General features: G+C 60.8%; 102 protein-coding genes, 1 tRNA gene and 4 pseudogenes (2 of these 107 cut by a window edge). 33 read left to right on the top strand and 74 right to left on the bottom strand.

The window, feature by feature from the left end; translation table 11 throughout:
* The 4 genes from SPITH_RS02435 to SPITH_RS02420 all read right to left on the bottom strand — a co-directional run.
* Positions 1-113, bottom strand: partial view of a histone deacetylase family protein gene (locus tag SPITH_RS02435; protein WP_014624159.1) — the 5' portion only. The gene continues 898 nt to the left of window position 1, outside the view; 113 of the gene's 1,011 nt are visible here — the first part of the coding sequence; it begins with the start codon at positions 111-113; the stop codon falls past the left edge of the window.
* A complete protein-coding gene (locus SPITH_RS02430) occupies positions 100-549 on the bottom strand; it encodes a secondary thiamine-phosphate synthase enzyme YjbQ (RefSeq protein WP_014624158.1) in 450 nt (149 codons plus the stop codon). The genes SPITH_RS02435 and SPITH_RS02430 overlap by 14 nt, the downstream gene beginning before the upstream one ends.
* Before the next feature lie 21 nt (positions 550-570).
* On the bottom strand, positions 571-1,473 hold the full coding sequence (locus SPITH_RS02425; protein ID WP_014624157.1) for an ROK family protein: 903 nt from the start codon (positions 1,471-1,473) through the stop codon (positions 571-573).
* Positions 1,474-1,553: 80 nt separating this feature from the next.
* Positions 1,554-3,320, bottom strand: a complete 1,767-nt coding sequence (locus SPITH_RS02420; RefSeq protein ID WP_014624156.1) for a M24 family metallopeptidase — start codon at positions 3,318-3,320, stop codon at positions 1,554-1,556.
* 170 nt (positions 3,321-3,490) lie between these two features.
* Between SPITH_RS02420 and SPITH_RS02415 the strand changes: the two genes are divergently transcribed.
* Complete coding sequence (locus SPITH_RS02415) at positions 3,491-5,959, top strand: glycoside hydrolase family 94 protein (RefSeq protein ID WP_014624155.1); 2,469 nt, start codon at positions 3,491-3,493, stop codon at positions 5,957-5,959.
* Positions 5,960-6,082: 123 nt separating this feature from the next.
* Here the strand turns inward: SPITH_RS02415 and SPITH_RS02410 are convergent.
* The 6 genes and pseudogenes from SPITH_RS02410 to SPITH_RS02385 all read right to left on the bottom strand — a co-directional run.
* Positions 6,083-6,349: pseudogene (locus SPITH_RS02410) on the bottom strand (transposase); the annotation flags it as partial.
* 57 nt (positions 6,350-6,406) lie between these two features.
* Positions 6,407-7,562, bottom strand: a protein-coding gene (locus tag SPITH_RS02405; protein WP_014624154.1) for an IS3 family transposase whose coding sequence is annotated in 2 segments (ribosomal slippage) — positions 6,407-7,307 and positions 7,306-7,562 — 1,158 coding nt in all. Because the reading frame shifts where the segments join, the coding sequence is not laid out codon by codon here.
* 65 nt (positions 7,563-7,627) lie between these two features.
* A pseudogene (locus SPITH_RS12365) lies at positions 7,628-7,858 on the bottom strand (transposase); the annotation flags it as partial.
* An 84-nt stretch (positions 7,859-7,942) separates the two neighbouring features.
* Positions 7,943-8,236, bottom strand: coding sequence for a hypothetical protein (locus SPITH_RS12360; protein WP_245523429.1), 294 nt, complete (start codon positions 8,234-8,236; stop codon positions 7,943-7,945).
* A 64-nt stretch (positions 8,237-8,300) separates the two neighbouring features.
* Positions 8,301-9,014, bottom strand: a complete 714-nt coding sequence (locus SPITH_RS12265) for a methyl-accepting chemotaxis protein (RefSeq protein ID WP_041623980.1) — start codon at positions 9,012-9,014, stop codon at positions 8,301-8,303.
* A 276-nt stretch (positions 9,015-9,290) separates the two neighbouring features.
* Complete coding sequence (locus SPITH_RS02385; protein ID WP_014624153.1) at positions 9,291-10,613, bottom strand: transposase; 1,323 nt, start codon at positions 10,611-10,613, stop codon at positions 9,291-9,293.
* 201 nt (positions 10,614-10,814) lie between these two features.
* Between SPITH_RS02385 and SPITH_RS02380 the strand changes: the two are divergent.
* From SPITH_RS02380 to SPITH_RS02365, 4 genes and pseudogenes are all read left to right on the top strand, one after another.
* A pseudogene (locus tag SPITH_RS02380) lies at positions 10,815-11,984 on the top strand (IS256 family transposase); the annotation flags it as partial.
* Between the two features lie 126 nt (positions 11,985-12,110).
* Positions 12,111-12,938, top strand: a complete 828-nt coding sequence (locus SPITH_RS02375) for a DeoR/GlpR family DNA-binding transcription regulator (protein ID WP_014624151.1) — start codon at positions 12,111-12,113, stop codon at positions 12,936-12,938.
* 219 nt (positions 12,939-13,157) lie between these two features.
* Positions 13,158-14,180, top strand: coding sequence for a phosphoribosylaminoimidazolesuccinocarboxamide synthase (locus SPITH_RS02370; protein ID WP_014624150.1), 1,023 nt, complete (start codon positions 13,158-13,160; stop codon positions 14,178-14,180).
* Positions 14,177-15,169 (top strand): L-threonylcarbamoyladenylate synthase, encoded by a 993-nt coding sequence (locus tag SPITH_RS02365; protein ID WP_014624149.1) that lies wholly within the window; start codon positions 14,177-14,179, stop codon positions 15,167-15,169. The genes SPITH_RS02370 and SPITH_RS02365 overlap by 4 nt, the downstream gene beginning before the upstream one ends.
* Before the next feature lie 62 nt (positions 15,170-15,231).
* Here the strand turns inward: SPITH_RS02365 and ribH are convergent, their stop codons facing one another.
* The 11 genes from ribH to SPITH_RS02310 all read right to left on the bottom strand — a co-directional run bounded on the left by ribH (position 15,232) and on the right by SPITH_RS02310 (position 24,796).
* Entirely contained in the window at positions 15,232-15,702 is a 471-nt protein-coding gene (gene ribH / locus SPITH_RS02360; protein WP_014624148.1) for a 6,7-dimethyl-8-ribityllumazine synthase, read from the bottom strand.
* A complete protein-coding gene (locus tag SPITH_RS02355) occupies positions 15,699-16,997 on the bottom strand; it encodes a bifunctional 3,4-dihydroxy-2-butanone-4-phosphate synthase/GTP cyclohydrolase II (protein ID WP_014624147.1) in 1,299 nt (432 codons plus the stop codon). The genes ribH and SPITH_RS02355 overlap by 4 nt, the downstream gene beginning before the upstream one ends.
* 70 nt (positions 16,998-17,067) lie before the next feature.
* A complete protein-coding gene (locus tag SPITH_RS02350) occupies positions 17,068-17,709 on the bottom strand; it encodes a riboflavin synthase (protein ID WP_014624146.1) in 642 nt (213 codons plus the stop codon).
* 24 nt (positions 17,710-17,733) lie between these two features.
* On the bottom strand, positions 17,734-18,822 hold the full coding sequence (ribD, locus tag SPITH_RS02345; protein WP_014624145.1) for a bifunctional diaminohydroxyphosphoribosylaminopyrimidine deaminase/5-amino-6-(5-phosphoribosylamino)uracil reductase RibD: 1,089 nt from the start codon (positions 18,820-18,822) through the stop codon (positions 17,734-17,736).
* A 9-nt stretch (positions 18,823-18,831) separates the two neighbouring features.
* On the bottom strand, positions 18,832-19,413 hold the full coding sequence (locus SPITH_RS02340) for an Rnf-Nqr domain containing protein (protein WP_014624144.1): 582 nt from the start codon (positions 19,411-19,413) through the stop codon (positions 18,832-18,834).
* Positions 19,403-20,011, bottom strand: coding sequence for an Rnf-Nqr domain containing protein (locus tag SPITH_RS02335; protein ID WP_014624143.1), 609 nt, complete (start codon positions 20,009-20,011; stop codon positions 19,403-19,405). The genes SPITH_RS02340 and SPITH_RS02335 overlap by 11 nt, the downstream gene beginning before the upstream one ends.
* Positions 20,012-20,518, bottom strand: coding sequence for a hypothetical protein (locus tag SPITH_RS02330; RefSeq protein WP_014624142.1), 507 nt, complete (start codon positions 20,516-20,518; stop codon positions 20,012-20,014).
* Positions 20,515-21,546: an RnfABCDGE type electron transport complex subunit D gene (locus SPITH_RS02325; RefSeq protein WP_014624141.1), complete on the bottom strand. Its 1,032-nt coding sequence runs from the start codon at positions 21,544-21,546 to the stop codon at positions 20,515-20,517. The genes SPITH_RS02330 and SPITH_RS02325 overlap by 4 nt, the downstream gene beginning before the upstream one ends.
* The gene (locus SPITH_RS02320) at positions 21,533-22,855 is read right to left on the bottom strand and encodes an NADH dehydrogenase (protein WP_014624140.1); all 1,323 of its coding nucleotides are present in this window, start codon (positions 22,853-22,855) and stop codon (positions 21,533-21,535) included. Before SPITH_RS02320 ends, SPITH_RS02325 begins: the two co-directional genes overlap by 14 nt.
* Positions 22,852-24,312: a hypothetical protein gene (locus SPITH_RS02315; protein WP_014624139.1), complete on the bottom strand. Its 1,461-nt coding sequence runs from the start codon at positions 24,310-24,312 to the stop codon at positions 22,852-22,854. Before SPITH_RS02315 ends, SPITH_RS02320 begins: the two co-directional genes overlap by 4 nt.
* 10 nt (positions 24,313-24,322) lie before the next feature.
* On the bottom strand, positions 24,323-24,796 hold the full coding sequence (locus SPITH_RS02310; protein WP_014624138.1) for a divergent PAP2 family protein: 474 nt from the start codon (positions 24,794-24,796) through the stop codon (positions 24,323-24,325).
* Between the two features lie 277 nt (positions 24,797-25,073).
* On the opposite strand from SPITH_RS02310, the pseudogene SPITH_RS02305 reads away from it, so the two are divergent.
* Both SPITH_RS02305 and SPITH_RS02300 read left to right on the top strand, forming a co-directional pair.
* A pseudogene (locus SPITH_RS02305) lies at positions 25,074-26,396 on the top strand (transposase).
* Between the two features lie 128 nt (positions 26,397-26,524).
* The gene (locus SPITH_RS02300; protein WP_014624137.1) at positions 26,525-27,754 is read left to right on the top strand and encodes an IS256 family transposase; all 1,230 of its coding nucleotides are present in this window, start codon (positions 26,525-26,527) and stop codon (positions 27,752-27,754) included.
* Between the two features lie 254 nt (positions 27,755-28,008).
* On the opposite strand, the gene SPITH_RS02295 is transcribed toward SPITH_RS02300, so the two are convergent.
* The 3 genes from SPITH_RS02295 to SPITH_RS02285 all read right to left on the bottom strand — a co-directional run bounded on the left by SPITH_RS02295 (position 28,009) and on the right by SPITH_RS02285 (position 29,937).
* The gene (locus SPITH_RS02295) at positions 28,009-28,215 is read right to left on the bottom strand and encodes a TetR/AcrR family transcriptional regulator (protein WP_014624136.1); all 207 of its coding nucleotides are present in this window, start codon (positions 28,213-28,215) and stop codon (positions 28,009-28,011) included.
* Between the two features lie 116 nt (positions 28,216-28,331).
* A complete protein-coding gene (locus tag SPITH_RS02290; protein ID WP_014624135.1) occupies positions 28,332-28,697 on the bottom strand; it encodes a cyclophilin-like fold protein in 366 nt (121 codons plus the stop codon).
* Positions 28,654-29,937: a M28 family metallopeptidase gene (locus tag SPITH_RS02285; RefSeq protein ID WP_014624134.1), complete on the bottom strand. Its 1,284-nt coding sequence runs from the start codon at positions 29,935-29,937 to the stop codon at positions 28,654-28,656. The genes SPITH_RS02290 and SPITH_RS02285 overlap by 44 nt, the downstream gene beginning before the upstream one ends.
* A gap of 78 nt (positions 29,938-30,015) precedes the next feature.
* Here SPITH_RS02285 and SPITH_RS02280 point away from each other — a divergent pair, with 78 nt between their 5' ends.
* A complete protein-coding gene (locus SPITH_RS02280; protein ID WP_014624133.1) occupies positions 30,016-30,636 on the top strand; it encodes a TetR/AcrR family transcriptional regulator in 621 nt (206 codons plus the stop codon).
* Here SPITH_RS02280 and SPITH_RS02275 read toward each other — a convergent pair.
* The gene (locus SPITH_RS02275; protein ID WP_014624132.1) at positions 30,615-31,457 is read right to left on the bottom strand and encodes an SDR family NAD(P)-dependent oxidoreductase; all 843 of its coding nucleotides are present in this window, start codon (positions 31,455-31,457) and stop codon (positions 30,615-30,617) included. The two genes, SPITH_RS02280 and SPITH_RS02275, sit on opposite strands and share 22 nt — an antisense overlap.
* A 144-nt stretch (positions 31,458-31,601) precedes the next feature.
* On the opposite strand from SPITH_RS02275, the gene SPITH_RS02270 reads away from it, so the two are divergent.
* Positions 31,602-32,474, top strand: a complete 873-nt coding sequence (locus tag SPITH_RS02270) for an SDR family NAD(P)-dependent oxidoreductase (RefSeq protein ID WP_014624131.1) — start codon at positions 31,602-31,604, stop codon at positions 32,472-32,474.
* Between the two features lie 36 nt (positions 32,475-32,510).
* On the opposite strand, the gene SPITH_RS02265 is transcribed toward SPITH_RS02270, so the two are convergent.
* The 8 genes from SPITH_RS02265 to SPITH_RS11750 form a co-directional block, all read right to left on the bottom strand.
* On the bottom strand, positions 32,511-32,948 hold the full coding sequence (locus tag SPITH_RS02265; RefSeq protein WP_014624130.1) for an FMN-binding protein: 438 nt from the start codon (positions 32,946-32,948) through the stop codon (positions 32,511-32,513).
* Positions 32,935-33,624 (bottom strand): ABC transporter ATP-binding protein, encoded by a 690-nt coding sequence (locus SPITH_RS02260; RefSeq protein ID WP_014624129.1) that lies wholly within the window; start codon positions 33,622-33,624, stop codon positions 32,935-32,937. Before SPITH_RS02260 ends, SPITH_RS02265 begins: the two co-directional genes overlap by 14 nt.
* A 17-nt stretch (positions 33,625-33,641) precedes the next feature.
* Positions 33,642-34,778, bottom strand: a complete 1,137-nt coding sequence (locus tag SPITH_RS02255) for an ABC transporter permease (RefSeq protein ID WP_041623978.1) — start codon at positions 34,776-34,778, stop codon at positions 33,642-33,644.
* Positions 34,706-35,992, bottom strand: a complete 1,287-nt coding sequence (locus SPITH_RS02250; RefSeq protein ID WP_014624127.1) for an ABC transporter permease — start codon at positions 35,990-35,992, stop codon at positions 34,706-34,708. The genes SPITH_RS02255 and SPITH_RS02250 overlap by 73 nt, the downstream gene beginning before the upstream one ends.
* A gap of 36 nt (positions 35,993-36,028) precedes the next feature.
* The gene (locus SPITH_RS02245) at positions 36,029-37,237 is read right to left on the bottom strand and encodes a Fe-S-containing protein (protein ID WP_014624126.1); all 1,209 of its coding nucleotides are present in this window, start codon (positions 37,235-37,237) and stop codon (positions 36,029-36,031) included.
* Between the two features lie 93 nt (positions 37,238-37,330).
* Positions 37,331-37,849 carry an iron transporter gene (locus SPITH_RS02240; RefSeq protein ID WP_014624125.1) on the bottom strand — a complete coding sequence of 173 codons (519 nt, stop codon included), beginning with the start codon at positions 37,847-37,849 and terminating at the stop codon, positions 37,331-37,333.
* Complete coding sequence (locus tag SPITH_RS11755) at positions 37,850-38,680, bottom strand: FTR1 family iron permease (protein ID WP_052296244.1); 831 nt, start codon at positions 38,678-38,680, stop codon at positions 37,850-37,852.
* The gene (locus tag SPITH_RS11750; RefSeq protein WP_052296243.1) at positions 38,665-39,792 is read right to left on the bottom strand and encodes a hypothetical protein; all 1,128 of its coding nucleotides are present in this window, start codon (positions 39,790-39,792) and stop codon (positions 38,665-38,667) included. The genes SPITH_RS11755 and SPITH_RS11750 overlap by 16 nt, the downstream gene beginning before the upstream one ends.
* Positions 39,793-39,964: 172 nt before the next feature.
* On the opposite strand from SPITH_RS11750, the gene SPITH_RS02230 reads away from it, so the two are divergent.
* Positions 39,965-40,984, top strand: a complete 1,020-nt coding sequence (locus tag SPITH_RS02230) for a Gfo/Idh/MocA family protein (protein ID WP_014624124.1) — start codon at positions 39,965-39,967, stop codon at positions 40,982-40,984.
* Between the two features lie 81 nt (positions 40,985-41,065).
* Here SPITH_RS02230 and SPITH_RS02225 read toward each other — a convergent pair whose 3' ends face one another.
* Both SPITH_RS02225 and SPITH_RS02220 read right to left on the bottom strand, forming a co-directional pair.
* Positions 41,066-43,714: a valine--tRNA ligase gene (locus SPITH_RS02225; RefSeq protein WP_014624123.1), complete on the bottom strand. Its 2,649-nt coding sequence runs from the start codon at positions 43,712-43,714 to the stop codon at positions 41,066-41,068.
* A 148-nt stretch (positions 43,715-43,862) separates the two neighbouring features.
* Positions 43,863-45,035: an ISNCY family transposase gene (locus SPITH_RS02220; protein ID WP_014624122.1), complete on the bottom strand. Its 1,173-nt coding sequence runs from the start codon at positions 45,033-45,035 to the stop codon at positions 43,863-43,865.
* A gap of 173 nt (positions 45,036-45,208) precedes the next feature.
* On the opposite strand from SPITH_RS02220, the gene SPITH_RS02215 reads away from it, so the two are divergent.
* The 5 genes from SPITH_RS02215 (at position 45,209) to SPITH_RS02195 (ending at position 50,296) form a co-directional block, all read left to right on the top strand.
* The gene (locus SPITH_RS02215; protein WP_014624121.1) at positions 45,209-46,591 is read left to right on the top strand and encodes a hypothetical protein; all 1,383 of its coding nucleotides are present in this window, start codon (positions 45,209-45,211) and stop codon (positions 46,589-46,591) included.
* Between the two features lie 202 nt (positions 46,592-46,793).
* Positions 46,794-48,116, top strand: coding sequence for a transposase (locus SPITH_RS02210; RefSeq protein ID WP_014624120.1), 1,323 nt, complete (start codon positions 46,794-46,796; stop codon positions 48,114-48,116).
* 508 nt (positions 48,117-48,624) lie between these two features.
* Positions 48,625-48,698, top strand: a tRNA-Ile gene (locus tag SPITH_RS02205).
* A gap of 142 nt (positions 48,699-48,840) precedes the next feature.
* A complete protein-coding gene (locus SPITH_RS02200; RefSeq protein WP_014624118.1) occupies positions 48,841-49,815 on the top strand; it encodes an acetylxylan esterase in 975 nt (324 codons plus the stop codon).
* 22 nt (positions 49,816-49,837) lie between these two features.
* On the top strand, positions 49,838-50,296 hold the full coding sequence (locus SPITH_RS02195) for an arsenate reductase ArsC (protein ID WP_014624117.1): 459 nt from the start codon (positions 49,838-49,840) through the stop codon (positions 50,294-50,296).
* A 43-nt stretch (positions 50,297-50,339) separates the two neighbouring features.
* Here the strand turns inward: SPITH_RS02195 and rd are convergent, their stop codons facing one another.
* The 3 genes from rd to SPITH_RS02180 all read right to left on the bottom strand — a co-directional run bounded on the left by rd (position 50,340) and on the right by SPITH_RS02180 (position 52,050).
* The gene (rd, locus tag SPITH_RS02190; RefSeq protein ID WP_014624116.1) at positions 50,340-50,504 is read right to left on the bottom strand and encodes a rubredoxin; all 165 of its coding nucleotides are present in this window, start codon (positions 50,502-50,504) and stop codon (positions 50,340-50,342) included.
* A 91-nt stretch (positions 50,505-50,595) separates the two neighbouring features.
* Positions 50,596-51,171, bottom strand: a complete 576-nt coding sequence (rbr, locus tag SPITH_RS02185) for a rubrerythrin (protein WP_014624115.1) — start codon at positions 51,169-51,171, stop codon at positions 50,596-50,598.
* A gap of 48 nt (positions 51,172-51,219) precedes the next feature.
* Positions 51,220-52,050, bottom strand: a complete 831-nt coding sequence (locus tag SPITH_RS02180) for a DUF2400 domain-containing protein (protein ID WP_014624114.1) — start codon at positions 52,048-52,050, stop codon at positions 51,220-51,222.
* 11 nt (positions 52,051-52,061) lie between these two features.
* On the opposite strand from SPITH_RS02180, the gene SPITH_RS02175 reads away from it, so the two are divergent.
* On the top strand, positions 52,062-54,215 hold the full coding sequence (locus SPITH_RS02175) for a GGDEF/EAL domain-containing response regulator (RefSeq protein ID WP_245523425.1): 2,154 nt from the start codon (positions 52,062-52,064) through the stop codon (positions 54,213-54,215).
* Here SPITH_RS02175 and SPITH_RS12070 read toward each other — a convergent pair.
* The 9 genes from SPITH_RS12070 to fucU form a co-directional block, all read right to left on the bottom strand.
* The gene (locus SPITH_RS12070; protein ID WP_155816495.1) at positions 54,167-54,913 is read right to left on the bottom strand and encodes a hypothetical protein; all 747 of its coding nucleotides are present in this window, start codon (positions 54,911-54,913) and stop codon (positions 54,167-54,169) included. The genes SPITH_RS02175 and SPITH_RS12070 overlap by 49 nt on opposite strands.
* A gap of 9 nt (positions 54,914-54,922) precedes the next feature.
* Positions 54,923-56,482: a sensor domain-containing protein gene (locus SPITH_RS02165; protein ID WP_014624111.1), complete on the bottom strand. Its 1,560-nt coding sequence runs from the start codon at positions 56,480-56,482 to the stop codon at positions 54,923-54,925.
* A gap of 187 nt (positions 56,483-56,669) precedes the next feature.
* A complete protein-coding gene (locus SPITH_RS02160) occupies positions 56,670-56,996 on the bottom strand; it encodes a hypothetical protein (RefSeq protein WP_014624110.1) in 327 nt (108 codons plus the stop codon).
* Between the two features lie 165 nt (positions 56,997-57,161).
* Positions 57,162-58,967: an L-fucose isomerase gene (locus SPITH_RS02155; protein ID WP_014624109.1), complete on the bottom strand. Its 1,806-nt coding sequence runs from the start codon at positions 58,965-58,967 to the stop codon at positions 57,162-57,164.
* 22 nt (positions 58,968-58,989) lie between these two features.
* Positions 58,990-59,988, bottom strand: coding sequence for a LacI family DNA-binding transcriptional regulator (locus tag SPITH_RS02150; protein WP_014624108.1), 999 nt, complete (start codon positions 59,986-59,988; stop codon positions 58,990-58,992).
* A 143-nt stretch (positions 59,989-60,131) separates the two neighbouring features.
* Positions 60,132-61,115, bottom strand: a complete 984-nt coding sequence (locus tag SPITH_RS02145; RefSeq protein WP_014624107.1) for an ABC transporter substrate-binding protein — start codon at positions 61,113-61,115, stop codon at positions 60,132-60,134.
* Positions 61,116-61,187: 72 nt separating this feature from the next.
* The gene (locus SPITH_RS02140) at positions 61,188-62,171 is read right to left on the bottom strand and encodes an ABC transporter permease (protein ID WP_014624106.1); all 984 of its coding nucleotides are present in this window, start codon (positions 62,169-62,171) and stop codon (positions 61,188-61,190) included.
* Positions 62,172-62,179: 8 nt separating this feature from the next.
* Positions 62,180-63,676, bottom strand: coding sequence for a sugar ABC transporter ATP-binding protein (locus tag SPITH_RS02135; RefSeq protein ID WP_014624105.1), 1,497 nt, complete (start codon positions 63,674-63,676; stop codon positions 62,180-62,182).
* Between the two features lie 70 nt (positions 63,677-63,746).
* The gene (gene fucU / locus SPITH_RS02130; RefSeq protein WP_014624104.1) at positions 63,747-64,178 is read right to left on the bottom strand and encodes an L-fucose mutarotase; all 432 of its coding nucleotides are present in this window, start codon (positions 64,176-64,178) and stop codon (positions 63,747-63,749) included.
* Between the two features lie 155 nt (positions 64,179-64,333).
* Here fucU and SPITH_RS02125 point away from each other — a divergent pair, with 155 nt between their 5' ends.
* Together SPITH_RS02125 and SPITH_RS02120 are read left to right on the top strand one after the other, a co-directional pair.
* A complete protein-coding gene (locus SPITH_RS02125) occupies positions 64,334-65,287 on the top strand; it encodes a carbohydrate kinase family protein (RefSeq protein WP_014624103.1) in 954 nt (317 codons plus the stop codon).
* A gap of 74 nt (positions 65,288-65,361) precedes the next feature.
* Positions 65,362-67,068, top strand: coding sequence for a PHP-associated domain-containing protein (locus tag SPITH_RS02120; RefSeq protein WP_014624102.1), 1,707 nt, complete (start codon positions 65,362-65,364; stop codon positions 67,066-67,068).
* 8 nt (positions 67,069-67,076) lie between these two features.
* Here the strand turns inward: SPITH_RS02120 and lysS are convergent, their stop codons facing one another.
* Positions 67,077-68,669 carry a lysine--tRNA ligase gene (gene lysS / locus SPITH_RS02115; protein WP_014624101.1) on the bottom strand — a complete coding sequence of 531 codons (1,593 nt, stop codon included), beginning with the start codon at positions 68,667-68,669 and terminating at the stop codon, positions 67,077-67,079.
* Between the two features lie 36 nt (positions 68,670-68,705).
* Here lysS and lipB point away from each other — a divergent pair, with 36 nt between their 5' ends.
* On the top strand, positions 68,706-69,404 hold the full coding sequence (gene lipB, locus SPITH_RS02110) for a lipoyl(octanoyl) transferase LipB (RefSeq protein WP_014624100.1): 699 nt from the start codon (positions 68,706-68,708) through the stop codon (positions 69,402-69,404).
* A 4-nt stretch (positions 69,405-69,408) separates the two neighbouring features.
* Here lipB and uxaC read toward each other — a convergent pair whose 3' ends face one another.
* From uxaC to SPITH_RS02080, 6 genes are all read right to left on the bottom strand, one after another.
* Complete coding sequence (gene uxaC / locus SPITH_RS02105) at positions 69,409-70,818, bottom strand: glucuronate isomerase (RefSeq protein WP_014624099.1); 1,410 nt, start codon at positions 70,816-70,818, stop codon at positions 69,409-69,411.
* An 18-nt stretch (positions 70,819-70,836) separates the two neighbouring features.
* Complete coding sequence (locus tag SPITH_RS02100; protein WP_014624098.1) at positions 70,837-71,655, bottom strand: SDR family oxidoreductase; 819 nt, start codon at positions 71,653-71,655, stop codon at positions 70,837-70,839.
* 120 nt (positions 71,656-71,775) lie between these two features.
* The gene (locus SPITH_RS02095) at positions 71,776-72,537 is read right to left on the bottom strand and encodes an endonuclease III domain-containing protein (protein WP_014624097.1); all 762 of its coding nucleotides are present in this window, start codon (positions 72,535-72,537) and stop codon (positions 71,776-71,778) included.
* Positions 72,538-72,615: 78 nt separating this feature from the next.
* A complete protein-coding gene (gene ppdK, locus SPITH_RS02090; protein WP_014624096.1) occupies positions 72,616-75,279 on the bottom strand; it encodes a pyruvate, phosphate dikinase in 2,664 nt (887 codons plus the stop codon).
* Between the two features lie 240 nt (positions 75,280-75,519).
* Positions 75,520-76,398: a sigma-70 family RNA polymerase sigma factor gene (locus tag SPITH_RS02085; protein WP_014624095.1), complete on the bottom strand. Its 879-nt coding sequence runs from the start codon at positions 76,396-76,398 to the stop codon at positions 75,520-75,522.
* Positions 76,399-76,564: 166 nt separating this feature from the next.
* Entirely contained in the window at positions 76,565-77,245 is a 681-nt protein-coding gene (locus SPITH_RS02080) for a hypothetical protein (RefSeq protein ID WP_041623973.1), read from the bottom strand.
* A gap of 98 nt (positions 77,246-77,343) precedes the next feature.
* Here SPITH_RS02080 and SPITH_RS02075 point away from each other — a divergent pair, with 98 nt between their 5' ends.
* Positions 77,344-78,684 carry a DUF6938 domain-containing protein gene (locus SPITH_RS02075; protein WP_014624093.1) on the top strand — a complete coding sequence of 447 codons (1,341 nt, stop codon included), beginning with the start codon at positions 77,344-77,346 and terminating at the stop codon, positions 78,682-78,684.
* On the opposite strand, the gene SPITH_RS02070 is transcribed toward SPITH_RS02075, so the two are convergent.
* The 5 genes from SPITH_RS02070 to SPITH_RS02050 all read right to left on the bottom strand — a co-directional run bounded on the left by SPITH_RS02070 (position 78,681) and on the right by SPITH_RS02050 (position 83,288).
* Positions 78,681-79,817, bottom strand: a complete 1,137-nt coding sequence (locus SPITH_RS02070) for a glycosyltransferase (protein ID WP_014624092.1) — start codon at positions 79,815-79,817, stop codon at positions 78,681-78,683. The genes SPITH_RS02075 and SPITH_RS02070 overlap by 4 nt on opposite strands.
* 42 nt (positions 79,818-79,859) lie before the next feature.
* On the bottom strand, positions 79,860-80,495 hold the full coding sequence (locus SPITH_RS02065; RefSeq protein ID WP_014624091.1) for a hypothetical protein: 636 nt from the start codon (positions 80,493-80,495) through the stop codon (positions 79,860-79,862).
* Positions 80,496-80,655: 160 nt separating this feature from the next.
* Positions 80,656-81,528, bottom strand: a complete 873-nt coding sequence (locus tag SPITH_RS02060; RefSeq protein ID WP_014624090.1) for a ribokinase — start codon at positions 81,526-81,528, stop codon at positions 80,656-80,658.
* Between the two features lie 137 nt (positions 81,529-81,665).
* Entirely contained in the window at positions 81,666-82,061 is a 396-nt protein-coding gene (gene rbsD / locus SPITH_RS02055) for a D-ribose pyranase (protein ID WP_041624130.1), read from the bottom strand.
* 18 nt (positions 82,062-82,079) lie between these two features.
* Positions 82,080-83,288 (bottom strand): L-fucose/L-arabinose isomerase family protein, encoded by a 1,209-nt coding sequence (locus SPITH_RS02050; protein WP_014624088.1) that lies wholly within the window; start codon positions 83,286-83,288, stop codon positions 82,080-82,082.
* A 23-nt stretch (positions 83,289-83,311) separates the two neighbouring features.
* Between SPITH_RS02050 and SPITH_RS02045 the strand changes: the two genes are divergently transcribed.
* The 8 genes from SPITH_RS02045 to SPITH_RS02010 all read left to right on the top strand — a co-directional run bounded on the left by SPITH_RS02045 (position 83,312) and on the right by SPITH_RS02010 (position 91,762).
* Entirely contained in the window at positions 83,312-84,556 is a 1,245-nt protein-coding gene (locus SPITH_RS02045) for an IS256 family transposase (RefSeq protein ID WP_014624087.1), read from the top strand.
* A 57-nt stretch (positions 84,557-84,613) separates the two neighbouring features.
* Complete coding sequence (locus SPITH_RS02040) at positions 84,614-85,516, top strand: RluA family pseudouridine synthase (protein WP_014624086.1); 903 nt, start codon at positions 84,614-84,616, stop codon at positions 85,514-85,516.
* Between the two features lie 52 nt (positions 85,517-85,568).
* Positions 85,569-86,441: a hypothetical protein gene (locus tag SPITH_RS02035; RefSeq protein WP_014624085.1), complete on the top strand. Its 873-nt coding sequence runs from the start codon at positions 85,569-85,571 to the stop codon at positions 86,439-86,441.
* A 55-nt stretch (positions 86,442-86,496) separates the two neighbouring features.
* The gene (locus tag SPITH_RS02030) at positions 86,497-87,705 is read left to right on the top strand and encodes a tetratricopeptide repeat protein (protein ID WP_245523423.1); all 1,209 of its coding nucleotides are present in this window, start codon (positions 86,497-86,499) and stop codon (positions 87,703-87,705) included.
* Positions 87,706-87,832: 127 nt separating this feature from the next.
* Positions 87,833-89,113: a tagaturonate epimerase family protein gene (locus tag SPITH_RS02025; protein ID WP_014624083.1), complete on the top strand. Its 1,281-nt coding sequence runs from the start codon at positions 87,833-87,835 to the stop codon at positions 89,111-89,113.
* The gene (locus SPITH_RS02020) at positions 89,110-89,985 is read left to right on the top strand and encodes a sugar phosphate isomerase/epimerase family protein (RefSeq protein WP_014624082.1); all 876 of its coding nucleotides are present in this window, start codon (positions 89,110-89,112) and stop codon (positions 89,983-89,985) included. Before SPITH_RS02025 ends, SPITH_RS02020 begins: the two co-directional genes overlap by 4 nt.
* Positions 89,982-90,662, top strand: coding sequence for a bifunctional 4-hydroxy-2-oxoglutarate aldolase/2-dehydro-3-deoxy-phosphogluconate aldolase (locus tag SPITH_RS02015; protein ID WP_014624081.1), 681 nt, complete (start codon positions 89,982-89,984; stop codon positions 90,660-90,662). The genes SPITH_RS02020 and SPITH_RS02015 overlap by 4 nt, the downstream gene beginning before the upstream one ends.
* Positions 90,662-91,762 (top strand): sugar kinase, encoded by a 1,101-nt coding sequence (locus SPITH_RS02010; protein ID WP_014624080.1) that lies wholly within the window; start codon positions 90,662-90,664, stop codon positions 91,760-91,762. The genes SPITH_RS02015 and SPITH_RS02010 overlap by 1 nt, the downstream gene beginning before the upstream one ends.
* Positions 91,763-91,870: 108 nt before the next feature.
* On the opposite strand, the gene SPITH_RS02005 is transcribed toward SPITH_RS02010, so the two are convergent.
* The 9 genes from SPITH_RS02005 to SPITH_RS01965 all read right to left on the bottom strand — a co-directional run bounded on the left by SPITH_RS02005 (position 91,871) and on the right by SPITH_RS01965 (position 102,390).
* On the bottom strand, positions 91,871-93,259 hold the full coding sequence (locus tag SPITH_RS02005) for a glycoside hydrolase family 28 protein (RefSeq protein WP_014624079.1): 1,389 nt from the start codon (positions 93,257-93,259) through the stop codon (positions 91,871-91,873).
* 79 nt (positions 93,260-93,338) lie between these two features.
* A complete protein-coding gene (locus tag SPITH_RS02000; protein WP_014624078.1) occupies positions 93,339-94,772 on the bottom strand; it encodes an extracellular solute-binding protein in 1,434 nt (477 codons plus the stop codon).
* Positions 94,773-94,824: 52 nt separating this feature from the next.
* Positions 94,825-95,118 (bottom strand): ABC transporter permease family protein, encoded by a 294-nt coding sequence (locus tag SPITH_RS12065; protein WP_052296242.1) that lies wholly within the window; start codon positions 95,116-95,118, stop codon positions 94,825-94,827.
* Positions 95,119-95,140: 22 nt separating this feature from the next.
* Positions 95,141-96,385 carry an IS256 family transposase gene (locus tag SPITH_RS01990; RefSeq protein WP_014624077.1) on the bottom strand — a complete coding sequence of 415 codons (1,245 nt, stop codon included), beginning with the start codon at positions 96,383-96,385 and terminating at the stop codon, positions 95,141-95,143.
* A gap of 83 nt (positions 96,386-96,468) precedes the next feature.
* Entirely contained in the window at positions 96,469-97,050 is a 582-nt protein-coding gene (locus tag SPITH_RS01985; RefSeq protein WP_052296241.1) for a carbohydrate ABC transporter permease, read from the bottom strand.
* Between the two features lie 20 nt (positions 97,051-97,070).
* Positions 97,071-97,952, bottom strand: a complete 882-nt coding sequence (locus SPITH_RS01980; protein ID WP_014624076.1) for an ABC transporter permease — start codon at positions 97,950-97,952, stop codon at positions 97,071-97,073.
* A gap of 183 nt (positions 97,953-98,135) precedes the next feature.
* A complete protein-coding gene (locus SPITH_RS01975; RefSeq protein WP_014624075.1) occupies positions 98,136-100,334 on the bottom strand; it encodes an MFS transporter in 2,199 nt (732 codons plus the stop codon).
* A complete protein-coding gene (locus tag SPITH_RS01970) occupies positions 100,331-101,404 on the bottom strand; it encodes a dienelactone hydrolase family protein (protein ID WP_014624074.1) in 1,074 nt (357 codons plus the stop codon). Before SPITH_RS01970 ends, SPITH_RS01975 begins: the two co-directional genes overlap by 4 nt.
* Positions 101,398-102,390: an aldo/keto reductase gene (locus tag SPITH_RS01965; RefSeq protein ID WP_014624073.1), complete on the bottom strand. Its 993-nt coding sequence runs from the start codon at positions 102,388-102,390 to the stop codon at positions 101,398-101,400. Before SPITH_RS01965 ends, SPITH_RS01970 begins: the two co-directional genes overlap by 7 nt.
* A 178-nt stretch (positions 102,391-102,568) precedes the next feature.
* On the opposite strand from SPITH_RS01965, the gene SPITH_RS01960 reads away from it, so the two are divergent.
* Both SPITH_RS01960 and SPITH_RS01955 read left to right on the top strand, forming a co-directional pair.
* Complete coding sequence (locus tag SPITH_RS01960; protein ID WP_014624072.1) at positions 102,569-103,546, top strand: C-terminal binding protein; 978 nt, start codon at positions 102,569-102,571, stop codon at positions 103,544-103,546.
* Positions 103,547-103,548: 2 nt separating this feature from the next.
* Positions 103,549-104,268: a GntR family transcriptional regulator gene (locus tag SPITH_RS01955; protein ID WP_014624071.1), complete on the top strand. Its 720-nt coding sequence runs from the start codon at positions 103,549-103,551 to the stop codon at positions 104,266-104,268.
* 36 nt (positions 104,269-104,304) lie between these two features.
* On the opposite strand, the gene SPITH_RS01950 is transcribed toward SPITH_RS01955, so the two are convergent.
* The 6 genes from SPITH_RS01950 to SPITH_RS12715 all read right to left on the bottom strand — a co-directional run bounded on the left by SPITH_RS01950 (position 104,305) and on the right by SPITH_RS12715 (position 112,117).
* Complete coding sequence (locus SPITH_RS01950) at positions 104,305-105,045, bottom strand: SDR family NAD(P)-dependent oxidoreductase (protein ID WP_014624070.1); 741 nt, start codon at positions 105,043-105,045, stop codon at positions 104,305-104,307.
* Between the two features lie 43 nt (positions 105,046-105,088).
* Complete coding sequence (locus tag SPITH_RS01945; RefSeq protein WP_014624069.1) at positions 105,089-106,369, bottom strand: TRAP transporter large permease; 1,281 nt, start codon at positions 106,367-106,369, stop codon at positions 105,089-105,091.
* Positions 106,370-106,404: 35 nt separating this feature from the next.
* A complete protein-coding gene (locus SPITH_RS01940) occupies positions 106,405-106,902 on the bottom strand; it encodes a TRAP transporter small permease (RefSeq protein WP_245523422.1) in 498 nt (165 codons plus the stop codon).
* A gap of 83 nt (positions 106,903-106,985) precedes the next feature.
* Positions 106,986-108,002 (bottom strand): C4-dicarboxylate TRAP transporter substrate-binding protein, encoded by a 1,017-nt coding sequence (locus SPITH_RS01935; protein ID WP_014624067.1) that lies wholly within the window; start codon positions 108,000-108,002, stop codon positions 106,986-106,988.
* A 334-nt stretch (positions 108,003-108,336) separates the two neighbouring features.
* A complete protein-coding gene (locus tag SPITH_RS01930; RefSeq protein ID WP_014624066.1) occupies positions 108,337-109,659 on the bottom strand; it encodes a transposase in 1,323 nt (440 codons plus the stop codon).
* A gap of 103 nt (positions 109,660-109,762) precedes the next feature.
* On the bottom strand, positions 109,763-112,117 hold the full coding sequence (locus tag SPITH_RS12715) for a glycosyl hydrolase family 95 catalytic domain-containing protein (protein ID WP_014624065.1): 2,355 nt from the start codon (positions 112,115-112,117) through the stop codon (positions 109,763-109,765).
* Between the two features lie 245 nt (positions 112,118-112,362).
* Between SPITH_RS12715 and SPITH_RS01920 the strand changes: the two genes are divergently transcribed.
* The 3 genes in view from SPITH_RS01920 to gnd are tightly spaced (at most 39 nt apart) and all read left to right on the top strand, a layout consistent with a single transcriptional unit that may run on beyond the window.
* Complete coding sequence (locus SPITH_RS01920) at positions 112,363-113,250, top strand: HAD family hydrolase (RefSeq protein WP_014624064.1); 888 nt, start codon at positions 112,363-112,365, stop codon at positions 113,248-113,250.
* Entirely contained in the window at positions 113,247-114,518 is a 1,272-nt protein-coding gene (locus SPITH_RS01915; protein ID WP_014624063.1) for a nickel-dependent putative hexonate epimerase, read from the top strand. Before SPITH_RS01920 ends, SPITH_RS01915 begins: the two co-directional genes overlap by 4 nt.
* Positions 114,519-114,557: 39 nt before the next feature.
* Positions 114,558-115,343 carry the 5' portion of a decarboxylating NADP(+)-dependent phosphogluconate dehydrogenase gene (gene gnd, locus SPITH_RS01910; protein ID WP_014624062.1) on the top strand. The gene runs 678 nt beyond the window's last position, so 786 of the gene's 1,464 nt are visible here — the first part of the coding sequence; it begins with the start codon at positions 114,558-114,560; its stop codon lies off the right edge, out of view.

Here is a 115,343-nt window from a genome sequence, read left to right as displayed (position 1 = left end):
AGAGAGGCGAGCACCTGCGCTGTGCGATCATCATCTATGGGGATGAGGATGCCGAACTCCTCGAACGAGACCTCCACGGCAGGACGGAAGATGAGGGCCTCATCGGCTGCCATGCCCATCCCCCAGAGGAAGCACGGTCACGACCACCCGCCGCTCGGCCCGCGGCCCGTCGAACTCGCAGAGAAAGATGTTCTGCCAGGTGGAAAGACCGAGCTTTCCCCCAATTATGGGGATAGTCTCCGAAGGACCCACCAGGCCCGACTTGAGGTGCGCATCGCCGTTGCCGTCCTGCCTGTCGTGGCGCCACACACCCCGGGGGATGAGCCTCCTGAGCAGGTCGAGGGCATCCTCCTGCACCGAGTCGTCCCAGTTCTCCTGTATCATGATCCCGGCCGTGGCCCCCTGTACGTACACATTGCAGAGCCCACTCTGCACCCCACTCCGTGCCACCACGGCCTCCACCTCCCGGGTGATATCGATGAGCTCTTCCCGTCTGTGCGTCGAAAGCGTGATCACTGACTGGATGCCCTGTGCATCCCTCTCTGCCATACCATTCCTCCCGTCACTATCTCACCGCGTGTGGGCCCCCCGGTCTCCTGCCCGTGCTGCCAGCACGAGCGCCCCGACGATGCCCGCCCGCTGTCCCAGGCCGGGCGGAACCACGTAGTCGTCCACCTGCTCGGTGATCGCAGGATGCCCCACGTACCCGGCCAGGAGACGCAGGAGCTCGGAGCGAACCAGAGGGAAGAGATGCCCCTGCTGCATCACCCCGCCCCCGAGGATGACCCGCTCGGGAGAGACCGCGAGGACCAGGTTCATCACCCCCTGCGCCAGGTAGAAGGCCTCCATGCGCCAGGCCTGATGATCCTGTGGTAGATCCTCCCCCCGCATACTCCACCGCTCGGCGAGGGCAGGACCGGAGGCCATCCCCTCGAGACAGTCGCGGTGGAACGGACACCGCCCTCCGTACGTATCATCTGGGTGGCGGCGCACGAGGATGTGGCCCGCCTCGGGATGGACCAGGCCGTGTACCGGCCTGCCGTCCACCACTACCCCTGCGCCGATCCCTGTCCCCACAGTGATGTAGACCACACTGGACAGCCCCCGAGCTGCTCCATAGGAGAGTTCGCCCAGGGCTGCGGCATTCACATCGGTGTCAAACCCCACCGGCACTCCCAACTCCTCCTGGAAGACCCCCGCCACCCGTGTATCCCGCCAGCCTGGCTTGGGCGTGGTGGTGATGTATCCCCACGTGGGGGAATCCTCCCTCACGTCCACCGGTCCGAAGCTCCCTATACCCAGGGCCGCAAGCCGGCCGTGCCGGGCCTCCATCTCCCTGAAGAACGAGAGGGCGCGGGCGATCGTCTCCTTCGGCGTGGTGGTGGGAAACCTCGCCTCCTCAGCAATCCGATCGGGCGAAGGTCCCAGCGCACACACCCACTTCGTCCCCCCGGCCTCAATGCCGCCGAGCATGGATCATACACCTCCTTCGAGCACGCAGGACTCCTGTCTCAGTCGTGATCATAGCAGGAACGGCCGCGATCCACCATCCCTCAGAGAGACCGGCACCGGGCCTCGAGCCACCGTGCATCCTCCCCATCGAGCGCCGATCCAAGGACCTCCCACACCATCCGGTGGTAGTCGTCGAGCCAGGCGAGCTCCTCATGGGTGAGGAGCTCCCTCACGATGAGCGAACGTTCGAACGGGAAGAGGGTCAGCGGCCTGAAGCCAAGGAACCTGCCGAACTCGTTCTGCTCGCGCCCCTCCACCCACACGAGGTTTTCCAGCCTGACCCCCCACTTACCGGGGCGGTACACCCCGGGCTCTATCGAGAGCACCATACCCTCATCCAGGGGGAAGGCCTTTCCATCCGGCCTGAAGGATATGGGGCCTTCATGCACGCACAGCACGTGGCCTACCCCGTGCCCGGTCCCATGCCCATAGCCCAATCCATGGCGGGCGAGGACTCCTCTGGCGAGCACATCCAGGTGGAACCCCGAGAGCCCTGCGGGAAAGGCCGTGGAGGCAAGGGCGATGTGGGCCTTGAGCACGAGGGTGTAGTCACGCCGCTGCTCCTCGGTGGGCGTGCCCTTGCAGAAGACCCGTGTGATGTCGGTAGAGCCCCACCGGTAGTGCGCGCCGCTGTCCACAAGAAGCAGCCCATCCCCCTCCACCCGCGCCGGCACACCCCTCGCCGGATTGTAGTGCACCACCGCGCCGTTCGGCCCAAACCCCACGATAGGGGCGAAGCTCTCGCAGATGAACCCCTCCTCCGCCTTCCGTTCCTCCGCGAGCCTTCCCGCCAGCTCCCGCTCCGTGTACACCCTCCCCTGCTCCCACTCCCCCTCAAGCCACCGCACGAACCGCACCAGTGCCCTCCCATCCCACACCATCGCCCCCTCGAACCCCTCCCGCTCCGCCCTCGTCTTCCGCACCTTCATCCCCGCAACCGGCGAGCCTGCCTCCACCACCTCCCCCTGCACCCAGTCCCACACCACCGCAGGCACCCGCTCCGGATCCAGCCACACCCGCCGCCACACCCCCCTGACCGCCTCCTCCACCTCCCCGTACCCCCTCACCCCCCACCCATCCCGCTCCAGCGCCGCCCTCACCTCAGGCCCCACCGCCCCCTCCTGCAGGAACACCCACCCCTCCTCCTTCCCCACCAGCGCATACCCCAGCGCCACCGGGTTGTACGCCACATCCCCACCCCGTATGTTGCACAGCCAGCACACCTCATCGAGCCCTGCGAGGAACACCCAATCCGCCTCCATCCGTTCAAGCTCCTCCCTCACCCTCCGCAGCTTCTCCCTCCTGCTCATCCCCACCCTCGCCTCGGGCACCAGCCACACAGGCTCAGCAGGGAGAGGCGGCCTTCCCTTCCACACCCTCCCTGCGAGGTCCACACTCCTCACCCTCACCCCCGCCTCCCCACACACCCACCGCAGCCGGTCCACCACCCCCTTTGCCCACACCCTCCCGTCGAACCCCACCACACCCCCCTCACCCACCTCCTGCGCCACCCACTCCCCCCACCACGGTACCCCTGCAGTCCCCTCGCGAAACAACTCGATCCCCGTGCCCTCGAGCACCGCCTCGGCCTCGAGGAAGTACCGGCTGTCGGTCCAGAGCCCCACCCGATCCTGCGTCACCACCAGCACCCCCGCCGATCCCTCGAACCCCGAGAAGTACGACCGCACCTTCCAATGCTCGGGCGGATACTCGCTCAGGTGCGGATCGGCATCGTGGACCACATACCCCGCAAGGCCCTCCTCCCGCATCACCTCACGCAACCGGGCAAGCCGCTCTCTCACCTCCATACACACCTCCTCTTCCCCTATCGGCACACCTCCCCACACGCTCCAGCCTTCTCTGCTCGTCGATTTTTTGCACGCACGTTTATAAACCTCTTTTCACACTTGACAGCACGAGGATTTTCCTCTATCGTGTTGGTTGACGTGTGAAATAAACTCAATAGAGCGAGGCGCACATGAAATTCGGAGACTTCGACGACGCACGGAAAGAGTACGTCATCACCACTCCCCGGACCCCCTATCCCTGGATCAACTACCTCGGCCAGGAGGCCTTCTTTTCCCTTGTCTCCAACTTTGCAGGCGGCTACTCGTTCTACCGAGACGCCCGCTTTCGGAGGATCACCCGGTATCGATACAACAACGTACCCACCGATGAGGGATCCCGTTTCTTCTATATAAAGGACGGCACCACCATCTGGTCGCCCGCCTGGAAACCGGCCCGCACCCCCCTCGATCGGTACGAGTGCCGTCACGGCATGGGCTACACCATCATCACCGGCGAGAAGGAGGGGGTAGAGGTCCGCATCAGGTTCTTCGTGCCTCGAGGCGTGCACGCAGAGCTCCAGGATGTGGTCATCACCAACAAAGGACACCGGCCCAAAGACCTCACCTTCTACGCGGGTCTCGAGTGGTGCCTCTGGAACGCCCTCGACGATTTCACCAATTTCCAGCGCAACTTCTCCACCGGCGAGGTGGAGATCGCCGACTCGGTCATCTATCACAAGACCGAGTACCGGGAACGGCGCAACCACTACGCCTTCTACGCGAGCACCACACCCCACAGCGGCTTCGACTCCGACAGGGAGACCTTCTTCGGCCTCTACAACGGGTTTCAGGACTCCAGGGCCGTGCTCGAAGGAACCACCTACCAGTCCGTGGCCGACGGGTGGGCACCCATTGCGGTACACCGCTTCGACCTCCATCTCGAACCGGGAGAATCGCGCTCCCTCACCCTCATCCTCGGCTACGTGGAGAATCCCGATGACGAGAAGTGGGAGGCGCCCGGCATCATCAACAAGAAGCCTGCCCGCGCCATCATCGACCGCTTCTCGAAGAAGGAAGAGGTGGACCGGGCCTTTGCCGACCTCAAGGCCTATTGGGACGACCTGCTCGGCCGCTTTGTCCTCACCCACAAAGAGGAAAAGCTCATGCGACAGGTCAACATCTGGAACCAGTACCAGTGTATCGTCACCTACCACATGGCCCGGAGCGCCTCGTACTTCGAGTCGGGTATCGGCCGGGGCATCGGCTTCAGGGACACCAACCAGGACATCCTCGGCTCCATGCACCAGATACCGGCCCTCGCCCGCCAACGCATCCTGGACGTGGCAGCCACCCAGATGGAAGACGGAGGGTGCTACCATCAGTACCAGCCCCTCACCAAACGCGGCAACAACGACATAGGCGGCGACTTCAACGACGACCCGCTCTGGCTCATCCTCTCCACCGCCGCCTACATCAAGGAGACAGGCGATTGGTCCATCCTCGACGAACAGGTGCCCTTTGACCACGACCCGGCCATGGCCGCCCCGCTCCTCGAACACCTGCGCCGGTCCTTCTACCACGTGGTCAACAACCTCGGCCCCCATGGCCTCCCCCTCATAGGCCGCGCTGACTGGAACGACTGTCTCAACCTCAACTGCTTCTCCACCAACCCCGACGAATCCTTCCAGACCGCTGACAACAAGAAGGGTCGCACCGCCGAGTCTGTCTTCATCGCCGGCCTCTTCGTGTACGCCGGAAGGGACTACGTGGAGATCTGTCGGAGACAAGGGCTCGAGGAGGAGGCGAACCAGGCAGAACAGCACATCCAGAACATGATCAGGACCGTCGAAGAGCACGGATGGGACGGCGAGTGGTACCTCAGGGCCTACGACTACTATGGAAGAAAGGTGGGAAGTAAGGACTGTGAGGAAGGCAAGATCTTCATCGAGCCTCAGGGCATGTGCGGCATGGCCGAAATCGGTAAGGACAAAGGGTATCCCATCAAGGCCCTCGACTCGGTGAAGAAGCACCTCGACACGAAGTACGGCATCGTGCTCCAGCAGCCTGCGTACAGCAGGTACTACGTGGAGCTCGGCGAGATCTCGAGCTATCCTCCCGGCTACAAGGAGAACGCGGGCATCTTCTGCCACAACAACCCCTGGGTGATGATCGCCGAGGCAAAGGCCGGACGAGGGTCCCGTGCCTGGGAGTACTACCGCAAGATCGCACCTGCGTACCTGGAAGACATCAGCGAGATCCACCGAACCGAGCCCTATGTGTACGCCCAGATGATCGCAGGCAAGGATGCCCGGAGACACGGCGAGGCGAAAAACTCATGGCTCACGGGCACCGCAGCCTGGAACTTCGTGGCCATAAGCCAGTGGATCCTCGGCATTAGGCCTGAGTTCGACGGCCTGGTGATCGACCCCTGCATCCCCGCGGAGTGGGAGGGCTACACCGTGAAGCGGATCTACCGCGGGGCGACCTACGAGATCACCGTGGAGAACCCCTCACACGTAGAGAAGGGCGTGGCCCGCCTCTTCATCGACGGCAGGGAAGTCCCCGTGAACGAGCACCGAGGCCCCACCGAGACAGGGGTCATCCTTCCACTCGCGCCAGAGGGTACCACAGTGAAGGTGAGAGCCGTACTCGGCTCATAGCAACCTCCTCATGTAAGGGGGCGGGGCTCCTCCCGCCCCCTTATATTTGTAAGAGTAGCCGAGATCAATAAACAAACACCGACTAGTCAACAACCAGACTCATCACTACAAATATTAAGGTGATTATCTATTATCTGCCACCTGAGAGTATTCTCTAAGCACATCCAGCAGAAGCTCGAATAGATCCTCCTCCCTATGATTATACCGCCACTCCAATTCTTTCAAGTAGAGCGGAAAACGTTCTACACTCACCCCGTGATGCTGGAGCAGCCGCCCTTTCGCATAACTCCAAAACCCCTCTATCCCGTTAATGTACACCTTCCCATTCGCAAACCTCCTCCCATGATCAATCCGTTTGTGTGTGAATCCATAGCTCACAAGCCCATTGTACTGCGCCCATTAAGTCAAGACAAAAAGGGTAGGGAGAAATGGTAGTACCTAAAGGGGTCATGCGACCTCCTCTCCTTGCATCTGCGCCCAAAGGGCCTCATATTCCTCGGGGCTCCTGTACCCTAGCGCACTGTGGACATAGTGCCGGTTGTACTCCTCCGCCCATCCCCTCACCGCCTCCTCCAGCTCCCCCACGTGCTCCCACTCCCGCAGCCACAACAGCTCCTCCTTCATCGTCCGTATCATCCGCTCCGTGTCCGCATTCCCCTTCGGATTGTTGTAGCTCGTGAACACCTGTTCGATCCCCAATACCTCCATCGCCTTCATGAACGACCGGCTCAACGGTTGGCTCCCGTTGTCACTCACCAGCCGAAGCCCTCTCCCCCTCACCCCCTCGGGAAACTCCCGCTCCACCGCCATCTCCATCGCCGCACACCACTCCTCACTCCTCCCCCTCACCGACACCTTCCACCCCACCAGCTTCTTCGTGTACCAGTCAAGTACGATCACGAGATAGACCCATCCTATCCCTTTCACCAGCACCTTCGTCATGTCGATCCCCCACCACTCCCTCGGTCTCCTCGCCACCGGCTTCCCTCGCCCACTCCCACGTCTCGCTTTCTTCTTCTCCCGTCTACACATAAGCCCCGCACCCTTCATAAGTCCTCTCACCCGCTTCTCGCTCACCTCCTCCCCCTCCCGCCTCCTCAACCACCACGCCACCCGCCTGTACCCCCAGTACGGATGCTCCCCCACAAGATCCCTGATCTTCTCCATAAGCCGCCCATCGTCCCTCTCCTTCTCCTCCCGCTTCTTCCCCACCTTCTGCCCCCTTTTCCTCCTCGCATAGTACCGGCTCCGACTCACGCCAAACGCCTCACACGCATCCTTCACCCGGTACCCTTCCCCCACCAGCCGCTCCACCGCCTCTATCTCCCCAACAGCTCCTTCGTTTTTTTAGTATCTCGATCTGGATCGCCTGCTTCGCTATGATCTTCTCAAGCTGCTCTATCTTCGCTCGATAGGTGTCCTTCTCCTTCCTGCCGTCTGCAAGGGCTCTCGTGCCCCCTTCCAGAAACCTGTCCCGCCATCGGTAGTACATCGTCTGGCTGATCTGGTGTTCCCGGCAGATCTCGGCGATCTGCCGTTCGCCTCGGAGTCCTTCCAGGACGATCGCAAGTTTCTCTTCAGTGGTCCATGTCCGCTTCTTCATCTGCGTCCTCCTCCCTTATTCCAGTCTTACCTCTACCATTTCTCCGTGTCCACTCCTACGGGACGCAGTATACCATCATAGCTCTTGTATCTATCCGTATACACCAGGGAGCCTCGCTTCACCTTCTTCACTGCCAGGCGAAGAAGATCCTCCGCCCTCACTCCTTCCACCACTTCCACCTGGACCTTCCCTCCCCTCTCAAGAATCCCAAACACCGGCACCTTCCCCTCTGCTCCCCTCCCACGCTTCCCTCTTCTCCTTCCACCGAAATAACTCTCATCCATTTCCACTTCTCCTCCTAAAAGCCTTTTCCCCTCCTTCTGTGCCCTCACCCAGATCGCTTCCCTGAACAACGTGTAGAGCCGCAATGTCACCTCATATCACATCCCTAGCTGCAAGGCTGCCTGATGGGCGGTAAGCTCCATCTCAAAGAGTTTCATCGCCCAGAGGATCTTCTCCCAGGAGAGCTTCATCCCCTCGAAGATGCTCCCTCGTCGTATGCTCCACTCTTTCCTGCACTGGTAGCACTTGTACTTCTCTCGTCTCACCTCGCCTATATGCTCACTTCCACAGAAGGAACACCGGGTGTACGTGACGAGGAGTCTTTTCTCTCTTAGATAGGAGACCGTTTTCTCTCTATCGCTTGCAAGTGTTGAAAGGCTTACGACGTCCATATCCGTGCCACCTCTCTCTTCGGTATTATACCACATTATACCACAGGTGGCTCAAAAATGGTAATCACCTTTCGTTTATAGCACTAACAAGGTGCTCTAGAGCTGCTACTATTTGTTTCACCTTATCACTACTGGAAACCGACAATTTCCTGATCTCCCCTGCCACTACAGCAAAGCCCCTTCCATAATCACCGGCATGAGCAGCCTCGATGGCTGCATTCATGGCCAGTAAATTGGTCTGTTCACTGATCTCTGAAATAAGCTCCATCATGACTTTTATGCTTTCTATTTGCCTAGAAAGCAACTCAAATGTTTTTCTCGCCTTATCGACAACCACTTCCCCTTCATGTGCCCGTACCATGAGAGCCCCCACTTTCTGATAGCCTTTATCGATCACAGAAGAGACTTCTTTTATGCCCCCAACCACCTCTTCCAAGATAGAAGAGCTCTCCACCAGTGCATCAGTTTGAATACCTGCCAGCTCATTGAGTTTCTCTACATTTTCCTCAATGTATCCCAATGAATCTATTGTCACCGAATATTGCTCATTCAGATTTACCGTCTTCCCATCAACTTTCTCGATTTTTCCCTCGATCTCTGTAAGAGATCCTGAAATCCCGGCTACATGCCTTTCCAATACCTCCAGACTCCGCAACTGAGCAACCGATTCGGCAAGTAATCCATTTACTCTTGTACGAGCTCTTTCAGTTGCGGGAATCTGAGACCTGAAATCATTGAACACCTTTTCCAGAAGACCGTGGAACAAGGAGAGGAGCACTCCTGTCAATCCGAATACTATGGGAGGCTTTTGCGCTGTACTGCTTTTTTAGTAACCCAACGGGAATCCTGGGCAACAACGCTCTGTAATGTCTGCTTAGGGTGTCAACGTTACCGTATTCTCATCCGGAATAGTACTCAGAACGGTACACTATGCACGATGGTTCACTCGCGTTCTCTCCAGCACGGCGGTTCTGTATCCGAACCGGACACACCTTCCCTCAGGATTCCTCAAGGGAACGTGGATACGGGGGATCGGTTTCGGTAAGACCGCTCGTTAGGCCGCAGGCCTGATCAGGGAGCGCATCTGGTTTGGCTGGTTCTCTCGCACTCGTCCCAGGGCAAGGGCACTCATGACAGAAAACACCAGCGTGAGGTGAACCGACAGTTTCTCCTGCCCCCGGATCGTGTGGAGTTCCAGGCTAAAGCTTCGATCCAGCCGGCTGTGGATCCGCTCCAAGGCCGTTCGCTTGGCATACTCCCGCTTCCACCGATACGAAGACCGGGCGAGAGGCGTGAAGACTCTGCGGTCCGTGGAGAGGGGGATCCGAATACAGGAGGCCAAGGGACAGGAGGCTTTGCCTGCACACTCATACCCATAGTGCACCGCAGGACAGCCGTACTTCAACGTGCCCCGCTTCTCTTCAAATCCCCGGTAGGCCATCTCCCGCTGCGTCCCCGTGGCCATACAGACACAACTCACCGTCCCTTGGTAGTCATACACCACATTTCTTGTCCCCGGGACCAGCCTGGTCTGTTCTCCATCTTTCCACAGGTTGCGAATATCGATGACCGGTTTGATCCGGTGCTCGTGCCACAACAGATCTATCAACGTGCCATCATCATAGCCCCGGTCGGCCGTGAACACTTCCGCCGCCTTGAGTATATGCGGCCTATGGCGATCCAGGGACCGAATCAGCTTTCGCATCACCGGCACCTCGTGCTTTGAGGCCCGACTCACCGTAAAGGCCACCGGCAGTTCATACGCTGTATCCGCAAGGAGGTGCACCGTAAACCCGAACCATTTCTTTACCGACTTCTGCACCTCCCCCCGTTCATTCTGATACACATACTCATGACACCCCCAGTCCGCATCGTGCTCCCCTCGCCGGTCTCCGGCACCCTTCCCCCTTCGACGGGCAACGCTTGCTATCCCCTTCCCATCGGCTCCCAGCCGCCGCCCAAATCCAGGCAGCTCCCGGTAGCACTGATCCACCAGGCTGGTAAACACCCTTACCAGTGCTTCCCGGATACTCCGCTTCCTCAAGGTGGAAAGAAACCGGCTGTACGCGCTGGCACTGGGTACCGCATCGCTTCCCCGGGTAGGATCAAATCCACACAGGTCCCTCAGTTGCCCGTTCCGCAAGAGCTCCCGGCGTAGCTGCTCGATGCTCGGGTGCTGAAACACTATCCCCGCAACGAGCGAGTTCCACATCGCCCGTACCGGATATTCATTCCGGCCTCTCCCTCGCCTCTGTTCCAGCTGCTGCATCAGTTCCTCATCCGGCAGGTTCTCCAACACCAGCCGAAGCCGATGTAAATCCCCCAATGCTTCTACATCGTGCCAGCAAAAAAGTGATTTCTGTGCTATACTTGCCATGGGCCCCTCCGTCGGTTTTCTGCTACCATGATTCTATCATGGAAAAACCCGGGGGCCCTCTTTTTTGGGGTCAATTTTTCAACTCCGACCTCGTTTTCCCCTTACTATCGCACCGTTGGACCGCTTTTTTGGGGTAAAATAAATCCCCACCCGCTTGTAATGTCTTTACCTATCGTTGCGTGAAAACAGCGCAAAAGGCTCGAGGTACGCGAGAACGTGCTCCAGACGTACAAGAGTTACCTGGAGCACCTCCTTGAGGCACTGAGAGACGAAATAGTGGGAAGAAAGCGATATGCCCGCGGAGGACGGGAGGAGGGAGCCTCCTACCGGTACGGCTACAGGAAGTGGAAGACAGTCCAGATCCCATGGGGAACCCTTACTGAGGCACGAGTGCCGCGCATCCGCACCAGCTGCGGGAAAGAGGTGAGGCTGGTGACCTATGAGCACAGGCTCAAGGCCCTCACCGAAGAGCTTCTCCTCGGGTATGTAGGAGGGATGAGTGCCCGAAGGTGGACCATGCTCCTGCGAGAGCTGGGGATAGGAGAGGCACATCCACAGACACTCCTTAGGCTCATCAAAGGTCTTCGCGAGGAGAAGGAGCGGTGGCGGAGGAGGCCCCTCAGCGGGGTGAAGGCGCTCGTGCTGGATGGGGTGTGGGGAAGGCTGAGGGGAAAAGGGAGGAGGGGGCTGGTGATCTTGAGTGCCGTGGGGGTGAAGGAGGACGGGTCTCATGAGCTCCTCGACTGGGTCGTTGCGGAGCAGGAGGACCGGGCGAGCTACGAGCGACTCCTTACCAGGCTCTATGAGCGAGGGCTTGAGGAGGTGGAACTGGTGGTGGCCGACGAGGCAGAGGGGATCTGGCAGGCGGTGGAGACCGTGTATCCTGAGGCGAAGAAGCAGGTATGCCTCTGGCACCTGCAATGCACCCTTGAGCAGAAGCTTCTGCAGGATATGGGGGACCAGAAGGGGAAGAAGGCTCACCTCCAGGAGGAGAGGCGAGCCTTTCGGACTGAGTACTGGAGGCTCTTTGAGGCAGGAGGGAAGGAGGAGGCAGAGGAAGCGTTCGAGGCATTCGTGAAGAAGTGGGCGACGAAGGCCCCCCGGATGACGGCTGCTCTCCTGTGGCGGAGGGAACGAGTCTTCTCCTATCTGGAGTTACCCTATGAGTGGAAGGAGAAGGTGAGGACGAGCAACCTTGCGGAGAACATGTTTCGACACATGAGGAGCTTTCTGCGGAGGTATCCTGGGTATATGAGCCGTGCCCATGCGGATGAGGTGGTAGGCCTCTACGTGGTGGGCATGCAGGTGATACAAGAGGTGGGGAGACGCACCCCTTATCAACTCCAGCTCAATTTCAACACTCCCCATTGACAGTCCCGCCTGCCGGTGATCGTTGACGTAACAACAAGCACCTCGTAGAATAACACAACAGAGGGATACGAATCGAAAGATCGTTTGACCTCTCTTCCACTAACTAACGTAAGGGAGTGAAAGTCTATGCTGGCAGAGGAGCGGCGTCGGAAGATATTGGAACTCATAAGGGAAAACGGAAGTGTCAAGGTAAGCGAACTGGGCAAGCTCTTCCGAGTGAGTGAACCAACGATCCGGCAGGATCTATACAAACTGGAGAAGTCAGGCGCAGTGGTCCGCTGTCACGGGGGTGCCTACCTGAAAACCCTCCCTGAGAGTGTGCAGACGCTTTCCCTCGAACACAAAGAGAATATGGAACTCAAGGCCCGCATCGGGAGGAAGGCCGCCGAATTCGTGGAACCGAATTCCACCATCATCCTGGACTCCGGGACGACGGTGACAGAGCTGGCGAAGAATATCATACATATCCAAGGGCTCCGTGTGATCACCAATGCCTTGAATATTGCACTTCTTCTCGGAGTGGAGCCCACTATCGAGATCCATATGACGGGTGGAGAGTTCAAGCGCCCGACCCTCTCCCTCACGGGAGAGAAGGCTGCTTCCTTCTTCGACAACATGCATGCCGACAGGCTCTTTCTTGCGGCCGCGGGGGTTTCTCTGAGGGAGGGACTCACCTATCCCGGAATCAGTGATCTTCCTGTGAAACGGGCGATGATAGAATCATCGGACGAGGTGTTTCTCCTGGTGGATTCCACAAAGATACATAAACATGCCTTCGCCGCCATCAATGTACTCGATCAGATAGATTACCTCATCACGGACGAGGGAATTTCGGAAAAAGATCGATCCGAATTCGAAAAACTGGGAATCAAGGTGATCATCGCAGAATCCGACGATCCTTCCTCACGTTCCGGCATGGGCTCCGGGGGAGGCTCTCTCTTCCCGTCGACATGATCTGTGAGGAGGGATTTCATGGGGCGAAGCGTCCCCTCTGGCTCATACCCGGTGCCTTGGAGTGAGGGGCCATCCGTCAGGGGGAGAGTCCGCACGATCGGCACGTCAGAAGACGCATCATAAGATCGAGAGCCGCCTGCTCCCCTCCTGTGCATACTTATGCTGTACATCTCCGTATATTTATGCTATACACTCCGTACCTCATCGAAAGGAGACGTCATGGGGAGCGTGAAGGATCTCGAGGTGGTGAAAGCGCCGAGCGACCGGGAGCCGGGAGAAGGCCGGTTCAGGTTCTCGGACAGGTACTCGGTCTTCGATTGGGGCAAGATGCCGGACGACATCGCCCACAAGGGGGCTGCGATCTGTATCGCCACGGCCTACTTCTTCGAGCGTCTCGCCGAAGAGGGGATCCCCTCCCACTATCTGGGTGTGGTGGAGGACGGGAGGGTGGTGCGTCTCTCCGAGGCGAGGGGGCCGGTGAGGGAGCTCGCCTGCCGACTCTTTCGGGTGGTGCGGCCGTCCCGCAGGAACGGCGAGTACGACTACGGGATCTTCGCCGGGCTTTCCGGCAACTTCCTCATCCCGCTCGAGGTGATCTACCGGAACAGCCTCCCGCCGGGATCTTCGCTGTTCAGGCGGCTCGCCTCGGGGGCGCTCACGCACGAGGATCTGGGGCTCGCCGGCCCGCCTGAGCCGGGGATGCGGCTCGATCCTCCCATGCTTGATGTGTCGACCAAGCTCGAGGAGACCGACCGCTACCTCTCGTGGGAGGAGGCGCAGCGGATCGCAGGGCTCTCGGAGGAGGAGGTGGCAGCGCTCAAGGAACGCACGCGCTTCCTGGATAGGCTCATCACAGAGGAGACGAGAAGGCTGGGGCTCGATCACGAGGATGGCAAGGTCGAGTACGCCTTCGACGAGGGGAGGCGGCTCGTCCTGGTGGATGCCCTGGGGACCCTGGACGAGTGTCGCTTCACCTACCGGGGGATCCCGGTGAGCAAGGAGGTGGCGCGGATTTTCTATCGCAGGACGGAGTGGTACCGGCGGGTGGAGGAGGCGAAGAAGGAGGACAGGGTCCACTGGAAGGAGCGGGTGGGTATGGAGCCGCCGCCGCTCCCTCGGGAGTTCGCCCAGGCGATCTCGGAGATGTACATGGCCTATGCGAACGAGCTGACGGGGAGGGAGTGGTTCAAGGTGAGGCCGCTTTCCGAGGTGCTCCGCGTGATAAGGGAGTTCGTAGGGTGAAAGAGACGAGGGTGGTGCCCGCCACGGATGAAACGATAGAGGAGGCGGCGCGCCTCCTGCGCGAGGGCGAGGCGGTGGCCTTTCCCACCGAGACGGTCTACGGGCTCGGGGCGAATGCCCTGGATGCGGTTGCGGTGGCGAGGATCTTCGAGATAAAGGAGCGGCCGCTCTTCGATCCGCTCATCGTCCACATCTCGGGTGAGGAGATGGTGGGAGAGGTGGTGAGGGAGGTGCCCGATCTTGCCAGGACGCTCATGGCGCGGTTCTGGCCGGGCCCGCTCACGCTGGTGTTGCCGAAGGGGGAGCGGGTGCCGGGGATCGTGACCGCAGGGCTCCCCACGGTGGGGGTGCGGATGCCGGCGCATCCTGTGGCGCGGAGGCTCATAGAGAAGGCGGAGGTCCCGATCGCCGCGCCGAGCGCGAATCGTTTCGGGTCGCTGAGTCCCACGAGGGCGGGGCACGTGGCGGGTCAGCTCGGGGGGAGGGTGGCGTTGGTGCTGGACGGGGGGGCGTGCGAGGTGGGGGTGGAGTCGACGGTGGTGCGGGTGGAGGGCGGGCAGGTGCGGGTGCTCCGGCCGGGCGGGGTGCCGGTGGAGGCGCTGGAGGAGGCGGTGGGCCGGGGTGCGGTGGTGGTGGGGGGACCGGAGCGGGAAGGGGCGCAGGAGGCGCCGGGGATGCTGCCCTGGCACTATGCGCCTTCGGTGCCGGTGGTGGTGCTGGAGGGGGGAGCGATGCCGGGGGCCGAGGAGGCGCGCGAGGCGGGACTGCTGGCGTTCAGGGGCGCGCCGGAGGAGCCTGCGTTCCGGGCGGTGGAGGTGCTCTCGCCGCGAGGGGATCTGCAGGAAGCGGCGGCGGGTCTGTTCGAGGGGCTGCACCGGCTGGAAGAGGCGGGGGTGGCGCGGATCTATGCGGAAGCGGTGCCGGAGGTGGGGTTGGGACGGGCGGTGATGGACCGGCTCAGGAAGGCGGCGAAGCGGCGTCCCTCCTAGCCGCCTCGCCTTTGCTCCACCGGACGGTCGCCACTACGAGACCACCCGACACACCCGGGGGATCACAGCTGGGAGAAGAGGTTGGCCATTTCTATGGCGCTCACGGCGGCGTCCCATCCCTTGTTTCCCGACTTGGTGCCCGCACGCTCGACGGCCTGCTCGATCGTGTCGGTGGTGAGGACTCCGAAGATCACGGGCAGCCCGGTCTCGAGGCCTGCGAGGGCCACGCCTTTGGCGACCTCGGCCGCCACGTAGTCGAAGTGGGGGGTGGCGCCCCTGATCACCGCACCGAGGCAGATCACGGCATGATACTTCCCCGAGGCGGCGAGCCGCTTGGCGGTGAGTGGGATCTCGAACGAGCCCGGCACCCACACGAGATCCACCTGTGCAGGGTCCACATCATGTCGAACCAGGGCGTCCATCGCCCCTTCGATGAGCTTGGTGGTGATGAACTCGTTGAACCTGCTCGCCACGATGGCGAACGAGAGTCCCTTTCCTATGAGTCTCCCTTCCACGATCTTCCCTGGATTCATCGTTCCTCCTCGTGTGGGTCTCCTCCGCTCCGTACGTTCCCCTGATGAAGCGATTCGGACGAACCGCCCTTTTCCTGCACCACAGCCAGGAGGTGACCCATCTTTATTTTTTTCGTCTCGAGATAGTATTCGTTGCGCGGATTCGGCGGCACCTCGATGGGTTCCCTTTTCGTCACCGTGAGGCCGTATCCCGAAAGGCCCGCGATCTTCTTGGGATTGTTGGTCATGAGGCGGATCGAAGAGAGGCCCAGATCGACGAGGATCTGCGCTCCGATCCCGTAGTCCCGCAGATCGGGCGGGAACCCGAGGGCGATGTTCGCCTGCACGGTGTCATGACCCTGGTCCTGGAGGGCGTAGGCCTTGATTTTGTTGGCGAGGCCTATGCCCCTCCCCTCCTGACGCATGTAGAGGAGCACACCCAGGCCTTCCTTCTCTATGCGCTCGAGTGCGGCCGCGAGCTGTTGCCCGCAGTCGCACCGGAGAGAACCGAGCGTATCTCCCGTGAGGCATTCGGAGTGGACCCGCACGAGGACATCCTTCTTGCCTGCGACGTCCCCTTTCACCAGGGCCAGGTGCGTCTCCCCCGTGAGCACTTCGGTGTAGGCGATGGCACGGAACTCGCCCCACTTCGTGGGGAGGAAGGCCTCGGCCTCTCTTCGGACCAGTTTCTCCTGCCTCCTCCGGTAGTCGATGAGCTGGGCGATGCTTATGAGCTTGAGACCGTGTCTCCTGCAGTACTCCACGAGGTCGGGAAGCCGGGCCATGGAGCCGTCGTCCTTCATAATCTCGCAGATGACACCGGCAGGATAGAGCCCCGCGAGCCGGGCGAGATCCACGGCCGCCTCGGTGTGCCCGGCGCGCCGCAGCACCCCGCCGGGTTTGGCCCGGAGCGGGAAGACGTGTCCGGGGCGGCGGAAGTCCTCCGGTCTCGCCTCGGGATCCACGAGCTTCCGCGTGGTGAGGGCCCTGTCATGGGCGGAGATCCCCGTGCCTGTGCCCACTGCATCGACAGACACGGTGAAGGCCGTCTCCAGGGTGTCCTCGTTCTCCGGCGTCATGGGCTCGAGATCGAGCTCCTTGGCCCGCTCCTCGGTGATGGCCACACAGATGAGGCCCCGGGCCTCCTTGGCCATGAAGTTCACGAGCTCGGGGGTGATCTTTTCGGCCGCCACGATCACGTCACCCTCGTTCTCCCGCTCCTCATCGTCGACCACCACGAGAGGGCGGCCCGCCCGGAATTCCTCTATGGCCTCCTCGATCGAGGCGAATATGTCATGCGTCTCTTCACTCGCCATGTTCGTCCCTCACTCCTCGTTCTGTGGTCTATAATACTCCAATCCTTTTGTATCGAAAAGGGAGGTACGTCTAGAACCCGAGGTCGCGGAGCCGTTCGATGGTGAGGCCGCCCGTGCCCGAGCCTCCCTCGAGGAGGAGGCTCTCCACGTACTTGGCGAGGATGTCGCACTCGAGGTTCACCGGCTCTCCCTGGCGTCGATCCGAGAGGGTGGTGACCGCAAGGGTATGGGGAATGACGACCACACTGAACCCTTCGGGGAGTTTCTCGGCAACGGTGAGGCTGACACCGTCGACCGCCACCGAGGCCTTGGGAGCGATGTATTTCCTCAGCTCCGGCGGTACCCAGACGGCGAAGTACTCCCCCCCGCTCCGTCGCTCCCGCACCATCACCCGCCCCACACCATCCACGTGCCCCGACACCAGATGCCCCCCCAACCGCTCGCCCACCGCCAACGCCGGCTCCAGGTTCACCCTCCTCCCCACGCGCACCCCCCCCAGCGTACTCCGCGCCGCCGTCTCGTAGCTCACGTCCGCACGGAACGTACGCTCATCCAGGGCCGTGACCGTGAGGCACACCCCGTCCACCGCCACACTCGCCCCTACCTCCAACACCCCCACCACCCCCGGCCCCTCCACCCGCACCACCAGCCCTCCCCCCTCCCTCCTCACCTCCCGCACCACACCGATCTCACGAACGATACCTGTGAACACCGTACCCCTCCTCGTACAAGACTCCTACACCCACCCCCGCCGCACGCACCGCACCACCGCATCCTCCCCCACCCCCCGCACCTCACGCACCTCCCACTCCCGTTCCCCCAACCCCTCCAGCACACGCCCCTCCACCCATCCCCTTCCCTCACCCAGGACCCTCGGCGCCACGAACACCACCAGCTCATCCACCACCCCCGCCTCGAGGAACGCCCCCGTCACCCCGGCCCCCGCCTCCACCATCACGACATTCACCCCCTCCTGCCCAAGCCACGCACACACCGCCTCCACATCCACCCTCTCCCCCCTGACCCCCATCTCCACCACCCGCACCCCTCGCCTCTCCATCTCCCCGCGCCAACCCTCATCCACCCCCGGCCCCACCATCACCACCGTACCCTCCCGTACGACCCGGGCCCCCACCGGGAGCCTTCCCCGTGTATCCAACACCACCACCCCGGGATCCCGCCCTTCCCCCACCGGAACCCGCACCGTGAAGGCCGGATCGTCGGCCAGCACCGTGCCGATCCCCGTGACGAGCACATCGCTCCCCGCGCGCAACCGGTGCACCTCGCGTCGGGACGCCTCACCCGTGATCCACTTCGAACGTCCATCCGGCAGGGCGATCCTCCCATCGAGAGAGGCGGCCACCTTGGCCACCACCCACGGCCTCCCCCGCTCCATCCTCGAGATGAACCCCCTGTTGAGCCACCGCGCCTCCCGGGAGAGCACCCCCACCTCCACCTCCACCCCCGCTTCGGCGAGGATCGAAAGCCCCTTGCCCGCCACCTGCGGATTCGGGTCCCTGCACGCCACCACCACCCTCCGCACCCCGGCCTTGAGGATCGCATCCGTACACGGCGGGGTCCTCCCCCAGTGACAGCACGGCTCGAGGGTCACGTACATCTCCGCACCCCGCGCCTCCCCCCCCGCCTCGGAGAGGGCCGTCACCTCGGCATGAGGGAGCCCGGCCCGCTCGTGGAAACCCTCACCCACCACGCGCCCATCCTTCACGACCACGGCACCCACCATGGGATTGGGCGACGTCCGCCCCTCGGCCCTCCGTGCGAGGGCGAGTGCCCGTCTCATGAACACCACATCACGCTCCGCCACACCAACCTCCTATACGAACAGAGGGTACAGAGCGTACCCCGTCACCTCGACCACCAAGGCCACGAGACCCGCACAGACCGCCCGCACCGGAAGCCCCCTGAGCGGCCCGGGCACCTCCGGCCCCTCCACCCGGTGAAGGATCCCCACGTAGAAGAGGAGCCCTGCGGCGAACCCCACACCCGCCCAGAGGAGCCCCCAGAGCGACCAGCCGAGCGACCCCTCACCCTCGAGCACCACGAGCACCCCGCCGAGCACCAGCGCCACGAGATCGCCACGCATCACCAGTTCGAGCCACCGATCGTCCTCTCCCGGCGCGAGATACCTGAGGATCTGGAAAAGGAGCACGAGCACGCCTCCGAACCCGAGAAGGAACCCCATGAGCCTGAAGGCCCGCACATCCAGGGCCGAGAGGACCCACCGCTCGAGGGCATACTGGTAGAGCCCGGCGAGGAGCAGGAGACCCGTGACCACCCCGCCCAGGAAGAACGCATCCCTCACACGGGAGACACCGGAGAACAGGAGGGAGAGCCCCAGGAAGAAGGCGAACGCGAGGTGCGAAGGTCCGAGGTAGAGAAGCGCATCAGCGGGCATCACCATCCCTCCCTGCGAGCCGCACCAGGGCGGCGAGGTAACCGAAGACGAAGAAGGCACCCGCAGGGGCCACCGCCGCCCGCAGGGGCAGGTCCCCGAGCCCCGGCACCACCAAGACCACATCGGCGAAGGGCACCAGACTGAGAGCACCGTAGCCCAGAAGCTCCCTCACGAAGGCCATCACCACCACGGCCGCCGCATATCCCCCGCCCACACGCATCGCCATCCGGAACGTGCGCTTGGGACGGTGGGAGAGACCGTAGGCCACCCCGTACCCCCACACGAGCGAACCCACCACCAGCACCGGCAGGTACAACCCGAGCACCCTGAGCACCTCCGGTGCCCAGGCCCTGAAACCGAGCTCCATGAGACTCACCGTGGTTCCTCCCACGATGAAGAAGACCGCGAGCTGCATCTGGCGGTTGCGCAGGTACTCCCTGAACGAGGAGAAGAGGAGCGAGAGGAAGAGGAGCAGGCCCCAGGCCACGAGTCCGAGAAGGAGACCGTAGCCGAACCTCGTGGTGAGTGCGAGCGCCGGGGCGAGCCCGCACCCCGCGACCAGGAGGATGTTGCCGTGAAAGAAACCCGCCCTTTCCATCTAGAGGAGACCTCCTTCCTCGAGGAGCGATCGTCCGAGGCGCACCGCCTCCTCCACCTTCCGGAGCAGGAGAGGATCGACCCCTTTCACCTCGTGCCACAGACGCCGGGCACTCCGATCCAGGAGGAGCCGCCTGAGACGATCCGTATCGTACGGATCGTCCCCTCCCGCCTCGAGCCCGTAGGGGAACCGCACATCCACGACCGCACCCGTTCCATCATAGAGCACCACCACGAGCCCCGCCTCGCGCCACACCACCGGGAGCGCCACGGCCCACACCCCTTCCCCCTCGCCCGACACCCGATACACGCTCCCTGCGGAAACAGGAAGCCCCATCTCCTCCACCTGCAATCCCTCCCCCCCGAGCACGAGACGCACCCCCACCGCATCCCGGTCCTCCAGCCTCCCGCCCAGGAAGACATAGCCGCTCCCTATCAGCGCGAGCGTCGAGAGGAAGAAGAGCACCACCAACCCCACATCGAAGCGTTGATCGAGCACGTGCCTCATGCGCGACCCCCCACCCGGGCTACGGAAAGGTGATCCACGAGCGGGACCGTGAGGTTGAGCACCGCGGCACAAAGGAGCCCGGGATAGGGAAAGGCCCCACCCAGGGAGAAGAGCCCGGCCAGGAGGCCTCCCGCAACCGCATACCAGGGAAGGAGTCCCGCCCTGGAAGGCCTGGAGACCTCATCGGGGACGAGGAAGAAGGCGGTGAGTACCACATCGGTGGCACCCAGGTAGAAGAGCACGTCGGCTCCTCCCTCCGGTCCCCCTCCTGCAACGAAGACGAGGAGGGTGTAAGCCCCCAGGAAGAGGAAGGGGAGATCCACCCGCACCGCCTCCTCGTACACGAGGATCAGGGCACCGAGGAAGACGAAGAGCCCCATCTGCGCGCCCACCGCACCCGGCACGTTCCCCAATGCGAGATCCACGTATCCATCGGGAAGATACGAACGAAGGGGCACGAAGATCACATCGTTGAGCACACCCGTGACCCGCACGTCGATCCCGCTCGGGGTGAGCCCCACCATCTGGAGGACGCTCCCCCCCCGGAGCCCCGAGAGGAGACGCTTCGCCTCGACGAAGAGCGGGAGTCCCTGCACCCGATCCCCGAAGAGCGGCGGAAGGTAGCTTCCCGCATCGAAGGGAAAGGAGACCACGGCGAAGAGCACGGCCGCCACCGCAGGATGGAACCAGGCGCGAGCAGGGCCGCCGAAGGTCCAGCGCGCCACCACCTGACCGAAGACCGCGGCGAGAAACCCGGCAACGGGATGGAGTCCGGGAGGCAGGAAGAGCCCCACGAGGAGCCCGAGCCCCACCGCATCCCACGAGGGCCGTACCCTTCGGGAGAAGAGACGCGCCATGAGGAGGTCCGCGCCGAGGCTCCCCACGATTGCAGCCGCGGTCGGCAGGAGCCCCTCCGGACCGAAGAGCACCGCCATCCCCCCCAGCACCGGGAGCAGGGCGAGCACCTTCTTCCCCTCGTAGACCTGCCTGGAGCCCAGGACGAGCCTCCCACCGTCAACCCTCTCCATGACCTTCCCCCTCCTTCTCGAGATACTCCCTGAACCGATCCGCGAGGGGAATGGCCGAGGGACAGACGAAACTGCACAGGTTGCAACCTATACACCCCTCGATCGCTCCTCCGGAAAGGAGTCGCTCGTCCCCTCTTCCGAGGGCCTCGTGGAGGAGCCAGGGCTCGAGCCCCCTCGGACAGACCTGCGCACAGCGGCTGCAGTGGATGCACGGTTCCTCCCCCCCTGTCGCCCCTCTCCCGAGGAGCGTCACCACATCCACGCCGGGAAGCAGCGGTACCCCGAGCCATGAGACCTCCCTGCCGGAGAGAGGTCCTCCCAGGAAGACCATCGGATCCACATCGGGACCGGGCATCGTCCCCTCCTGGGAGAGGAGATCGAATACGGGCATACCCAGCCGGACCTTCACGAGAACGGGGCGCTCCACTACATCGCCACCCACCAGAACCACCTGTTCGAGCACAGGCCTCCCGCCGACGACCGCATCCCTCACCGCGAGGAGAGTGGAGGGTTCCGCGATCACGAATCCCTCGTCCACGGGAAGCCTACCCCAGGTGAGGCGTGCCCCTCCCACAAGCTCGAGGAGCATCTCGTCCGAGGTGAAGGGATACCGTCTCGCGACATGGTGGATCCGCACGGGAATACCCGGATCCCCCAGGTCCCTGACGAAGAGGCGGGAAACCGTTCTCTCCTCTTCAGGGAAGACCAGATGCACCTCCTTGGGCATCACGGTGCGCACGAGGATGCGGAGCCCCTCGGCCACGGCCTCGCGCCGGAGCCCGAGGAGCAGCTCCTCGGTATACCGCCACGGCTCCGCAGAGAAACAGGCGCAGACCAAGGCCTCGGCCTTACGACCCGGCGGCGGGAGGAACCTCCCGATCGGGAGGGGAACGTTCCCGTGCCGGATCACCCCCGACGAGAAGAGCCGCTTCCAGAGTTTCTCCGGCGTCATATCAGCCCAGTCGGACGTCCGGTCTTTCGCGCGACGCTCGAAGGTCCCGGCGAGGTCCAAGATCACGGCCTCCCGTTCACCCTCCGGAAGGGAGACAGGGACGATGTCCCGTACCCTCCCGGGAACCGAGGAATAGAGGGGCGTCCCCAGGACGCTCGCCGGTTTCGCGAGCAACTGACCCTCCTTCACCTCATCGCCCGGCTTCACCACAGGATGGGAAGCCTCCATCCTTCCCCATGCGAGAGGGATCACCACCACCTTGGGAAGGGATGCGTTCACCACCCGACGATCCACCGTCTGTACATAGGAACGGAACTCCAGACCGCCTCTCACGCGGCCGGCAAGGAGCGACCTCATGCGACCTGCCTCCCCTCCTTCCGGATGGCTGCTCTCATACCATACCTGGTTTCAAAAGTCAAACCCGCCCCCCTCTTGAGAATCTCGGGCAGGAGCAGGAGAAGAAGGATGAGGAGGCCCGCCGCCTGCACAGGCCAACGCCACTGGACCGTCAGCTGTGAGGGGACGAATGAGACATTCCTCCCCGTGCCGAGAAAGAGATGTTCGAGTCTATTGGGAGAAAGATCCTCCACCCTCCGAAACCAAGCCGCATCGAACACGAGAACCACCACCTCCTCCCTCACGACCTCATTCCCTACAACCCGGTAGCGGGGGAGGGTCACTGTCGTCCCCTGGGTGGGAAGCTCGAACGGCACGTTGAACAGAAAGCCCTCCTGGAAGGCCCGGTGTGCGAGATAGCCGTCAGCCCCCTGCCACCACGGTCCCTCCCCGGGAAGGGGAATCTCCACCTCGTCCCCGGCAAGCCCCGCGCCGGCAGCAATCGTGGCACATATCAGGAGCAGGAGCCCCCACCCCCAGCGGGGGAGGTTTCTGCCGGAGTCGGTACGGGTACGTCTTCTGAGGGGTACCGGACGAAAGACCCGATGTGAGAGCCGGCTCCGCCACCACGTGAAGTAGGCGATCATCATCCCCACCACTCCACACTCCACCAGCAGGGCCGACACCACCGCCCAGCTCCCGATGAAGACCGCCCATCCCACCACCACCGTGAGATGGATCACTCCCCACCACACGACCCCGCCCCACTCCTCCCACCTCCATCCCCACAGGACCCCTCTCTCCATCACCTCGGCAACCGGCGGCAGGAGGAGCAGAAAACTCACCATCCCTGAGGCGGCGGCGGGCACCATCCCCACCCCTCCGGTCCCCACCACGACCACCCAACCCACACCACCCGCCACGGCCCACACGCCCCATCTCCCCCAGGCCCACCACACGAGGAGTCCCAGGAACACCCCGGCGAGGAAGAACCTCACCGGCCACCCCTGCCCCATGAGCACCACCTTTCCGGGAAAGGCCCGGAGCACCGGGAGCACCTCGAAGAGAAACCAGAGGGCGCCGTGTCGCTGCGGCACGTAGAGGAGGGAGACGACCTCTCCACCCACCCTCCCTTCGAACATCGAAGGCAACCATGAGAGGTAGGGATCGTACCTCGGATCGGCCGGATCGAGTCTCGAAGGGAGATCCCTGAGCCTGTACCGCCCCAGCTCCCGTCCCTCCCACAACTCCACCTCCTGGCTCCCCTCCCACACCACCGGCCCCAGGCCCTTCCTCTCGAGCGCCTCCACCACCACCTCCGGAGCCACGCTCTCTCGTATCCCCAGCACCTGGACCCCCTCCCAGCCGCCCGACCCGTCCGACAGGAACATCATGAGCACGAGGGCCCCCACGAAGAGCACGCCCCCTCCGACCCCACTCCAGTACGCACGGATATCCTGCACCTCCCTCCTGGGCACCGGATCCCTCCTACGAGAGAAGACTCACCACCAGGGCGATGGAGAAACCGAGGACCATACCCACCCCCACTTCCGGGAAGGTATGGCCGTGGGTCACCTCCTTCACCGGCGTGAACTCCACCCCCAGCTTCTCCCGAACGCCCTCACCAAGACGATTGAGGACCTGTGCCTGCTGACCCGCCGCCTTCCGCACCCCCACTGCATCCCTTATGATGATGGCGGCGTAGAAGACACTCAGGAAGAAGAGCGAGGAATCGGCCCCATCATGGAACCCGATCGAAGTCGCGAGGGCGGTCACCAGGGCCGAATGGCTCGAAGGCATCCCACCCGTCTTCCAGAGGACCACGGGGAGCAGGGGAGAGGCGAATCTCCGTCTCCTCTTCAACGCCTCCACCAGGAGCTTGATCACCTGCGCACAGAACCAACTCAAGAAACCGGACAGGAACACCGGATGAGAGAGCACCCGAACGAGACCGTTTCCCATCGTACCTACGTCCTTCAAGGATGGTATAGTGAATAGTCTCTTATTAGTGGGGGGATTTGTCAAGAGAAGACAGGTCCGAGCCTTTTGCGCTGTTTTCACGCAACGATAGGTAAAGAAATTACAAGCGGGTGGGGATTTATTTTACCCCAAAAAAGCGGTCCACAGGTGCGATAGAAGGGGAAAACGAGGTCGGAGTTGAAAAATTGACCCCAAAAAAGAGGGCCCCCGGGTTTTTCCATGATAGAATCATGGTAGCAGAAAACCGACGGAGGGGCCCATGGCAAGTATAGCACAGAAATCACTTTTTTGCTGGCACGATGTAGAAGCATTGGGGGATTTACATCGGCTTCGGCTGGTGTTGGAGAACCTGCCGGATGAGGAACTGATGCAGTAGCTGGAACAGAGGCGGGGGAGAGGCCGGAATGAATATCCGGTACGGGCGATGTGGAACTCGCTCGTTGCGGGGATAGTGTTTCAGCACCCGAGCATCGAGCAGCTACGCCGGGAGCTCTTGCGGAACGGGCAACTGAGGGACCTGTGTGGATGTGATCCTACCCGGGGAAGCGATGCGGTACCCAGTGCCAGCGCGTACAGCCGGTTTCTTTCCACCTTGAGGAAGCGGAGTATCCGGGAAGCACTGGTAAGGGTGTTTACCAGCCTGGTGGATCAGTGCTACCGGGAGCTGCCTGGATTTGGGCGGCGGCTGGGAGCCGATGGGAAGGGGATAGCAAGCGTTGCCCGTCGAAGGGGGAAGGGTGCCGGAGACCGGCGAGGGGAGCACGATGCGGACTGGGGGTGTCATGAGTATGTGTATCAGAATGAACGGGGGGAGGTGCAGAAGTCGGTAAAGAAATGGTTCGGGTTTACGGTGCACCTCCTTGCGGATACAGCGTATGAACTGCCGGTGGCCTTTACGGTGAGTCGGGCCTCAAAGCACGAGGTGCCGGTGATGCGAAAGCTGATTCGGTCCCTGGATCGCCATAGGCCGCATATACTCAAGGCGGCGGAAGTGTTCACGGCCGACCGGGGCTATGATGATGGCACGTTGATAGATCTGTTGTGGCACGAGCACCGGATCAAACCGGTCATCGATATTCGCAACCTGTGGAAAGATGGAGAACAGACCAGGCTGGTCCCGGGGACAAGAAATGTGGTGTATGACTACCAAGGGACGGTGAGTTGTGTCTGTATGGCCACGGGGACGCAGCGGGAGATGGCCTACCGGGGATTTGAAGAGAAGCGGGGCACGTTGAAGTACGGCTGTCCTGCGGTGCACTATGGGTATGAGTGTGCAGGCAAAGCCTCCTGTCCCTTGGCCTCCTGTATTCGGATCCCCCTCTCCACGGACCGCAGAGTCTTCACGCCTCTCGCCCGATCTTCGTATCGGTGGAAGCGGGAGTATGCCAAGCGAACGGCCTTGGAGCGGATCCACAGCCGGCTGGATCGAAGCTTTAGCCTGGAACTCCACACGATCCGGGGGCAGGAGAAACTGTCGGTTCACCTCACGCTGGTGTTTTCTGTCATGAGTGCCCTTGCCCTGGGACGAGTGCGAGAGAACCAGCCAAACCAGATACGCTCCCTGCTCAGGCCTGCGGCCTAACGAGCGGTCTTACCGAAACCGATCCCCCGTATCCAGGGACTGTAACATCGAGTGTTGAAAAAGGCGGGGAAAAAAGATAAGGGGTATCTCCCACCAACACACACTTACAGCTAAGGAGGAGATACCCCATGACACATGTACCTGCGACACACTCTACCCTTTCTCGCCTGATGAGGCAAGTGGAAGACCAGGTACGGGAGCACGTCCTCCAGACGTACAAGAGCTACCTGGAGCGCCTCCTTGAGGCACTCAGAGATGCGGTAGTGGGAAGAGACCGATATGCCAGAGGAGGTCCTGAGGACGTCTCCTACTACCGGTACGGCTACAGGAAGTGGAAGACCGTGCAGGTCCCATGGGGAACCCTTACTGAGGTACGCGTGCCGCGTATCCGTACCAGCTGCGGGAAAGAGGTGAGGCTGGTGACCTATGAGCACAGGCTCAAGGCCCTCACCGAGGAACTTCTGCTTGGGTATGTGGGAGGGATGAGTGCGCGGACGTGGACCATTCTCTTACGGGAGCTGGGGATAGGAGAGGCTCACCCGCAGACCCTGCTGAGGCTCATCAGACGTCTTCGCGAAGAGAAAGAGCGGTGGCGGAAGCGGCCCCTCAGCGGGGTGAAGGCCCTTGTGCTGGATGGGGTATGGGCCAAGAGGCGGGGGAGCGATCAGAAGAAGCTGGTGGTCTTAAGTGCCGTGGGGGTGAAGGAGGACGGGACACACGAGCTGCTTGACTGGATCGTTGCAGCGCGTGAGGACCGAGCGAGCTACGAGCGACTCCTTACCGGGCTCTACGAGCGGGGGCTTGAGGAGGTGGAGCTGGTGGTGGCCGATGAGGCAGAAGGCATCTGGCAGGCGGTGGAGACCGTGTATCCCGAGGCGAAAAAGCAGATATGTCTGTGGCACCTGCAGCGGACGCTTGAACAGAAGCTCCTGCAGGATATGGGGGAACGGAAGGGGAAGAACGCAGACCTCCAGAAGGAGAGGCGAGCTTTTCGAGCGGAGTACTGGAAGCTCTTTGAGGCAGGAGGGAAGGAGGAGGCAGAGGGTGCGTGTGAGGCATTCGTGAAGAAGTGGGCGCCGAAGGCTCCCCGGATGACGGCCGCCCTCCTGTGGCGGAAGGAGCGGCTCTTCTCCTATCTGGAGTTACCCTATGCGTGGAAGAAGAAGGTGAGGACGAGCAACCTTGCGGAGAACCTGGTTCGGCACATGAGGAGCTTTCTGCGACGGTATCCCGGGTATATGAGTCTTGCCCATGCGGATGAGGTGGTAGGCCTCTACGTGGTGGGCATGCAGGTGATACAAGAGGTGGGGAGACGCACCCCTTATCAGCTCCAGCGTAATTTCAACACTCCCCCTTGACAGTGCCCCGTATCCACGTTCCCTTGAGGAATCCTGAGGGAAGGTGTGTCCAGTTCGGATACAGAACCGCCGTGCTGGAGAGAACGCGAGTGAACCATCGTGCATATTGTACCGTTGTGAGCACTATTCCGGATGAGAATACGGTAACGTTGACACCCTAAGCAGACATTACAGCGCGTTGTTGCCCAGGATTCCCGTTGGGTTACTAAAAAAAGCAGTACAGCGCAAAAGGCTCCTACCCTTTTTGTCTTGACTTAATGGGCGCAGTACAGTGCTATTTCAAATTTATTATCGAAATACTGATATATAGTTCTCCTTGTAATCATTGCTTCCTTGGCAATAGCCTCTATACTCACACTATCCACTCCCTTTTCGAGAAAAAGTTTCCCCGCAGCATTCAATATTCTTTCCCGTTGATTCTTACGATGGGCCTTGTATATCACCTTCTTGAGTTCACTCATTCTTTGCTCTCACTTTTCAATGTACCTAAAATAGCGTTAGCAGATTTCTACCCCCTCGTCAATAAGTTACCAGATTGGGAAGAGAATTATACCAAATACCAACTCACGGATAAGCATCACTCCACCCGCTCCACGCGCACCACCGGCCGCTTCACGCGATCGAAGCCGGCCAGGTCAGAGGTGATTCTCCCGAAGACCTCCACCTCGCTCGCAGGACGTATCTCCCCGGGGCCGCTTATGGGGGTGGGTCCCCAGAAGATGCAGAACGAGGGACCGCCGGGCCAGTAGGCGAGATCCCCGGGCTGCACGAGCTCCTGTGGCCGTTCCAGCGACCTCCTCAGGGCGATGGGGAAATAGATCTCGCTCCCCCAGAAGGCCCCCCTCCCCTCCACGGGGAGGAGCGCAGCGATCGCCCTTCCCAGAGGGGTATCGAAGAGCTCAGCCTCGAACACCTCCTCGTCTATCACGAGTCGCACCTTCATCCCGTCCTCCTTTCGGCACGGTCTTCCCTTCCTTATAGACGGCATACCCCTCCTCATCAAGCCTCCGGAGACCCACGAGAAGCGCCTTCATGAGGTCCCTCACCGCCTCATCCTCCACCGCAGGGGGCAGGTCGGCCATGGTGTGGTAGACGAGCCTCCGCCGTATCATCCGGTTGGCAATCCCGATCAAAGAAATGGTCGGAAGGCCTGCGCGTGCAAACGAGGCGGCATCCGTACCGCCACCGCCAAAGGTCATGCGCCTCACAGGGAGCCCCACACCCGCCTCCTCGGCCCACCGAGCCACCCGGGAAGCGAGCTCGCCGGAGAGGAGAAGCAGCCCGTTGATGTCGGAGACGAGGATCTGCAGGTCCTCCCTCCGGTAGATGCTGTCGATGTTGAGCACCACCACAGGCGTTCCCTGAAGCTCATCCCGGTGCCGTCGTACAAAGGCCGCCGAACCCCGGAGGCCCGACTCCTCGGCGTCGAAGCTCACGAGGCGGAGCGTGACGTACTGTGGTGGCCTTCGGGCATAGAGCCGGGCGAGCTCCACCAGCATGGCGCAGGCGACGAGGTTGTCGCCCGCCCCCGGCACCCCGTGCCTGAAGACAAAGGTGGCACGCTGGAAGAGAAAGGGAATCCCCAGCACAAAGAAGATCACCCACCCCGGCCCGAGGGTCCACCACCCGAGCCCCACGCCCAGGGCACAGAGCGCCGCCCCAAGGGTGAAGGCCTCGCCTCCGAGGACCTTGAGGGGGTAGAGGACCTGCCTCCGCTTGAGGTAGGGGAGCTCGCGGGCTGCATCGTGGTGCGCGCACACGTAGACCACCAGGCGCTCCTCCCCTGCAGCAGGGATCTCGGCGATCACGTTCCTGCACACACGGCGGGGAAAAAACCTGTCCACCACAGGGAGGAAGAGCACGAACTCGCCGAGGTCCATGGCGAGCCCTACGAGAAAGCAGAGTCCTGCAACAACAGGCCAGCCATAGGCGAGAAAGACCACCCCCACCGCGTAGAGGAGGAAGACGTAGACATGGTAGCCCATGAAGGCATCGGGGCTACAGACGAACGACTCCCTCCACGCCTTTGTCCCTGCCTGCCGGAAGGCCTCTTCGATCGCCGCTCCGGCCTCATCACACCCTGGGGTGCCAGCGAGCCGCGAGGGGAAACGACGTATCCACTCCTCCAGCAGGGCCTTGATCCGCCTTACCTCGATGCGTTCGAATATCACACGGGAAGCCATACTGCCTCCTTTTCTCGTTGACACGCGTACCCGCCACATGGCAGTATAAACATAAGTTTAAAACAAAGGAGCGTAAAGGTGGAAACCCCGTCGACACAGGAGCGTATCCTCCTCGCCACGATCGAATGCATCGAAGAGTACGGACTTCCTAACGTCACCATACGAAAAATCGCAGAAAAGGCAGGTGTGAACATCGCGGCCATCAACTACTATTTTCGCTCAAAAGACAAGTTGCTGGAAGAGGCCATGCGGATCACGGTGCGCAACTCATTCGAAGATGCCCGGGACGCTCTCAGGGAAGAGGGGCTTCCCCCTGCAGAGCGTCTGAGACGCGTGCTCGAAGAGCTCTTCAGAGGCGGATTCACCTATCCCAGGCTCACCCAGGCGCACCTCCACTCGCTCTTCAATGAAGGAAAGTTTGCCTACTCCTTCCAGGAAGAGGGGATGCGCATTTTCTTCCACTCTCTCGTCGATATCCTTGGTCAGACGAACCCCCACCTCTCAGAGGAAAAGAGACGACATCTCACTGCCATCATTGCAAGTGCGGTCTTCATGCCCTTCGTCCTTCCCCCGGTGTTCGAGCTCATCCTCGGAAGACCTATCGACGAAGAGGCCGGGAAGACCTATCTGAAGACCCTCTTCGATCTCTTCACCCGTGCGGGAATCATCCCCGAGGATCATACCCCTCGTGAGGGATGAGGGGCCCTCTTTTTCCATGCACACCGCTCGGGGTGGAACATGGTGTGGGCCACCGGTCGCCAGCGCATGCCCGTCACCACGGCCACGAGCTGTTTCGGGACCACGGATGCGATCGTGACCAGGAACCGATTGAACCATCCCGGGATGATGAGAGGCCTTCCTTTGAAGAGCGCCTCAAGTGCATACAAGGCCACCCTGTGAGGGGGAAAACTCGAGAGCCGCCCTGCGATCCCCTGCGCCCTCACCTCATCGATCGAGCGGGCATTGGTGAGCACACCCCCCGGGCACAGCACACTCACGGAGATCCCTCTCCCCTTGAGCTCTTCTCCGAGAGCCAGGGTGAAGTGGAGTACATAGCTTTTCGACGAGGCGTACACACCGAAGAACGGCATGGGGAAGAAGCCCGCGAGGGAAGCCACATTGAGGAGGAACGAAGGGCGCCCCCTCTCCAGAAAGGGGAGCACCAGGTGTGAGAGGGCGGTCGTGGCCTCCACGTTGAGCCGGAGCATGACTTCCCATTCCTCCACATCCCACACATCGAAAGGACCTGGATGACCATAGCCCGCATTGTTCACCGCCACAGTGAGACTCCCATAGCGGGAGAGGATCTCACGAACATGCGTACGAGTCTCCGGACAGGTGATGTCACCCTCCAGCACGTCCACCTCGATGCCGTAGCGTCGCCTCAGGGATGAGGCAACCTGGGGGAGCCTTTCCCCCGGAAGCGAGACGAGGAGGAGATCGAACCCCCGCTTTGCGAGCTCCTCGGCAAAGGCCCGCCCCAATCCTCTGCTCGCGCCCGTCACAAAAGCATACGCCATGGCACTCTCCAATCAGTTATTTCAAACATTCGTTTAAGAGGGTAATATGAATACGGGTTTTAGTCAAGTGTTTTAATTGATTTTTTTATTCTTTTGTTTTATACTGAAGCTTGAGAGAATGAACACCATCACACAGGAGGCGCAATGAACAATACCCGGTACGCCCTTGTCACAGGAGCTACAGGTGGAATCGGGCGACACATCGTAGCTCAGCTCCTCGCACGAGGCTGGTTCGTCCTGGGCACGGCCCGGAGTGCCGCCCGAACTGCAGAGCTCATCGACTGGCTCTCCTCCCGGGGGAGCGAGACCTCCAGGCTCACCATCTATGAGGTGGACCTCTCATCCCAGAGAGCACTCCGGGAGTGTGCCGGGAAGCTTTCCGCACCTTATCTCAACCTCATCATCCACAATGCCGGCATCTACACCTCCAAAAAGCGTCTCTCACCCGAGGGAATAGAAGTGCAGTTCGCGGTGAACCACCTCGCGCCCTTCCTCCTCACCCACCTCCTCCTCCCACGTAGTGCAAAGGCTCCTGGCGGAGGTCGCATCCTGGTGGTAAGTTCAGGCTCCCATGCCCAGGGACGTATCCACTGGCGCAACCCCAATCTCACACTTTATCAGGGGCTGGTCGCCTACGGGCAATCGAAGCTCGCGAACGTCCTCTTCGTCTATGAGCTCGAGCGGCGACTGAAGGCCCGGGGACTTCCTGTCACCGCATGTGCGATAGATCCGGGCCTGGTCACCACCGACATGGGGTTCAAACACACATCCCCGATCTCACGACTCGTGTGGTATTTCAGACGAAAGAAAGGGGTGAGCCCGGAGTTCTCTGCTCAGTCCATTGTAACGGTGGGATGCGACCTCCCCTTCGAAGAAATCGGGGGAAAGTACTGGAAGTTCGGGAAGCCCATTCCCTCATCCCCCAGGTCGTACCGGGAGGAGGATGCCCGCCGCCTCTGGGAGATCTCGGAACGCCTCACCGGAATCGGCTCATTCTTCGAGCCTACTGTATCGTGAGACCCCGATGCCCATGTGGGGATCAATGCGGTCTGGTTACTCGGAGGCGCCTCCCCGCGCCTCCTCCAGCGCCCTCAGCAGCGCCTCCCGGAAGGCCTCCGAGGTCCTCGTCGCCCCGCTCACCGCATCCAGACTGAGCTCGCTCCCTGCCCCGAGCACGAGCCCCTCCAGATCCTCCACCACCTCGCCCCATTCCCTCCCGCTCAGACGCATCATCTCCCGGTTCTGCGCTTCATCGCCCGTCTTCGAACGACCGGTGCGGGGGTTCCGCTCGTCGTACTCCACCGCCGCGATCCGTCCACCTCTCACCTCCAGCACCATATAGGCTACATAGCCGTACACCCTGCGATCGGAGAGCACCACCTCGTACCGGCCGTCCGCAAGGCCCGAGAGCACGATGCGCTCCGGGCCACACCCCGCGGCCGTGAGAAGCAGCACCCCCACCACTGCGGACAAGGCCCTACGGACGCGCATCCACCACCTCCTCCACAAAGGGATTCACGGGCGATATCCTGCCGTGGTTGAGGTACACGATGCGGTCCGCCTCCTTCGCCAGATTGGGGTTGTGGGTCACCATGATGATGGTCCGCCCCTCCCGTTTGAGCGCGCGGAAGAGGTCGAGCACGATCCCCTCGTTCCTCTCGTCGAGGTTCCCGGTGGGCTCGTCCGCGAGGAGGAGCGCAGGCTCGTTGACCAGTGCACGGGCGATGCAGACCCGCTGCTTCTCGCCTCCGGAGAGCTGGGACGGCCTGTGGGAGAGGCGCTCACCGAGCCCCACCTTCCTCAACACCGCCTCCGCTTCCCTCCGATCGGCCATACTGTGATAGTACTGGGCGACCATCACGTTCTCCAGGGCGGTGAGGTAGGGTACCAGATGGAACTGCTGGAACACCAACCCTATCTTCTCCCTCCGAAGCACGGCCCGTTCGTGTTCCGAGAGGCTGGCGGTCTTCCTCCCATCGAGGATGTACTCCCCTGAGGTGGGAGTGTCGAGGAGGGCGAGTATGTTGAGAAGCGTGGTCTTTCCTGCACCGGAGGGCCCCATGATCGCGAGCCACTCCCCTTCCTCCACCCGGAGGGAGAGCCGGTCGAGGGCATCGATCGACCCGTACGATCGGGTGATATCCTTGAGCTCCAGAACGCAACGCATGTCTCACCTCCTCACGTCTACTCGTTCTTGAGGATGCGGGCCGGGTCGATTCGGCCCGCGATCCAGAGGGCGGGAAAGGCGGCCACGAGGGCCACCAGACCGGTGAGCACCAGGGCCGAGGGGAGTATCACCGCCTCGAGATCGATCCACGTGCCGAACACCGAACGTCCTATCCACTGGGCGATCCCCCACCCCAGCACCACCCCCACGAGGGCACCAGAAGACGAGAGCACCAGGAGTTCCGCGACGAACCTCCTCACCACATGGGAGAGCTCGGCCCCTATGGCCCGCATGAGGGCGATCTCGTACCGACGCTCCGAGATCACCGCGATGAGGGTGGTCATCACACAAATGACCACGATGAGCATCATCACCGCCGCCACCACCACGAAGAGGCCGCGGACCTTCTCGAGCACCGCACCCTCGGACCGGGCGATCTGCAGGACGGGTTTCACCTGCACGTCGGGGAATCGCTCCTGGATCCGTCCGAGATGGGACTCGAGGTCCACCGCGTGGGTATCCACACTCAGGGCAGCGAGATCCACGCCCTCGGCCCGGTCGAGCACGGCCCTCGCCACCTCGATGTTCACGAAGAGCTGAAGCTCCTCTTCCCCGCCCGTCTCGACGATCCCCTTCACACGCATGCGCCATCGTGTTGCCCGGTCCCCGCCGTAGAGGACGACCTCATCCCCCACCTCGAGCTCCATCTCCTCGGCGAGACGAGAGCCCATCATGACGTTTCGGTTGTCGAAGGGCACACCGATCCAGGAACCCTCGACCTGCCAGTAGGGGAAGACCTTCCTCATGTCGGGGAATCTTCCACCCGCGAGCATCGCCTCGCCCAGATCGAGACGCACCTTGCCGTACAGGAGAGGGCTCCACCCCACCAGGGCCTCCCCGGGAAACGAGGAGACGACCTCTCCCACGCGATCCTCCGGGACCTCGGTCATCCCCTCTGCAGGGACGATGAGGACGTTCGCCCCGAAGTTCCTCAGTTCGCGGCTCATCTTCTCGGGAACGTCGAGCGTCACGAGAGAGACGGCGGAGAAGACCGCGGCTCCCACCACCAGGGAGAGGAGGATCACGCCGGTCCTGTTGCGCTGGTTGACGAGGGCCTTGACGACGAATCCGGCGAAGACCGCGAGGGGAACCATGTCCCGAAGAGCGAGCAGAAGAGGGAGGTGAGGAGCACGAGGGGGATGGCAACAGGTCTGAACCCCACCCCTCTTCCGAAGAGCTGCAGGGAGAGCACTCCGCTCATCCCGTACCCGAATGCCCAGCCCATGGCCCCTCCCAGGATGCCGATGACCCCCGCCTCCACGTAGAACTGGGAGAGGATGAGGAAGCGTGGTGCGCCCAGGGCCTTCATCAATCCGATCTCCCGCGACCGCTCGAGGACCACGGTGGTCATGATGGAGGAGATTCCGAGGGCCGCCGCGATGGTGGCCACGATGGTGATCACCCCGAGGAAGAACTGTACCTTGGTCATGATCTCGCCCTGGCCGGCCGCCACCTGCCAGACGGGCGAGACCCGGGCATCCGGAATCGCCTCCTCCAGTTGGTATGCGATGGCCCCCACGTAGGCCGTGCAGTACCAGAGATCCCACTCCCTATCGGTGAGCGAGCCGGGATCCCGCCGCGCCCGCCTCGCAAGGGCATCCTCCGGCGTGGTGAGGGCCGCCACCCGCACGTAGGAGACCTTTCCCTCGAGGCCTCCATGTCGCTGTACAAAGGAGAGCGGAGCGAGAATCATCTCGTCCTCCTCCCCTCCCGATGCCAGGATGCCCGTGACCAGGAGTGATCCACCATCCTCCAGTGTGAGGACCTCCCCAGGCCGGACCCCGAGCCGACGCGCGAGGGACGTCCCGACCAGCACCTCCACCGTCTCCGCCTCGTCCTCCGGGAACCTCCCTTCCACCTCCCAGAAGCGGTAGAGGGTCTTCACCCCCGTGGAGAAGGTCCTCCCACCCGGGACCGGTATCGACCTGTAGAAGTAGGTGCCGACCAGGGGCACCGAAGCCCCGTTCGACAGTGCGGCCGTACTCTCGAGGAAGGGGGCGAAGGCGGTGATGTTGTGCCGCCAGAAGATACTCTTGATCTTAGGGAGGTCGGACTCTTCGAGGAATGCCTCCTCCTCAAACGGATTGTATGCCACGCTCCCTATCCTGAGACCCGTGGAGCGCGTACGGGGGGTGACGAGCAGATTCGCCCCATAGGAGGAGAGCTCCCTCGCCATCTTGTCCCCGATGTCCATCGTGAGATTGAGGAGCAACGAGACGAGCGCCGAGGCGAAGAGCATCGTCACGCCTGCGAGCACCTTCTTGCCGGGATCCCTCAGGAAGGATCCCGCGATGATCCGTCCTTGCATACGGCCTCCATGCGACGAACGTGTGTCGCTTCACACTCAGAACGACTCCTCCTGGAGGAAGTACACCGCTGCGTTCTCCAGGACATCGCCTCCTATCATCACCATATCCCTGGTGACGGTGTAGTCGATGGGGATCGGATTACATCCCCCCGGCTCACCTATGGTGGGGATGAACATCTTCACCCCGCAGGCCACGCAGATCACGTCCTCACCCTCCTGGACGTATCCGGCATCACCGCAGAGCATGCACGCATCGAGCACGGCGACGGGATCCATCCCAGAAGGATCTCGGTTTATCACGAAGAAACACACAGCCGTGCCTTCCGTCGAGAGGAACGCGTAGCGGTGGAGATTTCCATCCGAGACCTCCTCGAGAGGGATCTCCACCGAACCCGAAGCCGGGGAGAGGGCGACCTCTTCGGCGGCAGAGAGACGCGGGGCCCTTCCTCCCCATATGTCCTGGAAGAGCAGGGGAAAGGCCACCATGAGGACGACCACCACCCCGGCGGCCGTCCGCCTCCGGTGCCTCCTCGCGGCTGCACACCTCTTCCTCCGCTCCGGGCCCGTCTCCTCCGGCTCCGCCGCCGCGTGCCGCGGTCGGTGCACGAGTGCGACATACCCCACCATCACCGCACAGACCGCGAGGAAGAGGTATCCCGAAAGGGGTCCGTATCGTGTGGTCCGGGCGGAGAAACCGACCAGGCCGCGGGAGGGGGGGAGCACGCCCGCCCTCACGAGTTCGAGCACCACCTCACCGGCCAGGACGATTTCCAGCACCAGGAGCCCTCCTCCCACGAGCAGGGAAGAGAGAAGCCCCGGCACCGATCCCTTGAGGAGGCGCAGATAGTGATGGAAGAGGAGCAGGAGGAGTACGCTCCCTGCGATGAGGAGCATCCTCGCCACGAACTCGCTGTTGAGAAGACTCACCACGGTCACCGGATGATCGGTGAAATACTCCCAGAGCACGAGCCCTGTCCACAACCCCAGGCCCCATACGGACACCGCCTTCGCCCGGGAGAAGAATACAGGGATCGAGGCCATGGTGAACACGAGCACACCCAACCTGAACCACCGATAGAGCCCCAGATCCACGGCGAGCGGCGCAGACAACCAGACGAGGAGCAACAGAAACATGGGAACACGAACCGGGGATCCCCCTGAGCGCCGGCCCCACCCCTCTTCCTGCAGGGAAACGATCACGACGAGGGGAAGCAACGTCCCGAGGATCGCACTCACCACATCCATACCCGAGCCTCCGGAGAGAGGGAGATGTCCGCCCGGGACAGACCGGGCGGACACTCCTTTGTTATGCTGAAAAGGCGATCATGGCCTCACGCCTTACTCGATGGGGACGTACGTGAACTCCCAGCTCAGGGTGAATGGTTCGAACCAACGCCCCACGCCGGTATCGGCATCGGTGTGCCGGAGGAACCCCTGCGAGGAGGGATTCTCGATACGATAGACGAGCCTATAGGTACCGGGCCCCATCATGCGGATGTTGTTACCGTAGTGGGGACCGTCGGCTGCCACCATGGGCATGAACACACCGGTCTGCCGCTCACCCGTATCGAGGTTGATGAGCTCGAACGAGATCTTCAGATAGGGGATCCACTCCCCTATGGCAAACCCGTTCGGGTTCCCCTCGACGGCACGAATGTCGGCCTCGAGGTGGATGTCCGAGAGCGACGCAGGCAGGCCGCTCCCCCTCGGCTCCATGTCCACTGGTTTGAGGTACACCGCAGCGACCTCCATTCCGTTGATCCTCTGCGGTTCGCCGATGGGATATTCGACGAATTGTGCGAACAATCCCCCAACAAAAGCCGTCATGAGAAACAGTGCGAGGATGAACCTCTTCATCTATGACTCCTTTCTCCCGGATGCATCCGGGTGGGTTTCTTCGGGTCGCACCACGACCCGTGTGCGCCGGTGCACGATGAAGACCACCGCCGCCACTCCCGCCGCCACCAGAAGCAACGCCTGAGGCAGCAGCGTCTGCCAGTAGGGATAGATCCCGAGGAAGGGTACGGAGAGCCCCGGGACGAGGACCCGAGGTTCCACCACGCCGGCCTCGATGAGCTCCATCACCCCTTTTCCCGCAAAGACGAACGCCATGTAGTAGAGGAACGAGCCCGTCACCGCGAAGAAGGGACCCAAGGGGAGCCTCATGGCCCCTTCCTTGAGCAGGTAGAACACCACCCCCAAGGCGAGGATACCCACGAGGAACCCGGCCAGTATCATGAAGAAATGGGAGGTGGTGCCGGCGTCCACGGCAAGGGCCTGGTAGAAGAGTACCGTCTCGGCCCCCTCACGGTACACGGCGAGGAACGCGGTGAACCAGAGGGCGCGCACCGAATTCTCGGAGAGCGCGACCTGCAGCTTGCCCCTGAGGTACCTCATCCACACCTCACTCTCCACCTTGGAGAGGAGCCAGTAGCTCACCCCCACCAACACCACGGCGGCGAGAAGTATGGTCACGCCCTCCAGGACCTCGCGGGCCGCCCCGGAAACCCGGAAGACCCAGGAGAAGACGACCGCGGTCACCACACTGAGGACCAGGGCCGAGAGGGAGGCATGATAGATCGTCCGGATCCTGTCCGTATTGCCGCTCCGTGTGAGGAACGCCACGAGTGCCATGATGATGAGGATGGCCTCCACCCCCTCCCGGAGGATGATCAGGAGAGAGTACACGAAGAAGCTCCACGATCCTCCCCATCCCCCCGGAAGGCCCCCGCGGCCTCATCCAGGAGCGAGACGAGCCTCCTCCCGTACGCTTCCGCTTCGGGGTCACCCTCCTTGAGCGCGGACGCAAGGGCCGTGAAAGCCCCCTCTATCTCCAGCTTACGATCGGGATCACGCACCCCGAGCGCAGTCTCCATACCCGAGGCCTCGAAGTGATCGAAATAGGAGTTCTGGATCACGCGCGCGGCGTCCACGCCCCTGCTCATCCTGGCGAGAGAGAGGGCCTCTTCCAGCGCCGCGCTCACCTGGCCCACCACGACACCCCAGTCCGCCTCGGGGATCTCCTCTCCCTGCACGGTCTTCGGGGACATCCCCGCCCCCTCGGGCACCTCGAGCCCCACGATCTCATCCCGGAGCGCCGAGACCAGACGGGCTGCCGCATCCTCGGCGAGGAAGAGGGAGCCGCTCTCCCTCATGTGCTTCGCCACATCGTTGAAGGCGGCCTCGTAGGCATAGTTCTCGCTCTGGGACCGCTGGGTCCGGATGGCGATCTCGAGACCGGTGTTCTTGTAGCCGGCGAAGAACGTCTGCCGTACCCGCTCCACGGCACCATCCACGTCCCCTGAGGCGAACATATCTAGCGCCCCACGCAACTCCCCCTCTATGAAGTCCACGGTGGCCACCCACTCGGGCGGCGCCTCTCCCCTCGCAGTCTCCTCTTCACCGGCCTCGGCGACCAGCACGTGTCCGGCATCCACCACCGGGAGTATCTCCTGGAGGCGGGCCAGAAGGAGATCGATCTTCCGGCGCACCTCGTCCCGATCGGCTCCCTCCGAGATGAGCGTCCGGATATCGGCGAACAGCCCCTCCATCTCCACGTTCACCTGCATGCCCAGATTGATGCGGATGGGGCCTTCGAGATTCTCGAAGACCTCGAAGTACGCATCCTGCACCGCATTCCGCGCGTCCTCCGCCTTCCCCTCCAGGTAAGAGGCATACGCTCCCTCGAGGAGACCTTCGATATCCGCTACCATCTCCCGATAGTCGGGGGATTCCTGAGCCCCGAGAAAGAGCACGGCAAGGAAGAACACTGCAAGCACGACAGAAGCCCTGTGACGCATCGGAACTCCGTTACTGCATGATATTTATATAAAAATCATTGTTTTTACCGAAAAACAGTAGCACACATCGATATTCCTGTCAAAATAAGTCAGGAATTTTCCTTCAGTTTCCCCGCCCCCGACCCTTGACCTTCACCCCTCTTCCGTTCCACCCTGAGGGGAGGAGGCGTATATGCACATGGAACACGACGACTTTCAACCCGTCCGCTGGGGCGTGCTGGGCGTGTCGGGTCACTACAGGCTCCGCGTCCACAATCCCATGGACGACCTGGAGAACGAGGGGGTGGTGGAACGCATCGCCATCGCTTCGAGGGACTTCCACCGGGCAAAGCTCGCAGCCGTGGAGCTGGGATTCAGGAAGGCCTACGAATCCTACGAGGACCTGCTCGCCGATCCGGAGGTGGAGGCGGTCTACATCCCCCTTCCCAACACCATGCACGCAGAGTACGTGAAGAAGGCCGCCGATGCGGGCAAGCACATACTCTGTGAAAAGCCCTTCACCATGTCCACGAAGGAGACCGAAGAGGCCATCACGTACGCACTCGACAAGGGGGTGCTCGTCATGGAGGCCTTCATGTACCGGCTCCACCCCCAATGGCAGCACGCAAAGCGCCTGGTATCGGCAGGCGAGATCGGGGAGATCCAGAACATCCACGTCTTCTTCTCCTACCACAACCCCGATCCCTCCAACATCCGCAACCGCAAGGAACTGGGCGGGGGCGCCATCCCCGACATAGGGTGCTATGCGGTCTCCTCCAGCAGGTTCCTCATGGGGAGGGAGCCGGAGCGGGTCGTGGCCCTCATCCAGCGCGATCCTGAGCTGGAAGTGGATATCCTCTCCTCGGGCATCCTCGACTTCGGCGGACCGCGGGCCGTCTTCACGGTGGGGACCCGCGCCTTCCCCCGGCAGCAGGTCCAGGTCTACGGCTCGCGGGGGTATCTCTCCATCGAGATCCCGTTCAACATGTACCCGGACGTACCGGCAAAGGTCACTGTCCAGACGAGCGTGGGCACGAGGGTGGTGGAGACCGAGGCCATCGACCAGTACGGCCTCGAGTTCACGGCCTTCTCCCTCGCCGTGAGGGGTGCGATGCCGCTCCCCATTCCGCCCGAGGACGCCATCGCCAACCAGAAGGTGCTCGACGCCCTCTTCCGCTCCGAGAAGAGCGGGACGTGGGAGAAGGTCACCTGAAGCCTTCTGGTCGCAGTACCCCTTAAGAAGGCATGAAAAAAGAGGGAGGTCATTGCCTCCCTCTTTTACATCCCGGTGGAATCAGCCCTTGAGCAGGGCCTCGTACTCTCGGAGTTTGGCGATCTGTTCAGCGAGGTCCCTCTGCTTTGCCCGCTCACCCTCCACCACCTGGGGGTGGGCCTTCTCCACGAAGTGCGGGTTGGCGAGCTTCTTCTCCACCTTGTCGAGCACCCCTTGGAGCTTGGCGATCTTCTTTTCAAGGCGCGCGATCTCCTTCGGCACGTCGATGAGGTCGCGTACGTACGAGTAGACTTCGAACCCCTTGCCCACCACCACCACCGCTCCGGCCCGAAGAGGCGGCTCCTGCTGTATCGAGAGATCCTCGACGTTCATGAGGAGCTTCATGAGTGCCTCGTGAGCCCGGAGGTATTCAAGGAGACCTGCATCCTCACATCGCACCACCACCCTGAACTTCACCGACGGTGGAATGGTGAACTGGCTCCTCAACGATCGCACCCCTCGCACCACTTCCTGGAGCACGGTATAGGAGGCCTCGGCTGCAGGGTCCTCCCACTCCTTCCTCGGCTCGGGAAACGAGGCGAGGATGAGCAGCCCCTCGGTGGTGGGGAGTTTCTGGTAGAGCTCTTCCGTAACAAACGGGAGAAACGGATGCAACAGCTTGAGCGCCTGCTCGAGCACGAAGAGCAGCAGGGAGACGATACGATCCTTCTCCTGCTCGTCATCTCCGTTGAGCGAGAGCTTGGCGCTCTCGATGTACCAGTCACAGAAGTCGCTCCAGAAGAACTCATACGCGGTCTGAGCCGCCTCGTTGAACCGGTAGGTCTCGAGTGCATCACTCACCGCGGCGGCCGCACGATTGAGGCGGTGGAGAATCCAGCGGTCAATATCGGTCTTCTCTATCTTTTCAAAAGGAATGAGTCTTCTCCCCTCAAGGTTCATGAGGATGAAGCGCGAGGCATTCCATATCTTGTTGGCAAAGTGGGCCCCCACCTGGAAGGTGTCTTTGTCGAGGAGCACGTCCTGTCCCTGAGCGGCGAGGAAGGCGAGGGTGAACCTGAGGGCGTCGGCGCCGTACACATTCACGATCTCGAGCGGGTCGATGCCGTTCCCGAGGGACTTGGACATCTTCCGGCCTTGCTTGTCACGGACGAGACCGGTGATGTAGATGTCGCGGAACGGCACCTCGTGCATGAACTCGAGGCTCGCCATGATCATACGGGCCACCCAGAAGAAGATGATGTCGTAGGCGGTCACCAGGGTGGTGGTGGGGAAAAACCGCTTGAGATCCTCGGTCTCCTCAGGCCAGCCCAACGTGGAGAAGGGCCAAAGCCACGAGGAGAACCAGGTATCGAGCACATCCTCGTCCTGCCTGATGTTGGTGCTGCCGCACGAGGTACAGGCGGTGGGATCCTCCCTGAGGACCATCTGCGCCCCGCAGTCGTCGCAGTACCATACCGGGATCCTGTGTCCCCACCAGAGTTGTCGGCTTATACACCAGTCACGGATGTTCCTCAGCCAGTGGGTATAGGTGTTCTCCCATTTCCTGGGGAAGAACTGGATCTTTCCTTCTTCCCAGGCCTTGAGGGCCTTCTGGGCCATGGTGTCCATCCGCACGAACCACTGTTCCGAGAGGTAGGGTTCTACCGGCACGTGCGTACGGTAGCAGTGTCCCACCTGATGCACGTGGGGCTCCTCCTTCACGAGGAGGCCGAGACTCTTGAGGTCATCCACCACCCGGGCCCGGGCCTCTTCGCGCGAGAGCCCCCGGTATTTCTCGGGCACGTGCTCGTTGAGCGTGGCATCGGGGTTGAAGATATTGATGAACTCGAGATTGTGTCGCCTCCCTATCTCGAAGTCGTTGAAGTCGTGCGCAGGGGTGATCTTCACCACCCCGGTGCCGAACTCAGGGTCCACGTACTCGTCGGCGATCACCTTCACCTTTCGGTTCACCAGCGGGACGATCACCTCCTTCCCCACCAGGTGCCGATATCGCTCGTCCCCGGGGTGGACCGCCACCGCGGTATCACCCAGCATGGTCTCAGGCCGGGTGGTGGCGATCATCACCTTCTCGTCGCTGTCGGCCACCGGGTAGAGGATGTAGTAGAGCCTCCCCTGGACTTCTCGGTACTCCACCTCGTCATCTGCGAGGGCGGTCTTGAGCCCCGGAGACCAGTTCACGAGATAGGTACCCCGGTAGATGAGCCCCTTCTCGTAGAGGGAGACGAACACCTCCCTCACTGCTTTGGAGAGCCCCTCATCGAGGGTGAACCGTTCCCGTGACCAGTCGCAGGAGGCTCCTATCTTCTTGAGCTGATTGATGATGATCTTCTTATGTTCGAGGGCGTGCTGCCAGGTGATTTCCACGAACTTCTCCCGCCCGAGCGAGCGCGGATCCACTCCCTGGGACCACAGCTTTCGCTCCACCACACTCTGCGTCGCGATTCCCGCGTGGTCGGTACCGGGGATCCAGAGCGTGGGCTCTCCCTTCATCCTGTGGTAACGGATGAGGATGTCTTGCAGGGAATTGTTGAGCCCATGGCCCATATGGAGTACACCGGTCACGTTCGGCGGAGGGATGACGATGACGAAGGGCTTCCCTACACCTTCTCTCGGCATGAAGGCACCGTGGTCCATCCAGGTGGCATAGATGCGTTCTTCGAACTCCTTGGGGTTGTACACCTTCTCCAGCAGCACTTCCTTCTGCTTCATCATCTGCTCCTTCGACCTGCGTAGTGGGAGGTATGGTACCAGAATCGAGCTTCCCTCGCAAGGCGTAAGTCTTCACGATGTCAAGACTCGATAAAAATGTCACCCTTTTTAACTCAGTTAAAATGTCACCCCCTGGGTAGTATTCTCTTCATCCTGCCCGCTGTTTGGTGCGCCGTGCAGGAGTTACCCGCTCATACTTCAACTCCCTATTCTCATGGAACAGGGAGATCGTTTCATCCAGGTATTTTCGAACCAGGACCTTCTGTTTCGGCCGAGGAAGGAAGCCTTTGTCGTTCTTGATCTGCAGCACCTGCCTCTCATAGTAGATTGTGTAATCGTTTTGTACGACTCGATTCGCTTCAAAGCAAAAGATCTCTTTCAGCTTCGTTTCTTTGGTACATCGCACATGCACGTCCTGCGAGTCTTCCGCTTCTACCGCAAAGCGTTCGTTGAACTGAGGCAGGAACGTCTCCCACAAGTACCGGTTCGCCTCCTCGATCGTACAAATCCCCGCAAGACGCAGTTCCTTCACCAACCGATCCTGCAGAATCCCGTTCCGCCGTTCCACCCGCCCTTTCGCTTGCGGCGAATACGCACTCACGATCTGTACCCCCAGTTTGTCGCACGCCCGCTCGAATGCGGTTTTCGGCTCTTTGCCCGCCAACTGTTCCTCCAGCGTCGGTTCCCGCAGCGTCTTGTAGGCGTTTTTCAAGTCACAGTACAGACTCATCGGGATCCCATACTGCTCCACCCAGCCCCACAGCAGCTGCATCGCCGCAGCGCTCGTCTCCTGTTCACTGAACCGCGCATACGTGATCCCCGTCGCATCATCCACCATCACCATCAAGCAACAGGCACTGCGCCGTCCTTCAAACCAATCATGCGGGGACCCGTCAAACTGAACCAGCTCCCCAAAACAGGCCCGCCATTTCCTCCGGCTTCGGTACGGCTTCCTCCTCTTCTTCCTCGCCCAGATTCCTTCCTCCAGCAGCCACCTGCGTAGCGTCTCGTGATCCACCTCAAGACCTTCCTTCGCCAACTGCTCGCTCGCAAACGTCGGCCCAAAATCCCCGTACCTCTCCCGATACCTACTCACCACCCTCTGCCGAAACTCCTCCTCCTTCCGATTCCCCGACGGTTTGCCTCGGTTCCCATGCCGCAATCCCGCGATCCCCCCTTCCCGGAGCCTCTTCTTCCACCGCTGCACCTGCCGTTTGCTCACCCCTAAGATCTGCGCTACCTGCTCGTTCGTCAGACCTTGGCTTTCCATCTTCCCCAACACTTCCGCTCGTTTTAATTCCTTTAGACTCATCTCGATCATCCCCCCATTCTCTCAGGGGGTGACATTTTTATCGAGTCCTAGGGGTGACATTATTACTGAGTTTCAACAGGGCGGGGATCATGGGGGCATTTTCCCGGGAGAGGTAGTGACAGAGGGTTTTAAATCTGATAAAAAAGCTAATAAATCAATGCTCTGCCGATGAGGAGGGTGTGATGCTTCGTAATCTGCTTCAACGTAAGGAGCTTCTGTTTTTCTGCGTCGTTCTTCCTTCGTGTGTCGTCTTCGCGGGGGAACCGGTGGAGACGGATCTTTCCCTTTCCATTGAGGCTTCTGCAACGGCGGGATACGACCTCGATGGTGGGGAATTCGGTATCAAGAATGTGGTGGAGACGACCATCGTTGCCAGGGTATGGAATCGAAAAGAATACCCCGTGGAGGGGGGATATGGGGAAATCTCTTATTGGGATTATCCTCCCGAGGATGCTTTCATCTTCAGGGTGACTACTCAGATTCAACAGGGGGATGCGGAATATTCCTATGAGGTCCCCTACGTGTACGCAAAAGTCCGCTATGGCTCGTTTTTTCTCGATGTGTCTTCGGCTTACGCAGGCGTGGACTATGCGTACCTGGACAATCTGTTGGATCACGTGCTCCTCGACGAGCCGTACCTTTATGTGGATGGGTATGTCGACAACCCCGGGGTCGCTGCGGGTGTCTCAGCCGGTACCTACTATGCGACTCTTTCCTTTTCAACACCCCATGATTGGGACGAGGGTACAGGTACCGGCGCGAACGAGGACAACGCGGGCTTTGTGTCTCTCGAGGGAGGCGTGGATGTGAGCGGGATATGGATTACCGGAGTGGGAGGGTTCGCGTTTGGAAACGGGGGCAAACCCGTAGGCGCTGAGGGGAATCCGGTTGCGACAGGTGTTCTGATCTACACACTCACCCCTCTGAACGATGTCTTTACCATACGTCCCTCTTTCGGTGCCGATGTGAGGATCGAGGGCGAGAATGGAGGAGTGGGAGGTGTCGTAGAGATCTCGGGAGCGTTCAATGTGCTTTGGCCCGGGGTTGTGACCAACACCTATGATCCCGACGATGATGTAGAGCTGTTCGGCAAGGAGGAAGATGTCGAATCGGGAATCGGTCTGACGGTGGCCTACCTTATGGGTCTGGGAAGGTCTGACGAGCCCGATACGTATTTTGTCAAACTCTCCCTCTATGAGCCGGAAGAGGAGGTTCCGGGCCTTCTCGAAGGGGTGGGAATGGCTCTGGTGGGAGAATTGCTTGGGAGTCCTTCCGAGGATCTTTTCGCTGCCTCACAAGCGGTCCTCGCTACCGAGGTATGGACCCGTTTGGGGATCTTCGTCCCTCGAATGGGGGTTGTGCAGGTGTACGGTGGGGATGAACTCGATAGTCTCTCCTTCCTCGTCTCCTCTCTGCTCGAAGTGTTCCCTTCCGTAGAAATCTCTCTCGAGTATCGATCCGGCAACCTGCTTCTCAAGGAAGGGGTTGACAGCGGAGAGCTCTATGGGGTTTCTCCTACAGCGCGTCTCGGTCTCGTAACCGCGGAGGTGACAGTGTCATTCTAGCAGAGCCTTTTGCGCTGTTTTCACGCAACGATAGGTAAAGAAATTACAAGCGGGTGGGGATTTATTTTACCCCAAAAAAGCGGTCCACAGGTGCGATAGAAGGGGAAAACGAGGTCGGAGTTGAAAAATTGACCCCAAAAAAGAGGGCCCCCGGGTTTTTCCATGATAGAATCATGGTAGCAGAAAACCGACGGAGGGGCCCATGGCAAGTATAGCACAGAAATCACTTTTTTGCTGGCACGATGTAGAAGCATTGGGGGATTTACATCGGCTTCGGCTGGTGTTGGAGAACCTGCCGGATGAGGAACTGATGCAGCAGCTGGAACAGAGGCGGGGGAGAGGCCGGAATGAGTATCCGGTACGGGCGATGTGGAACTCGCTCGTTGCGGGGATAGTGTTTCAGCACCCGAGCATCGAGCAGCTACGCCGGGAGCTCTTGCGGAACGGGCAACTGAGGGACCTGTGTGGATGTGATCCTACCCGGGGAAGCGATGCGGTACCCAGTGCCAGCGCGTACAGCCGGTTTCTTTCCACCTTGAGGAAGCGGAGTATCCGGGAAGCACTGGTAAGGGTGTTTACCAGCCCGGTGGATCAGTGCTACCGGGAGCTGCCTGGATTTGGGCGGCGGCTGGGAGCCGATGGGAAGGGGATAGCAAGCGTTGCCCGTCGAAGGGGGAAGGGTGCCGGAGACCGGCGAGGGGAGCACGATGCGGACTGGGGGTGTCATGAGTATGTGTATCAGAATGAACGGGGGGAGGTACAGAAGTCGGTAAAGAAATGGTTCGGGTTTACGGTGCACCTCCTTGCGGATACAGCGTATGAACTGCCGGTGGCCTTTACGGTGAGTCGGGCCTCAAAGCACGAGGTGCCGGTGATGCGAAAGCTGATTCGGTCCCTGGATCGCCATAGGCCGCATATACTCAAGGCGGCGGAAGTGTTCACGGCCGACCGGGGCTATGATGATGGCACGTTGATAGATCTGTTGTGGCACGAGCACCGGATCAAACCGGTCATCGATATTCGCAACCTGTGGAAAGATGGAGAGGAGACGAAGCTGGTGGCAGGGACACCGAACGTGGTGTATGACTACCAGGGGACGGTGAGTTGTGTCTGTATGGCCACGGGGACGCAGCGGGAGATGGCCTACCGGGGATTTGAAGAGAAGCGGGGCACGTTGAAGTACGGCTGTCCTGCGGTGCACTATGGGTATGAGTGTGCAGGCAAAGCCTCCTGTCCTCTGGCCTCCTGTATTCGGATCCCCCTCTCCACGGACCGCAGAGTCTTCACGCCTCTCGCCCGGTCTTCGTATCGGTGGAAGCGGGAGTATGCCAAGCGAACGGCCTTGGAGCGGATCCACAGCCGGCTGGATCGAAGCTTTAGCCTGGAACTCCACACGATCCGGGGGCAGGAGAAACTGTCGGTTCACCTTACGCTGGTGTTTTCTGTCATGAGTGCCCTTGCCCTGGGACGAGTGCGAGAGAACCAGCCGAACCAGATGCGCTCCCTGGTCAGGCCTGCGGCCTAACGAGCGGTCTTACCGAAACCGATCCCCCGTATCCACGTTCCCTTGAGGAATCCTGAGGGAAGGTGTGTCCAGTTCGGATACAGAACCGCCGTGGTGGAGTGAACGCGAGCAAACCATCGTGCATAGTGTACCGTTCTGAGTACTATTCCGGATGAGAATACGGTAACGTTGACACCCTAAGCAGACATTACAGCGCGTTGTTGCCCAGGATTCCCGTTGGGTTACTAAAAAAAGCAGTACAGCGCAAAAGGCTCTTCAACACTCCCCCTTGACAGTGCCGAGTTGGGCCTCCACTTGCTTCATCAGATCAGAGAGGGTATACTGTGTATCAATCAGTGTGCGTGTGTTACCACGCTTCATGGGGTATCTCCTCCTTCTTTCAGAGGTTTGGTGGTGGGAGATACCCCTTATCTTTTTTCCCCGCCTTTTTCAACACTCGATGTTACAGTCCCCCATGATCCCCGCCCTTGACAAAACGACGCTTTTCGGCACATCTTTTACATGCTCCGGGCCTATAGCTCAGTTGGTTAGAGCAGCTGACTCATAATCAGCGGGTCGCAGGTTCAAGTCCTGCTGGGCCCATCCCTTCCCCACGTGGCCCCCGAAAGGGGGCTTTTTCATGTTCCCATGGAAAAAAAGAGCCCCCGGAAATCGTCGTCCCTCGCTACACAGAAGCCTCCTCACGCGGTATCCTTCTCCTAGATGCACCAGCTAAGGAGGCGCTATGGCGTTCTACGACCTTCCACTCGAACAACTCCTCACCTATGATCCAGGAGAAGAGGAGCCAAAGGACTTCATGACCTTCTGGGAATCCACCCTCGAGGAAAAGGCTCCTGAGGGAGGGAAAATCCTCTCCATGGAGGAACGACCGGACTTCCACCTCCAGGTCTTCCGTGTCTTCGATCTTGCCTTCTCGGGGTACGGGGGACAGCCTGTGAGGGCCTGGTATATCCTTCCGAAGGATGCGAGGGGCCCCCTTCCCTGCGTGGTGGAGTACATCGGCTACGGGGGAGGAAGGGGCTATCCCTACCACTGGCTCACCTTTGCCTCTGCCGGGTATGCCTACCTCGTGATGGACACGCGGGGACAGGGGAGCAGCTGGATCCATGGGGACACCCCCGATCTTCCTGACGAGGGGGCCAATCCCTCCCGCCCGGGCTTCATGACCCAGGGCATCCTCTCGAGAGAGACCTACTACTACCGCAGACTCATGGCCGATGCCGCGTGCGCAGTGGAGGCGGCCGCCCGCCTCGAGGAGGTCGATCCGGACAGGATCGCCGTCACGGGGGGAAGCCAGGGCGGAGGCCTCGCCCTCGCCGCGGCCGGACTCTCCAGCCGCGTGGCCCTCTGCCTCCCCGACGTACCCTTCCTCTGCCACTACCGTCGTGCCGTCACGATCACCGACCGGGATCCTTACTCCGAGATCAGGGACTTCCTCAAGGTGCACCGCCACCGCGAGGAGCAGGTGCTCACCACCCTCTCCTACTTCGACGGCATCCACTTCGCCTCGCATGCCCGGGCCCGTGGCTACTTCTCGGTGGCCCTCATGGACACCATCTGTCCGCCGAGTACGGTCTTCGCCGCCTACAACCGGTACGCGGGTCCCAAGGAAATCGAGGTGTACACCTACAACGATCACGAAGGCGGCCAGCAGCACCACCTTCACAAGAAGCTCGCATTTCTGAGAAAATACCTGTGAAAAAACACAGGAGAGGGGAATCATGCCCGAGAAAAAAGAAAAGATCTCCGTCCTCGTCCTCTGCACCGGCAACTCCTGTCGGAGTCAGATGGCCGAAGCCTGGATACGCCACTTCCACGGTGATCGTATCACGGTCTACTCGGCGGGGATCGAGGCGCACGGCCTCAACCCCTATGCGGTAAAGGTGATGGAGGAGGCGGGAGTCCCGCTTTCGGGACATGCGAGCAAGACCATAGACGAGCTCCCGGTGAAGGAATTCGACTACGTCATCACGGTGTGCGACCATGCGAGGGAGGCGTGTCCCTATTTCCCGGCGCGGGTGAAGGTCCTCCATCGCGGATTCGACGATCCCCCCTCCCTCACCAGGGACGAGACCGACGAGGAGAGGCGCCTTGCGGTGTACCGCAGGGTGAGGGATGAGATACGGGAGTTCGCCCGCACCCTGCCGGCCTTTCTGGGCCTCTCCGACCAGGGAGCGTAAGACATAAGAAGGGGCTGCGCGCGCAGCCCCTTCTTTTTCCGGCTCACTCCTCGTAGGGAGAGAAGTCCTCCTTGGGCGCACCACACATGGGGCACACCCAGTCGTCGGGGAGATCCTCGAAGGCGGTTCCGGGAGCCACTCCGCCGTCCGGATCCCCCTCGGCGGGATCGTAGATATACCCGCACACATCGCACACGTATTTCTTCATCGCGTCACTCCTTGGTGGAGAGTTTCACGGCGCATCCTGCGCCGCCCTGTGCTCATCCTAGCCCATACAAGGCCGTGCTTCCAGACACCGCTCACCAGTTCTCGCCCAGAAGCTCGAAATAGGCCTGAGGATGAGCGCAGGCGGGACACTGCTTCGGCGCCTCCTCGGCCTCCATGATGTAGCCGCAGTTGATACACCGCCACATGACCGGCTTTTCCCGCTTGAAGACCCTTCCCTTCTCGATGTTCTCGAGGAGCGCCCTGTAGCGCTTCTCGTGTTGTTTCTCGGCCACGCTCACGTGTTCGAAGAGCTTCGCGATACCCTCGAACCCCTCCTCCCTCGCCACCCGGGCGAACTCGGGGTACATGGACGACCACTCGTGGTGCTCTCCCTCGGCTGCCATCCTCAGGTTCTCCATGGTGCTGCCGATCTTGCCGGCAGGATAGGAGGCAGTGATCTCCACCTCCCCTCCCTCGAGAAAGGAGAAGAACCGCTTGGCGTGTTCCTTCTCCTGATTGGCCGTCTCCTCGAAGATGAGGGCGATCTGCACATACCCCTCCTTCTTCGCCTGGCTCGCGAAGTAGGTGTAGCGCATCCTCGCCTGGGACTCTCCGGCGAATGCGATGAGCAGGTTCTTCTCGGTCAGGGTTCCTCTCACGCTCTTCATACACCCTCCTGAAATCGGTTGTAGTGTGTAGGATGTGTCACTATGTACTTAGTGTAATATGGTTCTCCCTGTTTTGGGAACAAAACTCGCCTCCACCCCCATGCTCCACCGGGTGAGGGCAAAGTCATAACGAAGGGGGTCGAGAGGTGAGAGGCTCCGAAAGAAGGAAGTGATCCGCTCTGCCGCGCGAAACGAGGGGGAGGCAGACAGCCCCGCCACCCCGAGCCGCCGCGAGACCCTGAGGATGTGGACGTCCACCGGCATGAGGAGCGACTCCGGAGGGAACGAGGACCACAGCCCCAGATCCACCGCATCACGTCTCACCATCCAGCGGAGGAAGAGACACACCCGCTTCCAGGGCCCTCCGCTGCGGGGCAGGGGGAGGAGAATCCCGATATCCCCGGGCGCACATTCCCGGAACGAGGCGCTCATGAGCCGGAACGTCTTCCTCATGTCCCCTTCCGCACGGTCGCGGCACGAAGCCGCCCAGGTCTCCAGGTCGCCCCACTCCCGGAGGATCTCACCCGTGGCCGCAAGGAACGAGGCGAGCATCTCCGAGGAGAAGAAACGGTGAGAGAGGCCTCGGAGGCGCCTGAGGGCATCCCGGTACGAGAGGCGCGCCACCTCGCCGGGATGAATCCTCTCGAAGAGGATCCCCAGGCTCCTGTGTATGGCCCCCACCTTCCCCACCGCGAGCGAGGCCGCGACCCATCCGGCCACCTCCTGCTCCCCGCGATCCCGGTAACGGTGTACCCACCAGACGGGGTCCGTGGGGAGAAAGGCCTCCTTCGTGTAGGCGGCATAGAGCGACTCGAGAAACTCGGAGAGGTCGCGCCCGCGGAGCTCCTGCGTTTCTTTGAACTTTACCTTCGCATCCATTATACTCTACCGTGAGAACCACTCTACTACAGGAGCATTCCGCAGTGAAGCAGGTGGCGGTGGTAATCGTGGAAGACGAGGCGGTCATCGCGCTCGACATCAAGCGACGGTTGGAAGACCTCGGGTATCGGGTGGAGGGAGTGTTCCAGAACGCGGATGAGTGTCTCGAGAAAATAGGGAATCTCCACCCCGACGTAGTCCTCATGGACATCCTCCTGGAAGAAGGTCAGGACGGGCTGTTACTTGCGCAGCGGATCTACGATGAGTACGGCGTTCCGAGCATATTCCTTACCGCCTACTCGGACTCCACTACCGTAGAACGCATAAAACAGGTCCGGGGGGCCATCGGGTACCTCCTCAAACCCTTCAACGAGAGGGAGATGGCCGTCACCATAGAACTCAGCCTCTTCCGACACCACCTCCACAGGGAGCTGGAAATTCAGCGCACCTGGCTTTCCTCGCTCTTCTCATCGATCGGGGAGGCCATCATCCTCCTCGACGAAGATGGAGGGATCCTCTTCCTCAATCCGGGAGCCGAGGAGCTCATCGACGCCACCTCCAATGAAGCTATCGGGAAACCACTCGTCGAGTTCATCAGGTTCTACGATGTGGATACGGGGGAAGAGATCCCCTTTCTCTCCCTGGCCCAGGAGAGCCGGGGACGAGAGGGGGGGATCATCTTCGATCACATATACCTCCTCACCTCCACAGGGGAGCGCATCTTCGTCCAGGGGACCATCTCCAACCTCACGGGAGGGCTCCAGACAGGAGATCGAGGAGGAAGCGGACGAACCGAGGATGAAGAGCACCCCTACCCCCTCCCCTTCCCCTCGGTTTCGAGCGGGGGCTTCGTCCTCGTCCTCAGGAACATCACCGAGGTGCGGCGGCTCTCTACCATCGTACGGTACCAGAGCGTCCACGACCCACTCACCGGCCTCCTCAACCGCTCCCAGCTCCTCACCTCTCTCCAGGAGTCCCTGAGACAGGCCGATCCGGACACCCCCCTCGATACCTTCGCGTTCCTTGACATCGACCAGTTCAAGGTGGTCAACGATGTGTTCGGACACATAGGGGGAGACGTGCTCCTCAAGGAGACCGCCGATCTCCTCAGGAAGAAGCTCCCGGATGAGAGCACCATCGCCCGCATAGGAGACGACGAGTTCGGCATCATCCTCAGGGGAGTGAAGAGCGGCGATGCGGAGAGAATCCTGCGCCGGCTCGTCACCTCACTGAGGAGATCATTCATCTGGGAGGACAAGACCCTGCCCGTCACCGTGAGCATAGGGGCGGTGGCGATCACCCCCCGCCATGGGGACATCTACCGAGTGCTCGCCGCGGCCGATGCCGCCTGTGCAGTGGCCAAAGAAGAGGGAGGGAACAGGCTCAGGATCTTCTCCCCCGAGGACACCGACGTGCAGCACCGCCTGGGCGAACTCCACTGGATCGCCCGACTCCAGCAGGCCATCAGGGAGGAACGGCTCACCCTCTACGCCCAGGACATCATCCCCCTGGGAGCCCACAACGGATTCCCCAAGAAAGAGATACTCGTGAGGCTCAAGGAAGAGGACACCCTCATCCTCCCCGGCGAGTTCATCCCGGTGGCGGAGCGGTACAACCTCATGCCCCTCATAGACCGATGGATCATCGAGGCGGTGCTCCAGTACGGCACCTCCACTCCGGACCACAGGGACACGGTGTTCGCGGTCAATCTTTCGAGCGCCACCCTCTTGGACGAGGGATTTCCGGACTTCTTCCTCAGACGGCTGAAGGAGACACAATTCCCTCCCTCACGGCTGTGTCTCGAAATCACGGAGACCACCGCGATACGGAACTTCAGGAAGGCATCGCTTTTCATACGTCGGTTCAGGGAGATGGGCTGTTCCTTCGCCCTCGACGACTTCGGGATGGGATTTTCCTCGTTCGCCTACCTCAAACACCTTCCGGTGGACTTCCTCAAGATCGACGGCTCCTTTGTCCAGACCATCGTGGAGAACGAGGTGGATTACCAGCTCGTGAAGAGCATCCACACCATGGGGAAGATAATGGGCAAGAAGACCATCGCCGAGTTCGTCTCGAGCAGGGAGATCTACGAGAAACTCGCCACCATACCGGTGGACTACGTACAAGGATTCTTCGTGGGGGAACCGCATCCCCTCACCCCCTGAAGCCTCCGCTCCCACCCCACCACCACCCCCAGCACCCGCACCCACACATCCTCCCCTCCCGCTCCCACCCCCTCCCCCCACCACTCCCCCAGCCGCCCATCCACCGCCCTCACCCACTCCCACACCTCCCCAACCTCCCCCCTCCCCACCCCGAACCCCAACCCCACCATGGATGCGAGCGTGGAGGCGAGCCGTTCCCCCTCGAACCGCACCCCCCACACGACCCCCCACCGCCTCCCCGCCGCCTCCACCTCCCTCCGCACCTCCCCCAGCACCCCCATCCCCGGCCGATCCCCCCGCACCTCCGCCCACTCCCCTGCGCGATGCAGCGCCGAAGCGAGACGCTGCACACCCACACGGAACCCCACCGCCCCCGTCGTCCACACCTCCGCCTCCCTCACATCCCGCGCCGCCTCGATCACCCTCCCGATCACCTCCGGTGTGGTGAACCGCCTCCGGTAGCCGCACTGACGCTCCCAGGCCCTCCGTGCCGCCCGCTCCCGCACCCCCTCCAAGGCCCCTTCCACCCCCTCCCCGCCCGCCTCACCCTCCTCCACGAGCGCCTCCCTCAGGAACCGCACCCCATACTCCCACTCCCGCCCCTCCTCCACACGGAGACAGTGCACATAGGCGAACACCACACGAGCGGCCGCGAAACCGCAGAGCCTTGAGACATCCCTCTCTACCGAAGAAACCACGAGCAAAGACTAGCCCACCAGGTGCGAAATCGCAACATCCCGCATCGGGTGCCCCAGGAGAAACCCCTGCACATAGTCACACCCGCTCTCCCGCAGGATCTCGAGCTGCGCCTCCCGCTCCACCCCCTCCACCACCACCTCCAACCCGAGCCCGTGCGCCATGTGCGTCATCCCCTCGAGGATCGCCCGATCCCGCTCCGACTCCTCCACCCCGTGCAGGAACCGCCGATCCAGCTTTATCACATCCACCGGCATCCGCTTGAGGGACGCGAACGACGAGTACCCCGTACCGAAATCGTCCACCGCCACGCGGATCCCCTCGTCCCTCAAGGCGGAGAGGACCTGCACGGTCCGGTCCACATCCCCCACGAGGGAAGACTCGGTGACCTCGAGCATGAGGAGCTCCGGGGGAAACCCCGATGCATCCAGGACCTCCCGTACCACGTCCACGAACTCCGGATGGAGGAACTCCTGAGGCGAGATATTCACCGAGACGAAGAGCCCCCTCACCTTCCAGAGCTCCCCCTGGAGCACGGCAAGAGCGAGCACCTTCCTCCCCAGGAGATGGATCACCTTCCCCTCCTCCAGGATCGGAACGAACTCGTCGGGGAGGACCAGCCCCCCATCCTCTCCAAGGAGACGGGAGAGGGCCTCCACCCCTGCGAGCATCCCTGAAGCCACCCGCACGATAGGCTGGTAGAAAAGGTGGATGCGTCCCTCACGAATCCGATCGAGGACCAGCCGCTCCATATCCCATCGGTGCATCATCCTGCGGCGGACATCCGGAGTACAGAACCGCACGGTGTCCCTGTGTGCCTTGGCCGCAAGGAGGGCGGCGTCCGCGGCCGCCACGAGCTCCTCGAGGGAAAGACCGTCCCGTGGAAACACGCCGGCACCGATACTCGCGGAGAGGGAGAGGGCATGCCCTCCCACCACCATCCCCTCCCTGATCGAAGCGAGGACCCGGCGGGCGATCCCTGCAGGGTCCGCCACGTCGTGGAGGAGGACGGCGAACTCGTCGCTCCCCGTTCGGGAGACCAAGTCCTCGGCCCTGAGGTGGCCGGCGATCCTCCTCGCCACGATCCTCAGCACCTCGTCCCCCACCTCAGGACCATAGAGATCGTTGATCCGCTTGAAACCGTCCAGATCGATCACCATGAGGACAAAGGACGTCCCCTCGAGCCTCGCACTCGCGAGGAGCGAACCCGCTTCTCTGAAGAACCATTCACGACCCATGAGTCCGGTGAGACTGTCGTGAGAGGAGAACGCCTTCTTCGGATCGGCGACAAGGCGCTCAAAGGACCACACTATCTTCTTCCCGTCACGGAAGGACCAGCGCGTGAGTATCCGGAGGCAGGGCCGACCATCGACCCCTTTCACGAACACCTCGGGCCGATCCTCTGCGAACATGAGGAGAAACTGTCGGATGAGCATGTATGAGGAAGTACGACCGTACCCCGTAAGGAGTGAGAAGGCGTCGTTCGCCCACAGGATTCTTCCCTCCTCGTCGGTGATCGCCACCTCCATGGGAAGAGAAGAGAGGACATCCGAAAACAGCTCAGGTTCCATACCACCCGCTCCTGAACCCCTTATGAAACCCCTTTCTAATAGCGAGTATATATCCAAAATCTCTAAAATGTCAAATATCTCTAACCGATAGAGAAAGGTTATCCGTCACGGATCACCCTCCGGATCGATCTGCCGAACGGATCCCCCGACAGTGGGAACGACCCGCCTCCGGCCGAGACGAGATCCGCTATTCAGGCTTTTTCGTGAGGAAGAGAACCTTCTGGCCCGTATCGTCCGCCACCAGCACCGCCTGTCTCGGCTTCCCGAGCTTCTCCCAGAGGGCCCTGGAGATCTCCACCGTCCCCTGCTTGCAGCTATGATCCAGAAAGAGCTGGGCCTGTATCCCGTCTCCCTCCCCGCGCGAGAACGCATCCAGGGACACGTTCACATAGAACCTCACGGAATAGCAGGCGCTGATGTACCCGAGATCCACCCCCTCATGCGGGGAGATGACCACCTTGGAGAAAGGGAAACTGAAATCCGGAACGATCCTCAAAGGACCCGAGTGACGCATCACACACTCCTTCCCGGCACGTATCCTAATAGTACATAACCATTATACGATGAATCCTGCTTCCGGGGAAAGTGGGAAAATCGAACGGGGAGGCACTCAGGAGGGAAACTCCTTCCCTCCTGATATGCCCACGCCGTCCGCAGTCACCCGAGTCCTCGACTCCCGCTAGCGACGATAGCTCCCATACAACGGGCCCAGCGTGGCACATGCCCTGTAATCCGCTCCCTCGGGATCCTGCCCACATGCATACCAATAGGTCGGTCTGAAGATGAGCTCCTCGGGCACATTATGCATACACACCGGGATCCTCAACATCGAGGCGAGGGTGATAAGATCAGCGCCGATGTGGCCATACGATATGGCCCCATGATTAGCCCCCCAGTGGGCCATGACCGAATATACATCCGTAAATGCCTCCTTTCCTGTGAGCCTGGGAACGAACCAGGTGGTAGGCCAGGTGGGATCAGTTCTCTCATCCAGGACATCGTGTACATGCTGAGGAACATCGACAGTATACCCTTCTGCAATCTGCAGGACAGGCCCCACCCCTTTTACCAGATTGACCCTCGACATCGTGACCGGCATCCCCCCCTCCGTGAGGAAATCGGTAGAATACCCCCCACCGCGGAAATATCCCAGATTCGCGTACCGCCAAAGGGTCGCATCCAGGCAGGCATGAACCTCATCCTCCGTGACTTCCCAGAAAGGTTTGATCACAGGACGTCCATTCGTGCGCTGTTTTCCCGTGGCATCCAGACACGTCGGGCCTGAGTTGATGAGATGAATCAAACCATTCGCAGCCTCACCTTCCGGCACCCATCCGGTGACTCGCTCGATGGCGGCGGGGCTCCAATATGTCCTCACATCGGAGAACAGCTGAGCGGTACCTGTAAGAAGGTGTCCGAAGAGCATCGCCACCCCATTCAAGGAATCGTTCTCGGTGGCCACAAGATATGGTTCTCGGATCCCGTTCCAATCGAAACTACTGTTGAGGATCGCCTCAAGGAAATCCCCGTTGGGAAAGTAATCCGTCCACTGCCTTTGTCCTTGGAACCCAGCGAGGATGGCGTGATGCCCCAAAGATTCCTCCTCCCATCCTGACTCCCTAAGCACAGGATTCCCCACCATCAAATCTCGAACGATCATAGCCATCTTTACGCTTGTGGCCCACACTTCGTCCTTTTTCTCCCGGCTATGTTGAAGTTCGGGCGGATTGTTGTCGGGGCCCTCTTTACACTTTTCCCTCACCCACGAATAGGCCTGTTCGAACTCTTTGTGATCATAGATACCCAACTCGAGACGTCTTACGAGCTCCGACATGTCCACATACTCTACCCGCATGCCGAGATACGATTCGAAGAAGTGAGGATCAACAATTGAGCCTGCGATCCCCATGGAGACCGACCCAATCGAGAGATACGACTTGTTCCTCATCCAGGACACAGCGATACCCGCCCGCACAAAACGCAGGAGTTTCTCAGCCACATCTTCAGGGATTCGAGCAACATCATCGAAATCCTGCACATCCCTCCCGTAGATCCCAAAAGCAGGTAAGCCCTTCTGATTATGAGCAGCCAGAACCGCGGCGAGGTATACCGCCCCAGGTCGGTCCGAACCATTGAAACCCCAGACCCCCTTGATGGTATGGGGGTCCATATCCATGGTCTCCGCCCCATAGCACCAGCATGGCGTTACCGTAAGCGTGACGGTCACATTTTCCTTTCTGAATTTTTCGGCACATGCTGCGGCTTCCGCCACACCACCTATCGTGGTATCGGCAATCACACATTCGACAGGAGCACCATTTGGATGCCGAAGGTTTTCCGAAATGAGTCGAGCCGCAACCCGAGCCATTTCCATGGTGACGCCTTCCAGAGATTCACGCACCCCCCCTCTCCTTCCATCGATGGTGGGTCGTATTCCTACCTTTGGAAGTGCAGCTCCGAACCTATCCTCGAATTTCACTACCATAGAATCCTCCATGATCCGATTCTCAGTGTCTGACAAGAGATGTAGGCAGACGGACGATACGCGGAGAAGACGATTCCTTCCTCTTGAGCCGATCCAGGAGAAGACGCACTGCCGTCCTACCCAGCTCGTCGATAGGTTGGGCCACCGCATATCTGCAGAAACGAAGGAGAGGCGAGTATACCATCTCATCGAAACTCGCGATCACGACCTCCCTGGTTTTCTCGGGGGGAAGAGAGACCAGATAATTCGTGGCTCCCACATGCATGAACAGGTTTACGATAAAGAACGCATCTGGAGGATCCGGTCCTTCAATCAACTCTTTCATGAGAGCGTATCCACTCTCGATATGCAAATCCCCCAACCTGATCAGGTCGGAATCGACGGAGAGACCCGCATCTTTGAGGGCCCTCGTGTAACCCTCGAAACGTTCCTTGGATGTGAGGATATGGAGATCTCCTCCGATGAACGCGATCCTCCGGAATCCTTCGTGGATGAGAGCGGTGACCGCGGCATACGCCCCTCCCACATTGTCGACGAGAACCGCATCGCACGAGACGCCGGAAGTCGCCCTATCCACAAGCACAATGGGGATCCCGGCCTTCTGCGCTTCTACGTAGTGCTCTCCTCGATCGGAGGAGGGAATAATCACGAGCCCATCGACCGAGCGTTCGATGAACATCCGTATCCGCTTCTTCTCTTCTTCGACAGATTCATGCGAAGAACTGATGAGTAGAGAATAGCCCTCCTTCCGCAATTCCTGTTCCATGCTCTCTGCGAGCTCCATGAAGAACTCATTGGCGAACTCAGGCGCAAGCACACCGATCGTGTTGGTCCGACCGGTCTTCAGACTCCTCGCCACATGATGGATACTGTACTGGAAGGACTCCACCACCGAGAGGACCTTCTTCACCGTCTCGGGACGAACACGAGGATCATGATTCAGGACCCTGGAAACGGTCGCCGTGGAAACCCCTGCTTCCCGAGCGATATCTCTTATCGTGAGGAGTCTTCTCCGCTTCATCTCTCACCACGTCATGCCTACAGGCCTCAGTACCTTGAGATTCTCGAAAGAACCGGGTACGCTTTAGATTCGATGAAGGGGGCAGCCCCTGTCAAGCCCGCCCCCTCCGCGACCAAGCCCGCTTTTGTGAGCGGGCTATACTTTTACTCCTTGAAGGGATAGAGAAGTCTCTGGACTTCGGGAGTCTCCAGATTCTCGGCGGTGATGAGGGTGGCTCCCGTATCAATGAACGTTGATTCGGGTTTCTTGCCCGAAATCACATATTCGTGCAGGATCTTGAGCCCGAGATACCCCATATTGAAGGGGTTTTGTGCCATCATCCCCTGGATCACTCCCTTCTTCAGGAACTCGAGCTCCTTCTCACTCGTATCATAACCCACGAGCTTTATCCTCCCCGCCGCCCCCAGCGCCTCGAGGGCAAGCGCCGCGCCCACTGCTGAGCCCTCATTCGCAGCGAAAATACCCTTGAGATCTGGATTGGATCTCACCATGTCCATAATGAGATCCTGACTCTTTGCGTGGTCACCACCTCCATAGACCACGTTCACCACCTGGATCTTAGGATACTTCTCTTTGATCCTGTCAAGGAACCCGTCTCTTCTATCGATACCCGTCTGGCTGGTGGCATCGTGTACGATGACCCCGACCTTCCCTTCTCCTCCTATCAGCTCTGCGAGGTAATCCGCGGCTCTCGCTGCTGCAGCCCTGTTGTCCGTAGCCACCAGCGTGAGATACTCCGCATCAGCACCGGAATCGAACATCACGATGGGGATTCCCGCTGCCTTTGCCTTTTCCATCACGGGAACAAGGGCCTTCTTGTCGAGAGCAGCCAGCAGAATACCATCAACCCTCCGAGTGATTGCGTTCTCCACCATCGCTATCTGCGCCGCTACCTCCGCCTCGGTGGCCGGTCCTTCAAAGGTAGCAAACACCCCCAATTCTTTAGCCGCCGTATCACACCCCTTCTTCACCGTCAGCCAGAACTCATGCATGAATCCCTTGGAAATGACCGCGTACACATACTTCTTCTCCGCGACGGCCTGTTCCTCTCCCTCACCACCCGCGAATACGGGCAGTGCTACCAATACTACCGCCAGGAACCCCAAGACCCATCGTTTCAGTTTCATAGGAATCCTCCTGACACCCCGCTGTAGTAGCGGGGAAGAATGTAAGCAGCCCCCTACGGAGACCTTCATTGCCTAATCAGTGGTACGTTTCCTTCGGGTATCTATGTACACCGCTCCCGCTACCACGACTCCCATGATCACCTGTTGCCAGAACTGGCTCACCTGCATGAGATTCAAACCGTTTTTCAGCACCCCCATGATGAAGGCCCCAATCATAGTCCCCATGATGGTCCCCTCTCCCCCGGAAAGGGAAGTTCCTCCAATCACTGCCGCTGCAATCGCATCGAGTTCATATCCGACTCCTATGGCCGGCTGTGCGGAATCCAGTCTCGCCGCCAACACCACTCCTGCGATTCCACTCATCAGACCACAAAAGGTATACACGAACAACTTCGTACGGTTCACATTGATGCCGGAAAGACGAGCGGCTTCTTCATTCGATCCCACCGCATAGATATATCTCCCTATTGTGACCTTCCGGAGGAGGAGGCTCGAAAGGAAAGCCAAAACGACCAGGTATATCACCGGCAAAGGGATGGCGCCGAACAACTTCCCTTGACTGAGTTCCTTGAAGCCGGGTTGATTCATGAAGTAGAGAGGTATTCCTCCTGTCATCACCAAGGCCAAGCCTCGCGAAACCAATTGAGTGGACAAAGTGGCAATAAAGGGAGCTATCCTCCCATACACCACGAGGATCCCGGCTATCCCTCCAAGCAGAGCCCCTACTCCTGTCCCTATCACGATAGAGAGCCAGAGAGGCCATCCAGCATTGGTACAGAGAGCCAATGAGACACCGGAAAACGCGAGAACGGCCCCCAGCGAGAGATCGATCCCCCCAGTGATTATGACGAGGGTGACGCCGATCGCCAGAATCCCGATCACCGCTGTTTGAAGAGCGATCGTGATGAGATTCTCGAAATTGAAAAAGTACGGCGACGCGAACGAAAAGAATACGATCATCACGATGAGACTGAAAAAGGCTGCGAACTTCTGGATGACCAGAGAGTCGATCGAAGATTGTCGTTTTCCGGTATCAGTAGATCTGATCCGACCCATAACTCCTCCTATTTTCCGCCTGTGGCGAGGTAGAGTATTTTCTCCTGGGTGGCGTCTTCCCTGGAGAGTTCTCCTGCTATGCGTCCTTCATGCATAACGAGAATCCTGTCACTCAATCCGAGGATCTCGGGGAGCTCCGATGATATCATGATGATCCCCGCCCCTCGGGAGACCAATTCATTCATCAATTGATAGACCTCATGCTTTGCCCCCACATCTATCCCTCTCGTGGGTTCATCGAAGATGAATACCTTGGCCTTCTTACACAACCACCTGGCGATGATCACCTTCTGCTGGTTGCCTCCAGAAAGGAATTTCACCTTCTGTCTGGTGGAAGGGGTCTTGATCTTCAATTCGTTTATGAATTCCCGTACAGTGGACTCCACCTTACCCGTCTTCATCATCCATAGAGGATTGGCGAAATCCCGTATACTCGCGAGGATGAGATTGTCTGAAACCGTGAGATTGAGCGCCAGACCTTCTCTCTTGCGATCCTCGGTAAGGTACGCAATACCCTCCTTTATCGCCTCATGAGGATTACGGATGACAACCTTTCTCCCCTCCAGGAAGATCTCTCCTTCATCTATGGGGTCTGCACCGAACACCGCCCGGGCGAGCTCGGTTCTCCCCGCTCCCATCAGACCAGCCACTCCCAAGATCTCCCCTCTCCTCAAACAAAAGGAAATATCATGCAACACGCCTCTCCGGCAGAGATTCCGAACCTCAAGCAGAAGATCACCCTGGGGAATCGAGATCTTCGGGAAGAGGTTGTCGATGTCTCGTCCCACCATGTAGCGGATGAGCTCCTCGAGAGAAGTCTGGGAGAACGGAACGGTGGTGATGTATCTGCCATCTCTCAGAACCGTGACCCTATCAGCGAGATGTTTGAGCTCCTCCAGCCTGTGAGAGATATATATAATCGAAACCCCCCTTCTTTTGAGCCCATGTATGACTCTGAAGAGTTCCTTGATTTCACCCTCGGTAAGGGCTGCAGTCGGCTCATCCATGATCAGGAGATCCGACTGAAACGATATCGCCTTAGCGATCTCCACCATTTGTTGCTCGGCTACAGAGAGGCTCGCTACTTTCGCAGTAACATCTATGTCGATATGAAGGGAATCGAGGATCTCCTTTGCTTGCCTGTTGAGTGCTCCCTCATCGATGAACCACGGGATGCCCGTTCGAGGCTCCCTCCCGATGAGGATGTTCTGGGCCACCGTAAGGTGCGGCATCAAGTTGAATTCCTGATAGATGATACTTATTCCCGCTTCCTGGGCTTCACGAGGAGAAAGGAATTCGACCTCTTCTCCCTTGTACCTGATGGTCCCACCATCCTTGCGATATACTCCTGTGAGAATCTTCATCAGAGTAGACTTCCCTGCGCCATTCTCACCGAGTAACGCATGGACTTCCCCTTTCCTGACTTCGAGATGAACATCCTGGAGAGCCGTGACGCCGGGGAATCTCTTACATATCCCCTCCATGACAAGCAGCACCTCAAACATATAACTCCTCCTCAACCTACCATCACCATTATGTAATCGTTTACACAGGAATGAGACGAAACGCCCCTTCTCATACTGAGACGACTCCTTTTTTGATGATGATGTTCCCGTACTTTGTCGTTTCACCCGTCATCACCACTGCGTACGCCTTACTGGCCCTCTCGTAGAAGGCGAACCGTTCCAATCGAGTGATAGGAGGGGTCTCCGGCCATCGCCTCACAAGGACTTCCCAATACGTTTCAAAGAGCGAAGGATCATACGAATCCCCCTCTACCGGTTGCATCATCACGACAGGATCGGACACGTACGTATCGATCGGGATCAACGAGAGGATAGCGTCGAGAAGCGGGGCAATCCGTATACCATCCATTCGAACGATACGCTTCCCATAGGTATCTCCTGCAAAAAAGGCATCTGCCAATACGAGCTCGTCTCCATGCCCCATCCGATGGAGGACATAGAGGAGATCAGGGCCAACTATCGGAGGAATTCCTATCAGCATCTCTCACCTTCCGTTGTCTCAGTGGTCTTCTGCACGTAGTCATGATAAACCCGGTTTTTCCAGGTGTCAAGAAAAATTTGTAATCGTTTACATTTTTCGTTTTCGACCTTATACTCGAACAAAAGAACGAAAAACAACTCCAAGGAGGTCGTGCTATGATACTCACTTTAGGCGAAACGCTCATCGACATGATCGTCTCACACGGGGATCATCTCTCTCTGAAACCCATTCCAGGCGGTTCTCCCTTTAATACGGCGATCGCACTCTCCCGATTGGATGTTCCTGTGGGATTCATGGGTAATGTTTCCAGAGATCCTCTCGGGAATCTCATTTTAGAACAACTCATCAGCAACGGAGTGGATACAAGGTACCTACACCTCGTCGAGAATCCTTCCACCCTCGCTCTCGTCCATCCTGATGAAGCGGGGGAGGCACAGTACGGCTTCTATATCGACGGTACTGCTGCCGCCTCCTTTTCTCCCGCGGACATCCCTCCTCAGCTTCCCGAATGTGTACGAGCACTTGTGTTCGGATCGATCGCCCTTGTGATGGAACCACTCGGAAGCACGTTAGAAGAGTTCCTCCATAGAGAGAGAACGGGGCGGCTTCTCTCCTTTGATCCCAATGTGAGGCCTGCACTGATGAATTCGTTCCCCGACTATTTCTCCCGGTACGAACGTATCCTCTCCTTGAGCACCATCGTAAAACTCTCTCAGGAAGATTTGCATTACCTCTACCCCTCCCAGAAAGAGGAAGAGGTCATACATGGGATTCTCTCGCAGGGACCTCGACTCATCATTGTCACCAGAGGAGAAAAGGGTGCTTCAGCCTTCAAAAGAACAGCATCGGGCATCGATCGGGTCGATGTGCCTTCAGTTCCCACGCCCATCGTGGATACCGTCGGAGCAGGAGATACGTTTCATGGTGCCTTTCTCGCATGGTTGGCGCATCATGATGTCCTGACAGAAGAGAAGGTAGGTATGCTCTCTGAGGGGGACATATTTGAAGCCCTCCTCTTTGCATCGAGAGCAGCGAGTCTCGTGTGTACACGTGCAGGAGCTGATCCCCCGACGCTCGTCGAACTTCACATGGGCGAAAGGAACACATGAATTTTCACGTAATTCTCACCTTCCCCTCATCGCCATCACATCACCTCCTGGTACAGACTCACCGGGAGGTATCCATGAAACGCATAGACCTGCACGTACATTCCATACATTCCGAACACCCTTCCGAGTGGTTCATGCAACGGCTCGGGGCAAAGGAGTCGTACACCGACCCGGAGACGGTCCTCAGGATGGCCCTCGAGAGGGGCATGGACTTCGTCACCATCACCGACCACAACCGCATCGAGGGGGCGCTCCTCCTCAAGGCGCGGTACCCGGACAGGGTCATCGTAGGGGTGGAGACCACCACCTACTTCCCCGAGGACGGGTGCAAGATACACCTGCTCCTCTACGGGCTCGACGAACACCGGTTCCGCATGGTCGAGAAGCTCAGGCCCAACATCTACCGGCTCAGGGACTACATCAGGGAAGAGGGGATCGCCCACTCGGTGGCGCACGCCACCTATCCGGTGAACAACAGGCTCACCGTGGCGCATCTAGAGAAGCTCATCCTCCTCTTCGACGTCTTCGAGGTGATCAACGGGGGGAGGAACAGCTACTTCAACAACGCATGGAAGGAGGTGCTCTCACGCCTCACCCCGGCCCACATCGAAAGGCTCCAGAGGAAGCACCACATCGCACCCTTCAGCAGCACCCCCTGGGTGAAGGGGTTCACGGCCGGCTCGGACGACCACGGAGGGCTCTTCATCGGGAACACGTACACCCTCGTGGAGGCCCATACCCCCGAGGAGGTCCTCGATCGTATCAGGGAGAAGCGGACGCAGGCGGCCGGGGCCCACGGTTCCTATCGCTCCCTCGTCTTCTCGGTCTACAAGGTGGCCTACGACTTCCTCACGTCCGGGGGAGGAGGAGGCGGCGGGGGCCGCTCGCTCTTCCTCTCCCTCTCCCGACAGATATTCGAGGGAGCACGCCCCTCACTCAGGGAGCGGGCCCTGTACTCCCACCTCAGACGGAAGCTTCGCGGTCAAAAGATGGGGGAGATCCTCGACGAGCTCGTGAGAGACATCTCCGGGAAGGAGACGGCCCTCTCCGAAGCACGTCTGGAACGCGTCTTCCTCCACGTGCGGAGGGTCTCCGACGCCTTCCTCGGGATGCTCGCCGGCAGGGTGGCGGGCGCCCTCCTCGATGGCGATCTCGTCGACCTCCTCGTGGGGCTCTCATCATCCCTGCCCGGTCTCTACCTCATCGCACCCTTCTTCTCCAGCCTTCGACACATGTATGCCCACAGGGACCTGATCGACGGCATCCGTTCATCCCTGGGAATCCAGGAACCCCCGTCCGCGGCCTCCCGGGTCCTCTGGTTCTCCGAGGACTGCCGACCCGATCCCTCGGTGATCAGGATCCTGGCCCCTCGGGCCCACGTCCTGCCCGTGACACCCTCGCCCTCCCTTCCGGGGACATCCCTCCCGATCGTTGCCGAGATCCCCCTCGACCCGGGTTTCAGCCTCCCCCTCCCCTCTCCCCTCGGCGCGGCCGAGCTCCTCTCTCGGGAACAGCCCGACCACCTGGTGTTCACCGCAGCCGACCCCGTGGCCCTCGTGTGCCTGTTCCTCGGCCGCCTCATCGGCGCCTCCACCACCTTCGTCTTCGATCCCCGCGGGGAAGGCCATCCGGTGGCGCACACCCTCACCACCCACCTCCTCCGGCACACCGACCGCATCGTGGTCCACACGGAGGAAGCCGCGGCCCGGGCCGAAGGAGAGGGAGCGGATCCTTCCAAAATACACCTCGCTCCCTCCGCCGCCGAGCCGGTGGGGGTGTGAAGTGAAGCCTAGAGGTAGCGGCCGAGAATGGTGAGAATCTTCTCCTTACCCACGGTGAGGATGAAGCTCGCCGCCCGAGGCCCCCTGTCCTTGCCGAGGAGCACCCGGTAGAGCGAGGGGAAGAAATCCTTTGCGGTGAGGCCCTCCTCCTCGCAGAAGGCATAGACGGCTTCGCCCAGTCTCGCCTCGTCGAGGGAGTCCCACTCCGTTTCCAGGAGATGGTAGAGCCTCTGGATCACCTTCCTGTGGGAATCCTCGAGGGGCTCGAGGGTCTCCTCGTCCACCCTGAGGCTGAACCGGAACTCCTCAGGGGCGTAGGTGGTCACCCAATTCCAGGCGCACTGCGCCCGCCTTCGAAGCCGCCGGGCCTCCTCCCCCGAGACCGAGGGGAACTCCTGCGCCATGAGGGCATCGAGATCGCCCTCGTAGATCTGCACCAGGGTGGTCATGTGCCGGAACGGGACCTGGAGGGGCATGGAGGCAGGAGCGCGTTCCACCTGGGAAAACTCGTACGTCCTCCGTTCCCGCTCGAGCTTCTTGGGGTCGACCTGTTCCTTCCCGAAGTAGATCCGCTCGCACTTGTCGTAGTCCTCGTAGATCTTTATCACATCGAGATCGAAGGAGATGGCGAACTCGGTATCGGGCCTGGTCCCTGCGAAGAGGTAGCGGACCACCTCGGGCTGGTACACCTCGAGCACGTCTTTGAGGCTTATCACGTTCCCGGTGGAGGACGAGATCTTCCCCCCTTGCCCCTTGATCCCTATGAAGTCGTACTTGAAGGTGACAGGCGGCTCGTGGTCGTACACCTCACGCACGATCTGTTTCGCGGTGTCGAAGGACCCACCGTCCGAGTGGTGCTCCTTACCGGCCGGTTCGAAGTCCACCTGCTCCTCGCGCCACCGCATGGGCCAGTCCACCCTCCAGCGCAGCTTCACGTTCCCCTGTCTCCTGAAGTCCAAGGCCTCCTTGAACCCGCAGGAACTGCAGGTGTACGAGAGCCCGTAGGCGCCGTCCCAATGCTCCACGGTGGTGGTGTCCTTATGACACGAGGCGCAGAAGATCACCACCGGCCACCACGAGTCCGGAAGCGGCTCTGCGCGGTACTTGTCGAGGATACGGCGGATCACGTCACGTCGTTCGAGGGCCCGACGGATCCCCTCGGCATACCGGCAGGAGGTGTATTCCTTCGCCTGATAGATGTACTCAGGGAAGATCCCCACCTCGGGGAGGATCGCCTCCACCTCCTTCTCGTTGGCACGCGCGTAGCTCTCCTCCTTACCCCACGGATCCGGCACCATGGTGATGGGCATGCGGAGGTACGTCTCGAGGTCCTCCCTGTTGGGCATGTTCTTGGGCACCTTACGGAAGACGTCGTACTCGTCCCAGGAGTAGATGAAACGTACGTCCTTCCCCAGATCACGGAGGGCGCGCACCACCAGCTCCACGCTGATGATCTCCCTGAAGTTCCCTATATGCACCGTGCCGGAGGGGGTGATCCCCGAGGCACAGACGTATCGGGGCTTGTCCCCCTTCTCCTTGATGATCCTGAAGGCGGTGACGTCCGCCCAGTGGGAGCTCTTCGGCTTCTGTGGTATACTCATGGCGAGGCATTATAGCGGCCCGGGGAGGAATGTGCAATGCAGAACACCCTGTGTGTCACCTGGCTGGGAAGACAGCCCTACCGCCCGGTGTGGGAGCTCCAGCACACGCTCCGAAGGAAACGGGCGGCCGGTACCATACCCGACGTGCTCCTCCTCCTCGAGCACAATCCGGTGATCACCATGGGAACGAGGGAGACCTCCCACGAGATCCTCCTCTCTCCCCAGGAGCTTGCCTCCCGTGGGGTGGAAGTCTTCAAGGTAGAGCGCGGAGGAGAGGTCACCTACCACGGACCGGGCCAGCTCGTCGCCTACCCCATCCTCTCCCTCCGCCACCACCCCCGGTCGGTGAAGAAGCTGGTACACCACCTGGAAGAGGTGGGGATCCGGGTGGTGGCCCGGTACGGGATCGAGGCACGCCGTGATCCCCGCTATCCCGGCCTGTGGGTGGAGGATCGCAAGATCATGGCCATCGGGATCGCCATCAGGGATGGGGTCACCTTTCACGGAATCGCCCTCAACGTGCACACCGACCTCGAGGCCTTCTCCTGGATCGTTCCATGCGGGATCCGCGACAGGGGAGTGACCTCCATCGCACGGGAGACGGGACAGCAGCTCTCAGTGGAAGAGATCGCCCGGGCCTGGGAAGAGACATTCCTCGAGGTCTTCGGATACAGGGGGGAGCGAGTCCCCCTTCAGGAACTTCTGGAGGGGGAGGTGCAGCCCGCGGAGGAGTGAGGGCTCATTCCACGGGTATCGTGAAATAGGAGCAGGCATTCCGATAGCACACCCCCTCCACGATGGTGCGGAGGGTCTCCTTGTCGTACGGGTATTCCCCGGCCTCCACCCACTCCCCCAGGAGGTTGCAGAAGATCCGCCTGAAGTACTCGTGGCGGGGGAACGAGAGGAAGCTCCTGGAGTCGGTGAGCATCCCCACGAAGGTGGACAGCACTCCGAGATTGGCGAGGGCCCGGAGGTGCGCTTCCATACCGTCCCTCTGGTCGTTGAACCACCAGGCCGAGCCGAACTGCATCTTGCCGGGCATGCTCCCGTCCTGGAAGTTGCCGATCATGGTCCCGATCACATAGTTGTCGCGGGGATTGAGGACGTAGAGGATGGTCCGCGGCAGTCGTCCCTCACGATCCAGGCTGTCGAGGAACCGGGAGAGAGGCTCCGCGATGGCCCGGTCCGCGATGGAGTCGAAGCCCGTGTCTGGTCCCAGTGTCTGGAACATCCGGGTATTGTTGTTCCTCAGGGCCCCTATGTGGAGCTGCATGGCCCATTCCCGTTCGGCATAGAGCCTCCCCAGGAACCGCATGGTGTGGGTATAGAGGGCCTCCTGATCCTCGCGCTCGAGGGCGCGCCCCTCTCTGAGGCGTACGAAGGCCGCACGTATCGTGCTCTCGGGCGCCTCCCGGTACACCGGGGCCACCATGGCGTGGTCGGAGATCCTGCACCCCACCGAGTGGAAGAACGCAACCCGCCGCTCGAGGGCCTCCAGATAATCCTGGAGGTTGGCAATCCGCATCCCTGCGGCGTGAGCGAGCTCCTCGATGTAGGCGTTCCAGCGGCCGGGGTCGCTGTAGTCGAGGGCCTTGTCGGGCCTGAAGGTGGGGAGCACCTTCACCTCGAACCCCTCCTCGGCGAGGGCCCTGTGCGGGGCGAGGTCGCTCACCGGATCGTCGGTGGTGCACACCACCTTCACCCCCATCTTTCGGAGGAGGTTGCGCACCGAGAACTCCGGGGTTCTGAGGAGGGAAGTGGCCTCCTGATAGATCCTCTCGGCCGTCTGCGGGGAAAGGACCTCCTCGATACCGAAGTAGCGCTTGAGCTCCAGGTGGGTCCAGTGATAGAGGGGATTGCCCACGAGGAAGGGAACGGTCCTCGCCCAGGCCAGGTACTTCTCCTTGAAGGAGGCGGAGCCGGTCACCAGGTCCTCGGGTATCCCGAAAGACCTCATCGCCCGCCACTTGTAGTGGTCCCCGCCGAGCCAGACCTCCCCCAGATCCTCGAATATCCTGTCCTCGAGGATGGCCTCGGGAGGCAGGTGTGTGTGATAGTCGTAGATGGGCAGGGAGGCCGCCGTCTCGTGGTAGAGTTCCCTCGCCACCTCACCCTGGAGCATGAAGTTCTCGTCCATGAAGGCTCTCATGGCATTCCGCCCCCTTCCCTAGATGTTGTCCACCAGGAAGCCGCCGTCCACGGGGATGGTGACGCCTGTGACGAAGCCCGAAGCCTTCCGGCTCGCGAGGAAGATCACCGCGCCGTAGAGATCCTCCTCTTCGCCGAAGCGTCCGAAGGGAGTCCGGGCGATGATCTGCCGTCCCCGGTCGGAGAGCTTACCACCCTCGTAGTCGTCGTAGAGGAGGTCCCTGTTCTGGTGGCCCACGAAGAACCCGGGAGCGATGGCGTTCACCCTGATGCCGTGTGGTGCGAGTTCCTTCGCAAGCCCCATGGTGAGGTTCATCACCGCGGCCTTGGCTGCGGCATAGGCGTAGACCCCGGAGAGGGGCTTGTACGAGGCCATGGAGGCGATGTTCACCACGCTCCCCTGCACCTTCTTCTCCACCCACCTGCGACCGAAGACCTGGGTGGGGATCACCATGCCACTCATCAGGTTGAGCCGGAAGACGTCCTCGAACCAGGAGACATCCATCTCGAGGAAGCCCGCCTTACCACGGTTCCCTCCCACGCCGTTGATGAGCACCGTGGGAGTGCCGAGCCTCTCCTCGACTTCCTGGAAGCCTCGCTCCACGGCCTCCATGTCTCCCGTGTCCACGGCGCATCCGATGACCTCTCCCTCCCCTTCGAGACGCTCCTTCACCTCCTCCACCGATGCCTCCACGGGTACGGTCTTACCCCGTCCCCATATCGCCACCTTCGCTCCCGAGCCTGCGAGGGCCACGGCAAAGGCCTTACCGATCATGCCGGTACCGCCGGTGATCACCACCACCTCGTCGGAGAGGTCCCAGAGGGGCTGCATCTTCATCGTACACCTCCACACCACATGACACAGTCGGACTCGGTCCGCTGTTAGATATTAGATATTACGGAAAGAAAGGGTACCACGCAACCACGGACCAGTGCAACCATCCCGTGCGGGCCCCTCCTAAGATCCTCCTGCCGATGAGAGGTGGGCACACTCAAGGCGAAGCGGGCACTCCCCGCAGAGGGGCCGTTTCCTGCAGAACCGCTTGGCGTGCTCCACCAGGAGGGCGTGAAACTCGTTGTAGCACACGTGATCGAGCGGTAAGGTCTTCTCCACCGCGGAGCGTACTTCCTCGTAGGGGGTATCGTCCGAGGCGAGCAGACCGAGCCGGGAGAAGATGCGCCGGGTATAGGCGTCCACCACGAACACCGGCACCCCGTAGCCGTAGAGCAGGATGGAATCGGCCGTCTCCCTGCCCACGCCCCACACGCCGAGGAGGGCATTCCGCTCGGGGAGGCCGTCACAGGAGAGAAAGAAGCGGGCGAGGTGGGCGAGCCTGCGCGCCTTGAGAGTGTAGTACCCGCATGGTCGAATGAGACGGGCGAGGGCCTCCTCCTCCAGGCCGAGGATACCCTCGGGAGAACAGAGCGACCTTTCGAGGAGGACGGCGAGGGCCCTGCGGGCGTTCGTCCAGGCCGTGTTCTGGACGAGCACGGCGCCCACCGCGATTTCGAAGGCACCCATGGCGTCCGGGACCTCGTAGACCCCGGGATGGTACCCTTCATCGTCGTAGCCCGGAGTCCCCGCCTTTGAGAGGAGAGGCCACCACCCCTGCGGACCATACCACGAAAAGAGTATGTCGTAGAGCCGTGGTATGGTACGCACTGCGGCAGAGGTCGTCTCGACCTCGACCTCTTTTCCATCACACCCCCGGGTGATCATGGACTCGAGTCTAGCATGCCTCACGCCGATAAAAAAGCGCCGCCTCCGGCGACGCTCACGAACCACACCAAGGGCCTGTCACTTCCCGTTCCGGATGACCGCCTGGGCCGCGGCGAGACGGGCGATGGGCACGCGGAAGGGCGAGCACGAAACGTAGTCGAGTCCCACCCGGTAGGCGAAGTCGATGGAAGCCGGATCCCCCCCATGCTCGCCGCAGATCCCGAGCTTGATGCCGGGTCGAGCCTTCCTTCCCTTCTCTGCGGCAAGCTTCACAAGCTGGCCCACGCCCTCCTCGTCGAGCGAGGCGAAGGGATCGGCCTCCAGTATCTCCATCTGGAGGTAGGCCGGCAGGAAGGATCCCACGTCGTCCCTCGAGAACCCGAAGGTCATCTGCGTGAGGTCGTTGGTGCCGAAGGAGAAAAACTCCGCATGGGAGGCTATCTTCTCCGCGACGAGGGCCGCGCGGGGCACCTCGATCATGGTACCCACCCGGTAGGACACCTGCACACCGGAGGAGCTCTTCACCTCCTCCATCACCTTCACGATGCGCTCCTTGAGGAAGACGAGCTCCTTCTCCATGCCCACGAGCGGGATCATCACCTCGGGATAGACCTGCTTGCCTTCCTTCGCCACCTCGCAGGCAGCCAGCATGACGGCCCGTGCCTGCATCTCGTAGATCTCGGGATAGGTGATCCCCAGGCGACACCCTCTGTGCCCCAGCATGGGGTTCATCTCGTGGAGGGCTTCTATCCGCTGCCTGATCTTTTCCGCAGGCACGCCCGCACTCCTGGAGAGCTCTTCGATCTCGGTCTCGGACATGAGCACGAACTCGTGGAGAGGCGGATCGAGGAGGCGTATGGTCACGGGAAGACCCGCCATCTCCTGGAAGATACCCACGAAATCCTCCTTCTGGAGGGGAAGCAATTTTTCAAGGCTCTTTTTCCTCGCCTCCGGTGTATCTGCGATGATCATCTCGCGGAAGGCCTCTATCTTCCCCTTGTCGAAGAACATGTGCTCGGTGCGGCAGAGGCCGATCCCCTCGGCCCCGAACTCCCTCGCCCGCCGGGCATCCTGTGGGGTATCCGCATTGGTCCGCACCCTGAAACCCTTCTCGGGGCAGTTCTCGCGCACGGCCGAGAGACGGATCTCGTCCACCCACCCGAGGAACTCCTGGAGTTCCCCTCTTATCTCGGGCACCACGAGGGGGATCTGCCCCTCGAACACCTCACCCGTGGTCCCGTCGATGGTGATCCAGTCCCCTTCCTTGAACTCCCTGCCGCCGATCTTGCACCGCCCCTCGTCGAGGATCACCACGTCCTTGCACCCCACCACGCTGGGCTTGCCCATACCCCTGGCCACCACCGCGGCGTGGCTCGTCATACCGCCTGTGGAGGTGAGGATGCCCTGCGCAGCGTGCATACCGCCTATATCCTCGGGCGAGGTCTCCTTTCGTACGAGGATCACCTTCTCGACGCCCGCGAGCTCCTCCGCCCTGCGGGCGGTGAACACAATCTTCCCCGTGGCCGCGCCGGGCGAGGCGTTGAGCCCCTTCGCGAGGGCTCTCGCCTTCTTCTTCGCTTCAGGGTCGAGCATGGGGTGGAGGAGCTGGTCGATGTGCTCGGGCGAGACCCGCATGACGGCCTCTTCTCGGGAGATGAGTCCCTCTTTCACCATGTCCACAGCGATCTTCACCGCAGCCCGACCGGTGCGCTTACCATTCCTCGTCTGCAGAAGGTAGAGCGTACCCTGCTCAATGGTGAACTCCATGTCCTGCATGTCGCGGTAGTGGCGCTCGAGCCTGTTCTTAACCTCCTCGAGCTGCGCATACACCTCGGGCATCTTCTCCGCGAGCCCGGAGAGTTTCTCGGGTGTGCGGATCCCGGCCACCACGTCTTCACCCTGGGCGTTCATGAGGAACTCGCCGTAGAACACGTTCTCGCCCGTGGAAGGATCCCGGGAGAAGCACACACCGGTGCCGGAATCATCCCCGAAGTTGCCGAACACCATGGCCTGCACATTCACGGCCGTGCCCTTCAGGCCGCGGATGTTGTTGATCTCCCTGTACTTACGGGCCCTCTCGTTGTCCCAGGAGTCGAAGACCGCATCGATGGCGGCCCACAACTGGGACTTCACATCCTGGGGGAACTCCTCGCCCACCTTTTCCTTGTAGAGTTCCTTGTAACGGGAGACGAGTTCCTTGAGGTCCTCCGCGGTGAGGTCGGTATCGAGCTCCACCCCGCGTTCCTTCTTGAGTCCCTCAAGGATCTTCTCGAACTCCTCGTGGGGGATCCCCTTCACCACGCTCCCGAACATCTGGATGAACCGGCGGTAGGAGTCCCAGGCTACACGGGGGTTTCCCGTCTGCCGAACAAAGCCCTCCACCGTCTGGTCGTTCATCCCCAGGTTGAGGATGGTTTCCATCATCCCCGGCATGGAGATCGCAGCACCAGAGCGCACCGAGACGAAAAGTGGATTCTCAGGATCCCCCAGCTTCCGCCCCATGGCCTTCTCGAGCTTGGCGAGCGCCTCCTCCACCTGTTCCCTCACTTCGGGAGGATACTGTTTGCCGTTCTCATAGTATCGCTCGCACACCTCGGTGGAAATCGTGAACCCCGGCGGCACGGGGATCCCTATCGAGGTCATCTCCGCGAGATTCGCCCCCTTTCCACCCAGAAGATCGCGCATCTTGGCGGAACCTTCCGCCTTTCCCTGACCGAAAAAGTACACGTACTTAGGACTCATTTTTCCCCCTCAACGCTTTGTGATAACAATTCCGATTATATTCGTCTATGTACCGGGATATATTAGCACGGAAAGTGCAAGCACACAAGCCAAATTAACCTTTTCTAATGGATCAGGAATTCACAATCAGGAGTTCACTCCCGGGGTCGGGTGCCCGGCCTCCACGGATCCCGGAAAACCGGACGAGGGTATATGGTGAACCGGCCTGCCGTCCGCGGAACGACAGGCCGGGACTCTCTCCTATGAGGCGAGATACGTTTCGAGAACCTTCGCCTTCTCCGACTGCTGTATCTTCTTGAGCGCCTTCTTCTCTATCTGACGGATGCGCTCCTTGGTGAGATTGTACATGTCCCCTATCTCCTTGAGCGACATCGGGTGTCTGCCGTTGAGGCCGAACCGGTACTGGATGATCTCGGCTTCCTTCTCCGTGAGCGTGGCGAGCACCTCCTGGATTTCCTCCTGGAGGGTCTTTTCGAGGACCACGTCCTCAGGCGGTCGGGAGGCCTCGTCCTTGAGGTAGTCGCCCAGCATCGCGGAATCCCGATCCTCGTAGACCGGCGTGTCGAGAGACACGTATTCCTTCGAGAGGTTGAGGAGGTTCGCCACGTGATCCTCGTCGTAGTCCAGGGTCTCCGCGACCTTCTTTATCTCATTGTGTTCTCCGCTCTCGGTCTGGACGAGCTTCCGCGCCTTCTCGATCTGTACCAGCTCGTTCGCCCTGTTGAGCGGGAGCCGGATCATCCTGGACTTCTCGCTTATGGCCTTGAGGATGGCCTGCCTGATCCACCAGACCGCGTACGAGATGAAGTGATATCCTTTGTCGGGATCGAACCGTTCTATGGCGTTCAAGAGGCCTATGTTCCCTTCGCTTATGAGATCGGCGAGAGGAAGCCCCTGATTCTGGTACTTCTTCGCCACGTTCACCACGAACCTGAGGTTGGCGGTGACGAGTTTTTCCTTGGCATCCTGATCTCCCTGTGCCGCGAGGCGGGCGTAGTGGTCCTCTTCCTCCCGGCTGAGGAGCGGGATCCTGTTGATCTCCTTGAGATACAGGGAGAGCACGTTCGCATCCCCTGAATCCTGCACTCGTCGTTTCCTCTTTCTCTTGACTGCTTCCATGGCTTCCTCCGCCGCTATAGTAGCAAAATCCATACCATGGAACACTCAAAACCCATCTTTTTTCCTTGAAAAGAGATAGATAATAGATACGACGCTTCATCAATCGCCGTATCCGGGTTCCTGTGTCGATTTTATGCATGAGTCTCCGGAGGACGGGAAAACCGTGTCAAAATGACCCTATCCAGAGCTCGTCGGAGTTTTTCGTGCGCCCGCAGCAGAGCATGAACGGGAGACCACTCCCACACGTACACTTCCGGGTAGGCGCGAAGCCGGGGGTCGGGACCTCCAGAGGTGTGGCCTCGGGAGGGATGAAGACCATCCAGGGGAACACGATCTCGACATCGTGGAAGACCTGCAGTTTCTGAGTCGTGGAAAGCGAGGAAAGGTCGTACATCCGACGGACATCCCTCCAGTACTCCCAGATGAGCTGGTCGATCATGTCCTTCTCGGCGCGAGAGGAGAAGTGGGCGCTCCGCTTCGAGGAGAGATACCTCCGCACCTGGATGGCGTAGAACGCCTTCCAGTCGTCCTGCTCGGGCGTGTGCTGCTTCAGCATGCCGTACTCGTTGAGGCTGGAGAGAATCCTGCGGCGGAGACGCGGTTCCTTCCGGATGCGATATGCTGCGAGCCAGGCACGGAGCGCGGGACCGCACGCACCCATCCGACGGAGGGAGATCCCCAGGAGGTGGAAGGCCCGTCCCAGGAACGCCTTCTCTCCCGATGGACAGAGCGTGACGCACCGTTTGAGGAGGGAGAGGGCCTCCCTTGTTCTGTGTCGCGCAAGATGTCGCACCGCCTTCCTCAGCAGTCGTTCGTGCTCCCTCACATCCTTAAAGGTACCAATCACGACCCCACACGGCAACTCCCGCCGGAGAGGGGAGAAAAAACGTAGTAGCACTGGAATATCCATCCCCCGCTGGTGCATGCTATAGATGAGGAGGACATATGGCTGGATACGAAGGCCCTGAGAACAGCGAAAGCCTCAACGCCTGGGTGGTCACGGTGGACATGGGACTCGGGCATCAGCGGGCCGCCGCGCCCTTCGCCCACATCGCGGAGGAAGGGATCATCACTGTGGGAAGTCTCTCGGCTACCGATCAGAGTGAACGAGCCCTGTGGCTCAGGATGCAACGCACGTACGAGTTTCTCTCCCGTGTGCGGAGCGTGCCGGTGATAGGGCCTCCCCTCTTCGGGATCCTCGATGCCTTGCAGAACATCCCCCCCCTCTATCCCTTCAGGGACATGTCGGCCCCTTCCTACCAGGTGAAGCTCCTTTCCTCACTCATAAAGAAGGGACTCTGCAAGGGGATGATCGAGAAGGTGAAGGAGAAGCCCCTCCCCATCCTCGCCACGCACCCCGCACCGGCGCTCGCCGCCGACATGGCGGGATTCCCGAGGGTCTACTGCATCGTGTGCGACGCCGAGGTGAGCCGCGCCTGGGTGGCGGAAAACCCCAGGGAGAGCAGCATCCACTACATGGTCCCTTGCGGGAGGGCCCTGAGGCGCCTCAAGCTCTACGGCGTACCCGACGAGCGGATCTTCCTCACGGGTTTCCCACTCCCGCTCGAGGTGCTCGGCGACGAGAACCTGAGCACGCTCACGCAGGACATGGGGCAGCGTCTCCACTACCTCGACCCCAACAACCGGTTCTGGCCGCTCCACGAGATGAACGTGCGCCATTTCCTCGGACGATCCAACCTCAAGTGGCGGAAGGACAGAATCTTCACCGTGACGTTCGCCGTGGGGGGAGCAGGGGCCCAAGTGGAGATAGGCTGCACAATCCTCAAGTCGTTGCGCAAGAGGATCGCCGCAGGCGAGGTGATGCTCAACCTGGTGGCAGGGGTACGGGAAGAGGTGCGCCGGATATTCGAGGAGGAGAAGGCGCGGTGGGTGCCCGACTCCCCCTTCGTACAGGTGGTCTACGCTCCCACGAAGGAAGCGTACTTCGCCAGGTTCGCCCAGGTCATCCGCCACACCGACGTGCTGTGGACCAAGCCGAGCGAGCTTTCCTTCTACGCCGGTCTCGGTATCCCCATCATCATGGCGCCCGAGATCGGGGCGCAGGAGCGTTACAACAAGGCCTGGCTCATGGAGATTCTGGCGGGGATTCCCCAGGAGGATCCGGCCTACACGGACCAGTGGCTCTGGATACTGCTCGAGGAAGGGAGGCTGGCCGAGTCGGCCTGGAATGGGTTCCTCAAGGCCCGCAAGTACGGGACATACAAGATCATGGAGGTACTCAAGACCGGGACCATGGAGAGGGAGACCTCTCCCCTCAAACGCTAGGCCTCCTCGCCTCCTTCCAGGATCGAGACGATCAAGTCGCTGATCTGGTACACCCCTGTGGTGAAACCGGCCTCTTTGATGCGGGCCTTGGCGTGCACCAGAAGCGAGAGGAGATCGGCCCTCGAGAGAAAACGAAGGGCCCTCCTCACCCCGGGGAGATACCACCCGTATCCGTGGTCGAGGAAATAGCGGATGATCGCATAGTCGTTCTGGGCGATCCACTCGGTGAAGAGCATGGGTCGACCGACCACGAGGGCCTCCATGGCGGTGGAGGCGCCCGCCTTGCCCACCACGAGGTCGGCCGTGTGGTAGAGATCGGCCATGCGGTCGGTGAACTCGAGTGCCACGAGGCGGGAGTCGGGGCCCGAGAGGGCCCGCATCCGCTCGTAGAGGGCTCTGTTCCTCCCCGTGAGGAGGATGATGTTGAGGGGAAGTCGGGCGCGTACAAGGGCCTCGACATAGCGGCCGATCTTTCCCAGACCCATCCCGCCCCCGGTGCACAGGAGGACGGGGAGGTCAGGGCTGAGTCCCAACGAGAGGCAGACCTCCTCCCTCGTCGCGGAGGGGGTGAGGATCTCGGGGCGCACGGGGAAGGGGGCGATGCGGATCCTGGAGGGATCGATGTCATAGCGGACGAGGCCGTCCCTCGCTTCCTTGCTCGCCACGAGGAAAAGGTCAACGCCTCGGGCGGCCCACCAGGGATAGGCGTCGAAGGGATCGACCACATAGGTGAGGAGGAGGAAACGGAGGTCGTGATTCGCGCGGGCCTCAAGGGCCACCATGGAGCAGAGGGGATGCGTGGAGACCACCAGATCGGGATCCTTGGAGACGAGGTAGGGGATGCCCGCCTCGAAGAGCGCCCGGTAGTGCCAGCGGGCGAACCTGAGGCCGGTGCGGGGAAGGCGTGTGAGGAGCCAGTAGAGGATGCGCATGGGCGCAGGGTGTCGGGCGGCCTGGATCCACGCCCGGTTGAGCCGCTCGTCTATCCGGGAGGCACCGGCGACGAGGGGAAGATCCACCACCTCGGCGGTGAGGCGGTCGGGAAAGCGGGCCTCAAGGGCCGACGCCATGGCCCGTGCGGGGGTGATGTGGCCCCCTCCCACGCCCACGGTGAGGAAGAGTATGCGGTGCATACCATCAGTGTGAACCAGCGGCAACGGAAACGCAAGAGGAGATCAGCGGAGTGGATCCCAGCGGTACACGAATATGTACGAGGATGGGAAGGGGTAGTACCTCCTGCACAGGACTGCGGCAAGGATGCGGTAGGGCCTCTCCTCCCGGAAGGCCGAGAGTGCTCCGCCTTTCAGGCCGGCGAGGTGGTAGAAGGGCCCGGAGCGGGTCATCCCCTTATAGTAGAAGAGCTGCCCGAACTCCGGTGGGCCTACCATCGAGCCCTCAAGCTCGAGCCACAGGGAAGGCCGATAGGCGGCCGGGCCTTCGCGCTGGAGCTCGGCTTTCTCCTCTGAGAGGCGGGCGATGAAGGCTTCGAGGGACTCGGCATCCTTCCGGTCCCTTTCGAGGAGGGTCTCGAGTCGGTCGATCTCCTGATCCAGAGCGGCGAGATGAGCCTGCCAGATCTCCTCCTGTTCCGCAGGGGTGAGGGCAGGAGGCTCGACTCCCTCTGGAGAAAGCCGGCTCTCCCTGAGACTGAGGGCAGGAGAGGAGCCTTCCTCAGCCGGGCTCTCTCCGGAAGCGGGGAGCGTGGAGGCAGAACCCTCGGCCGGTTGAGAGGTGTGGACAGATCCCCCTTTAGAGCTACTCACGCACCCTCCCGCAAGAAACACAAGGAGTACGAGCACCAGGGGTCTCATACAGCTCCTCCTTTTTCTGTCATGGCAGGGTATTCGGTGTATTCAGTATACACCATGTCTCATCACAAGTCACGAGCGCACCACACTGCTTCACCTCGAAGTCTCCAGAGGCACTCCCTTAGACAAAGGAACCGGGGCTTCAGCCGAAGGGGGAAAGAAGCTATCCCACCTCCCGCCTCCACGGGATGGAATCCGCCGCTCCCAGTCGGGTGACGCAGAGGGCCGCCGCACGAGAAGCAAGGTCAAGGGCTTCACTGACAGGAAGGCCCTCTACAAGCCCGGCAATGAAATACCCAAGAAAGGTATCGCCCGCAGCAGTGGTATCCACCGCTTTCACGGGATATGCAGACTGGTGAATGAGATCCTCCTGCCTCCCCCAGAGGGCTCCCTCATCCCCACGGGTAAGTACCACCTGGACGTGAGGATACCGATGACAGAGGACACGGAGTGCCTCAAGTGGGACGGAGATCCCAGTGAGTGCTTCTGCCTCTATTTCGTTCAGGATAAAGATATCCACATCTTGCAGGGGATAACCCTCGATATCAGGCGTGTAAGGGGAAGGGTTCATGATGACAGTGAATCCACACGCCTTCGCCTTCCGGATGATGAGCGGCACATGAGAAATCTCGTTCTGAACCACCAGGTAATCGCCCCGTGAGAAAGCGGCGAGAACCTCATCGATGTATGCTTCATCGATATCCTGATTCGCTCCCTCGTAGAGAAGGATGCAGTTCCGCCCTTCATCATCCACCTGGATGATGGTGTGCCCGGAAGCCTTCCCGGAATATGCGATGAGATGGGTATCCACGCCGCTCTCCCTCAGGGTCTTGATCAGGAATTCCCCATCACTCCCCACCTTACCTGCATGAAACACAGGGAGCCCTGCTCGAGCCATGGCGATAGATTGGTTCAATCCCTTTCCGCCTGCGTACACGCCACGCGATTTTACACGCTTTGTCTCCCCGGGCCGTACAATCCCGTCAACGCGATACACATAATCGATATTAAGAGACCCAAAAGAGAGAACCCTCATCTCCCTCCTCCAGCTACGGGGTATTCGGTATAGTACGTTGCCCTACCACATCATCGGTCACGAGCTCTCTCAGCTTCTCTCCTCTCATCACCACACCTGCTTCACGATCGAAGACTCACCCTCATATGGGCTACGCCTCAGAAAATCACCCCTGCATACAGGATCACATTGGCGTAAGGGGTGGCCTCTCCCGTTCGGATGATGGCCTTACAGCCAGACGACAATATCTTAAGCTGTTCATGAGGCACGTATGCGATCGGTGTATCCGGAAATCGCTCCACTATCTTCGCATGAAGCTTCTGGTTCCGCGTTTTGATCTCCTCAGCGAACACTACCTTCTCAATGACCATATCCTCGCGTACTTCATCAAGTACGTCCACGAACGAAGGCAATCCCTTTCTTATCGAGACATCGATCCGCTGAGGCCCCACCGGTATGGGAAGACCGCAATCTGCAATTGCGATCGCATCTGTGTGTCCTAGATGGGCCAGCACTGAGGCGATCTCTGCATTGAGGATACCATATCGTTTCACAAGCATTCCCCTCCTGGTTTATCCCTCATGGACATAGAGATCCCATCCCAGGTACGTCTCGACAGCCTCACGGAGTACCGCACTCCACCTTCCTCTCGCCATCGCCACATGGTGCTCGAATCCGTACTTCGTGATATACCGCAGTAGATCATTCATTCGAGGCACCCTACATACCGCAATACCGCCATCCATGCCATACGGATCAGCGGTAAACTCCCCTTCTCCGAGGTACGCCTTGATCTTCCCGCGCCCGTCGTCGGTCGAAATCCTGAAGAACGTCATGTCCCCAGGCCCCACATGTCCCTTCACCGCACCGAAACACCGCTCAGGCCCCAGGGTCTTTCCAAGGACATCGAGGTTCCCTATCTCCACCTCCTGGCCCATGAAACCTCTCGGATAGTTCGAACAGTGGGTCCCCACACACATATCGCGTGAGTAATCGAAGTTATTGTTCCAATCCAAGAGGGCAGGAGGGTTGCCGGATGCCAGCGCCAGAGCATACATGGAGATCGCACCGGTGACGTCGACTTCACACGCACTCGGCATGAGACGCTCACCCATCATGCTCATGGTGAGACAGGTGGCACACCCATAGTTGAGCTGAATGCTCTCCCAGCACTGGATCGCACTTGCATCAAGCTCATTTTCCTCCATGAAGTCCTCTACCGCGAGTGAAAGTTTCGCCTGAAGGATCACCTTCTCGCGAGGTATAGAGGGAGCAACCTTTCCATAGGCATAGATCTCATCGACCTTCTGTCTCACCCTGGGGTCATCAGTGCTCATCCGTTGGGCTGCTCCGATGATTTCAGAGAGATCCACAGGGACTACTGTGATTCCTGTAGCCTGGAGGATTTTTTCACTGAACCGCATGGTCTGGAAGGGGGCAGGACGGGCCCCGATGGCACCTATTCTCGCGGAACGCAATCCTTTGACCACTCGACATACGGCGGCAAAGTCCTTGAGATCAGTCTCGAACTCCTTGCTCTCCACATCGCAGGTGTGGAGTCTCGTGAGGGTGAAAGGTATGCCGTACTGGTAGAGGTTGTTGCAGACCGAGATCTTGCCACAGAAAGCGTCCCTCCTCAGGTCCACACTCACCTTATCGTTCTCATCGTTGAAGGCATGCACAAGGATAGGGACGTCGAGCTTCGCAAACTCGGGACTGTAACATCGAGTGTTGAAAAAGGCGGGGAAAAAAGATAAGGGGTATCTCCCACCCACCAACATCACACCTAAGGAGGAGATACCCCATGAAGCGCGGCAAGACACGCGCATTGACTGAAACACAGTATACCCTCTCTGCTCTGATGAAGCAAGTAGAGGCCCAACTCCGGGAGGAGGTGCGCCACACCTACAAGACGTACCTGGAACACCTCCTTGAGACGCTGAGAGAGGAGGCAGTAGGACGACCACGATATGCACGAGGGGAGCCTGAGAAAGGGCAGTACTACCGGTACGGCTACAGGAAATGGAAGACCGTGCAGACCCCCTGGGGGCCGATCGAGGATGTACGCGTGCCCCGCATCCGCACCGGCGGGGGGAAGGAGGTGAAGCTGGTCGCCTACGAGCAGAGGCTCGTGGCCCTCGCCGAGCAGCTCATTCTTGGGTATGTGGGAGGGATGAGCGCGCGGACGTGGGCCATCCTGTTACGGGAGCTGGGGATAGGAGAGGCTCATCCGCAGACACTCCTGCGGCTCATCAGAGGTCTTCGTGAGGAGAAGGAGCAGTGGCGGAGGCGGCCGCTTGGTGGGGTGAAGGCGCTCGTGCTGGATGGAGTGTGGGCAAAGAGGCGTGGGAGGGGTCAGAAGAAGCTGGTTGTCCTGAGTGCCGTGGGGGTGAAGGAGGACGGATCTCATGAGCTCCTCGACTGGGTCGTTGCGGAGCAGGAGGACCAGGCGAGCTACGAGCGACTCCTTACCAGGCTCTATGAGCGAGGGCTTCATGAGGTGGAGCTGGTGGTGGCCGATGAGGCTGAGGGGATCCGGCAGGCCGTGGAGACGGTGTATCCTGAGGCGAAGAAGCAGGTATGCCTCTGGCACCTGCAGGGTACGCTTGAGCAGAAGCTCCTGCAGGACATGGGGGAACGGAAGGGGAAGAACGCAGACCTCCAGAAGGAGAGGCGAGCTTTTCGAGCGGAGTACTGGAAGCTCTTTGAGGCAGGAGGGAAGGAGGACGCAGCACGTGCGTTGGAGGCATTCGTGAAGAAGTGGGCGGCGAAGGCTCCCCGGATGACGGCCTCCCTCCTGTGGCGGAAGGACCGGCTTTTCTCCTATCTGGAGTTACCCTATGAGTGGAAGGAGAAGGTGAGGACGAGCAACCTTGCGGAGAACATGTTTCGGCACATGAGAAGCTTTCTACGGAGGTATCCTGGGTATATGAGCCATGCCCATGCAGATGAGGTGGTAGGCCTCTACGTGGTGGGCATGCAGGTGATACAAGAGGTGGGGAGACGCACCCCTTATCAGCTCCAGCTCAATTTCAACACTCCTCCTTGACAATCCCCAGGTCCCCTCTCCTTGACACGCAGGTGGGCCACCGTATACCCATGGGACATGGGAGACTACCAGGTCTTCGAGTCAGGACCGGATGACCACGGGAAGCGCCTCGATCGCATCGTCCGAACCCTCCTCTCCCACCTCCCCCTCTCGCGGGTCTTCAGGGCCCTCCGAACCGGGGAGATACTCCTCGAGGGGAAACGCGTCCCCCCTTCCACACGGGTCTCGAGAGGAGCTCGCATTCACATCGACCGTTCCCTCCTCCCCGAGCGGAAGCCACAACAGAAGGGAAAAGCCTCCTCTCTCCCCATCCTCCTGGAAACCGATCACCTCCTCATCCTCAACAAACCACCCGGCGCCGTGGTCCACGGTCCCGGGTCCCTCACCGATCAGGTACGGTCCTACCTGAAAGACCGCATCCCCCCCTCGCTCGCCTTCACCCCCTCCCCCCTCCACAGGCTCGACAGGCTCACCTCGGGGATCCTCGTCTTCTCCCGGAGCATCCACGGCGCGCGATGGTTCACCCAGGCCCTCAGGGAAGGCCGGATCGAGAAGACCTACCTCGCCCTTCTGGAGGGAACCCTTGCCGAACCCGCCAGATGGGAGGATCTCCTCACCCGGGAGGGACGGCGGAGCAGACCTTCACCCCACGGGAGGCCTGCACTCACCGACGTGCGCCCCCTCCTCGCTGCCCCCACGGCCACCCTCGTCCTCTGCACCATCCACACCGGCCGGATGCATCAAATACGCGTCCAGGCGGCCCTCCGCGGGCACCCCCTTCTGGGCGACACCGCCTATGGAAGCACCCGGCGCATCCGTCCCGTACTCCATGCCTGGAGGCTCAGACCCCTCTCTCCCTCCCCCCTCTTCCCTGCGGATGGGGTACAGGCCCCCCTCCCGGACGAGAGCGAGACCATCCTCTCCCGCATCCTCCCCGGATGGGAGGATGCCCTCCCCTGAGGTGGGTGACGACAGTATTGCCCCCCCACCATCCCTCGGGTAGAATCCCACCATGAGGTCACTCTTCCGCAATCTCGGATGGATCTTCAAGGGCGTGAAAGTCTACGCCCTCATCGGCAAGAGCGGCACGGGAAAGAGCTTCAGGGCCCGTCTCGTGGCTGACAAGTACGGCATTCCCCTCATCGTGGACGACGGGCTCCTCATCAAGGGGGAGAAGATCCTCGCAGGTGAGTCCGCCAAGAAGGAGGCGACATACCTGGGTGCGGTCAAGGTGGCCCTTTTCCAGAAGGAATCGCACAGGAGGGCCGTCATCCAGGCCCTCAGGAAAGAGGAGTTCAACAAGATCCTCATCCTCGCCACCTCGAAGAAGATGGCCGACAAGATCGCACGCACCCTCGACCTCCCCCCTGTCCACAAGTACATCACCATCGAGGAGGTGGCCACCCCCGAGGAGATAGAGATCGCGCGGCACTACCGGAGGACTCAGGGCAAGCACGTGATCCCCGTACCATCCCTGGAGGTGAAGCGGACATATCCCCAGATCCTCGCGGATTCCCTGAGGCTCTTCATCAAGCGTGGTTTCGGATTCTTCAAGAAAGAGCAGGTGGTGGAAAAGGCGGTGGTGAGGCCCACTTTTGCGCAGAAAGGCACGGTCACCATCTCCGAGAGTGCCCTCACCGAGCTCATCCTCCACTGTCTCTCGGAGTACGATCCCGACCTCCGGCTCCTCAGGGCTCAGATCACCACCGAGGGGGGGGCCTACCACATCACCATCTTCCTCTCCGTGCCCTTCGGCAAAGAACTGGCCTCCCCGCTCCACGAGCTCCACCGCTACATCATCACCAATCTCGAGCGGTATACCGGTATAATAGTGGAAGAATTGCACATGGTTGTCGATAAGATAACGAAACCCGTCGAGGGATAGGAAAAACGATTTGACACCCGCTCGAGGAGGGCTTACTATGAAAGGGGAGGTCACGATGAAGCGCTATGCGGTCCTCTTCATGCTCGCGACAGGGACGGTGACGCTGATCAACGCCCAAGAAACTGTCCGCACCGAGGCGCTCACCGAGTACTCGAGCGATCACTACCTCGTACGGAGCGACACCTCCGAGGAGCTCGCGCAGTCCCTCGCCTCGAGGATGGAAGCCGCCTTCCACCTGTTCAACCGCTACTACCGGTTCGATCCCGAGGCCCTTCCCGCCCCCCTCAGCGTGAGGATCTTCTCCTCCAAGGCGGACTACGACGCCTATCTCCAGAAGAAGACCGGCATCACCCGAGAGAGCTTCATCTACCTCCACTACCAGAGCCCGGCAAAACGGGAACTGGTGGGATACCTCCTCGAGGACGAGACCGAACTGAACCGTCAGCTCCTTCATCAGGGATCCATCCAGTTCCTCAGGGCCTTTGTGAACAACCCACCCCTCTGGCTTCAGGAGGGAATGGCCGTGTTCTTCGAGGCCTGCGAGTACGATCCCGAGACGTCCTCCATGATCTACCGGGAGAACCTCACCTGGCTCGACCCCCTGAGGACGCTCGCCTCCCAGACGGGAGGGCTCATCCCCCTCTCAGAGTTCCTCCACATGGACCTCGAGGCCGCCTCCCGGAACCTCGAGCTCTACTACCCGCAGGCCTGGGGCTTCGTGTCGTTCCTGGTCTACGAATGGGACAAGGAGTACAACCGCATCCTCTGGGACACGATCCGCCTTCTCTCCCCCTCGGCCACCTACGAGGAGAATCTCGAGACCCTCGATGCACGGGTCTTCTCCTGGTACGACATCGATCAGATGAAGGACCGTCTCCTCGGCTACCTCGAGGGGAAGAAGTCGTTCAGGGTCCTCCTCGAGGAGGGGATCGAGGCCTACCGGTCGGGCGACCTCCAGAAGGCCGAAGAGGCCTTCACGCGGGCCTCGAAGCTGGATCCCGACCACTATGCGCCCTACTACTACCTCGGCCTCATCGCCTACACCCGTGGTACCCACTCGCTCGCCGAATACTACTACACCACGGCCCTCGAACGGGGAGCGGAGGAGGCCGCCACCACCTATGCCCTCGGCCTCAACGCGTTCGCGGCCGACCGGATGGAGGAAGCGCGGACCTACCTCGTGAAAGCGCAGACCCTCGCTCCCGACAAGTACGGAGAAAAGGTACAGGCGCTCCTCGAGCGGATGGGATCGGAGGGGATGTAACCACCCGAACTCTACGAACCCTCTATTTCAAGCAACGATCTCTTTATATAGAAAAGAATTTTCTTCGTATTGCGCTCAAGGAGTTTTTTACATAAACTAGGGGGTAGACACCTTATGAGGAGGCACTATGACTACCCCCGGTTCCCTTTCTCTTCCCCGATATTCGATCGGTACGGGAGACCGCTTCGGCCACGAGGCCGAAGCCCAGCTTCGTGCGGTCATCGAGGCTGAGCGTCTCGGCATGGCATTGGGTATCGTGTGGAACAAGTCGTATCGTGAGCACACCATCATAGGCTCCCGTCCCGAGGACGTCAGGAGAATGGCGGACAAAGCCGTCTCCGCCCTGGAATGGGAGGGACCATACTTCGTGGATGCGGACCACATCACCACGAAGACCGTGGAGCTCTTCCTGGATTCATCGGACTTCTTCACCATAGACGTGGCCGAGGCCATAGGTCAGGAGGAGATCAGCCCTCAGGAGGAGGAAGACCTGCTCTCATCACTCGACGACCTGCTCAACCGCGAGCTCGCCATCCCGGGGCTCTCCAACCCGCTTACGATCTCGGAAGAGACGGCACGTGAAACCATCCGCGCCTACTGGCCCGCGGTTCGCGAGGCGGCCCGGATCCACCAGAGGATCGAGAAGGGGACCTCCCGCCCCTTCGTGGTGGAAGTCTCCATGGACGAGACGGCCGATCCCCAGCGCCCACCCGAACTCCTGCTCATCCTGGCCATGATACGGAAGGCCGGGATCCCGGCCCGTACCATAGCCCCCAAGTTTTCGGGCTCATTCTACAAGGGGGTGGACTACGTGGGCGATCCGGAGGTCTTCGCGCGCGAGTTCGAAGACGACCTCTGCGTGGTGAGATACGCCCGGGAAGCGTTCCGGCTCCCCGAGGGGCTCAAGCTCAGTGTGCACTCCGGAAGCGACAAATTCTCCCTCTACCCTCTCATCAAGGACATCCTCTCACGTCATCCACAGGAGGGAGTCCACCTCAAGACCGCAGGCACCACCTGGCTCGAAGAGGTGACGGGACTCGCAGAGTCGGGAGGAGAGGCCCTCGCGCTCGCAAAGGAGATCGCCCTCACCTGCTATTCCATGATCGAGGAACTGTGCGCCCCGTACGCCGCGGTGATCGACATCAATCCGGACAGGCTCCCCTCCCCCGGTGAGATCGAGGACTGGTCGTCCGGCAGGTTCGTGGAGGCGCTCGAACACGATCCCTCGAACCCCTCCTACAACCGCGATTTCAGGCAGCTCATCCATGTGGGGTACAAGGTGGCCGCCCAGATGGGCGAGCGATTCCACGAGGCCCTCGAGGCACACCGGGAGGTGATAGCCGCGAGGGTCACCCGGAACCTCCTCGAACGGCACATCATCCCGCTCTTCCCGGGAGGGGCCGCATGAGGCAGGAACGACTCAATCTGGGGATCCGGCTCCACGACGTGGGGAGGGGCTCGCCCAGGGAACTGGCGGCACGCGCCTCACGGGCGGGATACCGCAGCGTACACCTCGCCCTGCACAAGGCCTTCGAGGGGTTTCCCCCCGAGCCTGGTCTCCTGAGTCCCGGGTTCGCCCGCTTCGTCCGCCGCACCTTCGAAGAGTACGATCTCGAGATCGCAGTGTTGGGCTGTTACATCAATCCCATCCACCCCGATCCCCGGGTGAGGGAGACACACATCCAGCATTTTCTCGAGCACATCCGTTATGCGAGGGACTTCGGCTGCTCCATCGTGGCCACCGAGACAGGATCCAGAGCAGCCGATTGCTCTTTCCACCCCGAGACACGAAGAGAGGAGAGTTTCTCCCTTCTCCTCTCCACCGTGGGCAGGCTGGTCGAGGCGGCCGAGAGATACGGTGTACTGGTGGCGATCGAACCCGTGGCCGATGTCCACACGATCGACACGGCGGAAAAAATGAAGCGCCTCCTCCACATGATCTCGTCCGACCACCTCAAGGTGCTCTTCGACCCGGTGAACATCGTTCCCGCCGCGGACTGGGAACGCCACGAAGCGATCGTCTCCTCCGCATTCGAGCTCCTCAAGGACGATGTGGTGGCCGTACATGTGAAAGACTTCGTGGTGGAACGGGGCAAGAAGCGGGCCACGCCTCCCGGCCACGGGGTGATGGACTTCGGACGCCTCTTCAGGATGATCCTTCCACAAAAACCCTACATCCACATATTGGCAGAAAACATCCCATCTGATATAATAGATCTCACATACAGGTTTCTGACGGAAACGTTCGAAACCATCAGAACGGAGGATACACCCCTATGATTCCCAGAAGAGAGATCTATCGTATCATGGTGGAAGAGGGGCTCATTCCCGTCTTCTTCAACCCCGACCCTGAAGTGGCGAAGAAGATCGTGGAGGCCTGTGCGAAGGGCGGGGCCCGGTGTATCGAGATGACCAACCGCGGTGAGAACGCGGTGGCCGTCTTCAGAGAACTGGTGACCTTCTGCCGGGAACACTACCCCGACCTCATCCTCGGGGTGGGCTCGGTGGTCGACCCCTACACTGCAGGGATATACATCGCCGAAGGCGCCAAGTTCGTGGTGGGCCCCGTCTTCGACAGGGAGATCGCCCTCCTGTGCAACAGCAGGAAGGTCCCCTACATCCCCGGGTGCGGGAGTGCCACGGAGATCCACGAGGCCGAGAAGTACGGAGCCGAGATCTGCAAGGTGTTCCCGGGGAAGGAAGTGGGAGGACCGGGCTTCGTGAAGTCCGTACTCGGTCCCTGCCCCTGGACCGAGATCATGCCCACCGGCGGGGTGGACACCACCGAGGAGTCCCTCAGGGCGTGGTTCGAGGCAGGGGTCGTGGCGGTGGGTATAGGCTCCAAGCTCATCACCAAGGAGCGGGTGAAGAACGGGGACTTCGATGCCATCGCCGAGGACGTGAAGAGGGTGAAGGCCCTCATCGCAAAGATTCGGAGTGAACGAGGAGGAAAGTGATGGAACCGATCGTCGTGAAACCGAAGGGATCGTGCATGTGGGATGCGGCGGCGCTGGGAGAGATCATGCTCAGGCTGGATCCGGGCGAGGGTCGTATCCGCACCGCGCGCACCTTCACCGTGTGGGAAGGTGGCGGGGAATACAACGTGGTGCGGGGCCTTCGCCGGTGCTTCGGGCTCAAGACCACGGTCGTCACCGCCATCCCCGACAACGACCTGGGGTATCTCCTCGAGAGCCTCATCGGTGCGGGGGGGGTGGACTCCTCCCACTGCATCTGGCTTCCCTATGACGGGATCGGGAGACAGCACCGCCAGGCCCTCAACTTTACCGAGAGGGGGTTCGGCATCAGAGGGGCGAAGGGAGTCTCGGATAGGGCCCACAGTGCCGCTTCAGCCCTCAAGCCCGGAGATGTGGACTGGAAGAAACTCTTCCAGGAGGAGGGAGTGAGGTGGTTCCACACAGGCGGCATCTTCGCCGCCCTCTCAGAGACCACTGCGGAACTCACCGTGGAGGCGGTGAAGGCAGCGAAGGAAGCGGGCACGGTGGTGAGCTACGACCTCAACTACCGCCCCTCCCTCTGGAAGTCCCGTGGCGGAGAGAAGGAGGCCCAGAGGATCAACAAGATGATCGTGCCCCACCTCGACGTGCTCATCGGAAACGAGGAGGACTTCATCGCGGCCCTCGGGTTCGAAGTGAAGGGGGTCGGTAAGGAAGTGGTGGGGCTCAATGTCGAGAGCTACAAAGAGATGGTGCAGGAAGTGGCGAAGACGTACCCCAACCTGAAGGCCATCGCCACCACCCTGCGGGAGGTGAAGACCGCCACCATCAACGGCTGGAGCGCCCTCCTCTACTATCAGGGACAGTTCTACCACTCCATAGGCTGGGACGACCTTGAAATCCTCGACAGGGTAGGAGGAGGGGACAGCTTTGCCTCTGGACTCATCTACGGCTTCCTGGAGGGGCTCGATCCCCAGACATGTGTGAACTACGGGGCGGCACACGGGGCGCTCGCCATGACCACGCCGGGCGACACCTCCATGGCGTCCAAGGCCGAGGTGGAGAAGATCGTCAAAGGTGGCTCCGCCCGAGTGGAACGTTGAAGCCTGTTCCGGGAAATCAAGGGAAGGGGGAGCGCACGCTCCCCCTTCATCGTCGAGTTTCGTAGCACGACGGGCCGGGACAAGAGGGATCGACCCGTCTCCATCACCTCAGTCGACGCAGCGTATCGAAGAAGAATCTTCCACCAGGAAAACCGGCTCCTCCGCCCCTTCGATCCGTACACCCCTGAACTCTGCATTCTTGAGATACCTCCCTCGGAAGCCTCCCCGACGCGTGGCGGTGGGGAAGAACGCCATGGCCGGTTCCCCCTCCTGGCCTTCCTCGTCCATCACCACCCGATAATCGCTCAGCATCAGCCCCTCTATGGGCCGCTCCGGGAGCCCGAGGAGGAATCCGGCCGAGGACTTCACCCCGGTGGCGAACACCTGACTTATGGAGATGTTCCGTACCGCGGGCGTGGTCTCGTCCACGGGGAGGGGTAGGAGGGACGCGAGCCGGGAGATGGTCTCTTCCTCCCCGGGATCTATCCCGCACCGGTAGTAGAGGTTGACGACCAGGGGAACCAGCACGCGTTCCATGACGATCTGATGAACCATCACGTTCTCCACGAACCCGCCCCTTCCCCTTCGTGACTTGATCCGGATCCCACGATCGGTGTCCTGGAAGATACACCCCGTGACCACCACGTTCCTCACTCCCCCCGCGATCTCCGAGCCGCACACGATCCCACCGTGGCCGCGGCGCATGATGCATCCCCGGATCACCACGTGCTCGGTGGGTCTGCCCACCCGCCTCCCGTCCTCGTCGATGCCCGACTTGAGGCCCAGACAGTCGTCCCCCACGTCGAACGTACAGTCCTCGATGCGCACGTTCCTGCTGGAATCCACATTGAGCCCGTCCGTGTTGGGAGCGTCGGGAGGGTTCTCGAAAGAGACGCCCCGTATCCACACCTCGTCGGAATAGAGGATGTGGGTATTCCAGAAGGCAGAGTTCCGCAGGATGATCCCCTCTATCACCACCCGCCGGGAATCCTTCACCTGGAGGAGGGGCGGTCTGAGGAAGTGGGATTCCCTCCCCCCTCCTCCGGAGGCCTTCGTGGACAGGTGGGCGTTCCTCCTCGCGATCTCCTCCACCGACGAGAAGGGAAAACGGGTGACTCTCCCCTCCCGGTAGTCTCGATACATCCTCCACCAGGCATCTCCCTGGCCATCGATCACCCCTCCCCCGCTGATCCGTATGTCCTCGGCACCCTCCACGAAGATCATGGGAGCATAGGCGTGGCACTCGACCCCTTCCCACCTCGTGAAGACCACAGGATAGCGGTCGGGGTCCTGGACGAAACGGATCCTCGCCCCCCGTGCCACTTCGAACTCGAGGTGTGAACAGAGCCGGAGGGGACCGACCAGGTAGTCCCCCGGCGGGACGTGGAGGCGCCCCCCTCCCGCCCCTTCTATCCTGGAGAGAGCCTCCCGGAAGGCGTCCGTGCTCTCCCTCAGACCGGTGGGATCGGCGCCGAGGGTAGTGACATCCACGTGCATCTGAACCTCCCTTCATTCGTCCTGTGGCGCAAAAAACGAGGTGCCCCGGAGGGCACCTCGACATGGATCGCTTCCGCCATCAGCCGTTGAGTTCCGCGAGGACCTCGTCGATGTGGAGTTCCTTTGCCTTCTGCTGGTACATCTTGAGCCCCTCGTCCACCGAGTACTCACCGGTCACGATCTTGGAGAAGATCTCCTGCTTGAGCGTCCTGATCTCACCCACATATTTCGAGAAGAGGTCTCCGCCCTCGGGAATCCCGAGCTGCACCGCGTACGTGTTGTGGATATCCACCGAGAGCTTCATCTTCTCCTCGAACTCGATGGGCAAGGCCCAGTCGTTGAGGGTCAGGTGAGGATCGATGAAGGACTTTTGCATGGGAGTAGAAGGATTGGACGGCTGCGGGAGCATCTCGATCTTGTTCTCGCCCACGGTCTTGTAGTGCAGGCCTTCCACTCCGAAGGTCCAGAGCATCTGGCCCTTCCCCTTGTCCCACATGGTGCCGATGATCGCATCGAAGACCGCCTTGGGGTTCTTCGCGGCAGTGGTGATACCGAACACCGGGCCCACCCTGCTCACGTAGTGCGCCCCTTCGATGGGAGGAATAGAGACCACCTCGGCGTTGGGATTCGAGGCTTTGGCGCTCGCATCCATCCTCGTGCCCCAGGTGCCGGCCCAGTACTCCATGAAACCGGCCTGCCCCTCATAGATCTTGGTGCGGGCCGTGGAGGTCTTGTTGGTGAAGAATTCCCTGTCCAGGAGACCCTCGGAGTAGAGCTGCTGGAAGCGCTGGAGGGCGGCCTTCATCTCGGGCTGGGTGAAACCATCCACCCACTTGCCGTTCTTCTTCTGGAAATCGAAGTAGGCGCCCTGCATGATGAACCGGTTGTAGTAGTCGAACTCGTTCACGGGCACCTGGAACGGCAGCGTCATACCCACTGTGTCGTTCTGACCATCGCCGTCGGGATCATTGAAGGTGAAGGCCTTCAATACGGTCACGAACTCGTCCCATGTGGTGGGTACCTTGAGACCCAGCGTGTCGAGCCAGTCCTTGCGGATGTAGCCCACGCACCCGCCGCCCTTGTAGGTGGGGAAGCCGTAGATGTGGCCGTCCTTGAGTCTGTAGGCCTCGTAGTACTGACTATCGATCGATTTCACCACCGGAGAGGCTTTGATGAAGTCCTCGAGGGGAACCAGCTTTCCCGATTTCGCATAAGGCACATAGTCGGCCGTCTGGATCTCGCAGATGTCGGGCAGATCGTTCGCCGCGAACATGGTGCCCAGGATCTGAGAGTACTGGTTGTGCGGGGGTTTGGTGACATTGAGCTTTATGCCGAAGAGCTTCTCATACTCGGCAATCCACTGATCGAGCCCGTCCTCGGGCATGAGTATCCGGTCGAGGACGATGTCGATCTCCTTGATCTGCGCGGCTCCTGCCTGCTGTTCCGCCTGTGGTCCCGCCCATACCGTGGCGGCCACGAGCAGGGACAGCGCTGCACACACGAGTTTTCTCATACTTCCCTCCTCATAGGTATGGTATATGTTCACCAGGGCAACGCCCCGGATATCATCCCTTCACCGCCCCGATGTTGATCCCCTTCACGAAGTACTTCTGTACGAAGGGATAGGCGATGAGCACGGGGATCATCGAGGCCACCACCACCGCATTCTTGAGGCTCTGCGTGGCGAAGGCGAACCCCTCGAAGCCCTGGGTCTCCGACTCGATCACCACGTTTCGGAGGAACACCTGGAAATTGTGCCACTGCGGCTTCGTGGGGAGGAAGAGGATGTACTCGAAGAACTGACTCCAGTACATCACGAGGTAGAAGAGCCCGATCGCCGCGAGGCCCGGCTTCGACAAGGGGAGCACGATCCGGGCACTGTCAAGGAGGAGTGTTGAAATTGAGTTGGAGTTGATAAGGGGTGCGTCTCCCCACCTCTTGTATCACCTGCATGCCCACCACGTAGAGGCCTACCACCTCATCCGCATGGGCATGGCTCATATACCCAGGATACCTCCGTAGAAAGCTTCTCATGTGCCGAAACATGTTCTCCGCAAGGTTGCTCGTCCTCACCTTCTCCTTCCACTCATAGGGTAACTCCAGATAGGAGAAAAGCCGGTCCTTCCGCCACAGGAGGGAGGCCGTCATCCGGGGAGCCTTCGCCGCCCACTTCTTCACGAATGCCTCCAACGCACGTGCTGCGTCCTCCTTCCCTCCTGCCTCAAAGAGCTTCCAGTACTCCGCTCGAAAAGCTCGCCTCTCCTTCTGGAGGTCTGCGTTCTTCCCCTTCCGTTCCCCCATGTCCTGCAGGAGCTTCTGCTCAAGCGTACCCTGCAGGTGCCAGAGGCATACCTGCTTCTTCGCCTCAGGATACACCGTCTCCACGGCCTGCCGGATCCCCTCAGCCTCATCGGCCACCACCAGCTCCACCTCATGAAGCCCTCGCTCATAGAGCCTGGTAAGGAGTCGCTCGTAGCTCGCCTGGTCCTCCTGCTCCGCAACGACCCAGTCGAGGAGCTCATGAGATCCGTCCTCCTTCACCCCCACGGCACTCAGGACAACCAGCTTCTTCTGACCCCTCCCACGCCTCTTTGCCCACACTCCATCCAGCACAAGGGCCTTCACTCCTCTAAGGGACCTCCTCCGCCACTGCTCCTTCTCCTCACGAAGACCTCTGATGAGCCGCAGGAGTGTCTGCGGATGAGCCTCTCCTATCCCCAGCTCCCGTAACAGGATGGCCCACGTCCGCGCGCTCATCCCTCCCACATACCCAAGAATGAGCTGCTCGGCGAGGGCCACGAGCCTCTGCTCGTAGGCGACCAGCTTCACCTCCTTCCCCCCGCCGGTGCGGATGCGGGGCACGCGTACATCCTCGATCGGCCCCCAGGGGGTCTGCACGGTCTTCCATTTCCTGTAGCCATACCGGTAGTACTGCCCTTTCTCAGGCTCCCCTCGTGCATATCGTGGTCGTCCTACTGCCTCCTCTCTCAGCGTCTCAAGGAGGTGTTCCAGGTACGTCTTGTAGGTGTGGCGCACCTCCTCCCGTAGCTGGTCTTCCACTTGTTTCATCAGATCAGAGAGGGTATACTGTGTCTCAATCAGTGTGCGTGTGTTACCACGCTTCATGGGGTATCTCCTCCTTGAAAAAAGGATTAGTGTGGTGGGAGATACCCCTTATCTTTTTTCCCCGCCTTTTTCAACACTCGATGTTACAGTCCCACGATCCGCCAGAACACCGTGAAGGGCTTACAGCCGTCGATCTCCGCGGCCTCCATGATGCTCATGGGAATGGTCTTGAAGAAGTTACGGAGCAACAACAGGTAGTACGCATCCACGCACCGGGAGAGGATCACCGCCCACACGTTGTTGAGGAGCCCTATGTCCCTCACCACCAGGAAGAGCGGGATCATCCCGGCCCTGAAGACCATGGTGATCAGGGCCACCATGAGGAAAAACCCCTTGCCCGGCAGGTTGTCCTGGGCCAGGGCGTAGGCGAAGAGGGCGGTGGTCATGAGGGCGATGATGGTGCCCATAGTGGTGGTATAGAGACTCACCAGGAACGGGCGGTAGAGCGCAGGCCTAGAGAGCAGGTTCCTGTAGGCGTCAAGGGTGAATTTCTCCGGAAGGAATCGAAAGATCGTCTCCGCCGCTCGTGCGTCCACGGAGTCCACGAAAACCTTGAGCAGGGGGATGACGATGAGCATCACGATGAAGAGGAGGAACAGGGTGTTGAATATCACGAACACCGTCCTGGGAAGATTGGCTCTGTTGAACCGTTGTACGAGTGTCATGCTTCATCCTCCATATGTAGTCACACCACGGCTTCGCCACGGATCCGCTTCACGATCCAGTTCGACGCCATCACCAGGGCAAACGCGATCAGCGATCTGAAGAGCCCCACAGCGGTGGCGTACCCGTATCTGAACTCAACGATACCGGTCCTGTACACATAGGTCTGGAGCACGTCGGCCACGCTGTACACCAGGGGGTTGTACATGACCAGAACTGACTCGAAGAGATTGAAGATCTTCGAGAGGTTCATCACCAGGACGATGACGATCACAGGCACGAGGCTCGGAAGTGTGATGTGGATGGCCTGACGGATGCGACCCGCGCCGTCGATCCACGCCGCTTCATAGAGCTGGGGATCGACCCCGGAGAGGGCCGCGAGGTACACTACGCTGGCCCACCCCACCTCTCTCCAGGCGAGGGCGAAAAGATATACTCGCCGCCACCACACCGGATCACCGAAGAAATAGATGGGCTCCCCTCCCAGCTTCTGGACGAATGCGTTCACCATGCCGCCCTGCGAAAAGATGAGCACGAAGACCGAGGCCACCACCGGCCAGGAGAGGAAATGAGGGAGGTAGATGATGGTCTGCACCCCTCGTTTGAAGAGCTGATTGGTGACCTCGTTGAGGAGGAGAGAGATGATAATGGAAGCGGTCATCTGGATGGCGATGTTCGCACTGCTCAGGATGAGGGTGTTCCAGAAGGCCCTCCTGAACCCCTCGCTCGCAAGGGCCGTCTTGAAGTGTTCGAGTCCGATGAACTCCCCCACTCCCCTCAGGTCGAATTCATAGAACGACCAACGCAAGCCCAACATGGGCAGGTAATGAAAGACCACGAAGTAGAGGAAACCGGGAAGGAGGAAGAGATAGAACACCTTGTACTTTCGGATGTTCCTCTTCACCTCGGAGGGAAGAGGGAGGATCCTTTTTCCGATCCTCCTGCGACACGTTCAGCCATGCGGGAACCTCCCAAACAGGATGTTGACACTCCACTCTCTTCATACACCAGTTCCCCATCCGGCGATGGGAATTCCTAATATCTAATATCATAACCTGTTTGTGGAGTTTGTAAAGGTAAAATTTTGCTATCTTTGCTCCGGATTCCTGTCGAGGAGGGCATAGAAGAAATAGAGGGCGGCTATCGCGTCTTCCCGCACAGGTGCACCAGAGAGCTTCTCCCTGAGCGCCGAGCCGAAGGCACGGAGGACCCCTCGTACACCCTCGTTCGCGGAGATCCCTCTGATGCATTGCTCCACCCACAGGAGGATGTCTTCCCACTTCTCCTCACGCATGGACCGCCCTATCCTGTCCCTCTCCCGCCAGAAGGGTACGAACCGCACCGCCTCCTCGAGGAACCGGGAGACACCCTTCCCTCTCCCGGATTCCTCCTCCATGAAGAGATCACCCAGAAGGGGGGCGGTACCCAAGGCAGAGGAGATCGCACTGTAGACGGTCATCCTGTAGTACGGTCCTTCCCTCTTCTCGGCGAAGGTGAAGATACGGCGGAAGAGGAATTCCTCCTCTTCGGCAAGGCCGAGGGCGATGAGGTAGTCCACCTCCTCCCGCACCACGGGCGCGTGGAGGAATCGGCGGAAGAGGTCGGCGGGATCCACGGGATAACCTGCCCGTACCAGCGATTTCGCGGCCGCCCCCCTCACCGCCGGATCGGGGTCGTCGAGAGCCGTACGGAGGACCCGTTCCACTTCCGGCCCCCGATAGGCTCCCAGGGCGAAGATCGCCCGCTCTCGGTGCACGTAGCCCGGTTCTCCCGCGAGGGTGAGGACACGGGGGAGAAGGGCCAGTTTCGGATTCACGAACAGACGGTTGAGGACGAACTTGGATTCCACGGAGAACGGATGACGCAGGATGCGTTCGATCTCCCGTTCGGCGAGGGGGGAAGAGCACTCCATGAGCGAGTTGAGGATGAGGCGCCGCTTCCTCTCGTCCCTGGTGGACTCGAGGCGGTAAGAACCGAGCATGGCCGTGAGGTGCTCGGGACTCAGGAACACTCCCAGGAGCTCCCGCACCTCCATCCGGCGGGCGTCTCTGACGCCCAGGGAGATCACCATGCTCACGGACACGAGCACGGTTCCAGCGGCGAAGACTAGGGAATACTCGTTCAGGAAGGGGAGGGATGCGGCGACGCCCACACCCAGATCGGCGAGAGCCCCTCCTGCCATGCCGAACCCGAGGGCGAGAAAGGACGTGACGAAGTTCACCATCGCGTTGTAGCTGAACTTCCTGTCGTCGGGATAGGCGTGTACCAGGGTCCTCCCGACATGTGCGGCGATGGTCCCCTTCACGAATCCAAGCGCGAACCCAAGGATGAGGAGCATGCCGAAGGCTGCACCGGGCCGCAGGAAGGCGAACACGAGGAAGAGGGGAATCTCGAGGCCGAAGGAGAGGAGGAGGAGCGGACGGGCGGGGAGTCTGTCCACGAAGGGCCGGTTGACGAAGCCGGCCGCCACGAGCCCCACGTAGGTGGTCATGGTATAGAGGACCACCAGATTCTCGGGGAGTCCGAGTCCCCGCTTGAGGAGTGCGGTGCTGAAACCCAGAAGGATCGTGGTCCCCAGGTGGATCCAGTGGAGGAGTACCGGATAGCGTATCCGGGGATTCCTCAGGGCTTCGAGGAGCACGCCGACGATGTGCTCATCCCCTGAGGAGGCGATGCGTTCACGAGAGGGTATCCTGAGGAGGAAAAGGGAGGCCACGGAGTTGAAGAGCACACCCCCCAGTATGAGCGACAGCAACCCTCTCGGTCCAGACGCGAGAGGCGAAGAGAGGAAGAGGAAACTCAGAAGCTGGCCGATGATCATGGTGAGGCTGTAGGCCAGGTTCGCCTGCACCATGACCGAGCCCAGCGTGGAGGGGGTGGAGAGCATCTTCTGTACGGGCCGGTAGAGGGCGACTCCCACGGTCCTGAGCATGCAGAACAGGGTGTAGGTGGCGAGGATCACCCAGATCGCTGCGGAAGGGGATACGAGAAGGGTGAGCCAGTAGAGGAGGGCCACGAGTCCCCTCCCCAGCCACGCCCCGAAATAGACCGGAACGAGTGGAGCGCCCTTCAGGACATGAGGGAACAGGATGAGGAGGAAACCCGTGAGGTGGATGAGGGAGGAGATATAGCCCAACTGGAGGTTGGTGGCACCGTACTGCAAGGCGAGGAGATACACGATCGTCTCGGCGAGGAGGCCGAACCCCACGCCGTTGAAGGCGTTGAAGGCGAGAAAGGCTCTCAAGCCCTCATGACGTTCTTCCGGAGAGAGATACGATGTCCTCATGACACCTCGGGCGGAAACCATTCCATGAGGAGGGGATAGACACCGTCACCATCCCACCGATGTCCCCCCTCGAATATCACATGATGGAACTTCTCCTCCATCCCAATGACCCTGTAGGCAGCCTTCGTGTACTCCACCTGCTCGCACACGTCCGCGATCCCTCGCGGACCGTTGAGGGGATCCTCGGTACCCGATTCCACGATGAAGAGCCTGGGGGCGAGAAGGGCCCCGAGATCCCCCATCTCCACCCATCGCCACACCCGGGGAAGCATGTTACAGGCACAGAGGTTGGTCCTGTAAGCCGCATCCCTGAAGCTGTGGAAATACCCGCTCACCACCACCGCTTCCACCTTCTCCTCGAAGATTCCGAAGAACAAGGCCGCGAGCCCTCCCCCGGAGAACCCACACACGCCGATCCCCCCCGGGCCGGCCGGAGGCACCTCCTTGATCACGCGTGCGAGGAGGACGAGGTCGTGGATCCATTCACCGAGGAGGCTTCGCCCTTGCGAGATCGCCCCACCCTGGAGCGCGAGGCAGTCGCTCCCCAGGAGGTCGTCTCCCGGGAAGAGGCGCCTCCGTCCGAACCCCCGGAGGTCGGGACAGAAGACCACGTATCCCCTCCGTGCGAGCGCCTTCCCGTAGTCGTATCGGTACCGGCCCACCGCCCCCTCCACCTCGGGCAGATCCATGACACCGGCGACGCCATCCTTTCCCCCGCCGCCGTGACCATGGAGGGCCACGACCGCCCTGCGAGGGGAGGAGAGGCCCGCCCGATGGAGCACGTACACGGGCATCACCAGGGAAGGGGCGATCTCCACGTGGAGGAGACGCCGTACCAGACCGTCGTCCTCGCGCTCGTCGAGCACCGTCCAGCGGGGAGCCGGAGACGGGAAGGCTGCGCTCACACCCAGAGCCTCCCGCAGGGATGGGATGAGGGCTTCCCGCCACGAATGGAACGCCGTGGGGGAAGAGACGTCCGCTCGCCTGAGTCGATGCGCCTCCTCCATGAGCGCGCGCTCATGGGGGTAGAGATGCACGGAGCCATCCGAACTCGACCCACCTCTCACCATATCCTCCCCGAGGTTTGCCACATGTCGGGGTTCGGCCCGAGCCTCTCCTTGAGGGGAGCGGTGATCGTATCGAGTTCGGCGAGCACCTCCTCGGAGAGCCGCACCGCCAGGGCTCCCACATTCGCGTCGACCTGATCGGGAGTCCGCGCCCCCACGAGAACCGATGCAACCCCCTCCCGTTGGAGAACCCACGCGATCGCGAGGTGGGCGAGAGGGATATCGAGATCCCGAGCGAGGGCGGAGAGCCTGTGTATGGTCTCGAAAGTGAGGTCCTCCGCCCCTTCTTCGCCATGGATGGCCTGAGGCCGTGAGGAAGAGAAGAGCCTGGAACGGGCCCTCCCCTCGGGGACTTCCTCGGGTGAAGAGAACTTCCCGGTGAGAAGGCCCTGCATGAGCGGACTGTAGGCGAGTATGCCCATCCCCCTCTCGAGGGAGGCGGGCATCACCTCGTATTCGATGGCGCGCCAGAGGAGGCTGTAGGGAAGCTGATTGGTCACCACCGGGATCTCGGGGGGGAGTAGGGCGAGCTGCCCCTTCCCCAGATTGCACACACCTATGGCCCTCACCTTGCCGCTTTTCACCAACCGCCACATGGCCTCGATGATCTCGGGGAGCGGGGGCATGCCCGGAAGGAGCCAATGCAACTGGTAGAGATCGATCCAGTCGCGCCTGAGCCTTCTGAGGCTCTCCTCGCAGTGCCGTTCCACCTCGGAAGGAGAGGAGAGTCCGGTCCCGACCTTCGTGGCAATCACCACCCGGTCTCCCAGGGATCCGAGCGCCTTCCCCACGAGCTCTTCCGAATAGCCATTCCCGTAGGAATAGGCCGTGTCGAAGAAAGAGATACCGCGATCGTAGGCGGCACGCAGTGTGTCGATCGACCGCCGATCATCCCTCTCTCCCCAGGTCCGGCCGCCTGCGATCCCCCAACATCCCATCCCTATCCTGGAGATCCGGATGTCCGTACCCATGAGCTCCGCGTACTCCATGCACCACCCCTGAGGTTTGCCATATCTTTCGATACTATAACAACGATTTGTCGGATATGTAAATATGACGTCTCCCCTATTTCATGAAACTTGGCGGGCCACGGCGGAAGTTTTCGCTTGCGCATTCGATAAACTCTGATATATTATATTATTATATTACGAAGAATCCGGAGGATACATGAACCCCTACAGGATAGTGGTGGCCGACGACAGGTTCAACGGCAACTACGAACAGGAGCGAGAGGCCCTCTCCGGGCTTGAGTACGAATTCGTCGTCTGCAGGGAAGATATGCCGCCCCAGGAGTTCCTCTCCATCGCGCAGGAGGCGGACGCACTCCTCGTCAACCTCAGGCCCATACCGGAAGAGACGATCTCTCATCTCAGACGGTGCAGGATCATCTCCCGATACGGGATCGGCGTGGACAACGTGGACGTGGAGGCCGCCACGGCGGCCGGCATCTGGGTGAGCAACGTGCCGGATTACGGCATAGAGGAGGTCTCGGACCATGCAGCCGCTCTCCTCCTTGCCTGCGCCCGGCTCATCATGGTAAAAGATAGGGGGATCCGCGTAGGGAAATGGAACCACACTGCGGGTCTCAAGGCGTTCAGGCTCCACGGCAAGGTGCTGGGGATCGTGGGGTATGGACGGATCGCCCGTGCCTTCCACCGGAAGATGAAGGGATTCGGGTTTGCCCGGACCCTCGTCTACGACCCCTACATCCCCTCCGAGGAAATCAGCCGGGCGGGAGGAGAGGCGGCGGATCTCTTCACCCTCCTTCGGGAGGCCGACTACCTCTCCATACACGCGCCCCTCACGAAGGAGACCCGGCACCTCATCGGAGAGAGGGAGATAGGCATGATGAAACCCACCACCGTGATCGTGAACACCTCGAGAGGGGCCATCATAGACCAGCAGGCCCTCGAACGGGCACTCGAGGAGCACCGCATCCTCGGCGCCGGGCTCGACGTCTTCGAGGAGGAACCCCTCCCGAAGGAGAGCCCCCTCCGGGATCTCGAAAACGTGGTGCTCTCGGATCACAGTGCCTACTACAGCGAGGAGTCCCTCGTGGATCTCAAGCGCAAGGCTGCACTCAACGTGAAGGAGACCCTCCTCAAGGGGAGACCCCTCTACCCAGTAAACAATCCAGGGAGTTAGACATGCCGACCAGGGAGAAACAACCGATCGAAGTGAGGAGTCTGAGCGAACAGGTCTACCAGTACCTCTGTGACCAGATCATCGAAGGACGGATCAAATACGGCGACGTGCTCAACATCAAGCAGCTCGCTCAGCAACTAAAAGTGAGCACCATGCCCGTGCGGGAGGCCATCAAACGCCTCGAGATGGAAGGGCTCGTCACCATCAAGCCACGGAGCACCTGTATCATCACCATCCCCACCAAGAAAGACATCCTCGAGACCGTGGAGATGAGGGAGCTTCTCGAGGTCTTCTGTGTGGAAAAGGTCTACGCTTCCGTGGACCAAGACGACCTCCATCCACTCCACGAGATCGTGGAACGGATGGAACACGTGGCGCCTCTCCTCCTCCAAGACGGCGCCCACGACAGCCCTCGGTTTCCCCTCCTCCTCTCGGAGTACATCCAGCTCGAGCACCTCTACCACACCCAGCTGTGCAGACTCGCCAACAACTCCCTCGTGGACAAGTTCTACAGGGAGATCAATCTCAAACTCAACATGCACTTCATCTACGACATCGCGGCCCCTCCGGACGTGGCTCGGACATACCGGGACCACAGGACCCTCCTGGATGCCCTCAGCAGTCACTCCAAGGAAGCCGTGCGAATCATCCGCGAGCACCTTCGGCAGAGCCGGAAGAACATAATAAAAGGCAGGGGCTTCGCCCAGCTTCCGGACGAATGACCCTGCCGCACCGATCGCTCGAGATCCCCTTCTGCCCTAGTCCATGAGATAGCCGCCGTTCACGTCGAGTATCTCCCCTGTGATGAACGAAGCCCCTTCGCTCACCAGGAAGACCACGGCCTCGGCCACTTCCTCCGGCTTACCCAGGCGCTTGAGGGGGATCGCATCTATCACGGCCTTCCGCTGTTCAGGGGTCCACTGGGCACTCATGTCGGTCTCGATGGCATGGGGTGCCACCGCATTTACGGTGATCCCGTAGTCCGCGAGCTGGCGTGCGAGGGACTTGGTGAGGGTGTTCACCGCTCCCTTCGAGGTTCCGTAGGCAGGGGCCGCGGTGATGTCCCCCACCTTCCCGGCGATGGAGGTGATGTTCACGATACGCCCATAGTTCTGCTTCACCATGTACGGCAGGACGGCCTTGCAGCAGTGGAACGTGCCGTGGAGGTTCACGTCGATCACCTTGCGCCACTCCTCGAGGGAAAGATCGAGCACGTGTCCCCGTACGATGATACCCGCGTTATTCACGAGGATATCCACCTTTCCGAAGGCCTCCACCAGTTTCTCCACCGCAGAGGCGACCTCCTCGTACCTGGTCACGTCTGCGGGGAGGGGCACGGCCTTGTAGCCCATGGAGGAGAACTCCTGCGCGGTCTCCTCGGTGCCTTTGAGATCCATGATCCCCACACCCGCCCCTTCCTGGGCGAGCCGCAGGGCGACGGCCCGGCCGATCCCCCGGGCCGATCCCGTCACCAACGCCACTCTATCCTTGAGTTTCATCGAAATTCCTCCTCATCTCTATCTTGAACATCGAACGCTCATATCATCCAAACAGGAGCCTCGGGAGAAAGAGCACCACATCGGGGAAGAAGATCATGAATAGGATCACCGCGACCACGGCCCCGAGGAACGGCCACATCTCCTTGATATACTCGGAGATCGGCATCTCCAGGATGCTGGAGAGGGCGTACATGGAGATCCCCACCGGTGGGGTGAGGAGCCCCATCGTGATGGTGGTGCACATCACGAGCCCGAAGTGTACCGGATCGACACCGAACGCCTGCACCATGGGAAGGAGAATCGGGGTGAACAGGAGGATCGCCACCGAGCCCTCCATGAACATCCCCACGAAGATGAGGAAGACCACCACCAGTATCAGCAGGAGGTGCACATTCGAGGTGAATCCCGTGATGAGGGAGGTGAGGGCCTGGGGTATGTGCTCGAAGGGGATCCCGTACCGGAAGATCCCCGAGAGGGCGATGATGTACATCACCGCGCCCACGTCGTTGGCGGTGGTCCGGAGCGTCTCGAGGAACTTCTTCCAGGTGAGCTCCTTGTAGACGAAGACCCCCACGAAGATCCCGTACACGCAGGCGAACGCACCCACCTCCGAGGGGGTGTAGATACCCATCCTGAGACCCACGAGGAGGAGGATGGGGAAGATGAGTGCCCAGATGGTCTCCCCGAGGGAGGAAAAGATCTCCTTGAGAGATGCCCGACGCTCCCTCTCGGGCTTGTAGCCCCTCACCCGGGCGGTAATGGCGACCGTGATCATGAGGGCCACCATCATGATGAGCCCCACCATCAGGCCCGCTGCGAAGAGCTGGCCGATGGAGACCTCACCCGTGGTACCGTAGATGATGATCCCCACTCCGGGAGGTACGGTCGCGGTGATGAGGGACGTATACCCTATCACGGCGGCGATGTACCCTTTCGAATAGCCGCGTTCCAGCATTCCCGGCCCCAGGAGCCTCGCCTCCATCGCCGCATCGGCCGTGGCCGACCCCGAAACCCCACCCATGAGGGTGCTCAGGACCACGCTCACCTGGGCGAGCCCTCCTCTCATGTGCCCCGTGAGGAGGGTGGAGAGCTTGATGAGCCGCTGGGTCACTCCCGCGCTGTTCATGATGTTCCCCGCGAAGATGAACAAGGGCACGGCGAGGAGGGGGAAGTTCTGCGTCTGCGATATGGGAAGCTGGACTATCATGGAGAAGGGCAGCTCCGAATGCTGGAGGAAAAAGGCCACCCCCGAGATTCCAATGGCGAAGGCCACCGGCATCCCCATGAGGAGGAAGAGCAGAAACAGTATAGCCACCAGTAACATACGATACTCCTCTCACAAACTACATGCTGGGAGATCTACAGGACCTCCCCGTCCTCTGCAGCAGGAGGCCTCGCCTCCTTGAGATAGGCCCTGAACTGGCGTATGGTGGTGATGATCATGAGGATGGAACCCACCGGAACGCTCAGGGCCACCCAGGTGTAGCTGAACCACGGTATCCCCTGGAAGGCCCTGGCTCTGCTCGCATAGCTCAGCCAGAATCCATAGCCCGTGAGTGCCCCCAGGAACACCAGGATGAGGATATAGGAAACCACCGCACAGACCCTCTGGACGGGAACGGGAAGCCTCGCCACGAGGAGGTCGACGTTCACCAGGTTGTTCCGTCTCATGGCTACATCGGCACCCAGGAAGACGCTCCACGCGAAGAGGAAGAGCGTGAGATCGAGGGCCCAGTTCAAGGGCAGGTCGAAGGTCCTGGTGACCGCGGAGACAAAGATGAGCAACGTGGCCGCGCTGAGGAGCGAGGCCGCTGCATATTCCTCGATTTTATAGAGCTTCTGCAAAAAGTTGTTCATATGGTTCCTCTCGATGAGACAGAGGTGATAGATGCGCACACGAAGAGGGGGGAGGGGAGGATCCCCCTTCCCCCTTTGGAACATTACATCTTACCCAGTTCCTTGAAGATCTTGTTACGGGCTTCCAGGATACCCAGCGTCTCATACGCCTTGATACTGTTCTGCTTGAAGGCGGCGATGTCGATCTCCTCATAGGGGATGATCGTCATACCCTGCTCGGCAAGCTTCGCCTTGGCCTCCTCACCGATCTTGTCCACCTCGATGGACACCTGGCGTCCGGCCTTGTCACACTCCTCCTGGAGGATGGTCTGGAGATCCGCGGGAAGCGAGTTGAACCACTTGGCGCTCACCACCTCGAAGTTCACGAGGAGGATGTGCTTGGTCTCGTTGAGATACTTCACCACCTCATAGAGTCGGGTGTTGAGGGTGTTCACGTTCACGTTGCCGGCGCCATCCACCACCTTGGTCTGGATGCCGGAATAGATCTCGCTGAAGGCCATCGCCACGGGAGTGGCCCCGAGGGAACGGATGGACTCCATCCAGATGGGGGCACCGGGAGCGCGGATCCTGAGGCCTCTGAGATCGTCCGGGCTCTTTATGGGCTTGTTGGTGAGCAGGTTCCTCCACCCCTGTACCCAGTTGAACGAGAGCACCTTGATCCCGTACTTGGTCTCGAGTTCCTTGAGCCAGGCCTGCATGGTGGGAGACTCGTTGAGCTTCCAGACGTCGTCGAGGCTGTCGAAGAAGTAGGGCCCGTTCACCACCGCGATGTCGGGTACGTAGTTACCCATACGAGCGGAATCGGTGTTCTGACCCACATTCGCTCCCATGCGGATCTGCTCGATGATGTCCTCCTCCACCCCCAGCTGGGCGCTGTGGAAGACCTCGATCTTGAGGCGTCCGTTGGACCGGCTGTACGCATTCTCGGCCCAGTTCAGGAACGCCTTGTGGAACGGATCGTTCTGGCTGAGCACGTGGTTGAACTTGAGTACGTACTGCTCCTGGGCCTGCTCTCCTTCTCCGGTTCCGGAGGCGAGGAGAGGAAGGGCCGACAGGAGGAGAACGCTCAGCACAAGCATGATCATCCTGTGCATTCGCATAGAACCCTCCTCAATCTGATATATTTGATACCTGATATTCTAAAACATTGACGCCGATTTGTCAAACAAAAGATGAGACAGAGCCTTTTGCGCTGTACTGCTTTTTTTAGTAAGCCAACGGGAATCCTGGGCAACAACGCGCTGTAATGCCTGCTTAGGGTGTCAACGTTACCGTATTCTCATCCGGAATAGTGCTCACAACGGTACAATATGCACGATGGTTTGCTCGCGTTCACTCCACCACGGCGGTTCTGTATCCGAACCGGACACACCTTCCCTCAGGATTCCTCAAGGGAACGTGGATACGGGGGATCGGTTTCGGTAAGACCGCTCGTTAGGCCGCAGGCCTGACCAGGGAGCGCATCTGGTTCGGCTGGTTCTCTCGCACTCGTCCCAGGGCAAGGGCACTCATGACAGAAAACACCAGCGTAAGGTGAACCGACAGTTTCTCCTGCCCCCGGATCGTGTGGAGTTCCAGGCTAAAGCTTCGATCCAGCCGGCTGTGGATCCGCTCCAAGGCCGTTCGCTTGGCATACTCCCGCTTCCACCGATACGAAGATCGGGCGAGAGGCGTGAAGACTCTGCGGTCCGTGGAGAGGGGGATCCGAATACAGGAGGCCAAGGGACAGGAGGCTTTGCCTGCACACTCATACCCATAGTGCACCGCAGGACAGCCGTACTTCAACGTGCCCCGCTTCTCTTCAAATCCCCGGTAGGCCATCTCCCGCTGCGTCCCCGTGGCCATACAGACACAACTCACCGTCCCCTGGTAGTCATACACCACGTTCGGTGTCCCTGCCACCAGCTTCGTCTCCTCTCCATCTTTCCACAGGTTGCGAATATCGATGACCGGTTTGATCCGGTGCTCGTGCCACAACAGATCTATCAACGTGCCATCATCATAGCCCCGGTCGGCCGTGAACACTTCCGCCGCCTTGAGTATATGCGGCCTATGGCGATCCAGGGACCGAATCAGCTTTCGCATCACCGGCACCTCGTGCTTTGAGGCCCGACTCACCGTAAAGGCCACCGGCAGTTCATACTCTGTATCCGCAAGGAGGTGCACCGTAAACCCGAACCATTTCTTTACCGACTTCTGCACCTCCCCCCGTTCATTCTGATACACATACTCATGACACCCCCAGTCCGCATCGTGCTCCCCGCGCCGGTCTCCGGCACCCTTCCCCCTTCGACGGGCAACGCTTGCTATCCCCTTCCCATCGGCTCCCAGCCGCCGCCCAAATCCAGGCAGCTCCCGGTAGCACTGATCCACCAGGCTGGTAAACACCCTTACCAGTGCTTCCCGGATACTCCGCTTCCTCAAGGTGGAAAGAAACCGGCTGTACGCGCTGGCACTGGGTACCGCATCGCTTCCCCGGGTAGGATCAAATCCACACAGGTCCCTCAACTGCCCGTTCCGCAAGAGCTCCCGGCGTAGCTGCTCGATGCTCGGGTGCTGAAACACTATCCCCGCAACGAGCGAGTTCCACATCGCCCGTACCGGATATTCATTCCGGCCTCTCCCCCGCCTCTGTTCCAGCTGCTGCATCAGTTCCTCATCCGGCAGGTTCTCCAACACCAGCCGAAGCCGATGTAAATCCCCCAATGCTTCTACATCGTGCCAGCAAAAAAGTGATTTCTGTGCTATACTTGCCATGGGCCCCTCCGTCGGTTTTCTGCTACCATGATTCTATCATGGAAAAACCCGGGGGCCCTCTTTTTTGGGGTCAATTTTTCAACTCCGACCTCGTTTTCCCCTTCTATCGCACCTGTGGACCGCTTTTTTGGGGTAAAATAAATCCCCACCCGCTTGTAATGTCTTTACCTATCGTTGCGTGAAAACAGCGCAAAAGGCTCGAGACATCTTTCCCCACACATCCCCGCACCACGTACCTCCCCTCCCCCCGTCCCCCCACCTTCCACACCCCCTCCCTCGCCCTCACCACCCACTCCTCCCCTCCGTGCCGCACCACTCCCTCCTCTGCCCACGCCTCCACCCTGCAGGCCCCCCTCCCCCCCTCGAACCACGCCTCCCTCACCTCCCCCCCCTCCCACCACACCCCCACACACCACCCTCCCGGCGCCCGCATCCCCTCCACCCTCCCCCGGCCCCATGCCCGCGGGAGGGCGGGAAGCAGGCGCAGCACCCCATCCGGCCGCACCTGGAGCAGCATGAGGAGCACCGCAGCCGCACCCCCCAGCCCCGCATCCACCTGGAACAGGTCCACCGGGTGGAGCCCAAGGAGGCTCTCGGTCGTGAACTCCCTGAGGAGGACGCACACGTGCTCCCACGCATCCTCCCCCCTCCCCAGCGCCGCACACAGACACGCGAGGTGCGCCCTGCTCCACCCCGTCCGGCCGCACCCGTGCCTCACCCGGCGCTCCAGGAGCCGCACCGCCCCCTCCCGGACCTCCGGGGCCTCATCCCACAGGACATCGCCCGGGAAAAAACCCCACAGCGGCGAGAGGTGCCGGTGCCCCGGCTCCGCCTCCGGGAGCTCCCTCCCCCACTCCAGGAGCACCCCATCCCTTCCCACCCGCAGCCGCGCGAGCCGCCCCTCCATCTCGCGCCACCTGCTCACCTCGTCCCCCAACCGCCCACCCAGCTCCACCGCCATCCTCAACACCCAACGCACGAGCTGCACATCCACGGCGGAGGAGACGCACAGCCCCACCGGAAACCCCTCGAGCCCCTCCCACCTGTGCTCCGGAGACTGGGACGGTACCACCTGCAACACCCCCTCCCCGTCCTCCACGAGGAAATCCTCGAAGAAGAGCGCCACCTCCTCGAGGAAGGGATACACCGTCTCCCGGAGGAACCCCTCGTCCCCGCTGTAGAGGTACCGCCACACGAGGTGCTGGGCCATCCACGCCGCCGCCCCCACCCACACGTCCCATCCGTACGCCTCGGGCGTGGCCCGCGCCCACGCATCCGAGGTGAGGGGGAACCAGATCCCCCTGCACCCGAAGAGCCGGCGGGCCGCCTCCCGTGCCGAAGGCATCATCCTTACCACATAGCGCACCAGAGGCGTCACGCACTCACCCAGCCCGGCCCCCTCGGCGAGCCAGTAGTTCATCTGGAGGTTGATGTCCATGTGGTAGTCCGCATCCCAGGGCGGCTCGAGGAGAGGATTCCACTTCCCCTGAAGGTTTGCCGGAAGATCGCACCCCGGCGCCGAAGAGGAGATGAGGAGGTAGCGCCCGTAGTCGAAGAGGAGCACAGGGAGGAGCGGATCGGGATCCCCCCTCCGCCGACCCGTGGGCAGGAGGGGCTCCTCCCCCTCCACCACGAGCCTCACCCGGCCGAAGAGCTGCCCGTAGGCCTCCACGTGTCGCCTCCGCACCGCCTCCCACCCCTCCCCCGGCACCTCCGGCGGCCCGTACGAGGGAAGCCGCCGCCGACTCCCCCCCACCTCCTCCCACACATCCACCACCACCCACACCACCACCTCCTCCCCTTCCACCCACACCCCCTTTCCCTCCTCCCTGCACACCCCACCCTCCACCACGGCCAGCACCTCCCACACGATCCCCTCCTCGAACCGCCCCTCGAGCCGCACCCTCCCATCCCCGCACTCCACCCGCACCTCCACCCCCTCCTGCACCTCCCGCCCGAGCCCCACCCACCCCTTCCCCCACCCCGACACCCTCACCCCCACCGGCCCACCCCCCAACACCGCCATCACCTCCTCCAGGCTCTCCCCCCTCCGCACCCGAACCACCCCCTCCTCCAGGTCCAGCTCCCGCCTGTACTCCGCTTCCTCCATCCCCTCCCATCGCAGCACGAGCGTCCCTGCAGGCTGGTAGGCCCCCACCCGGCACGTCCGTCCACTCACCCCTCCCCCACCCCCGAACGCCTCGTTCGCCCGGCGCGTCCCCTCCTCCCAGTCCCCCGTGAAGAAGGCCTCACGCACCCACCCCACGAGGTGCGCCCGCTCCTCCGCCACCCGATCCCTATACCACCCCCTCCAGAGCCACTCGTGGTTGAGATGGATCCGCTCCTCCCCCACCCCACCGAGCACCAACGCCGCCAGTCTCCCGTTCCCCACCGGGTAGCCATCGCGCCACACCCCGGCCGGCCTCTCCGACCACAGGCATCGTCTCCCACTTCGCATCTACACCTCCTCATCTCGATTCCCATGCAAGAAGGGACTCCACTCCTGTAAAACGCTCTCCTCCTATTCTACCCGACCTCCCCGCTGCCGTCTTGGTCCATCCTGCGGTCCGAATGACGGAAATTGCTCCGCACACGATATTGAGATATTTGATTTTAGATCATATTGAATTGTGCTGCCAAATTGTAGTAGAAAGGCATATACAGCCACACCAAACCTACGTACAATATAAAGAGGTAAGGACTATGAGCGCACGAACCATCGACCACTTCACCCGTGAGAAGGAGTTCTTCATCGGCATCGACTCCGATGGATGCATCTTCGACACCATGGAACTCAAACACAAGGAATGTTTCTGTCCCGAATTCGTCTACCACTTCTCGCTCCAGAGCGTCTCACGCTATGCCCGTCAGGTGTGGGAGTTCGTGAACCTCTACTCCACCACCCGCGGCATCAACCGTTTCCTCGCAGTCATCAAGGCCATCGACCTGCTCTCCTCGCACCCCGAAGCAAAGAAACGCTCCCCCCGGCTTCCCTCCCTCACCGCCCTTCGCGCCTGGGTGGAGAGGGAGACCAAACTGGGCATGAACACACTTACCCAGGAACTCGAACGCACACACGATCCCGAACTCGAGCTCGTCTACCGCTGGTCGCAGGGCGTGAACGAGGCCATCGCACGAATGGTCCAGGGCGGCATCCCCCCCTTCCCCTACGTGAAGGAATCCCTCGCCCTCATGCAGGAGAAGGCCGACACCCTGGTGGTGAGCCAGACCCCGTTCGAGGCCCTCGAACGCGAATGGACCGAGCAGGGCATAAGCCAGTACGTGAAGGCCATCGCAGGTCAGGAGGTGGGAAACAAGGCCCGGCAGATCGCCGCGGCCGTGGCCGACCACTACCCACCCTCCCACCGTCTCATGATCGGCGATGCCCCGGGTGACCTCGAGGCCGCCCGGGCCAACGACGCCCTCTTCTTTCCCATCATCCCCGGCCAGGAGGAGGCATCCTGGGAAGAACTCCACCGTGAGGGCCTTCACCGCTTCTTCGAAGGAAGGTTCGAAGGCGCCTATCAGGACCGGCTGCTCGAACGCTTCGAGCGCTCGCTTCCTTCCACGCCCCCCTGGGAGGCGACATGATCCACTTCGAGGCAGGAGGGCCCACCGCACGACTCTCGCTCGAGGACCTCAAGGAGGGCCTCTACACGGCCCTGGAGCGATGGGGCAGGGTGAGGCGCGCCCTCATCGTCCCGCCCGACATCACCCGGCTCCACTCAAAAGCCGGGGAACTCACCTGCATGGCCTACCGCTACCTGGGAAAGGCCTGCAAGGGCGTGCTCCCGGCGCTGGGGACCCACGCACCCATGACCTCCGAAGAAAAGGCCCTCATGTACCCCGACATCCCGCCGGAGCTCTTCATCGATCACAACTGGCGCACCGACATCCGCACGCTCGGAGAAGTCCCGGCGGACTATGTGGAGGAGGTCTCCGAGGGGAAGGTCCGCTTCCCCTGGCCCGCACAGGTGAACCATCACCTCCTCGAAGGTCACGACCTCATCCTCTCGATCGGCCAGGTGGTGCCCCACGAGGTGATCGGCCTCGCCAACTACACCAAGAACATCTTCGTGGGCACCGGCGGGGCCGAAGGGATCAACAAGAGCCACTACCTGGGCGCGGTCTACGGCATGGAGCGCATCATGGGCCGCATCCATACCCCGGTGCGGAAGGTCCTCGGGTATGCGGCCTCCCGCTTCTGCCGCGACCTCCCCATCCTCTACGTCCTCACCGTACTCTCACCCGACGAGGAAGGCTCCCTAGTGGTGAGGGGCCTCTTCATCGGCGACGACGACGCCTGCTTCGAGAAAGCCGCGCGACTCTCCCAGCAGGTCAACCTCACCTATCTCGACGAATCGCTCGAGAAGGTGGTGGTCTACCTCGACCCTCAGGAGTACCGGAGCACCTGGCTCGGGAACAAGGCCATCTACCGTACCCGCATGGCCATCGCGGACGGCGGGGAACTCGTGATCATCGCTCCGGGGGTGAAGGAGTTCGGAGAGGACCCCACCATCGATCGACTCGTGCGGCGCCACGGCTACCGGGGTACCGACTACGTGCTCGAAGCCGTGCAGCGGGATCCCGAGCTGCAGGGGAACCTCGGGGCCGCCGCCCACCTCATCCACGGCTCCTCCGAGGGGAGGTTCGGGATCACCTATGCCGCAGGCGGTCTTTCGAGGGAAGAGGTGGAGGGGGCGGGCTTCTCCTACATGGAAGTGGAGGAGGCCCTCCGCCGCTACCTTCCCGAGGACCTGAGGACGGGGTGGAAGGAACGTCACGGCGAACGCTACTACTTCATCCCCAACCCCGCCGTGGGACTCTGGACCTGGCGGAAGCGTTTTGAAGCGGAGTAAGATCATAGTATACTTTTTATATAATGAAAGGAGCATGTCATGGCAAAGGCAGACATCGGACTCATAGGCCTTGCGGTCATGGGTCAGAACCTGGCCCTCAACATCAACGACAGGGGCTACTCCATTGCGGTCTTCAACCGCACCGTGGAGAAGGTGGACGACTTCCTCGCAGGACCAGCCGGGGGACGAGAGACCGTGTACGGGGCACACACGCTCGAAGAGTTCGTCTCCCTCCTCTTAAGACCGCGCAAGATCATCCTCATGGTGAAGGCAGGCGCGGTGGTGGACGAGTTCATCCGGAAGCTCCTGCCCCTTCTGGAGCCGGGAGACCTCATCATCGACGGCGGCAACTCCCACTTCTCCGATTCCACCCGCCGCACGAGAGAACTCGCCGAGAAGGGCATCCTCTTCATCGGCACGGGGATCTCGGGCGGGGAAGAGGGAGCCCGTCACGGCCCCTCGATGATGCCCGGAGGCAATCCGGAGGCCTGGCCGCTGGTGAAGGAGATCTTCCAGGCCATCTCGGCGAAGACCCCGGACGGCCAGCCCTGTTGCGATTGGGTGGGGCCCGAGGGGGCCGGCCACTTCGTGAAGATGGTGCACAACGGGATCGAGTACGGCGACATGCAGCTCATCGCCGAGGTCTACCACATCATGAAGTCCCTCCTCGGCCTCTCCCACGACAGGATGAGCGAGATCTTCGATCGCTGGAACCGGGGAAAGCTCGGCTCCTATCTCATCGAGATCACCAGGGACATCCTCGCCTACAAGGATGAGGACGGCAGCCCTCTTGTGGAGAAGATCCTCGATGCAGCAGGCCAGAAG

The organism is Spirochaeta thermophila DSM 6578 (assembly GCF_000184345.1).
Taxonomy (GTDB): Bacteria; Spirochaetota; Spirochaetia; order Winmispirales; family Winmispiraceae; genus Winmispira; species Winmispira thermophila.
Note: the sequence above shows the minus strand (reverse complement) of the source record. Positions and strands in the feature narration are given on the sequence as shown.

Excerpts from the sequence above, each read along its gene's own strand:
- SPITH_RS02000 (WP_014624078.1), bottom strand. The coding sequence starts at position 94,772 with ATGAGAAAACTCGTGTGTGCAGCGCTGTCCCTGCTCGTGGCCGCCACG.
- rd (WP_014624116.1), bottom strand. The coding sequence starts at position 50,504 with ATGAAGAAATACGTGTGCGATGTGTGCGGGTATATCTACGATCCCGCC.
- SPITH_RS02200 (WP_014624118.1), top strand. The coding sequence starts at position 48,841 with ATGGCGTTCTACGACCTTCCACTCGAACAACTCCTCACCTATGATCCA.
- SPITH_RS02255 (WP_041623978.1), bottom strand. The coding sequence starts at position 34,778 with ATGGTTCCCCTCGCGGTCTTCGCCGGATTCGTCGTCAAGGCCCTCGTC.
- SPITH_RS02385 (WP_014624153.1), bottom strand. The coding sequence starts at position 10,613 with ATGGCAAGTATAGCACAGAAATCACTTTTTTGCTGGCACGATGTAGAA.
- SPITH_RS01915 (WP_014624063.1), top strand. The coding sequence starts at position 113,247 with ATGATCCACTTCGAGGCAGGAGGGCCCACCGCACGACTCTCGCTCGAG.
- SPITH_RS02230 (WP_014624124.1), top strand. The coding sequence starts at position 39,965 with ATGCACATGGAACACGACGACTTTCAACCCGTCCGCTGGGGCGTGCTG.
- SPITH_RS01930 (WP_014624066.1), bottom strand. The coding sequence starts at position 109,659 with ATGGCAAGTATAGCACAGAAATCACTTTTTTGCTGGCACGATGTAGAA.
- SPITH_RS02240 (WP_014624125.1), bottom strand. The coding sequence starts at position 37,849 with ATGAAGAGGTTCATCCTCGCACTGTTTCTCATGACGGCTTTTGTTGGG.
- SPITH_RS01945 (WP_014624069.1), bottom strand. The coding sequence starts at position 106,369 with ATGTTACTGGTGGCTATACTGTTTCTGCTCTTCCTCCTCATGGGGATG.
- SPITH_RS02025 (WP_014624083.1), top strand. The coding sequence starts at position 87,833 with ATGACTACCCCCGGTTCCCTTTCTCTTCCCCGATATTCGATCGGTACG.
- SPITH_RS02150 (WP_014624108.1), bottom strand. The coding sequence starts at position 59,988 with ATGAAGCGGAGAAGACTCCTCACGATAAGAGATATCGCTCGGGAAGCA.
- SPITH_RS01950 (WP_014624070.1), bottom strand. The coding sequence starts at position 105,045 with ATGAAACTCAAGGATAGAGTGGCGTTGGTGACGGGATCGGCCCGGGGG.
- SPITH_RS02285 (WP_014624134.1), bottom strand. The coding sequence starts at position 29,937 with ATGGCTTCCCGTGTGATATTCGAACGCATCGAGGTAAGGCGGATCAAG.
- SPITH_RS02040 (WP_014624086.1), top strand. The coding sequence starts at position 84,614 with ATGGGAGACTACCAGGTCTTCGAGTCAGGACCGGATGACCACGGGAAG.
- SPITH_RS01920 (WP_014624064.1), top strand. The coding sequence starts at position 112,363 with ATGAGCGCACGAACCATCGACCACTTCACCCGTGAGAAGGAGTTCTTC.
- SPITH_RS02030 (WP_245523423.1), top strand. The coding sequence starts at position 86,497 with ATGAAGCGCTATGCGGTCCTCTTCATGCTCGCGACAGGGACGGTGACG.
- SPITH_RS02165 (WP_014624111.1), bottom strand. The coding sequence starts at position 56,482 with ATGGAACCTGAGCTGTTTTCGGATGTCCTCTCTTCTCTTCCCATGGAG.
- SPITH_RS02415 (WP_014624155.1), top strand. The coding sequence starts at position 3,491 with ATGAAATTCGGAGACTTCGACGACGCACGGAAAGAGTACGTCATCACC.
- SPITH_RS12360 (WP_245523429.1), bottom strand. The coding sequence starts at position 8,236 with ATGGACGTCGTAAGCCTTTCAACACTTGCAAGCGATAGAGAGAAAACG.
- SPITH_RS02120 (WP_014624102.1), top strand. The coding sequence starts at position 65,362 with ATGAAACGCATAGACCTGCACGTACATTCCATACATTCCGAACACCCT.
- SPITH_RS01955 (WP_014624071.1), top strand. The coding sequence starts at position 103,549 with ATGCCGACCAGGGAGAAACAACCGATCGAAGTGAGGAGTCTGAGCGAA.
- SPITH_RS11750 (WP_052296243.1), bottom strand. The coding sequence starts at position 39,792 with ATGCGTCACAGGGCTTCTGTCGTGCTTGCAGTGTTCTTCCTTGCCGTG.
- SPITH_RS02355 (WP_014624147.1), bottom strand. The coding sequence starts at position 16,997 with ATGGCGAGTGAAGAGACGCATGACATATTCGCCTCGATCGAGGAGGCC.
- ppdK (WP_014624096.1), bottom strand. The coding sequence starts at position 75,279 with ATGAGTCCTAAGTACGTGTACTTTTTCGGTCAGGGAAAGGCGGAAGGT.
- SPITH_RS02015 (WP_014624081.1), top strand. The coding sequence starts at position 89,982 with ATGATTCCCAGAAGAGAGATCTATCGTATCATGGTGGAAGAGGGGCTC.
- SPITH_RS02295 (WP_014624136.1), bottom strand. The coding sequence starts at position 28,215 with ATGAGTGAACTCAAGAAGGTGATATACAAGGCCCATCGTAAGAATCAA.
- SPITH_RS02085 (WP_014624095.1), bottom strand. The coding sequence starts at position 76,398 with ATGGAAGCAGTCAAGAGAAAGAGGAAACGACGAGTGCAGGATTCAGGG.
- SPITH_RS01975 (WP_014624075.1), bottom strand. The coding sequence starts at position 100,334 with ATGAGGACATCGTATCTCTCTCCGGAAGAACGTCATGAGGGCTTGAGA.
- SPITH_RS02290 (WP_014624135.1), bottom strand. The coding sequence starts at position 28,697 with ATGAAGGTGCGACTCGTGATAGACGAGGAGGTGTTCGAGGCTGAGCTC.
- SPITH_RS02370 (WP_014624150.1), top strand. The coding sequence starts at position 13,158 with ATGGGGAGCGTGAAGGATCTCGAGGTGGTGAAAGCGCCGAGCGACCGG.
- SPITH_RS01960 (WP_014624072.1), top strand. The coding sequence starts at position 102,569 with ATGAACCCCTACAGGATAGTGGTGGCCGACGACAGGTTCAACGGCAAC.
- SPITH_RS02075 (WP_014624093.1), top strand. The coding sequence starts at position 77,344 with ATGGCTGGATACGAAGGCCCTGAGAACAGCGAAAGCCTCAACGCCTGG.
- SPITH_RS02220 (WP_014624122.1), bottom strand. The coding sequence starts at position 45,035 with ATGATCGAGATGAGTCTAAAGGAATTAAAACGAGCGGAAGTGTTGGGG.
- SPITH_RS01965 (WP_014624073.1), bottom strand. The coding sequence starts at position 102,390 with ATGGAGTACGCGGAGCTCATGGGTACGGACATCCGGATCTCCAGGATA.
- SPITH_RS02300 (WP_014624137.1), top strand. The coding sequence starts at position 26,525 with ATGACACATGTACCTGCGACACACTCTACCCTTTCTCGCCTGATGAGG.
- SPITH_RS02225 (WP_014624123.1), bottom strand. The coding sequence starts at position 43,714 with ATGAAGCAGAAGGAAGTGCTGCTGGAGAAGGTGTACAACCCCAAGGAG.
- SPITH_RS02425 (WP_014624157.1), bottom strand. The coding sequence starts at position 1,473 with ATGCTCGGCGGCATTGAGGCCGGGGGGACGAAGTGGGTGTGTGCGCTG.
- SPITH_RS02065 (WP_014624091.1), bottom strand. The coding sequence starts at position 80,495 with ATGAGACCCCTGGTGCTCGTACTCCTTGTGTTTCTTGCGGGAGGGTGC.
- SPITH_RS02210 (WP_014624120.1), top strand. The coding sequence starts at position 46,794 with ATGGCAAGTATAGCACAGAAATCACTTTTTTGCTGGCACGATGTAGAA.
- SPITH_RS02010 (WP_014624080.1), top strand. The coding sequence starts at position 90,662 with ATGGAACCGATCGTCGTGAAACCGAAGGGATCGTGCATGTGGGATGCG.
- SPITH_RS02265 (WP_014624130.1), bottom strand. The coding sequence starts at position 32,948 with ATGCGCGTCCGTAGGGCCTTGTCCGCAGTGGTGGGGGTGCTGCTTCTC.
- SPITH_RS01990 (WP_014624077.1), bottom strand. The coding sequence starts at position 96,385 with ATGAAGCGTGGTAACACACGCACACTGATTGAGACACAGTATACCCTC.
- ribH (WP_014624148.1), bottom strand. The coding sequence starts at position 15,702 with ATGAATCCAGGGAAGATCGTGGAAGGGAGACTCATAGGAAAGGGACTC.
- SPITH_RS02155 (WP_014624109.1), bottom strand. The coding sequence starts at position 58,967 with ATGGTAGTGAAATTCGAGGATAGGTTCGGAGCTGCACTTCCAAAGGTA.
- SPITH_RS02095 (WP_014624097.1), bottom strand. The coding sequence starts at position 72,537 with ATGATCACCCGGGGGTGTGATGGAAAAGAGGTCGAGGTCGAGACGACC.
- SPITH_RS02270 (WP_014624131.1), top strand. The coding sequence starts at position 31,602 with ATGAACAATACCCGGTACGCCCTTGTCACAGGAGCTACAGGTGGAATC.
- SPITH_RS02320 (WP_014624140.1), bottom strand. The coding sequence starts at position 22,855 with ATGAGGTCGCTCCTTGCCGGCCGCGTGAGAGGCGGTCTGGAGTTCCGT.
- SPITH_RS02215 (WP_014624121.1), top strand. The coding sequence starts at position 45,209 with ATGCTTCGTAATCTGCTTCAACGTAAGGAGCTTCTGTTTTTCTGCGTC.
- SPITH_RS02005 (WP_014624079.1), bottom strand. The coding sequence starts at position 93,259 with ATGCACGTGGATGTCACTACCCTCGGCGCCGATCCCACCGGTCTGAGG.
- SPITH_RS02250 (WP_014624127.1), bottom strand. The coding sequence starts at position 35,992 with ATGCAAGGACGGATCATCGCGGGATCCTTCCTGAGGGATCCCGGCAAG.
- SPITH_RS01935 (WP_014624067.1), bottom strand. The coding sequence starts at position 108,002 with ATGCGAATGCACAGGATGATCATGCTTGTGCTGAGCGTTCTCCTCCTG.
- SPITH_RS02310 (WP_014624138.1), bottom strand. The coding sequence starts at position 24,796 with ATGGGAAACGGTCTCGTTCGGGTGCTCTCTCATCCGGTGTTCCTGTCC.
- SPITH_RS12715 (WP_014624065.1), bottom strand. The coding sequence starts at position 112,117 with ATGCGAAGTGGGAGACGATGCCTGTGGTCGGAGAGGCCGGCCGGGGTG.
- SPITH_RS02420 (WP_014624156.1), bottom strand. The coding sequence starts at position 3,320 with ATGGAGGTGAGAGAGCGGCTTGCCCGGTTGCGTGAGGTGATGCGGGAG.
- SPITH_RS01940 (WP_245523422.1), bottom strand. The coding sequence starts at position 106,902 with ATGAACAACTTTTTGCAGAAGCTCTATAAAATCGAGGAATATGCAGCG.
- SPITH_RS02260 (WP_014624129.1), bottom strand. The coding sequence starts at position 33,624 with ATGCGTTGCGTTCTGGAGCTCAAGGATATCACCCGATCGTACGGGTCG.
- SPITH_RS02325 (WP_014624141.1), bottom strand. The coding sequence starts at position 21,546 with ATGGAGAGGGTTGACGGTGGGAGGCTCGTCCTGGGCTCCAGGCAGGTC.
- SPITH_RS02375 (WP_014624151.1), top strand. The coding sequence starts at position 12,111 with ATGCTGGCAGAGGAGCGGCGTCGGAAGATATTGGAACTCATAAGGGAA.
- SPITH_RS02020 (WP_014624082.1), top strand. The coding sequence starts at position 89,110 with ATGAGGCAGGAACGACTCAATCTGGGGATCCGGCTCCACGACGTGGGG.
- SPITH_RS02195 (WP_014624117.1), top strand. The coding sequence starts at position 49,838 with ATGCCCGAGAAAAAAGAAAAGATCTCCGTCCTCGTCCTCTGCACCGGC.
- lysS (WP_014624101.1), bottom strand. The coding sequence starts at position 68,669 with ATGAGTATACCACAGAAGCCGAAGAGCTCCCACTGGGCGGACGTCACC.
- SPITH_RS02050 (WP_014624088.1), bottom strand. The coding sequence starts at position 83,288 with ATGTTGGTGGGTGGGAGATACCCCTTATCTTTTTTCCCCGCCTTTTTC.
- SPITH_RS02135 (WP_014624105.1), bottom strand. The coding sequence starts at position 63,676 with ATGTTTGAGGTGCTGCTTGTCATGGAGGGGATATGTAAGAGATTCCCC.
- SPITH_RS02060 (WP_014624090.1), bottom strand. The coding sequence starts at position 81,528 with ATGAGGGTTCTCTCTTTTGGGTCTCTTAATATCGATTATGTGTATCGC.
- uxaC (WP_014624099.1), bottom strand. The coding sequence starts at position 70,818 with ATGAGAGCCTTCATGGACGAGAACTTCATGCTCCAGGGTGAGGTGGCG.
- SPITH_RS02035 (WP_014624085.1), top strand. The coding sequence starts at position 85,569 with ATGAGGTCACTCTTCCGCAATCTCGGATGGATCTTCAAGGGCGTGAAA.
- SPITH_RS02140 (WP_014624106.1), bottom strand. The coding sequence starts at position 62,171 with ATGGGTCGGATCAGATCTACTGATACCGGAAAACGACAATCTTCGATC.
- SPITH_RS02045 (WP_014624087.1), top strand. The coding sequence starts at position 83,312 with ATGAAGCGCGGCAAGACACGCGCATTGACTGAAACACAGTATACCCTC.
- SPITH_RS02070 (WP_014624092.1), bottom strand. The coding sequence starts at position 79,817 with ATGCACCGCATACTCTTCCTCACCGTGGGCGTGGGAGGGGGCCACATC.
- SPITH_RS02100 (WP_014624098.1), bottom strand. The coding sequence starts at position 71,655 with ATGAAGATGCAGCCCCTCTGGGACCTCTCCGACGAGGTGGTGGTGATC.
- lipB (WP_014624100.1), top strand. The coding sequence starts at position 68,706 with ATGCAGAACACCCTGTGTGTCACCTGGCTGGGAAGACAGCCCTACCGC.
- SPITH_RS02275 (WP_014624132.1), bottom strand. The coding sequence starts at position 31,457 with ATGGCGTATGCTTTTGTGACGGGCGCGAGCAGAGGATTGGGGCGGGCC.
- SPITH_RS01970 (WP_014624074.1), bottom strand. The coding sequence starts at position 101,404 with ATGGTGAGAGGTGGGTCGAGTTCGGATGGCTCCGTGCATCTCTACCCC.
- SPITH_RS02330 (WP_014624142.1), bottom strand. The coding sequence starts at position 20,518 with ATGAGGCACGTGCTCGATCAACGCTTCGATGTGGGGTTGGTGGTGCTC.
- SPITH_RS02335 (WP_014624143.1), bottom strand. The coding sequence starts at position 20,011 with ATGGAAAGGGCGGGTTTCTTTCACGGCAACATCCTCCTGGTCGCGGGG.
- fucU (WP_014624104.1), bottom strand. The coding sequence starts at position 64,178 with ATGCTGATAGGAATTCCTCCGATAGTTGGCCCTGATCTCCTCTATGTC.
- SPITH_RS02340 (WP_014624144.1), bottom strand. The coding sequence starts at position 19,413 with ATGCCCGCTGATGCGCTTCTCTACCTCGGACCTTCGCACCTCGCGTTC.
- SPITH_RS02245 (WP_014624126.1), bottom strand. The coding sequence starts at position 37,237 with ATGGATGTGGTGAGTGCGATCCTCGGGACGTTGCTTCCCCTCGTCGTG.
- SPITH_RS02145 (WP_014624107.1), bottom strand. The coding sequence starts at position 61,115 with ATGAAACTGAAACGATGGGTCTTGGGGTTCCTGGCGGTAGTATTGGTA.
- SPITH_RS01985 (WP_052296241.1), bottom strand. The coding sequence starts at position 97,050 with ATGACACTCGTACAACGGTTCAACAGAGCCAATCTTCCCAGGACGGTG.
- SPITH_RS02160 (WP_014624110.1), bottom strand. The coding sequence starts at position 56,996 with ATGCGTCACTCGGGTCCTTTGAGGATCGTTCCGGATTTCAGTTTCCCT.
- SPITH_RS02430 (WP_014624158.1), bottom strand. The coding sequence starts at position 549 with ATGGCAGAGAGGGATGCACAGGGCATCCAGTCAGTGATCACGCTTTCG.
- SPITH_RS02180 (WP_014624114.1), bottom strand. The coding sequence starts at position 52,050 with ATGGATGCGAAGGTAAAGTTCAAAGAAACGCAGGAGCTCCGCGGGCGC.
- SPITH_RS02125 (WP_014624103.1), top strand. The coding sequence starts at position 64,334 with ATGATACTCACTTTAGGCGAAACGCTCATCGACATGATCGTCTCACAC.
- rbr (WP_014624115.1), bottom strand. The coding sequence starts at position 51,171 with ATGAAGAGCGTGAGAGGAACCCTGACCGAGAAGAACCTGCTCATCGCA.